Here is a 115,343-nt window from a genome sequence, read left to right as displayed (position 1 = left end):
ATCGCCGGGGTGTTGGTCGCTTCCGCTTCTTCCACAACTGCACGTACAAAGCAGCTGTCCGCCACGTTGAATGCGCCGATGGCAAAACCGTGCTGACGGGTAGGTTGCAGTAATTCTTTCATCGAAACTAACATGTTAATTCTCCAGTTTCAGGGTGTAGAAAGCCCTGCCAGTGCGTCATCGCAGAGGCATAGAAGGCGTTACAGAAAATGAATCAGGCTTTGCCGATAGCGCCGCTGGCCTGCAGGTACGGAATAATGGCTTCCTCGCAGGCCTGCTCCATCAGGGTCAGAGCATCAACAAGTTCACCGGATGTGTCACGACACAGGGTATGCAGCAGCGCAGCCTTTCCGGCTTCAAAGACCGCTGCGCCAACGTTTATCTTGGCGACGCCAAACATCGGACAGCGCTGTAGCTGATCAAACGGCGTCCCGCTGCCGCCATGCAGCGCCAGAGGTACCGTTGATAACCGGGCAATTTCCTCCAGCCGCTGGAAATCAATGGCTGGCGTAACGCCCGGCGCGTACATGCCGTGCGCCGTACCCACCGACACCGCCAGCAAATCGATCCCGGTCTGTTGGATAAAGGGTTCCACGTCGGCGGCCTGAGTCATCAAATCAGCGTTAGCGGCATGGTCATAGCGCGGAGCATCGGCCAGATGGCCCAGCTCGCCTTCCACGCACAGAGAAACGCTGGCTGCGAGCTCAACCACTGCACGGGTCTGGCGAATATTCTCCTCCAGCGCAAAGGCGGAGGCATCGATCATTAACCCGCTGAATCCGGCGCGAAAAGCCTGACGAATGCGTACAGGATCCTTTCCATGATCCAGCGCCAGCGCGACCGGTACCGAGGCTTCCTCTGCCAGCGTTTTGACGACCGCAGCGGCTATCGGGGCCGGAAAATGCTCCAGATGCCCCTGATACAGATTCAGAATGATGGGCGCACGGTGTTTCTCTGCCACCCGAACCGCCGCGCGGGCGCTTTCCAGGTTCATACAGTTGATGGCCAGCAGCGCGTACTGCTCGCGCCAGGCTTTCGCCACCATGCTTTTCATATCGGCAAACATACGGCCTCCGGTTATTCCAGGGTGAAGGTGATCTCTTCGTCTTTCAGTTTTTGATCGCTGAGTTCATCAAACTCTTCGTCACGCTCGGTCACCGGTTTCTTCCACAGCGACAACATGACACCGCAAATCACTGTGCCGATCCCCAGCGCCAGGCAAAACAGCAGCGGATGCGTAAAGAGCGGGACCACAAACATGCCGCCGTGCGGTACCGGGCTTTCGACACCCCACACCATAATCAGGCCGCCCGCAATCGCCGAGGCCACCACGCAGGAGCCCACCACGCGCAACAGGTCGCGCGCTGCAATCGGAATGACCCCTTCGGTAATCATGCAGATCCCCATCGGGAATGCCGCTTTCAGAGCCTCGCGCTCCGCACGGGTGTATTTGTGACGCGTCAGCAGGAAAGAGAGCGTAATGCCGAACGGAGGGATCATCGAGCCAACAAACTTCACCGCTTCCGGACCGTACACACCGCTGACCAGCATGCCGTCAGCAAACAGCGACATGGTTTTATTCACCGGTCCGCCGAAGTCGAATGTCGCCATCGCACCGAGGATAGCGCCCATCAGAAAGCGGGATCCGCCCTGCATGGACTCCAGCAGATGAATCAACGCGTCCTGCAGCCAGGCTATCGGCTTGCCAATCAGCGTCATCATCAACAGGCCGCCAATGACGGTACTCAGTACCGGCAACACCATGATGGGCATCAGCCCCTGCATCGACTGTGGCAAACGGATATAGCGCTTAAGAAGCAGTACGGTATAACCGACCAGGAACCCGCCCAACATCCCGCCGATAAAACCGGTATGAATTTCGCCGCAAACAAAGCCGACAATCAGGCCCGGCGCAAATCCGGGACGATCGGCAATGGAGTACGCAATCGCCGCACTAATCAGCGGTACGATTAACCCCATCCCCCAGCCGCCAATCTGGTTGAGCATCCAGGGTATGGTTCCTGTTTTTTCACCCACGTTAGTGCCGCCAAGTATTTGCCCGAGAGCAATACAGATCCCGGCGGCGACAATTAACGGGATCATCCACGAAATCCCCGTTAATAAATGTCTTTTTATTTCCTGAGATAGCGGAATTTTATTTTCACTCATGTGAAATCCCTCCAGAATGAGGATCGCTACTGGTTATTATTAACTAATGATTTTTCGACCTTTTCAAGAAACTGAATGGGCGATTTTATGACGATTTCGGTTTTCACTCGCACAATGCGTTTATTTGAAAATCGTTCCTCCCCTTTTATTTTGACATCGACAGCAAGAATTACGACATCAGCTGCAGAAATATCCTCTGTCAGCAGTTCGTTTTCCGTGCCGATAGTTCCCTGGGTTTCAACTCTTATATTATGACCAAGCGCTTTAGCACCTTTAATTAGCTTCTCACGAGCAATATAGGTGTGCGCAATACCCGCCGTACAGGCGGCAACACAAACAATATTCATAACATGCTCCACTTTTTATTTAGCAGACATTGGATTCAGCATATTGACTAAAAAGCTCAATAATTTTCTGTGGACTGCTTTCGACTAACAGTTGTTCAATAATGTCGTCATCCGCCAACGCGCCGGCAACCTGCGAAAGCAGACGAATATGTGTAGTGTTTTGATCTTCAAGACGTACGGCAAACAGAATGATGCAGCGCACGTTGCTGCCATCCAGGGTTTCCCAGGGAATATCCTGACGGGTACGCCCAATTGCCAGCGTGGTATTGACCACTGCCGAGGATTTCCCGTGCGGGATCGCAATATGATTTTCGAAGCCGGTCGAGCCTTCTGATTCACGCTGCCAGACATCCTGAATAAACGTTTCCCGACAGCTAATTGCCCCATCTTTTTGCAGAATATCCGTCAGTTCCTCAATAGCCTCCGTTTTGTTTGTGGCCTTCATGTCCAAAATAACGCGATTTGTATTGAGTATTTTCGTGATGTCCATCAATCATACCTCATGGAGTTCAGACATTAATTTTCGACGACCAGCGACGTCGCCCGATGTAATTTTTCCGTAATAACCGTTTCTGTTACCCGCTTAATATCTGCATCATTGAAAAAGGCGGTGACATACACGACCGGCATAGCAACGGCAGGTAAATTTATCGTCGATACCACCAGTTCAATATCGTCCGTCAGTACGGAGGGCAGGCTGCCTGCCGATACCACGCCGACGATAGTCCAGTCCGGAAAGGCGCGCAGAATACGGCTTTTGAGTAAGTGAGAGGTGCCAATACCGGTTGAGCAGACCAGCAGCACGCGCTTACGCGCTATCTGCCGCTCCATTGCGGCTTGAAAATGCACGGTTAAATATCCCACCTCATCTTCCGACACGGACCGCTCGCCCCAACCGCTAAACACCCGATTCACCGCGCACTGGGTCAGACGCCACACGTCCTGCAACTCGCCTTTAATATCCTCCAGCAGCGGATTACGAATGCGGATCTGGTAGTTCAGGCGGTTAATCAGCGGCTTAATGTGGATCAGCAATCCGTCATACAGCGCCGTGTCCTGGCTAAGATCGCTGTCGACCATCTCGGCAAAGGAGGCAATCAACCGATGGGTAATCAAACGCGCTTCGTCGCTGGAGTGCATATGGCCAATCACGCTCACGTCGTTATGCTCTTCAATTACCACGCCGGAGGAGATAATGTATTGATATATAAACCAGACTTCGTCTTCCGGTAGCGGGTGGGCAATGCGTTTTTCAATATGTAGAATCATCCGGCTGGCAATGGAAAAAATATTCTCGTCACATGAGGTGATATTTTCATCTTTTCTCGGTAGCGCATTGCCCCGCGTGATGCGGTACATCATGATCAAAATATGGGTAAAGATATTGACGTAATAAGGCTCGCCCAAAGACCAGCACAGGTCGTTCTCCATTTCCTGCAATAACGTCTGGACAAATAAAACATCTTCTTCGCCAAAGTAATGCACTAAGGCTTTATAACTGCCCGGGTCAAGACGTGAATAAACCACGTTACCAGGCTCATTATGGTTAATCACGCCGTTAATCAGCGACGCCATCGCCTGGCGTACACCGCTCTCGCTGCCTTCGATATGCGTGCCGCTCTGACTGCGAATCAACGACAGGCCCAGTGGGGTAATCCAGGATTCAATTACTTTCAGATCATTAACAATCGATGCGCTACTAATGAAATAACGTTCGGATAATTTACTGATCGACGTTTCATGCGGCGTTTCGCTTAATAATTGTGAGGCTATCTTGACTCGCCGTGAATTATTCATCATGCCGTCAGTATCATCACCCTCCGATCCTAATAACTGGTCCATATATAAAAGGTCGGTAATATTATCGGAACTTAATATCACCCCAGCACCAGCACGTTTATCGATGGTTATTTTCCATTCTGATAACCATGGTTCCAGTAAGCGCAGATCGCGCTGCACAGTTTTCTCTGAAACAGATAAGTACTCGGCAATTTTCAGCAGCGTGACATATTCCTTCCGGGACAGAAGAAATTTTAATAATCTGTTTTGTCGCGAGGTAATCATTTGCATTATTTACCCTTATTACATACCAGATTAAATATCTATACCCGTCATACTTCAAGCTGCATGTGCGTTGACTTTCCTCGCTCACCCCAGTCACGTACTTATGTACGCTCAGGGGATTCGCTGCGTCGCCGCCTTCCTGCAACTCGAATTATTTAGGTTATAAAGAAGCATTTATGCTCCACGTGTAATCCGTGATGATAAATATAAGAGGACTACGATGCGCCAACAATACTAAATCGTGTCCAGTAATCCGGACAGAAATAAGACAAAAAGAGGAAATAGTGAGATATTTACGGCGCAGATCACATTTTTCGCGGGAATCAGAGTGATACCGCTCGCAAATATGCAGAGATAAAAATTTAATTCAGGATGTTTTGGATTTTCAGATCTGGAATGCTGCTCGCAGCGTGGGCCGGATAAAACGCATCCGGCACCACGTCGACACATGCTTACAAGGTAATCGTCAGCTCACTGCCCTGTGGAGTAATAACTACACCCAGCTCGCTGCCCATATGCGACCCGCATTTAATGCCGCCAATTTTCTGAATATTTCGCAGGCACAGCGTCCAGTTACGTGCCTCACCGTTCCCTTTCACAGTGATGGTATTACCTACACGCGTCGCCTTCAGCGTGAAGATAACCGAGCCGTCCATCGCAGGTACTTCACACACCGCTTCCCGGCCCTCCTGCAGATGGAACAGCTGGAACGCGGTTCCTTCGTGCCAGGCGTAGTCCGGCTTCTGGTTATTGCTGCCCAGCGCCAGCAGGGTGTTCTCACGCACGTAGACTGGCAGGCTCAGGAAGTCATGCTGCTGCTTATGCCATCGGCTGCCCGCCACCTCGTCGTTACGCCACAGATGCGTCCAGCGTCCTTCCGGCAGGTAGAACTGCACATCACCCGCCTCGCTAAACACCGGCGCAACCATCACGCTATCACCCAGCATGTACTGGCGGTCGAGGTAATCACATGCCGGCTCGTCCGGGAACTCCAGCATCATTGCGCGCATCATCGGCGTTCCGAGCTCATTGGCGCGCGCCGCTTCGCGATACAGGTACGGCATCATGCGGCATTTCTGCTCGGTGAAATAGCGCACCACATCGCAGGATTCGTCATCGTACGCCCACGGCACACGGTAGGATTTGCTCCCGTGCAGACGACTATGGCTGGAGAGCAGCCCGAACGCACACCAGCGCTTGTAGACGTGCGCAGGGGCGGTATTCTCAAAGCCGCCAATATCGTGACTCCAGAAGCCAAATCCGGACAGACCAATGGACAACCCGCCGCGCAGGCTTTCGGCCATCGATTCATAGTTGGCATAGCAGTCGCCGCCCCAATGCACCGGAAACTGCTGCGCGCCGACCGAAGCTGAACGGGCAAACAGGACCGCCTCTTCTTCACCGACAGCCTTTTTCAGCACGTTCCACACCAGTTCGTTGTAGATGTACGCATAATGGTTGTGCATTTTCTGCGGATCGGCACCGTCAAACCACTGAACGTCAGTAGGAATGCGTTCACCAAAGTCAGTTTTGAAGCAGTCAACGCCGATATCCACCAGACCTTTCAGCTTGTTGGCATACCACTCACAGGCTTGCGGATTAGTGAAGTCATAAATCGCCAGGCCCGGCTGCCATTTATCCCATTGCCACAGGGAACCATCCGGCCGCTTGAGCAGATACCCCTTCTCTTTCAGCTCGTTGAAAATCGGTGATTTTTGCCCGATATACGGGTTGATCCACACGCAAACCTTCAGCCCTTTCTCTTTCAGGCGGCGGTTCATGCCTTCCGGGTCCGGGAAGGTCACCGGATCCCACTCAAAGTCGCACCACTGGAAGGCTTTCATCCAGAAGCAGTCAAAGTGAAAAACGTGCAGCGGCAGATTGCGCTCGGCCATCCCGTCGATAAAGCTGTTGACCGTCGCTTCGTCATAATTGGTGGTGAACGACGTGGTCAGCCACAGGCCGAACGACCAGGCAGGCGGCAGCGCGGGACGGCCAGTGAATTGGGTATAACGGTTCAACACGTCCTTCGGCGTTGGGCCGTCGATAACGAAGTATTCCAGATACTCGCTTTCCACGCTGAACTGCACTTTCGACACTTTCTCAGAGCCGATTTCAAACGACACGCACTGCGGATGGTTCACCAGTACACCGTAGCCGCGGTTAGTGATATAGAACGGGATGTTCTTGTAAGATTGCTCGGTGCTGGTGCCGCCGTCGCGGTTCCAGGTTTCTACCGTTTGCCCGTTACGCACCAGCGCGGTAAAGCGTTCGCCCAGGCCGTATACCGTTTCCCCGACGCCGAGATCCAGGCGCTCAAACATATAGTTACGCCCGCTGTGAGTATCCTGCACGTAGCCGTTATTTTTCAGCTGACTGCCGGTAATACGTTCGCCGTTACGCAGGAAGTCCAGCGACCAGAACTCACCTTTAGTCACGCGCACGCTCAGGTTACCGCTCTTCAGCTCAGCAAATTCGGCGGTGTTGTGCATCTCGACCTTCACATCCTGCAGCACATTGAGCGGGTAATGCGGACCGGTATCCAGCGCCCCCTGGAAGTGCTCCATACGCACACCGACCACACCTTCCTGCGGCGAGAAGAAGCGCAGGGTAAACAATGGGGTATCCAGTTGCCAGGTACGTTCACGCACATCGCGTGGCGCAACGTAGACAATCATCTCATTTCCTTGCTGTTCAACCTCGAACACCTGAATCGGGTTAATCACGTTCAGACCGGGCTGAATCAGCCAGTTTCCATCGCTAATTTTCATTGTCGGTTCCTTAGTTCTGTAATTCTTTCGTCGTGAAATCCTGCTGATTGCGGCGCGCCCCCTGAGCCAGTTGGCTCATGATTTCAGTCAGATACGGGGTTTTAAGGGTATAGAAGCGTTTGGCAATCACGGCACTCAGCAGGTAGCAAATAGCCGGAACAATGGTGAACAGCCCGATGATGATGCTAATGGTGGCGCTGTTCTGGGTTTTCGCTGCGGCGTCGTAGCCCCCGCCCGCCAGCATCCAGCCGATCATCGCCCCGCCAAGCGCCAGACCCAGCTTGAGTACGAACAGCGTGCCCGCAAAGCTGATCCCCGTCAGACGCTTTCCGTTGCACCACTCGCCGTAATCCACTGTGTCGGACATCATGACCCACTGAATTGGCGTCACGAGCTGATGCAGTACACCAATCACGAAGATGAAGACGAACATGGTGATGTTGGCGTGCATCGGTACGAAGAACATCGCCAGACTGACGACCGCCAGCGCGGCGTTGGTCCACCAGAAGACGCTGACTTTGCATTTCCAGTCGGTCAGCGGTTTTGCCAGCGCAGAGCCGATAAGATTGCCGACGCAATAGGTGGTAAGGAAAGCGACAAACACTTCCGGGGTACCCAAAATCCAGGTGACGTAATACATCATCGCCCCGCCGCGAACGCAGACGGCCAGGATGTTGAGGATGGTCAGCATGCCGACGATGCGCCATTGATCGTTCTGCCAGATGTCGCGCAGGTCTTCACGCATCGAGGTGGTACTCGGCGGCGCTTCCACGCGTTCTTTGGTGGTGAAAAAGCAAAACGCCAGCATCAGGAAGGCCACAACCGAGAGCACGGCAATCCCGCCCTGAAAGCCGAACGCTTTATCCTCGCCGCCAATCAGATCCACCAGCGGCATCATCAGCACGGTGGAGAGCATGCCGCCCGCCGTCGCCAGCACAAAGCGCCATGATTGCAGGGAGATACGCTGCGTGGGGTCATTGGTGATAACACCGCCCAGCGCACAGTAGGGAATATTCACCACGGTATAAAGCAGGGTCAGCAGCGTGTAGGTGATTGCGGCATAAATCATTTTGCCATGCAGGCTGAGATCCGGCGTGCTGTAGGCGAGCACACACACCAGACCAAACGGGAGCGCGCCAAACAGCACCCACGGGCGGAATTTCCCCCAGCGCGAGCGGGTGCGGTCGGCCAGCAGCCCCATACAAGGGTCTGAGATGGCATCCAGCGCACGCGCCAGTAAGAACATGGTGCCGACAAATCCGGCCGGAATACCAAAAATATCGGTATAAAAGAACATCATATATAACATAACGTTATCGAAGATAATGTGGCTGGCAGCATCGCCCATTCCGTAGCCAATCTTCTCTTTAACAGACAGAATCTCACTTTTCATTACGCATCCTTGTTAGCACTTTCACACGCACTGATACCGGTTACAGTTCTTGTAAACCATCCCTGTGAGCGCGGGTATTCCGATATCTCGTTATCAAATTACGATTCTTGTTTTCTGTGATCGGGGTAGCGTCGAAAAAATGTGATGAAATGTAACTAACGGATTTATTGAGGATTTATATGAAACTGGTCATGGTATAGATAAACGGAAGTTAAAAAAGTGAGTGAGGGGGTGTGGAAACGTTTGGAAGTAGCTATAATGCGCCCCGCCTCCATGTAGCAATCGAGGCGCGGAAGATCGTCATCTCCGGTGAGGTGGCTGGACTTCAAATCCAGTTGGGGACGCCAGCGTTCCCGGGCAGGTTCGACTCCTGTGATCTTCCGCCAAAATCCTTACCTTATCCCAGTCATTTGCAATATCTTTTCAGCACACAAATTCCTTTATGATCCTCGCCCAAATGTTTTCATAGCGAGAATCTAATATGAACACTGCTCTTACAATTATGGCTATTGCTGCTACTGTAATTAGCCCATTATTAGCCATTCAGACACAAAAATTTATAGAAAGATATTCCCAGAAAAATCATTAAAAGTTGACATATTCAAACAGCTTATGGCTACCAGATCTCAGAGTGCCAGACTGTCAAGTGAACATGTTCGTGCACTAAACATGATCGACTTAGCATTTTACGGGAAAATTAAAAGAGGAAAAGCCAAAAGAAGTGCTTCTGAAGGTAATATATTATCCTCATGGAAGCTATATTTTGCACATTTAAATACACCTTACCTTGATAACGATAACACCTTAGGTGCCATATGGAACCAAACAAGTAACAATCTTTTCTTAGACCTATTATCAGAAATCGCAAAAGATATTGGCTATGACTTTGAGCGAGTGCAATTACAGCCATATATTCTCCTGTAGCTCACGGAGCAATAGAAAACGTTCAGTTAAAAATTAGGAAGGGCCTAGCTGCAATTTTTTCTGGGCAGGATGCATTAAAAATGGAAATCATAAATATTCCGAATAGACAGGAAAATTAATCAATTCTCTACTTATCCTGTGGCTCAATACCCAATTTTGCCAGTTCTCTTCTCCCCAAGGTTTTGAGCCAGTTCCCCAAACTCATCCCCTCAGCCTTTGCCGCAGCCTCGAACTGCGCCTTTAACTCAGGCGTGATACGAATCTGAAAAGTTGGAGCCTTTCCGGATTTGGACTGATTTGGGTCGCGTTTAGCCGTTGACATGTACGTACCTACAAGCACAATATATCACCAATCAGGTACGTACCTTTACACCTGACGACCTGACTTATAAACGCCCTCGCCCGGTATTCGCAGTACCCGACGAGAGCTAACCTCACCAACTATCAAGGAGTTGATTATGGCTGATTCACATTCTACCCCAGACAGCGACCAATCCGGAACCGAGCGTTCGGTAATTGTGGGATATCGCCCGAATGTTTTCGACAAATCCACACCCAAAATTATTCTTTCCGGCAAGTGGCTACGCGAAGCGGGGTTTGATACCGGGCAACAGATTAGCGTAAAAGTGATGAACGGCTGTATCGTCCTGATGGTCTACGGCGAGCAGGAACAACGGTTGCAGGATGAGCTGCAAGAAGCAAATCAGAAGTTAAAAAGAATTGAGAGCACGTTGGCGACTCTCCAGTGAAGTACAGCTGAACCTGCAAGCAGTACTTACAGGTTCACTTGGTGCCGGATGGCGCTTACGCTTATCCGGCCTACTCTCCTGGAAAATGAAGCCAAAGTGTAACGGGAACCCAAACAAATGAATCACCACGAAAAACCAGACACCATCTTTTCGATTGACGACGATGAAAAAGTCGAAGAAATAAAAATTCAGTTACTGAAAGCCAAGATTCAATGTGCACAATGTGATATTCATTCTGATAATATTGTTAACGGCGATAATTTCTTTGATGAATTAATGGAGCCTGATAAATGAAAAAAGCAATATAAACTTACGGGCAATAATCAATAATTATGATATTTGAAGCAGCAACTCATTATTCATGAATCAGAAACGCATTAGAAATGATTCAATCACTACACTAAAAATCATAATAAAAATACTATCCTGATGGCCTATGCCAAACGATAAACATGACAGCACAATAAACACCATATTATAATCCCGCTAAAAATACACAGGCATCCTTTTTCTTTAATCAGGAAGGGACAGCCTCGTTTCTAATAAATTAGATTATTGGGTTACATATGAAAAACGTATTCATGGCAATGGTTATCGCTCTCGTCACTATCACCGCATCATCTACTGTTTTCGCATGCCCGAAAGGAGAACACCCGCACGGCGGTACTGGCTCACACCATAAGGGCGGCTGGTGCTCGTATGATCAGTAAAATTGCCATTCCTGTCTTGTTATTGCTCTGTTTTTCAACGCCTGTACTGGCAAAATCGACATTGAATATCGACGGCAACTCGCTTTATCACGGTTATCAGTTGTATGAGAAAGGTTTTGATTATTTGAATGTTCGGGATGAACAGACAGCAGTGATGTATATGTCTTTTGTTGCCGGTGTAGCGGGGACACTATCAAAAGAAAATATCATCTGTAATGAAAGCATAACCATTGGACAGGAAGCTGATATTGTTGGTAATTACCTCCAGACCCATCCTAAAGAACGAACAAAATACAGTCCTTCTGAATTGGCCATGATTGCTTTGGGCAAAGAACTTGCTTGTAACAAAAATAGTAATAGCTAGCGCTGTACGCAGCTTATTTACTGGATGGCGCTAACGCTTATCCGACCTACCGCTTCCCCAAAAAATAAAGCCGCTGACCTATTAATCAGCGGCTTTTCTGTTACTTACAATCCCGTCAGAAGTTATATTTCACGCCCAGCATACCGCGGGTATCGCTGTAGCCTTTGTCGCCGATCTGTTGAGCCACGTTGCTCCACACGTTGAGGCGCGGGGTGATTTGACCTTCAACGCCGACTTTCAGCTCGCCAATGTTCTTCGTGCCACGCATGTCATTGCTCACATCGTCCATCTTCACGCTGGCGGTCTGGGTGTTGTGGATCCAGTTGGCTTCAACAAACGGCTGGAACTCACGAGATTTACCGTCGTCGATGGCGTTGTGACCGTTGATAAAGGCTTTCACACCCAGACGGGTCATCAGGTTACCATCGGTGTTGTCTTTCACGCGGGTACCGTTCGCTTCGCGGTGGCTGTCGGCCTGCACGTCCATCCATACCACCTGCGCTTTCGGTTGCAGCCAGTAGCTGTTGCGCTCGTTTTCACCCAGTTTGAAGCTGTAACCCGCTTCAACAGAGGCTGTTATCCCGCTGGATTTGTATTTCTCTGTCGCCTGCTCCTGGCCCATCACTTTGTTATCAAACCAGTTGTACAGCATCCAGGTGTCTACGTAGGTGCCGGTCTTGTCGGCGTCATTGGCATACCAGGTGCCGTACAGCCCCACGCTGTAACCGGTAACCTGACCACGTGAATGGTAGCCGGTCAGGCTGGACTGCGTGCGGTTCTGGCTATTGGCGTAACCTGCCATTGCGCCGATGTGCCAACGGTCGAGACCGTCGCTACTCCACTGCGCCAGATCGCCGCCTAACTGCATCACATAGCTGTTGCTTTGGGTTTTCAACTGCCCACTACCGTCTTTAAAGCGGGTATGCGCCCCGACGTTACGCATCCACATGCTGGTAACTTTCTTCTCGCCTGTCAGCATATCGACGTACTGCGTTTCACCCAGACGATCGTGCAGTCGGGTCATAAACAGCGTATTAGCGGCGTAGTTGTTCGCCAGATAACTGCCTGCTTCCGGGCGGTATTGCTGCTCGGTGACCGGAGGTGCGACAGGTATTTCCGGCTCAGGGATTATCGGATCGACCGGGTCTGGGTCAATAGGGTCAACCGGATCCGGGTCAACAGGGTCTGGGTCGATGGGATCTACCGGGTCCGGGTCTTCCGGATCCGGCGGAGCAGGAATAAAGCTGGTCAGATACCAGTTACTACCTTTCTGCACTACGTTATAGTCGTACGCACCGGCAACAATACGACCCGCTTTCTCAAACGTACCGTCAGAATTACCGGCCACTTCGATAATCTCAATACCTTCAACAGTTTGTGCCCCGGTTCCGCCAATATTATTCACCGCCACAAACGCGTTACCGGCGGTATTGCCGAGCACTTTCAGCTTGTCGGTTTCGGAGGCATCGTCATTCAGGACGGTATTGAAAACCAGTTTGCCGCCGTTGCCGGTGAAATCTTCATTAATGGTAAGCGTCTGCCACGGTTCGTCGTCAGCATGGCCAAAGTTCACGACGGACCCGCTGTTCAGCGTCAGATCAGTGAGCGTTGAGCTGTTGGTCATATTCCAGGTCGCATCGCTCATTTGCAGCGAGATAACGCCCGTTCCGGCCGTGACGCTGGTGATGTATGACGCCCCACTCCACAACGAGTTGTCGGTCATGTTGAGTTTAATCGCACTGTTTTGCTGCGGCAGGCTGCTGTTCGCGGCAGTCGCGCCGGCGGCGTGAAGATCGCCGTCGATGAGAAAACGCCCGCCAGCGGAGCCATCGACGATACCGCCCGTTTCTGTGCTGATGGCGTAGCTTTCATTGCTGTGATTGCCTGCCATGGTAATGGCAGCGCCGCCCGCCAGGTTTATCGCACCGCGTGAAGCCGCATACAGGCCGCGTGGCGCTTTGCTGTATGACGCCGCTTTGGCCGAATTGTTTACGTTGATCGTCGCGTTTTCGCCGAGATTCACCGTCGCATTGGTGGAATAAACCGCATGTGCGCTGACGCCGTTGACCGTAATCGTGGCATTGTTGCCCAGTTCCGTTTTGGAAGATGAGGCGGCATAGATCCCTGTTGAGGAAGCACCCGACGTCTCGATAGTGGCGTCATCACCAAGGCGGATCGAGGAGCCGCTCTGCCCGGTACGAAGACCTTCTGAACTGTCACCTATCGTCACAATGTGTGCCCGGTCGCCGACGACAATCGTATTTTTGGCCTGCGTTTCGTCTCTCATCGCGTTTGCAGTGATACCGCGCCCCTGATAACCGGTGGTTTGAATATACAGATCGTCGCCAACGTAAATGTTGGCCGAACCTTTCCAACCCTGCCCCTGATTATAGGCGCTGTAACCGGCGTTTATACCGTCGCCATCCTGACCGTCCACATAAATGCTGGTGCGATCTCCGGTGATGATAAAGACCGGGTTATCCGGTGAATTGACCCCGTGTGTGCGGATACCATCAACATCCTTACCATTATTAGCGGCATTCTTCGACTGTGTGCGGATCGTCAGGTCATCACCGAAAATAACGCCCGGGCTACCCGTCGCGCTGTTCTGAATAACGGTAATGGTGTGTTCGAAGGCTTCTGCTCCTGGCCCATTCAGCGTTAATCCATGGCCAAAAACAGGAATGGTGCCGGCACTCCACTGATAAACATAATTCGGCGTAGCGCTGGTTTTAGCGAAACTGGCATTCGCCTGTGCAGGAAATAAAGCCTGCAACTCTGGCGAAAGACTGTTCACCAGTCCACTGGAAGGCAAACTGTCAATATCAATCCAGGCCGCGTGGGTTGAAAATACCATTGACGTTAGCGCGGTTGATACCGCTATAGCAATGCGTGAGTAATGCTTAGGTTTTTTCATAATAGCCTCCTGCTTTCGGGCGTAGGGCGTCCACCACATCGCGATGATGTGGAAATAATAAAAATGAGAATCAGCTATAAAATGTTAGAGAGTATTTTATGAATACTTAGGCCTAACTTATCTTCAAGTCGAAGTTTGTAGACATATATTCTCTTAACATCAATATTATCTATTCGGGTAATTTGCTGAATACTTATCCCTGAAATAAATCGCTTGAGTAATATCATTTCCGTATAATTCAATGAACGCCCACGTTTGCTGTTGGCGAGATGCCCCCGGAATAAGCGACGTATTTTCTGATGCTGAACTTCATCACTATCACTGGAATAAATAATCCCTTGAATTTTATTGCTTTTCGATAACCAGTAATTGGCTAACGGCGTCAGGATCCGATCCGCTATCAATACAATATGCATACCACTCTGCGTCAGGCGATCCACCCATTGCGGATCGGTGAACAGACGCAAATTCGGGAATGAAAAATCGATAAAAATAAATCCATGGGATAAATGATTGTGATTATTAAGTAAAAGCTTTTCAATAATGCCTTTTTTCAAATAATCATTACCCTCTGGCCAGACAGCAAAAGCGGCACGGTGGCAGTATTGTGCGCGTACGGCAGCATCCGGAAATAATTCACAGGATAATTCACAGCTTATGCAACGAACACTCTGTAGCGGCTTTCTCTTCATCTACTATGCCCCTGTTATTTTCCATAAATATTTCATCGGTAAATAAATGTGTCAATCCGACAGGTGGTGAAATCCGTTTTCGCTAATAACAGTCGAGTGGTAAAAATGTTATAAAATCCTATAGAAAAATAATCTCCAACTGTAAATATCGTTATGTTGATAAATATTACGGAGCTTTATCTCAGATTAAAATCCCATATATTAGGAGTTTTATACACAAATCCAGACATCACGGTAAACGTAAATACAGCACTATTTGCTAAAACAAAACCTTGCGAAATGATTTTAGTAAATCACAAAATTCCTAAAAACCAGAAACCTTTGTGATGTTGTGGGATAAATATAATAGCTAATCAGATAAACCTGTAATTAATTCTCATTATTTAACCTTAGTTAATTATCACCTAAGATATAGGCACTATAAGTCATTGTATTAAAAGGATTTAATTTTTAAGAGTAAAACTCTTATCTTTGATCAAGTACAAAGGTAGAGGCGTCTTATCCATTTCGATGTAATATTAAATGGGTATGTTGATGCAACATATGAGACGTTTCGTTACTGAGGGCCGGGCATTGTACCTTATCAACCAGTTGGTCGAATTTAATCCTGATAACAAAAGCCTGGTCAATCGACAGACAGGGCGAGCAATTCAACTGCAGATCCCAGCCTCGCTCTGTTTTCTCTATTTAATTACTCACGCAAGTGACATTGTTTCTCAGAACACGCTGCTCAAAGTCGGTTGGGGAGAAAGAAACAATGTGACCACGACCAATACTTTTTACCAGGCAATTTTGACGTTGCGCAATGCACTGGCGGATGTCGGGTTGCCCCGTGATACAGTCAAAACTATTTCCCGGCGAGGACTCAGATTAAATGAGAGTACGCATGTGGAGACGATCACACATTCCCAAACTGAGCCCCCTTTAGCACCATTTATTAAGGAAAACAACGATCCCGAGGTAATGCCCTCTCCACCACAAGTAGCAACGTCGATTCCCTGGTGGAACATTTTCTTAACCACCGGAGTGATTATTACTACTCTGATTATCTGGCTGGTTTGGTATCAGACTCGCCCTGTCATGCCGTTTAGTAAATTCGTGTCGGTTTCTATGCAAATTCCCTCACAGGAAAACTGTAAAATTTATTACTCACCGAATGAACACAATCTGGAAAGCTATTTCAGCCTGATGCAATCGCATCCCGATCTTTGTGAATATAACAAACATGTGTTTCTTTCAGGTTACCGTAAGGCACAGAGGATGGTGGCCTTTGTATGCGATAAGGATGCGCGGATAGATGTTCACGCGTTTTGTTCTACTCATTACTACTGGATGCGCGGGAAATGAACAAAATACACAATCTTATCCTGCTGGCGATTGGCGTGGTATTGATGCTGGGTTCAGGCGCCTGGCTATGGTATTCACGCTACGCCGACAGACCGTTGAACTGCGTCGGTAACGTGGAGTGGAATATTGGCAGCAACCGCTTTACCGGCACGGTGTCGTATCGGCTGTACGACCATCAGGGGCTGGCAACCTTAACCGGCAAACTGTACGGACGTCACGTCACAGGTATCAGTAGAAACATCTATTTTACCTATACCCAGCACCACGACGCGCGCGTGCTGCAGTCGACGCAACTGGTAAAAACCTTCTCAGACTCCGCCGATAAAGACGATATCAACGGGACGTTGCCCAGTTTTTATCGCGAAACCGGGCAGCGCCTGAGTCTGGTCATGGAGGAGTATAAAGGGGCGTGGATAGTGGCGAGTTCCACTGTTCCTTCGCTGTACTGCCGTAAAAGGTAACGTCATATCCGGATACAAAAAGAGTGCCCCCACGCAGGAATTCATATTTGTCATCATCGACTTACGCGACATGGGTCACTGAATCCATTCATATCCCATTGCTATTCTTTTCCCCGAATCAGGAAACATCCTGAATACCACAATATCCATTGCGTAACAATTAAGCGAAATGGGCGTTTTATTTTGCCCAGAAGACTTCAACCTATGGATGGATATTTGGAGAAGACGTGGGCAGGGGCGTTTATCTCTCTCGCGAGCAATGTCTGAAGGTTCAGGCGTTATCGCATTTCAGGAAACGGTGTGTTTCCGGTGTATTTTTGGCGTACATATGAGGGATACGTAATGTTTACTTTTAAAAAGTGCCTGATTGCACTTTCTATAAATTTGGCCGTTGTTTCATCAGGTTTTGCTTGTACGACCCTGCTGGTCGGTAACGAAGCATCAGCGGACGGCTCCATGCTGGTAGCGCGTAGCGCTGACAGCGATGCCCTGAAAGCGCAACATTTTGTCATTCACCCGGCAAAACAGAATCAGACCGGGGTATACAGCACCAAAGCACATAACGGCGCGAATGACTTTACCTGGCCGCTCCCCAAAAACTCGCTGCGTTATACCACGGTTCCAAACTGGAAAACCCAACTGCACGGCGCGACCGGATTTAACGAGCTGGGCGTTGGAGTGAGCGGCACAGAATCTATTTTTGCCTCACCAAAAGCGCTGGCCGCCGACCCGTACGTTGAGGATAAAGGGATCACCGAAGACGATATCCCGGATATTCTGCTGTCGCAGAGTAAAACCGCGCGTGAAGCCGTGGCGCTACTGGGCCATATCGTTGAGACCGTCGGCGCAGGCGAAGGCTTTGGCGTTGCCGTCGTCGACGATAACGAGATCTGGTATCTGGAAACCGGCAGCGGCCATCAGTGGATGGCGCAGCGTCTGCCAAATAACCAGTATTTTGCCACCGGTAACCAGGGCCGCTTACAGGATTACGATCCGAAAAACCCGGACATGATGGCGTCAAAAAACCTGATTCAATTTGCGACCGAAAAGGGTCTGTACGAACCGGCGAAAGATGGCAAATTCAACTTCTCCAAAGCCTATACCCGTGATGACGAGCGTGACCGCACGTATAACGACCCTCGCGTTTGGACCATCCAGAAAGAGTTCAATCCTTCCGTAAACCAGGATATGGCCAAAGGGCGTGAATTCCCGGTCTTCATGACGCCAGAGAAGAAAATGACGCTGGACGATGTGAAAGCCGTACTGCGTAACCATTACGAAGGCACCAGCCATGACCCCTACACCAACGGTCTGAACGGCAAAGAGCCATGGCGTCCGGTCAGCGTCTTCCGCACCTATGAAGCGCATGTTATGCAGGTCCGTCCGTGGTTGCCAAAAGAGATCGGTGAAACGACCTACATTGGTCTGGGCATGGCCGATCTCACCGCCTTTGTTCCGTACTACAGCGGCCTGAAGGCGTATCCGGCTAACTATACGATGGGCACCGATAAAGCGGACGATCAGTCTATCTACTGGAAATATCGTAAATTACAAACGCTGACGATGACCGATTATCCGAAGCTCGCGCCAATCGTCAAAAAAGCCTACAAAGCATGGGAAGACAAAGTGGCGAAGGAGCAAAAAGAGGTCGAAGCAGAGTATCTGAAGATGGCGAAAACCGATAAACCAGCCGCCGATAAGATGCTGAATGACTTCAACCTGCGCATCATGGCCGACGCCGAGAAGCTGACGGAAGATCTGACTAATCAGCTATTTACCATCCGCACCAAAGACATTCAGTCTGATATCTTCTTTGCCAACGCAGCGAAAAAAGACTGAGTAACGACGCGATAGTATTCTGGCGTAAAGCGCTTATTAGCTTTGCGCCAGCATTTCACACCGCGCCTTCACTGCGTCGTGCAGCAGACGGACTGCCGTTGAAAGCTGCTGCCGATGCGGGCAGATCATATTCAGCGGAACGGTCTCTCCCTGATAATCCGGCATCAGCAGTTGTAATCGACCGTCACGCACATCTTCGCTGACATCCAGCCACGACTTGTACGCCACACCTTCCCCGGCAATCGCCAGCCGTCGGATCACTTCCGCATCGTCGCTCATAATGGTGCCGTTAACCTGCACACTACTGGCCTCGCCGTTGCGCGTAAACGTCCAGCGATCGTGCAGACGGCCGCGTAATACGAAGGTCATGGCGTTGAGCTGTGTTAAATCATCCGGGGTTTGCGGCGCGCCGTTTTGCGCAACCCATTCCGGTGATGCCACCAGCACACGTCGGTTACTCGGTGCAACGGGCAGCGCAATGTATGACGCGTCTTCGGTATTGCCATAGCGAAACGCAACATCGACGGGGTCTTTAAAGACATCCGTCACCTGATCAGAGAAAAAAATCCGCAGGCGCAGCGCGGGATAGCGGCGTCGAAACGACTGAAAGACCGGCAGCAGCAGGTTGCGACCAAGATCGGAAGGCACGGCAATTTGCAGCGTGCCAGACACTTCATCTTCCGGGGTCTGTATTTTTTGCAGCCCGGCATGCATCACGTCCAGCATCTGGCGGGCATAGGGTAGCCAGACCTCGCCCTCCGGCGTCAGGCGCAGGCTGCGCGTGGAGCGGGCGAACAAGCGGATAGCCAACGTAGACTCCAGGCGCTTGATAGCTGAACTGACCTGAGCAGGCTGAACGCCGACTTCGCGCGCGGCATCGCTAAAACTATTCAGCGCCGCGGCGCGGACAAACAACGTGAGATCTTCAAGCCGGAACATTTTCACTCCCCGAGTATAAGTCCTGTCGCCGTAGGGCTATTTTTCCCGTTCTGCTACCGGTTTACCATCGAATTATTCAACTGATTCCTGTGACCGGAGAGACCATGAAAGCCATCGCTATTACCCGCGCCGCGACCGACGGCAATAACATTGAATTTTTACAAGAGATTGACCTACCCATGCCAGTCGCTACCGGGCACGATCTGCTGGTTGAAGTGAAAGCCATTTCCGTCAATCCCGTTGATACCAAGGTCCGCGAAGGTTTTAACGCCGATGTGCCGCGCGTTCTGGGCTGGGATGCCGTGGGCGTGGTGAAATCCGTGGGTGAAGCCGTCACCCTGTTCACACCTGGCGATGAAGTCTGGTACGCCGGAGCGCTGGGCCGCGCTGGCAGTAACAGTGAATTTCAGCTGGTTGATGAACGTATTACCGCGCTGAAGCCAAAAACACTAGATAATGCTTCTGCTGCAGCGCTGCCGCTGACCGCCATCACCGCCTGGGAAATGCTGTTCGACCGTCTGGGCGTTGAGGAAAATAGCAATGAAGATGATGTGTTATTGATTGTTGGCGCGGCTGGCGGCGTCGGTTCTATCCTGACGCAACTGGCCAGTAAGCTGACTAAAATGACCGTCATCGGCACCGCATCACGTCCGCAAAGCCAGAAATGGGTACGTGAAGCAGGCGCTCATCATGTCATTGACCACAGCAAGCCGCTGACGGAAGAGCTGGCACGGATAGGGGTTAAGGCGGTGACGCACGTTGCCAGCCTGAACAACACTGAGCAGCATTATCAACAAATTATTGCCGCACTGGCACCACAGGGTAAACTGGCGCTGATTGACGATCCTGAATTCCTCGATGCCCGTCCGCTGAAGGCCAAAAGCATTTCGCTGCACTGGGAATTTATGTTTACCCGTTCGATGTTTACCACCCACGATATCATCGCGCAGCACCAGCTATTGACCCGCGTGGCGCAATTGATCGACGACAATACCCTCCGCACCACGCTGGGCGAGCATTTTGGCGCTATCACTGCGGCGAATCTGCAAAAAGCCCACGCGCAAATTGAAACCGGTCGTTCGGTCGGCAAGATTGTGCTGGAGGGGTTTTAACATGTCTGATTCAGAAGTGATTTCAATTATTGCGGTATTGAAAGCCCAACCCGGGAAGATCGACGCACTGAAACAGGCGCTGCAGGCTCTGCTGTTACCCACTCGCCGGGAGCCGGGCAATATTGAGTATGAGCTGTACCAGTTACGCGACACGCCGGATGTGTTTTACGTGCGCGAATCCTGGCACAGTCAGGCCGGTCTGGACGAGCATATCGCTCTGCCACATTTCCAGGCGTTCATTCTACAAATGAACGATCTGCTAGCCGAACCGCTACGGCTGGATTATCTGACGCCGATTGCGCCATAAAATAACTGCCGAAGCCCCCTGCCACGTGGGGGGCTGCACCAGTCATGTCTCACTCGCTTCGCTATCTCTGCTATGATGCCTGCACACAAATAAAACAAAACAACATGCCGAGGGAAAGATGAGTTCCACCAGAAGAGGGATGATGAACGTCCTGATTGCTGCCGTATTGTGGGGAAGTTCGGGCGTTTGCGCGCAGTACATCATGGAGCAAAGTCAGATGTCGTCGCAGTTTCTGACCATGACGCGCCTGATTTTCGCCGGGCTGATTCTGCTGATGCTCTCTTTCGTTCACGGCGACAAAGTGTTCTCCATTATCAAAAATCGCAAAGATGCCATCAGCCTGCTGATTTTTTCCGTAGTTGGAGCGCTCACCGTACAGCTCACCTTCCTGCTGACCATTGAAAAATCCAACGCCGCCACCGCGACGGTACTGCAATTTTTGTCACCGACCATTATCGTGGCGTGGTTTTCCGTAGTGCGCAAAGCGCGACCGGGGATTTTAGTGCTGACGGCGATCTTCACCTCGCTTATCGGCACCTTCTTACTGGTCACTCACGGTAACCCGACGTCGCTGTCTATTTCACCTGCCGCGCTGTTCTGGGGAATTGCCTCGGCGTTTGCCGCCGCGTTCTACACCACCTACCCCTCAACGCTTATCGCGCGCTACGGCACGCTGCCGGTCGTCGGCTGGAGTATGTTAATCGGCGGCATGATCCTGCTGCCGTTTTATGCCGGACAGGGCACTAATTTCGTGGTGAATGGCAGTTTGATTCTGGCGTTTTTCTATCTGGTGGTCATCGGCACGTCACTGACGTTTAGCCTGTACCTGAAAGGCGCGCAGATGATTGGCGGACCGAAAGCAAGCATTTTGAGCTGCGCAGAACCGTTGAGCAGCGCGTTGCTGTCCCTACTGTTGTTAGGTATTACCTTTACCCTGCCAGACTGGCTGGGCACGCTTTTGATCCTCTCATCGGTAATACTGATCTCAATGGACTCACGTCGCCGCGCCAGAGCGGTTTAACCCCAACCGGCGCGGCAACGGGTCACGATTACCAACCAGGAACCGCGCCGCCGTTAAAGATAGTTTCTGCCGCCTTTGCCACTTCCGGTGACTGATAAGATTGCAGGAATTCTTTCACATTCCCGGCATCTTTGTTGTCTTCTCGCGCCACCAGGATGTTCACGTAGGGTGAGTTTTTGTCTTCAATAAATACGCTGTCATGTACCGGAGAAAGCCCGGTTTGCTGGATGTAGGTGGTACTGATAATCGCCACATCCACTTTCTGATCGTCCAGCACGCGCGGCAGCTGCGCGCCTTCCAGTTCCATAATATTCAGGTGTCGCGGATTATCAGTAATATCCAGCGCCGTGGGCAGCAGGCCTGTATTTGCTTTCAGCGTGATTAACTTTTCTTTTTGCAGCAGCAGTAGCGCCCGCCCGAGGTTGGTTGGATCGTTAGGTATCGCAATCGTCGCACCGTCTTTAAGCTCCGCAACGGTTTTGATTTTCTTCGAATAACCGGCCATCGGGAACACAAAGGTATTACCCACGGCTACCAGCTTATAGCCGTGCGCTTTATTATCTTGTTCAAGAAATGGGCGATGCTGGAAGACGTTGGCATCCAGTTCACCGTGATTGGTGGCATCGTTAGGCAACAGGGAACCGCTAAACCCTACCAGTTCGACATCCAGCCCATATTTTTCTTTAGCCACTTTCTTCGCGACTTCCGCCACATCCTGCTCTGCGCCGTTAATCACGCCGACTTTGATATGCTTTGCATCGCTGCTCTGCTGATCGCATCCTGCCAGCAATAATCCCGCCAGCAATACTGCCGCCCCGGCCCCGAAATGAGGTATCTTCAGTTTCACGTTTTATCCTTTTGTAATAACCGCCTGATGAGTAATGAAATGACTATAGCGGCAAGGCCGCTGCGGTTTAAAAAACGAAAAAGCATCAGCAAGAAGAAAAAAGCATAACGGGAAAAAGATACATTAGTCGGAAGATGCCGTTAGTTCATCACTTGAAAGCCCGGTGATAATTAGCACCAGTTCACGATCGATCCCCTTCTCCAGCATGGCATGGGCTATCCGCAACGCTTCGTCTTGTTTGCCTTCAATCTTGCCCTTTTGTAATCCCTCTTGTAAGCCACTGTAATGACCCGTTCTTCGCCCTGATTCACGTAAACATTCTGCAATCGTCATTAATCTCTCCTTGTGTTGGGGAACGCGTAAAGCCACCTCGCGAATAAACGCCTCGAAACGCGGTGCGCTGCCAGACTGCATCAGATAATTAAATAGCGTTTCTACCTGGCTGTCATTAGCGTATCCCTTAACCAGCAGAGCAACCAGGTTATCCACCAGCACCATCAGGTCACGTTCACGTATATGCTTCTGGACAAGCTCAAGTAGCGCCATCCGCCGATGCTGCATAATCTCATCATCAGACACCGCCGTGATGTCTACCAGCGGGAAGGCAGAACCATAAAGCTGCCGCGCAGTTTGTGGATCGTCAAATTCATCCAGCCAACACAGCGAGTATGGATACGGGCTGTCAACGCCATGATAAAAAAGTATCGGCACCACCAGCGGCAGCGTTTTGTGTCCTGCATCAAGATGCTTCTGCATCGCAGCAATGGCATAACGCATCATCCGGAATGCCATATGAGCATCTGGCGAGCTTTGGTGCTCAATCAACGCATAGATATAGCCTTTACCGGTTCTCGTTTTTAGCGACCACAGAATATCGGAATAACTGGCACGCAGGTCTTCCTCAATAAAACTCCCGGGTTCCAGCTTCAGTGTGTCCAGATCGCAAAGCTCATGTAATGACGCCGGAAGATAGGTATCAAGAAAATCCCGTGCCGTATCTGGATGGCCCAGGAACTTTTTAAATACCGCATCATGCGGCGTAGAGGTTGTTGGTTTTTGCATGGCGATCCGTCACCAGAAGAACAAGATGACGGGACATTACTCGCCAGTGCTACAGACGACATCAGGGAAATGACCCCTTTGCGAGGCGTTTTCGAGGATAAATAGATGCTGCTGCAATGCATTCATTTTCCACGAATGATGTTCGCAAAAATGCCCGGTAGGCGGGAGCACCTCCGGACATTCTCTTTTCGCTCTCCAACGATGGCAGCCTCACACCAGGGCTTTGACTATCTCAATCAACCTGATGATATCTGCAGGCCGGGTATTACCGGTTTGTGGATCGATAATCGAGCTGTACACATGCGGCATGACGCGCGGTATACCCGTCTCAAGACAGGTTTGCAGGATAATGCCGAAGTTATCGAGATCGATACCGCCGGTCGGCTCAATCAACGTCATGCCGTTGCGCGCCGCGGTTGTCGCCAGCGCGTACAGCTCAGGCAACGATTTCTCACCGCCCATCGGGAAGAACTTCGCGGCATGCGCGCCAGAGTCCAGCATCATGCGCACTGCGGCATCGCAGGAAACGCGGGCTGGCGTGCCCTGGCTGCTGCTGACCCCGGTGGAGATCAACACTTCCCCCGGCGTGCCCGTGGGACTGACTAACGCGTTGATATGGGTCTGTTCACCGCCCGTTGCGGCCAGCGCGCCTGCCGCAAACCCACAACCGGTAAAGGTCTGGTTGACGTGTGCCGGATGGATCCGTGAGGCAATCATCGCCGCTTTATAATACTGCGCCGGGTCACCGGCCCCCAACCCCACGGAAATCGACGGCACGTCGGCCATCCAGCGTTTTACTTCCTTAACCCCTTCCTCAACCGAGGCAAACTGTGCGGAAAGGATGCCGATCGCCGCGTGACCTTCGGCAGCGTCATAGATTTCCCGTGCGTTGGCGATATCCTTCGCCAGCACGTTAATAGCCACTTTATTGCGATAAAAATTAATGCGCTGCATGCTCTGCAATCTCCTTTAGTCGCGCCACGATCAGCGCCATTTCCCCTTCTGCGACCGTACGCGGGTCAAGACTAAAGACGCCCTGATGAAGGTTGTAACGACGCGCGTAAATCGCGATATCACCCTCTCGCAGCTGCGCTTCTACGGCGTAAGCATCCATCCCCAGCTCTTGTGCATTCACCCGAATACGAATCCGCCAGATGGCGCGCCCGGCTTCGTCCTGCTCAATATCCGCCTTCAGTCCGCGAATCGCTGAAATCGCCTGCGCCACGGGGCGAAGCTCTTCGGCGGTGACCACGGTTTGCCCCTGATGATAGTTTTCCAGGGCATACACCAGCCCGACCATATTCTCTTTGCCGATCTTCATCGCCCGGGCAATTCCGTGGTGCTGCGCTTTACACGCGGCAATCCACTTTTTCTTTCCGGTGATAAACCCGGAGGTCGGCGCGTTAAAGGCTTTTGCCCCGCTGTAGACCACCATATCCGCCCCGCTCGCCACCCAGGCGTGTAAATCCTCCTCGGCGGCGGCATCGACAATCAGCGGCAGGTTATGAACCTGCGCAACCTGTACGAAGTCGGCAATGCTCAACATGCCTTTCTGCACGCAGTGGTGCGATTTCACATACAGCAGCGCGGCGGTGTTATCGGTAATCGCGCTCTCCAGCTGCCAGCAGGCCGCCAGATTACTTGAGCCAACCTCCACCACGCGTCCACCCCCTAAGCGGATCGCGCTGGTGATGGGCGCACCGTAGTCAACGTTATGCCCGCGCAGCATGACCACTTCATTAGCCATACCCGCGCTATCCGGCATCAACGTGACTCGCGCCTGGTCACCGCGGGTAATGGCCGCGGCAACGGCAATCGCAATACCCGCCGAGGCGCACGAAGTAACATAGCTGTCCTCCGCGCCGGTGTAGCGGGAAACCAATTCACCGGTACGGTCCACCAGCCGGTCAATTTCAACAAAGGCCGAAGCTGCCCGCGCGGTGGCCTGCATCACTTCCGGCGCGACGCTGGAAACGCCCAGAATCGTCATTTTGCCGCAGGCGTTAATCACCTGTTTTAGCCCCAGTTGTTGATAGATATTCTGTGTCATGGCTTACAACACTCCAAGCAGCGAACAGACCACGCTGAGCGCGACAATCGACAGCAAAATCGTGGTGTAACGCGGTCCTTTCTTCACCAGATAGAAGTAGATGGCGAACACCGCCGCCAGCGGCAGCAGGCCGGGGGCAATAGAGTCGAGGATTTGCTGGACCACCACTTCAGAGCCTTTCAGGGCGCTGAGTTTTAACGGCGTGGTGATCTTGACGTAGCTTGCCGACAGCGCGCCCATCATGATCAGGCCCAACACGTTCGCGCCGTAGATCAGTTCCTTAATTCGCCCTCCCTGCAGCAGACCAATTATCGAGTCACGTCCCAGCGTATAGCCTTTGTGCACCATGCCATAGCTGATTGCCAGCGTAATGGCCGGGTAGAGGATTAACGGTACAATTCCGCCCATCGCGCTGCCATTGGCGGCGAATGGGATGAAAATAGCAATTAACAGCGGCATCACTGCGGCCCAGATGATGGAGTCCCCCATCCCGGCCAGCGGCCCCATCAAGCCCGTTTTTATCCCGGTGATGGAGGCGTCGCTGATCGGCTCACCGCGCGTTTTTTGCTCCTCCATCGCAATGGAGATCCCCTGAATTACCGCCCCGAACGTCTGCTCTGAGTTGAAGAAGTTCAGATGGCGTTTCAGCGCTTCTACCTGTTCCTCTTTTTGCGGGTAGAGCTTTTTGATGATCGGCGTCATCGAGGCGCAGAAAATCAGGCTTTGCAAACGCTCATAGGAGCTGGAAACTTCCGCGCCCAGCCAGTAGATAAACCAGGCTTTGGTGATGTCTGCTTTGGTCAGCGTACCGCTTTCACGCGCACGCTCCACCAGTTCATGTTGCATTACGTCGCTGCTCATCATGCTGCTCCTTCATTTTTCGCCAGACCTTTAATCAGGAAGGCCACGCAGGTACCAAAGATTGCCATCGCCATGATGTCTACCTTCAGGTACAGCACCGCAAAGAATCCGCCGATAAACCACGGCAGCAGGCTCTTTTTACCGATCACCATAATGGTGATGGCAAAGCCCAGCGCTGGCAGAATGCCGCCCATAATTTCAAAGGAGTGCGTCAGCCAGTGCGGCATCAGCTTGAGGAAGCTTTCCACCACGTCCTGACCAAAATAGTTGGCGGCGAAAACCACCGGGAAACGCAGTACAAGGCCAAGCAACGCCGGGTAGAGGAATGCACAGCGCATAATGCCCGCCATGTTGGCCGTTTCCGCATGCTTGTCGGCCATATGCACCCACGCTGCGTTTAACGTGCGGCGCAGCTGGTCGAGGAACACGCCGATGACGCCGAATGGGATCGCCAGCGCGATAGCCAGGTTCGGATCCATTCCGGCCTTCACGGCGATAGGAATTGAAATACAGGCAGCTAGCGCAGGATCCGACGGGACGTTACCGCCTGGCGTAGAGGTCACGCCGAGATAAACCAGCTGCATGCCTGCACCGATGATCATCGCCGTTTCCATGTTGCCTAACAGCAGGCCAACGAATACGGCAATCACGACGGGCTGTAGCAGCATGGCGGAGAAGGTGTAGCCAAGGCGTAATCGGGCAAACCAGTAATACAACCCCATCAGGCTTGCAAAGACTAAAGTATCCATAGTTAAGTACCCTGTTATCAAAGAATTAGAATTTTTTCAGGATATCGTCCAGCGACTGAGGCTTATCTTCCGGGATAGTCTGGAAGAACACCTGAATCCCACGATTTTTCAGGTCGCTCAGAATGCCGACGTCTTTTTCATCCAGCGTAATGTTCTGGAATACCGCTTTGCGGTTTGGCCCACCGCCCAGCCCACCGACCTGAATGGTGGTGACATCAAAGCCTAACTGGACCGCTTCCTGCACCGCCGCCAGAGAGGGGAACAGCACCAGCACTTTGCCGTCACCAAGCTGGTTTTCTTTCCAGGCGGCAGCAAAACTTTGGTTACCGAAGCAATCCACTTTGATGTTCGGCGGCGCGGCCATCAGGTAGATATTTTTCATAAACGGATCGGCATCCAGCTCATCGCTGACCACCGTAATCCGGTTGGCCTGAGATTGTCCAACCCATTTAGTCACCACTTGTCCATGAATCAGACGGCTATCGATACGACATAAGACGATGTTTGCCATGATGTTTATTCCTTATTGTGATTGTTGTAATTGACGCACGTGGGCGACAACGTCCAGGCAACTGCTACGCCCGGCCTCGACCAGTTCAGCCACGCAGGTGGTCAACTGGCCATGCTCGCGTTTGTCGAGCGCCTCCAGCAGCAAAGAGGCATTGAGCCCGGAAATCACTGCCACCGGGTAATCGGCACTCAGCCGCGCCGCCACGTTAGAGGTGGTGCCGCCAATAAAATCAGTCAGGATCAGTGAACCTTCCGGCATGGTTTTCACCACAGCTTCAACGCGCTGGTAAAACTCGCCGAGTGTATCAACGGGCATCAGCGCAATTTCCGTCACGCCTTTGATTTCACCCATCACCATGCGCAGGCTGTTGCAAAGCTGTTGCCCCCAGCCGCCATGGGTCAGCAGCAGGATCTGGGGCAAGGATTCAGTGGTAGTCAAAATGGCCTCCTGGCTCGATTACATAGACATAAGTAAACAGAGCAAAGGCTGTGCCAGAATTTGTGTCACGCAGGGAAGAGAGGAGTGCTGGCGGGGCAGAAAGCCGCGCCAGTAAAGGGATTAGCTATACAGCAGTTCGTAGATATAAAAATATTCCGCGTCCGATAAGCGAATGGCATAGGCCTCTTCGATCGGCAGGAAAGCGGATTTAATGACACTAAACGCGCGATTATCCAGATCCGGCTTGTTCTCCAGCGCCATCTGTAACGGTTTACGGTTAATCACGATACGCTCGACCATACAGCAGCAGTGGATCAGGAAGCGCAGTGTCACCTGACGACTCGGTTTGAGCGAAAGCGCGGTGGTCAGATGATTCAGCACGCCTTCCATCTCTTTGAGAATACGCTGCGGGTTGAGCACCGAAATATGGTTAATGATGCTCTCCATAGTCAACGCGCTGATAAAACGCATCGCGCTGCGCTCCATCTCCAGACGGCGTTCGCTGCTGGAGAGATCTGGCGTCAGCAGGCTGAGTACCAGCTCGGGGCCTTGCTCAGAGAACAGCTCCTCGAGCGAGATAAACGGAATATCCGGCAGTCCTGGCTGGAAAGTGCCCACTATTCCCGCCAGGCGTTCACTGGCGTTAATCGCCTGCTGAACACGCTCCAGGCTGCGAACTTCGTTGTAATCGAGGATCACCATCCGCGTATCCTGCGACATTAACTCGCCGAAACTCTCTTCCAGCACCTTTTTGATTTTTTCTGCTGTTCCCATTCCTGTGATGCAGGAGATAACCAGCACTTTACCGCTATTTTCCTGCTGCGGCGTACAGAGCTGACAGGGAATATTTTTGCTCTGCATCAACGCCGCCAGCTGCGGCAAGTCGCTGGTTTCGTAGCTTAAATCCAGCCCGATTTCCAGCAGGCTGGTGAGCGTGATATTGGGCATCAGCAGTACGTCTATCTGGAATAACTTACTGATCGTGCTGCCAAAATGGACCAGCGAGCCAATATCCACCATCAGGATCAACCGGCGATATTTTCGGGTCTGGATCATCTGTGTCAAAGCTTCCAGCGTGTCATGCACCGACTGCTCGAAAGGCATATCGATAGCGCTGAACACCTCGCGCTCCAGCACGCGATTCACGTACTGCGCCTGACTTGTCGCCGTCGTTGCACCGTGGGCAATCAAAATCACCCCGCAGTCCGGACTGGCGTCAATCCGTTGGCGGTAATGGCGACACTCTTTGAGGAACAGGCACAGCCAGACCACTTCCGTCGCCGGACACTGAATATGCAGCAGTTCATTGATTTTTCGGCATAACAGCGTAGCGTTTTCGTATTCATCTTTGCAGCGATCGAGGATCAGGCTGGAAGAATAAAGTTGCGGAATAAGGCCGCGCTGCACATAGCCAATCAGCGCCAGGAAGTGTTTGCGCAGCGGGTTAACCAGATTTTCCGGCAGCGTAAAACCAAGCACCTGCTCAACGCAGCCGATCAGCAGCGTGACGCGCTCTTCAATCTGATCGCCATAGCGCGGAGGATGCGCCACGCTGTCGCGGCTATAGAGACCATATTCAAATATCGAACTGAGCTTGTTTTTGAGGATTGCCAGCGTTTCGGCTGGCGGCACGTTGCTGTTACGCAGGTTGATATATTCGCGGGTCAGGAAGCTGTAGAAAAGATCGCTCTCTTCAATTTCGGCTCCGGTGGCCAGCGAATTTTTCAGCGCCGGCAGCGTGCGGGCATCGATGCTTAAATGCTCTTTGCCTTCGAACAGTGCGCCAACCAGCAGACGTTGTTCCGGCGTGGCGTTAAAGGGGATCTCGGTCAGACGTTTATCCAACTGTAGCGTATCGCTGTGCTCCGTCATTCCCGAAGCCCAGGCCTGGGCGCAGAGAAACTGAATATCGCTTTTAAGCTGACCAATGTTGCCTTCCAGCGGCTTGTTCAGCAGCCAGAGCAGCAAGGTACGGTCGATGCTTATCGTACGCTCGATTTTGCGGCTCTCACGCTGTAAGAAGCCAACGATCAGTTCAACCTGCTCTTCCACCGAACGCTGGCGGATGCCGGGCAAATCGATACATACCTGAATACGTCGCTGGAAAGTGCGCAGCAACGCCGAACTTACCGGTTCGGTGGTCGCACATATCAGGCGAACCGAGATTGACCGCGCCACGGCGCTTGAGCCCAGCGGCCGATATTCACCTTTGTCGAGAATAGAGAACAGCTTTTCCTGACCTTCATACGGTAGGCGATGCACTTCATCGAGCAGCAGATAGCCGCCGTCGGCCTGCTCGACCAGACCCGGTTTATTTTCGTTTGCGCCGGTAAACGCTCCCTGTCGATGACCAAACAGATGCGAAGAGAGCAACTCCGGGTTATGGGCATATTCCGCGCAGTTGAAATAGACCAGCGGCGGGGGCGTTCCCGCTGCACGTTCGCAGGCGAAACGGTGCATCAGTTCGGCAAAAAAGGTTTTGCCGACGCCGGAGGGGCCGGTCAGCAGAACGTGCAGCCCGTGGGGATACAGCACTGCCGCGCGGCCTTTTTCCACCGCATCGCGCAGGCTGCGATCGTAACCAATCAGGCCGGAAAAGGGATCGTCTGTCGCCTGGTTTTCCTGAACAGGCAACAGGTCGGCAACGGTTTGCACTTCGCGCTCGGACTCATCCAGTTTGCGCCCCAGCAGCGTTTCAATCGCCTGACGATGCAGAAAGAATACCGGGCGTCCGCGGCTTTTAATCGCCAGGCCGTCGTTCCAGAGCTGATTGAGATCTTTACTGACCGAGTTGCGCGCCAGTCCGAGGTTAAAGCCGATAGCTTCCGCTGTGAACGCCGTTTCCTGCGCCAGATGGGCAAGATTCAGTCCTCGCGTCAGCCGTTCCAGCTCCCCCAGTATTATCTCAATCCGTCTCATCTCTTTACCGCTTAAGAAATAAATGATTGTTCAGAACATACACTATTCTGCTACGCAAGACAGTGAGGCGGCGTCCAGACCTTCCGGTCATCAAAACGTTTTCGACAAATAATGCCGCGCTGAGCCGGTTTCCGGAAAGTTATCGAGGGTCATTTGCAGCTGATAGCCGTTTTTCTGATAAAACGGCAGCGCCTGGAAACTCATCGTGTCCACCAGCGCATGCAGGCATCCTCTCTCACGCGCTGTCTGCTCGGCAGCCTGCATCAATTTTGTGCCGTAACCGCCTTTACGCAGCGAATCATGCATCCACAGGAAATCAATACACAGCCATTCGCCTTTGATTTTGCCAATCAGCCCGCCCAGAATTTCATTGCTTTCATCGCGCCAGTACACCGCCAGGTCGCCAAAATTGGTGGTTCTCAGGAACTGGCGGTTGTAGGCGCGCAATCCGGCAAGCAGGGCATTTTGATCGTCTTCGGTAATCGTATCCGTAATCTGTATTTGCATCCTATCCTCCTGAAATAACTACAACTTCTGGCTGATTTATTTTTAGACATTAACACAGGGTGATGAGTGAGTCGTATGCCGTCTACACTTACTCTTGAGATGATGCGCATAGACAACAAGGATTATTAACATGAAACGAGTCATTTTTCCGATTATTGCCATCCTTTTCACACTACCCGGTCTGGCGCAAGCCGACTCGGCATATGGCAGTCTGCAGGCTGTACACGAAAAAAATACCGTTTTGAAGGACTTACGTAAAATTTGCACCCCGCAAGGCTCGCCATCTGATGAGGTGTGGGAAAAAACGATTATGGCTGATACGCGTAACCAACAGCACATCCACGAAGCCATTCTGGCAATTCAAAGAAACAATCAGAACAACTACTGGGAAGCACTTGGCAAAGTGGAATGCCCGGATTTATAAGCATCTTGTTGTAAAATGAGCACTGTAACCGGTTTCCGTGTCGCAAAAACACGTATTGTTGCCAGAACGTATAAATAGCAATGGAGCAACAACAATGCGATACCGTTTTCCAGAAAACTTCTGGTGGGGCAGTGCCTGCTCGGCACTGCAAACCGAAGGGGATAGCCTGAACGGCGGCAAAAGCCAGACCACGTGGGACGAGTGGTTCGACCGTCAGCCAGGGCGCTTCCATCAGGGGATTGGCCCGGCAAACACCTCAACCTTTTATCAGCACTGGAAACAGGACATCGCACTGCTCAAGCAGCTGAAGCACAACAGCTTCCGTACGTCTCTGAGCTGGTCACGCCTGATCCCGGACGGTACCGGCGAGGTTAATCCGGAAGCCGTCGAATTCTATAACAACGTCATCGACGAGCTGCTGGCGCAAGGCATTACGCCATTTATCACCCTGTTCCACTTTGACATGCCAATGGTGATGCAGGAGAAAGGCGGCTGGGAAAACCGTGACGTGGTTGAGGCGTTTGGCCGCTACGCACAGACATGTTTTACATTGTTCGGCAACCGGGTGAAGCACTGGTTCACCTTTAACGAGCCGATTGTCCCGGTAGAAGGCGGCTATCTGTATGACTTCCATTACCCAAACGTGGTGGATTTCAAACGTGCGGCCACCGTGGCGTATCACACTGTACTGGCGCATTCCACGGCGGTGCGGGCGTATCGCGCCGGAAACTACGGCGGTGAAATCGGTGTGATCCTGAATCTGACGCCCTCTTATCCACGCTCGCAGCACCCGGCGGATGTAAAAGCCGCGCACCATGCGGATCTGCTGTTTAACCGCAGCTTTCTTGATCCGGTACTAAAAGGGGAATATCCGGCGGATCTGGTCAAACTGCTGAAAGAGTACGATCAGTTACCGGTATGCCAGCCGGGCGACAGTCAGCTCATCGCCGAGGGGAAAATCGACCTGCTCGGTATCAATTATTATCAGCCGCGCCGCGTGAAATGTCGTGATACTGCCGTCAATCCAAACGCGCCGTTTATGCCGGAGTGGCTGTTTGATTATTACGAAATGCCGGGGCGGAAAATGAACCCTTATCGTGGCTGGGAAATTTATGAGCCAGGTATTTACGATATTATTACTAATCTGCGTGATAATTACGGCAACCCACGCTGCTTTATTTCTGAAAATGGTATGGGTGTGGAAAATGAGCAGCGTTTCGTTGAGCATGACCAGATCAACGACAGCTATCGTATTGAATTTGTTTCTGAGCATCTAAAATGGCTACATAAAGGCATCAGCGAAGGCTGTAATTGTCTTGGCTACCATATGTGGACTTTTATTGATAACTGGTCCTGGCTCAACGGATATAAAAACCGCTACGGTTTTGTTCAGTTAGATTTAGCAACGCAAAAACGTACGGTGAAAAAGAGCGGCGAATGGTTTGCCCATACTGCCGAAAACAATGGTTTTAATTAAAAATAACCAGGATGCCGGATAGCGATCCGGCATACCGAGCTTTAGTTTATTGCATACCCTTTATGCGAACTTTTGCTGCCACCAGAAGCGCCGTCAGCAGCATCAGGCTGCCGGAAATCATCAGGGGTGACAGCAGTCCGAGAGTATCGAGCGCATAGCCTCCCACCGCGGCCCCGCAGGTATTGGCAAGCTGGATCACGGCGACCTGGATGGATCCGGCTTTTTCTGCCTGATCGGCAAGCGAGCGCGTGATCCACGTCGACCAGCCGACCGGTACCAGCGCAAACAACAGTCCCCAAATAATCGCAATACCCGCCGCCACCACTTTGTCACTGCCCCACAGAATCAGGACCAGCGCACTGAGCGCCAGCACCAGTGGCGCACCGGCTAACGCCAGTTTGACCGAACGCTTCAAAATCATCGACGAAAGCGACGTACCAACAAAGCTGGCAATACCGAAGCTCAGCAGCACCAGCGTCAGGCCATCAACGTCAAAGCCCGCCAGATTCATATAGATCGGGCGAATATAGGTAAAGAAGGCGAACTGTCCGGCAAAGGACATGAAGATGGCAATCATCCCGGCCATCACCCCCGGTCGCTGCAACAGGCTGAACATGTTTTGTTTCTGATGCGAAGGCTCGCCAGGCAGCGAAGGCAACGCTCTCACCACCCAAATTGTGCACAGCACGCCCATCACCGCCGCCGCATTAAACACATTACGCCAGCCGATAATGCCGCCCAAAAAGCTCCCCAGCGGCGCGGCAATCACCAGCGCGATAGAGACTGCACCAAAAATCACCGACAGCGCTTTCGGCACCGTACGTGCAGGAACCAGACGCATGGTCAGCGACGCCGACATCGCCCAGAAGCCACCAAGCGCCAGACCGAGGCAGGCGCGGCCAACGAGCAGCAGCGAAAAAGAATTGGCAAAGGAAACCAGCAGACAGGAAAGCGTCAGCAGCACCGAAAACAGGATCACCACATAGCGACGATCGGTCGCCTGAATAATTTGCGTCACAAACAGGCTGGCGAACATGGCGACAAATGCCGTCACGGTCACCGATTGCCCCGCCACACCTTCAGAAATCCCCAGATCCTGCGCCATCGGCGTTAACAGGCTCACGGGCAGAAACTCAACGGTTATCAGGCAGGCAACGCAGAACGCCACGGCAAATACCGCCGACCAGTTAGGTCGGGAATTTGCCTCAGCGCGGGATTTTTGTTCAACAGCTTCACTCATTTTGTTACCTGCGTGGGGTTATTGTAGAAAAGTTACGCAGTGTAGCATTAAATTTGTGACGAATTTAACGTTTTGACAACTATTCATCGGATGTCGGCTGCACCTTATCCGGCCCAGGACAGAGCACCCTTACTGGCTCAATTTAGCGTCACGCGCAGCCCGGGCCAGGCCGGTTATCCACTCCTGGTGACCGTTGATCATCGGATTGGGCAGCGTACGCGCCAGTTCTTGTGCCGGAACGCCAATTTGTGATTCCTGGGTCAGAATACGTACGCGCCCGCCGGGTAAATCCTCAAAGAGCCAGGCGTGGATCACATCCAGACGTGTAGTGGCATCACCTTCCGCCCAGCCATGCCAGGCAACACGCGCGGCCTGGCCGTCAACCGGCGGCACATACTCGGTGATTTGCGCTTCGATTGGGAAACCAAAAGTCGTAAAACGAAAACGGGCATTCATGCTTAACAACGGACCGGAACCGTCATGAAACCGGATATCCGCCACGTTGCTGTAATACGTTGGCCAGCGCGTTGTGTCATTAAGCTGTGCCCAGACGGCACGGGCGCTCAGTCCGGCAACGATAATTTCATTTGAGGCAAAGTTATCGGTCGTCCCCGGCAGATACGCTTCAGGCCAGATAATTGCACTTTGTTGAGTCGCTTGATTCATGATGTACCTCGTCGTGTGAGTTAACGAGGTACATCATGCTTTCGCGTAAGATATAAAGATAATGACGATTCAAAATAATCGTCATCATAAATTTTGATATCAGTGCAGCCAGTGCACGCCATCCTCGGGCTGGAAAAAGGCGTTATAGCGCATCTGAAACGCATTAAGCTCCTGCATATCCGGCTCCATCTCGCGCAGAAAACCAAGCGCCAAACGTACCTGCGCATCGGTAATAGGTGCAGCCAGCCGGGCTTTTTGCAGCCAGCGGTGCCATTGCAACAGGTTCTGCTCACTGCCGTCGACAATCACGATTTGCCAGATCAACAGCACCTGGGCGGCATTTTGCAGATGTGATTCATCAGGGCGGTGGAGGTACTGTAAAAAAGCCTCACCCTGTACTTTTCCCATCTGATCGATCATCGATTCTACCGGCACGACATCAATGTTCAGTCGCTCGCTCAGACGGCGAATTGCCCGCCGCGACCCGGACGTTAGCACCCGAAATCCCACCACAAAAACAACCACCAACGTGGCCAGCATTATCCAAATCATGCGCACATCCATTACCAGACAGGACGCCCATCATAGCGGCAAATTCACCTCTGTCGACGACTGAACGTGTCATAATGTGACTTATTGAACTCGCAGGCAGACATCATGATATCTGATATCAGAACGCTCGATCTTAATCTGTTAAAAACGCTGGATGCCCTGCTGGATGAACGCAGCGTAACCCGGGCGGCACAGCGGCTGTCGCTCACACAGCCTGCGGTAAGCGGTATGCTCAACCGCCTACGCGACTATTTTGACGATCCGCTATTTAGTCGCACGCCGCACGGCATTGTCCCGACGCTGCGTGCCCAACAGTTGGCCGCCCCGGTCAAACAGATCCTCAGCGACATCGATACCCTGCTTAAACCGACACAGTTTGACCCGCTCACCGCAGCGCTCACCTTTACCGTCGCCGCTACGGATTACGCGCTCAAAGCAGTGATCGTGCCGTTTATTGCCGCGCTTCGCGTGCGCGCCCCAGGCATCCGTGTGCGGGTGGTTCCGGTTGAGCCAGCGCTACTTACCACGCAGTTTGAGCAGGGGAAAGTCGACCTGGCGTTACTGACGCCGGATACAACGCCCGATAACCTGCACAGTCGGGGGTTATATGATGAAGAGTACGTCTGCCTCATGCGTCATGAGCATCCTGACGCGGGAAAAACGCTGACGCTCGATCGCTTCTGCGCGCTGGAGCATGTGCTGGTTTCTTATGAGGGTGAAAGTTTCTGGGGCGTCACCGATGAGGCACTGGCAAGCGTCGGACGCCAACGGCAGATTGGTTTGTCGGTTAGCAGCTTCCTGGTATTGCCGGACATCCTCGCCATCAGCGATATGATTGCCGTGGTTCCTGCCCGTCTGGCATATGACGAGACACGAATGTGCGTTTTGCCGCCCCCGCTGCCCATTGCCGGTTTTACAAAAAGCATGGCCTGGCATGAACGCACGCACCGCGATGCCGCTCATCAGTGGCTACGTAATCTGGTACATGAAACCAGCCAGTTTAAGGCATAAAAAAGCCCGCCATTAAGGCGGGCAAAAGTTACCAATGCACACTTAACTTAAGCGATTTTCAGTTGTTGAATCTTTTTCTCGCGACGAATTTTACGTTCTTCAAACACGGCCACGATAGCCATCAGGCAGATACAACCGATGGCGGCGGTGTCCAGCGCGGCGAAGGTTCCTGCCCAGCCGGTGAGGCCGAAAATCGGCGTACCATCAGCAATCATCCCCAGACCCAGCTTGGCGAAGCTGTCACCAATCAGATAGGCGAAAGTACCTTTAATCCCATCGGCGGCGCCAATCGCTTTTTTCGGCACAAATCCGACTGCCGCCACGCCAATCAACAGCTGCGGACCAAACACCAGGAAGCCCAGCGCAAACAGCGACGCCAGATAGACATACTGGTTGCTGGCGTGCTGATAAACGCCCAGTGTCGCAATGATTAATGCCAGCGCCACGCAGGCCACCAGCGCACGGCGACCATTCGCCAGGTCAGAGAGCCAGCCCCACAGCAGCGTGCCGACCAGCGCGCCCACTTCAAACAGGGTAAAGCCCTGAATCGCCACTTCTTTGGAGAGCTTTAGCTCCTGGAAAGCGTAGACGGTGGACCACTGGTCAATACCGATACGCACCACGTACAGGAAGATGTTCGAGAAACATAACAACCAGATCACTTTGTTTTTCAGCACGTACTCAACAAAGATCTGCCATTTCGTCATCTCGTTTTCTTCGGTCTCTTTGTCTTCTTCGCTGATCTCCTCGCCGAACAACTCTTCAGCTTTACCGAGACCATAAGATTCCGGGGAGTCACTGCCGTAGCGCAGGCCGATAAAACCAACAATCAGCGCGATAATCGACGGGAAGATAAACATCCCGATGACGTGACCGTCGAACAGATAGTTAGCGCCAAACAGCGCCACGCCTGCCGCACCCGCACCGCCGAGGTTGTGGGAGATGTTCCACATACCGAGGTAAGAACCCCGCTTGCGACGCGGCGTCCATTTGGTGATGGTGGAATAACTACACGAGCCGCCGGTACTCTGGAAGAAGCCGCTCAGCGCGTAAAAGGCGATCATCAGAAACAGGCTGGTCGAACCCGCCCCCATGCTGGCGCTAAAACCGAGCATACAGATAGCAGAGAGGATCAACATAAACGGCAGGAACTGCTTGGTGTTTTTGCCATCCGCGTAATAAGAAACCAGCGTTTTACCCACGCCGTAGGTGATGGAGAAGCCCAGGCCAATCATCCCCAGTTGCGTCATGCTCAGCCCGTAGGTGGAGATCATGTCGTTCTGCGCGATGTTGAAGTTTTTGCGGATCAGGTACATGGTCAGGTAGCCGATGAAAACTACCAGATAAGACTGCATGAACGGTTTGAACCACATTTTGCGCCGCACATCGAGCGGCAGATCCAGGGTTGGCTTGCGCACCTGGTTTAAGAAGGCCAGCATAGGACTCTCCGAGCTAATTTTTATACCTGCGAATAGCAGGCATTGTAAAAATCAGCCGGGGATCACGCCTGAGACAGCGTCCAGGTGAAACCGGGAAAATTTCTTAGTTTTACCCCACTCGGGGCAAAAAGGTGAGGTACATCACGCTTCACCAGGCTCACGCGGCGCCTGGGCATTCAAAAACGGCAACAGCAACAGCGCGGAGATCCCCGCCGCGATGGCGATAACCACAAAGAATCCGGTCCAGTGCCAGACTTCCATTACCTTCGCCAGCGGCCAACCGGAGAGCGAAGCGCCCAGGTAAGCGAACAGCCCGACAAACCCGGTCGCCGCCCCAGCCGCCTCTTTGTGCGAGCACTCCGCCGCCGCCATACCAATCAGCATTTGCGGGCCAAAGACGAAAAATCCGGTGGTGAAGAAGCACGCTGCCTGCATCACGTAGCTGGCGAACGGCATCAGCCACAGCGAACCGACGGAAAGCAAAATCCCGGCGGCAAAAATCAGGTTCATTGGCCCACGATTGCCGTTGAACAGCTTATCTGACCCCCAACCCGCCACCAGAGCCCCAATAAACCCGCCCAGTTCAAACATGGTCACCGCGGTGTTGGCGGTCACCAGATCGACCCCCAGCGTTTCTGACATGTACAGATTACCCCAGTCATTGATCGCCGCACGTACCACGTACACCAGCACATAACACAACGACAGCAGCCAGATGTAGGGATTCAGCAACACATAGCGAGTGAGAATTTCTTTGCGGGTTAAGCCTGCACCCTCCTGCTGCTGGGCAATTTCTAACTCATCATGTCGCCAGTCGCCAACCGGAGGTAAGCCAATCGCCTGCGGCCTGTCGCGCAACCGCCAGCACAGGAAAAATCCGACCACAATCGCCAGTATTCCGGCAATCATCATTCCTGCACGCCAGCCATAATGCAGCGCCGTCGCCGCCATCACCATCGGGATCAGCGCCCCGCCGACGTTATGCGCAGTGTTCCATAGCGCCCACCAGCCACCGCGTTCGGTACGCGAATACCATGCGGTCAATAAACGCGCACAGACCGGCGACCCCCAGCCCTGGAAGAACGCATTCAGTGCCCACAGTAGCGCAAAGGCCCAAAGCGAGGTCGAGAAACCGAACAGGATGTTTACCACGCCGGTGGCAATCAAACCAATGCCCATAAAATAGCGGGCGTTGGAACGATCGCTGACGATACCAGAGACAAACTTCGACAGGCCGTAAGTGATGTAAAACAGCGTTGCCAACAGGCCAATGTCGCTGCGGGTCAGCACACCGCTGGTGAGGATATCCGGCACCGCAGCGTTGAAGCTTTTGCGCGTGAAATAGAACAGCGCGTAGCCAAGCCAGATGGTGGTCAGAATATGCCGCCGCCAGTAGCGATAACGGGCATCTACCTCACTTTTATTGGTAATGTGTGGCGCATTAGCCGGGGCTTTTAGAAACTGAAACATTGCCATTCCTTACACATAACGCTGAGGCAAAGAGACGCTGACCCGCGTACCGTGCGTACAGGATATCGAAAGCTTACCGCCGAGGGCCGTAATGCGCTCACGCATCCCGGTGAGGCCAAATCCCTGCTTATTCGACCCCGGCGGCAGGCCGCTGCCGTCGTCCTCAATCACCAGCATCAGTCGTTCATCCTGTTGCCAGCCCTGAAGTGTCACCGCGCTGGCGTTGGCGTGCTTAACGATGTTGTTCAGCCCTTCCTGGCAGACGCGAAACAGCGTCACCCGCTGGCTTTCGCTGAGTGCAGATTCGTCAATTCGCCAGTCGAGATGGCTGACGATGCCGCGGCTTTCCAGCTCCATTTCACGCATCAATGAGCGGATGGCCTGCTCCAGCGTGAGATCGTCCAACTGGCGTGGTCGCAGGCGGCCTAACAGGCGACGCACCGAATCGTACACGCCGAGAGAAAGTTGTTCGATGTGTGCCCCGCTACGCTTCACCCCTGCGTTTTCCGGCGCCAGGCGCTGGACAATACCCGCCTGGGTACGAATGGCGGTGATGGTTTGGCCGATATCATCGTGCAGTTCACGCGCCACATCGCGGCGCACGCTCTCTTCGGTCTCCAGCAGGCGTTCAGCCAGACGATGGTTGCGCGCTAATTCGTTTTGCAGCGACTGGTTAAGCTCACGCAGACGCTGAATGCCCGCGCCGAGCAGCAGCCCGGTCAGGCTTTGCACCAGCAAGGAGAGCAGCAAGTCGACGGGATGATCGTGCCAGGTCTGGCTGGCAATCAGCGCGATGGCGTTCATCAGCGTCGCAATCAGCGCCCCCTGCCAGCCGTAGTGCCAGGCCAGCGCAATGATCGGCAACGCGAGGCAAAACGGTGTGAAGCGCGAAAGCTCGGCGGGTAAACCGAGCTGTAGCCACAGGCTGACGCTAAACAGCAGCAGGTACCAGACCAGATGCCGCCCGCGCCAGTTCACCGGCTGCGACACCACCGCAGGGCCCAGCGGCAGCCAGGTGGTGCTGGTCAGATAGTGCCAGAACACCAGGCAGATCGGCGCCAGCGTTAATCCGCCGGTGAGCGTCAGCAGCAGCACGGTCCACGCCTCTTCACCTTGCCCAAGCCATGGTAGCGATTGCAGCAGTGCCGCTGCGGTCAGCGCTGCCCCCTGTAATAACAATGTGCGCCAGTCACGCTGATGGCGGAAACGTGAGGTCAGTGCGACGGGAAGTAAGGTGAGAAAGCTACCGATCACCAAAAGCGGCAGATGGGACAGCGCCACTTCCTGCGCCAGCCAGAACAGAAGCAGCCATTCCGCACCCAACAGTACCGGCCAGTAGCCGCGCGAACATTGCAGCATTAAGCCCAGGCGCAGGCCGAATGGAAACAGCAGCACTGCCAGCTCCGGGCGTTCAACCAGATGAAGGCTGATGCTCCACAGGCAAAACCATGCGGCAGAGAAGATAAAAAAGCAGGCAACAATGGTGACTAACCGGGAAAAGAACGTGTTCATTGCCAGCCGTCAAACATCCGCCGAGCCAACTCAACATCGTTGCTTACGCCCAACTTTTCCATCAGGTTGGCGCGGTGCACGTGTACCGTTTTTGGTGACAAGCCCAGTTCAGCCGCAATCTCTTTGACTGCCATCCCTTGCGCCAGTTTTTCTGCCACCTGACGTTCGCGTTTGGTGAGCGGGTCCTGACGCCCGGCCGCCAGTTTGACGGCGATGTCCGGCGTTAAATAGCAGCCGCCGGTTGCCACGGTACGCACCGCGGCAATCAGCTCATCCGGGCTACAGCGTTTTGAGAGGAAGCCTCGCGCCCCTGCGTTCAACGCCTGCTCCACCAGCGCCGGGCTGTCGTGGACGGAGAGCATGATAATCGCCATGCCTTTTGGCAACTGGCTTAACAGTTCGAGGCCGGAAATGTCAGGCATGGAGATGTCACAGATACAGACCTGCACGCCGCGCCCCGGCAATCCTGCCAGCGCCTCGCTACCTGAGCCAAACTCAGCCACAACCTGCAAATCGGGTTCCAGCCCCAACAGTTGGGCAAACCCGGAACGGACGATAAGGTGGTCGTCGATAAGGGCAACGGTAATCATGGGTTATGTCCTGGTGCTGGAAAACGCCTGATGGCGCTGCGCTTATCAGGCCTACGGGCGGGTGCCGCTGTAGGCCGGATAAGGCATTTATGCCGCCATCCGGCAAAAGCGCTTACCTTAACGATAAGCGCTCTACCGTTCAAGCCTTGAGCGAACTACTCAAAGAAGACGGTGATTTTGTTAAACATCGACGGGTCGGACTGGTTGCGCGCCACTTTCACCACATCTTCCAGTTTGTCGATCTGGCTTATCATCTGCTCCAGACGCTGGTCATCATTCACCAATAGCCAGATACGGCTCTTATCACTGTCCTGAATCGGTAGACAGAGGATACCTTCCACGTTGAACGCACGGCGGGCAAACAGCCCACAAACGTGGGTCATTACACCCGGGTGGTTGCGTACGGTGAGTTCCAGGATTACGTTGTCATGAGTCTGCTGTTGCATGGCTTATTCCCCCACCATTTCAGTGTTTGCCGCACCCGGCGGTACCATCGGATACACTTTTTCTTCTGCATCAATACGTACGTGGATCAGCGCGGGTCCTGGACGATTGATTATCTCCTGCAGCGCCGCCTGTGGGTCCGCTTCATGATTTAAATCGCAGGTTTCGAGACCAAAACCGGCGGCAATCTGCATAAAGTTAATCATCCCCGGATAGGTCGCAGCAAACACGCCTTGCTTATAGAACAGGCTCTGCTGCTGATACACCAGACCCAGTGCTTCGTTATTCATCAGGATAATTTTAATATCCAGCTGATTTTCGCTGGCAGTCGCCATTTCCTGAATATTCATCATCAGGCTGCCGTCGCCGGAGAAACACAGCACTTTCTTGTCCGGGTTCGCCAGCGCCGCACCAATCGCCGCAGGCAGGCCAAAGCCCATGGTTCCCAGACCGCCGGAGGTCAGCCACTGGCGCGGACGGTTCAGCGGGTAAGCCTGCGCCGCCCACATCTGGTGCTGGCCGACGTCGGTAGTGATAATCGCGCTGTCGTCCACGCAGGCGGCAACGGCGTTAATCAGCCCATAATGGCTGAGCGGATCGCTTTCCTGTGGAATAGTACAAGGGAATTCGCGTTGTAAATCGGCCACCATCTGATGCCACGCGTCCCGCGGTTGTGCCTCAATCAATGGGATCAGCTGTTCCAGCACCTCATCGACATCTGCCTGAATGGCCACGTGCGGCTGTTTGATTTTACCCAGCTCCGCGCGGTCAATATCCACGTGGATGATTTTGGCATTCGGGCAGAACTGTTCGGTTTTACCAATTGCCCGGTCATCAAAACGTGCGCCAAGAACAATCAGTAAATCAGCCTCTTGCAGAATAAAGTTGGTGCTGCGCGCGCCGTGCATGCCCAGCATACCTAACGACAGTGGATGCGCTTTTGGCAACATGCCCAGCGCCATTAAGGTCATGGTGGTGGGCAGCATCGCTTTTTCCGCTAGTTCACGTACGCGCTCAGGTGCGTTAATCACGCCGCCGCCGAGATACAACACCGGACGTTGTGCCGCATTAATCATGGCGGCAGCATCGCGAACGCTGTCCGCGCTAAAGGTTGGCGCAGGGGCTTTTTCTGCAGGCTCCGGCATCTCTTCAATGTCAAATACGGCTGTTTGAATGTCCTTAGGTATGTCTATCCACACCGGGCCAGGGCGTCCTGACTGCGCAATGCGGAAGGCATCGCTCATGACCTGCGGTAATTCATTGATATGGCGAACCAGATAATTGTGTTTGGTGATGGGGATAGAGATGCCGTAGGTGTCGACTTCCTGGAAGGCGTCGGTGCCGATCATCGAGGCCGGAACCTGACCGGTGATACACACCAACGGGATGGAATCCAGGCGCGCATCGGCAATAGCGGTCACCAGGTTGGTTGCGCCCGGTCCGCTACAGGCCATACAGACGGCGGGTTTACCCTCGGTTCGTGCCATCCCCTGGGCGATAAACCCCGCACCCTGCTCGTGGCGCGCCAGGATATGACGGATTTTCGTGCTTTGGCTCAAGGCGTCGTAGACGGGGAGAATTGAGCCGCCAGGAATACCGGTGACCACTTTAATTCCCTGACGTTCCAGGAAATGAACGATGAATTCTGCGCCCGTAAAACGCGTACGCTTGGATGTTATGCCCGAACTTGCCATGCTCCAGTCCTTTTATTCTGGGCCTTTGCTCCGGGCAGGTCTCTGAAACGAAAAACCCCGCCCGGTTTGCGCCGGCGGGGTTTTGGAATCGTGTGTTGTTCCGGACCCTACGGCGCATTGCCGACGACGACCACCACACGCACGACGACCGCCGCGCGAGATGGCGCAGTTTTTAGTAGGGTCGCAGTCAGCATGGAATGGTTCATTAGGAGCCTTGTCTGTTTGTTGGTTAACAGGATTTATACAAACACAGGTTTTTCAGCGTGACAATGGAAAATTTTTCATCTGCGCAAAAATGCGCCAAAGATCACGTTTATCTGTACGCAATGTAAAAACAAAAAACCCCGCCGGAGCGAGGTTTTTTTCAGGGTTTGCGGCTGGTAACCGCAGAACACACTGTGTTACGTCAACGCAAGAAGTATACGCGATCGGGAACGAACGCGCAATTTAAGGCACGGATTTTGACGTTTCTGAGTATGGATCGCTTTGCGGATTTTGTCCATAAAATACTGTTCATACATACAGTATCTATCTATACTGTAAATGTTCGCAGTGCGCGAGGGGGCCGCTGTTTTACCGGCGCATCAAAGTCCTGGCTGAAACGGGTGGTGCCGTCAGCGCCTTAACCCCCTAAGTGAGCACACTGTGTTACGTCAACAAAGGTGCTGGCAACAGGCAGCGGCGAGGTACGCCAGCACCGTGCTCCTTGTACCAAAAGGAGAGCGTATGAGCCTCGTGGATATCGCTATTCTTATCCTCAAACTCATTGTTGCAGCACTGCAACTCCTTGATGCCGTTCTGAAATACGTTAAGTAATTCAGATTCAAGTCGCACCTAAGGGGGGCGGGTAACACTCCGCTCCCCTTTCACCTTCTCCCTGGTGCTTGTGTCGTGCCAATGTGTTACGTTTTTATGACATCCTCAGGGAAGAATTCCGCCATGACGCTTTCTGTTTTCTGCATTTTGCTGTTCGCCGCACTGCTGCATGCCAGCTGGAATGCCATCGTAAAAGCGGGAAACGACAAGTTGTACTCGGCTATAAGCGTCAGCGGAACCGCTGCGATCATGGCGCTGATTTGTTTACCCTTTGCGCCGCAACCCTCTGCCGCCAGCCTGCCGTTTTTAGCTGTCTCAACCGCATTACAGGTGGGGTCTATACCGTCCTGGTCGCTAAAACCTATCAGGTTTCGGATATGAGCCAGACCTATCCTCTGATGCGCGGCACAGCGCCGCTGCTGGTCGCGATTATCAGCGTCCTGTTTCTTGGCGATAGCCTCTCACTACTCGCCTGGGTGGGGATTGCCACCATCTGTCTGGCTATTCTCGGGATGGCATTTAACGGACGCTGCGGCTCGCAACGTGGGATTATCCTGGCACTCATTAATGCCTGTTTTATCGCCGGTTATACGCTGGTTGATGGCACCGGTGTTCGGCTTTCAGAAACCGCGCTGGGCTACACGCTGTGGACCTTCTTTCTGAACGGCTCCTGCCTGCTGGGTTGGGCGATGTTCGCCCGACGCCGGGAAGCGTCACGTTATCTGGTACAGCAGTGGAAAAAAGGTATTCTTGGCGGGATTGGTACGATGGGGTCTTACGGCCTGGCACTGTGGGCGATGACTCAGGCCCCGCTGGCGGTGGTCGCGGCGCTGCGTGAAACATCCATTCTGTTTGGCGCACTGCTCGCGTGGCTGCTGCTGAAAGAAAAGGTTGCCGGAATACGTCTTATCGCAGCCGGAGGTATTGCCGCCGGCGCAGTTTTACTCCGCTTATCATGATGTCGTTGTAAACCCGATGCAATCCGGCAACATTTGTTGCCGGATTTTGTTTACATTTCCTGCCGTCCAGCACATAAACATTCCAGCCCACTATCTGGCCTTCTTTTTCTGTTGTGGTAGATTCCACGCGCATTTACGGGAAAGTGCAGCACCTTATTCTTCTTTTTTCTCTTTTTTAAAAGTAATCAGCGAAATGAAAAGGCATAGAAGCGTCAATTTGTTGTTGATGTTGGTATTACTGGTGGCGGTAGGTCAAATGGCGCAAACCATTTATATCCCCGCGATTGCTGATATGGCGCGTGAACTGAACGTTCGCGAAGGCGCGGTGCAAAGCGTAATGGCTGCCTACCTGCTGACCTACGGCGTGTCGCAACTGGTTTACGGTCCCCTTTCAGACCGCGTAGGGCGCCGCCCGGTGATCCTCGCCGGGATGTCTATTTTTATGCTGGCCACGCTGGTCGCCATTACCACCCATAGCCTGACGGTACTGATTATCGCCAGCGCAATCCAGGGGATGGGAACGGGCGTCGGCGGTGTGATGGCGCGAACGTTACCGCGCGATCTGTACGAAGGCACGCAACTGCGCCACGCCAATAGTCTGTTAAACATGGGGATTCTGGTCAGTCCGCTGTTAGCTCCGCTGATTGGCGGCATGCTGGATACAGTGTGGAACTGGCGCGCCTGCTATATTTTCCTGCTGATTCTGTGTGCGGGTGTGACGTTTAGCATGGCGCGCTGGATGCCGGAAACACGGCCTGCGGGTGCGCCGCGTCCACGGCTGATCGCCAGCTACAAAACCCTGTTTGGTAATAGCGCTTTCACCTGTTACGTGCTGATGTTGATCGGCGGCCTGGCGGGCGTTGCGGTCTTCGAAGCCTGCTCTGGGGTATTGTTAGGCGCACGGCTCGGTCTAAGCAGCATGGTGGTCAGTATCCTGTTTATACTGCCCATCCCGGCGGCGTTTTTCGGCGCATGGTTCGCCGGTCGCCCTAATAAGCGTTTCTCGACGCTAATGTGGCAGTCGGTGACCTGCTGTCTGGTAGCGGGTTTAATGATGTGGCTCCCAGGGCTGTTTGACGTGATGAACGTCTGGACGCTGCTGGTTCCTGCCGCACTGTTTTTCTTCGGTGCCGGAATGTTGTTTCCGCTGGCAACCAGCGGTGCAATGGAGCCTTTCCCGTTCCTGGCAGGCACTGCCGGCGCACTGGTTGGGGGATTACAGAACATTGGTTCCGGCGTGCTGGCATGGTTTTCTGCCATGCTGCCGCAGACCGGGCAAGCCAGTCTGGGCCTGCTGATGACCCTTATGGGGCTGTTGATTTTTGTTTGCTGGCTTCCGCTGGCATCACGCGTGTCGCATCAGGGACAGGCGGTTTAAGCGTATGATGGCCCGGCTTATCGCCGGGCTTTTCGCATTCTGGCGCGATCATCGTCGTCAGCAACGGCTCCAGCGCCGGACGCCAGGCCCCTTCTTCGCCATCATAGAACTGCATATCCGCATTGATAGCATAGGGGATTTTCGCCTTGCGCAGTTCACATGCCATAAACCGTGCAAATGCAGTTTGCGCGGCAGAAGGCGCGTTTTTGATGGTCTCTCCCGGCGACCAGCCCCCCACCCAACTGAGATGACCCGTTTTCTGTTGCCAGTGAATGGCCGTATTAATACGGGCGCGAATGGCGGCTTTTTCTGCCGCAGTCCCCGACGTCCAGGGATACTTACCGTTATTTTTTAGCGGCCCCCACGGGAAGATATGCCATTCAGCCAGAACGGTATTCTGACTTTGCGGCGGTAATTTCAGATTAGGCAAATCTTCCGGTGCCGCGCGCAGTCGCGGAGCAATGAAAATCATCCGCTGCGGTGAAATGGCGTGGATTGTGCGAATCGTTTTGTCGTACACCCGATTGAGCGAAGTCTGATTGTGATTAAGCTTATCGGCAGGCTCATATATCAGGTCGAAACCCAGCAACGGCGAGCCTTGACCAAAGTAATGCGCCACCGCCACCCACCAGTTAACCACCTCTTTTTCGTTACCGGCGCTGGGGTCTTTTTTATATTCGTCAGCCTGATAGGCGATTATCGGGATCACGCCGTATTGCTCGCAAGCCTCTACCAGCTTGCGCAAATGGATGAGCCTGGCTTCTGTTGGCTCACCAGCCACACGAATACGCACATGAGAGATCCCCTTCGCCTTGAAATCCCGTACCACCAGCGGATCGAACTCGCGGATACCGCGATCTGTGCGAGCCCAGTCTACGTCCATTCCAACGCCAAGCTGCTGCGCATACAGCGCCGCCGTCAGCACAGGGGGCGCGGCATACACGGTGGCGCTGGCTAACAGTAAAAGGGAAACAATCGGCTTTAACACGGTCGTCCTTACGCAAATCATCAGGAGTGATATCACGTATTTAGCATGCTTTTTCACTTTCCGTGTAGAGAGAAAGCGTAAAAAATATTCGCGGCCCGCTTATTTAACCTGCTCCTGAAGCCAGCCAATAAACGCCTCAATTTTCGGCCACTGCCTGCCGGGCAGCGTGGTGATGTAATAGTGTTGATGGCATTTCAGCGCCATATCACCGAAAGGCGCGACCAGTTCCCCGCTGTCGAGACGTTTCTGCACCAGCCGCTTTCGGCCTATCGCCACGCCGATATGGTTCATGGCGGCAATTACCGCTAAATCAGAACGATCAAAGCCGATACCCGATGATGTCGGCAAATTCACGGCAAAATGCTGCGCCCAACTGTGCCATTCATCGGTTCCTGAGTCGTTACTCCATGCCTGTCTGTCATGCAGCAAGGTGCAGTGCGGCAAATTCACCAGCGAACCGGTAAGGTCATGGCGGCGAGCGTAGTCCGGGCTGCATACCGGCAGGATCTCTTCATCCATCAGGAAGTGGTGCGTAAGCTGCGCGGAGGGTGCATCGTCAAAATAGATAGCCAAATCGACCCCGGCACGCTGTAAATTGACGTTGTCGTTGCCGGTCAGGATGGTCAGTGAAATCGACGGATAGCGACGGGTAAAGTCGCCGAGCGCCGGAACCAGCCAGCACTGGGCGATAGAAGGCCGCGAGTAGACGGTGAGCGTCTCGGACAACTCCTGATTTTTAATATCGAGGATCTCCTGATTCAACGTATCCAGCGACGATTTCAGCGCCCAGAACACCCGCTTACCCTCGTGGGTGAGTTCCACTTTACGGTGTGAACGGACAAACAACTGAATGCCCAGCTCATCTTCCAGCTGATTAATGCGATGGCTGACGGCGCTGGGGCTTAACGACAGCTCATCTGCCGCCAGCGCAAACGACTGATGCCGGGCCGCCACTTCAAAGGTATACAGCTTTGACAGCTGCCAGCCATTGAGCAGCCGGTTTCTGACCTCGCGTAGGGGATCCAAACTCACCTCCAGTCCTCCTGATTCATGCGCCGGAGTGTAAAAAAGTTCGCTGTAAAAATCAGCACAAAGATGAATCAAAGTGAATCATATCGCATAAATGCAGCGTAATTAGACGTAAATCACTCATTTGATGCAATCTGGCTCATGTGAAAGGAGATTTATATCGTTTGTCAGACGGTGCCTTATTTTTGTCCAATAACCTTATATTAATCACAGGGCAAGGTGAGCTATGCACTCTCAAATCTGGGTTGTGAGCACGCTGCTGATAAGCATCGTGTTAATCGTTTTGACCATCGTGAAGTTCAAATTCCACCCGTTTCTGGCGCTGCTGTTAGCCAGTTTCTTCGTGGGTACGATGATGGGGATGGGGCCGCTGGATATGGTCAATGCCATTGAGAGCGGCATCGGCGGTACGCTGGGCTTCCTCGCGGCGGTTATTGGCCTTGGGACCATTCTGGGCAAAATGATGGAAGTGTCCGGCGCGGCCGAACGCATCGGTCTGACGCTGCAGCGCTGCCGCTGGCTCTCCGCCGACGTCATTATGGTGCTGGTCGGGCTGATTTGTGGGATCACACTGTTCGTTGAAGTGGGCGTGGTGCTATTAATTCCACTGGCATTCTCTATTGCCAAAAAGACCAACACTTCGCTGCTGAAGCTGGCGATCCCGCTGTGTACGGCGCTGATGGCGGTGCACTGCGTCGTACCTCCGCATCCGGCGGCGCTGTTCGTGGCGAACAAGTTGGGCGCGGATATTGGCACCGTGATTGTCTACGGCTTACTGGTGGGCTTGATGGCATCGCTAATCGGCGGGCCGTTGTATCTGAAATTCCTCGGTAACCGTCTGCCATTTAAACCGGTACCGGCTGAGTTTTCCGATCTCAAGGTACGCGATGAAAGTACGTTGCCATCGCTGAGCGCCACGCTGTTTACCGTGCTGCTGCCAATTGGCCTGATGCTGGTCAAAACCGTCGCGGAACTGAACATGGCAAAAGGCGGTACGCTGTATACGCTGCTGGAGTTTATCGGTAACCCGATCACCGCGATGTTTATTGCCGTTTTCGTGGCCTATTACATTCTCGGTCTGCGTCAGCACATTGGTATGGGGGCATTGCTGACCCACACCGAAAACGGTTTTGGCTCGATTGCTAACATTTTGCTGATTATCGGTGCAGGCGGCGCATTCAACGCTATCCTCAAGAGCAGCGGGCTGGCGGATACTCTGGCGCTGATCCTCTCAAACATGCATATGCACCCGATTCTGCTGGCATGGCTGGTCGCACTGATTCTGCATGCGGCGGTAGGCTCAGCTACCGTTGCGATGATGGGCGCGACGGCAATCGTTGCCCCGATGCTACCGCTGTACCCCAACGTTAGCCCGGAGATCATCGCCATTGCCATCGGTTCCGGCGCTATTGGCTGCACGATCGTCACCGATTCCCTGTTCTGGCTGGTGAAGCAGTATTGCGGCGCCACCCTGAATGAAACGTTCAAATACTATACGACCGCGACATTTATCGCGTCCGTTATTGCACTGGCTTGCACATTCCTGCTTTCCTTTATTATCTAAGCGCGAAGAGACTGACTATGGAAAACATTCAAACACTTATCGCCCAGCATCCTTTAGTGGAAGATCTGGTGGCTCTGAAAGAGACAACCTGGTTTAACCCTGGCACCACCTCTCTTGCGGAAGGTTTACCGTATGTTGGCCTGACAGCACACGACGTTGAGGATGCCCACGCGCGTCTGACGCGCTTCGCACCGTATCTGGCGCAGGCCTTCCCGGAAACTGCCGCTACTGGGGGCATTATCGAATCTGAGCTGGCCGCCATCCCGGCCATGCAAAAACGGCTGGAAAAAGAGTTCGGGCAGCACATTAACGGCGAAATCCTGCTGAAGAAAGACAGTCACTTGCCAATTTCTGGCTCAATTAAAGCCCGCGGTGGCATTTATGAAGTCCTGACCCACGCTGAAAAACTGGCGTTGAAAGCGGGTCTGCTAACGACAAATGATGATTACAGCATTCTGCTTTCTCCTGAGTTCAAACAGTTCTTCAGCCAGTACAGCATCGCAGTAGGTTCAACTGGCAACCTGGGGATGTCTATCGGCATCATGAGCGCCCGGATCGGCTTTAACGTTACGGTCCATATGTCTGCCGATGCCCGCGCGTGGAAAAAATCCAGGCTGCGCAGCCACGGCGTGACGGTGGTGGAGTACGAAGAAGATTACGGAGTGGCGGTTGAACAAGGTCGTAAGGCGGCACAGTCCGATCCAAACTGTTTCTTTATCGATGATGAAAATTCCCGCACGCTGTTCTTAGGCTATGCGGTGGCCGGACAGCGTCTGAAGGCGCAGTTTGCCCAGCAGGGGCGCGTGGTGGATGCCGATCATCCGCTGTTTGTTTACCTGCCATGCGGTGTGGGTGGTGGCCCTGGCGGCGTGGCGTTTGGTCTGAAGCTGGCATTCGGTGACAACGTTCATTGCTTCTTCGCAGAACCAACCCACTCCCCGTGCATGCTGCTGGGGATTTACACCGGGCTGCACGATACCATTTCCGTGCAGGATATCGGCATCGATAATCTGACGGCGGCAGATGGGCTGGCAGTCGGTCGCGCCTCGGGCTTTGTTGGCCGGGCGATGGAACGCCTGCTCGACGGACTGTACACCCTGGACGATCAGACTATGTACGATATGCTGGGCTGGCTGGCGCAGGAAGAAGGTATTCGCCTTGAGCCATCGGCGCTGGCGGGCATGGCTGGCCCTCAGCACGTTTGCGCCTCCACGAATTACCAGCAGATGCAAGGATTGAGCGCGGATCAGCTCAATAACGCCACGCACCTGGTGTGGGCGACCGGCGGCGGCATGGTGCCGGAAACCGAGATGGCGCAATACCTGGCGAAAGGGCGCTAACCCCCTCTGATCTCAACGCAGCATCGCCATCAGCTCCATCGGTGAGCGATGCTGTTTAATCAGATCGCGCATGACGCGCATATGGGGTGATGAGTGTTCAAAGAAGGCCTGATATCCCGCACACAGCACATTTTCCCCGTGAGTATCCCCATGCACCGGGCAATCACCACGGTAAAATTGCGATAAGGAACATGACCGACAACGCACGCTCTGCTGTGAGGTCGATTGCCGTTCAATTTGAACCGCCAGACCACACCATCGACGCAGAGTTTTATCAAAAAGCTGAATAGATACCCGATTAATATCTTCACGAACCCAGATATCAAATATCGTATTTAAAAACTGCCCCCACCCTTCTGGTGTGACAGATTCAGCCGTCAGGTTGCCTGCTTCATCGCGCTTAATCAGAGGGATAAACTGTACGAGACGAACATCGCCTTGTCGTAAATCACGGTACAGTTCAATAGGTTGCAAACTCTTCTGGTGATCAATCACCACCTTTAAAATACCCTCACTAACATCCATGTCCTCACATACTGTCATGCAAAATTCCCGATATATACGATAAGTTGGCGAACGTGTGTTACAGCAAACAGTATTGCAAGGGATAACACCGCGAGGGAGATCATAAATTTGTCACGCACCGCACGAGATTCAGAAAAATCGCTATGCGTAACATCCATCAGGTTACGGCTGCGGGTGTAGCGCCAGAGAATAATCGCCACAATTGCCAGCACCGCTATTGAAACCCAGAATAACGCTCCCGCCTGATGCCAGTTATGCTTAATCGCCAGCGCCATCAGTGCGCCATAGCCTAGCAACGTGCGAAACCAGGCCAGCGATGTCCGTTCCGGTTGTAGACCAGGATCGGACTGGCGACGGGCCTTACGACTACCCGGCATACAGCACCAGCGCCATAACAATCACCGCCACAAGCGTCAGCATGACGCTGATAATCAGCAGGCTGTTGGTGTACGGCATGTCCTCTTTCAGACGCATCGCCTTTTCATTTCGCAACCAGCGCAGATAACCGTAGATCGCCAGACCACCCGCAAACAGACACAGCAGCAAGGCAAGTGCCTCACGGATGACTGGCGTAGCAAAGTCCGGGGCCAGTTGATCAAGACCAACGCCCGCCGCCAGAAAACCCAGCGCAGTGCGGATCCACGCCAGAAACGTACGCTCATTTGCCAGTGAGAAGCGGTAATCCGGCGCTTCTCCAAGGCGGGAAATCTTCATGGCGACTCCTTCAATATTGTAGTCTGGTCGTTATACCGGAACAGTGAAAGAGTATGAACCTGATTCGCAAACGAAAGGGAGTGTAATGTGATGAGACAATGGAAAAGAGAGATGTGCTTTGAAATGCCGGATGGCGACTGGCGCCTTATCCGGCCTACAGTGAACGATGTAGGTCGGATAAGCGCAGCGCATCAGGCATTCCTGGATATGCTGACTGGATAGGTCAGTTTTAACCTAATCCCCAGAAGAGCACCGCCAGCAGTTGTGGGGTGATAATCCTCAGGAACATGACCAGCGGATAAACGGTGGCGTAGGAGAGCGCTGCCGCCCCGCTGGTGGCATGCAGGTTGTTAGCAAACGCCAGCGCAGGAGGATCGGTCATTGAGCCAGCCAACATGCCACACAGCGTCAGGTAGTTCATTTTGGTGAGAAGGCGCGCCAGCAGACCGACGGTAATCAGCGGGATTGCGGTGATAAAAATACCGTAGCCCACCCAGCTCAGACCGTCGCCCTGCGTCAGGGTATGAACAAAATCACCGCCTGACTTCAGACCAACCACCGCGAGGAACAGTACGATACCCAACTCTCGCAACGCCAGGTTCGCGCTGGGAGGCATAAACCAATACAGCTTACCGATACTGCCAATACGCCCCAAAATCAGCGCCATAATCAGTGGTCCACCGGCCAGCCCCAGTTTTAATGCCACCGGGAAACCGGGGATAAACAGCGGGATTGAACCCAACAACACCCCCAGCCCGATCCCAATAAACACCGGCAACATCTGCACCTGCTGCAGTTTTTGCTGTGCGTTACCCACAACATTGGCAACGGCATCAATCGACGAAGGACGCCCCACCAGATTGAGGATATCGCCAAATTGCAGGCTGGCATCGCTGCTGGCGACCAGCTCAACGCCCGCGCGGTTCAGACGGGAAATCACCACGTCGTAACGTTCTTTAAAGTGCAGGTCACGGATCCGCTTGCCAAGCACCTGTTCGTTGGTCACAACGACACGTTCAACACGCAAATCTGTACCCCGCGTTGACAGCGAAGTATCCACTTCCTGCCCAATCACCACCTTCGCATTATGCAGATCGCCAGGCTGTCCGACCAGGTGAAGCAGATCGCCCATCTGGATAATCGTCCCCGGCGACGGCACCATCAACGTTTCATCTCGCTTCAGGCGTGAACAGATGATTTTGTCGCTGTTCAGAATGGGGACATCCTGAATCGCCATATTATTGAGGTTCGGGTTTTCAACACGAATGTTCATCGTCTGAATCAGCGTATGACCGTTGGTCAGCGTTGATTCATGCTGCTGAGCTTCGGACTCAACGTTCACGCGGAAAATGAGGCGCATCAGCCACATTGTGAGCAAAATGCCGCAAATACCGAAAGGATAAGCCATGGCATAGCTCATCCCCATCTGATCGACCACATCCCCCGGCGTACCCAGATCGCGCAGAATTTGCTGCCCGGCACCCAGTGCGGGCGTATTGGTGACCGCGCCGGAGAAGATCCCCAGCACCACAGGCAGCGGAATAGCGAAGATCTTATGCAGAAGCGCGGTAACCAGCCCCCCGATAATCACGATCAGCACTGCAAACAGGTTCAGACGCAGTCCCGAAACACGCAGTGAGGCAAAGAAACCCGGCCCTACCTGGATGCCGATGGTATAGACGAAGAGTATCAGGCCAAATTCCTGAATAAAATGCAACATATCGCCGCTCAGGGTCATCCCTGCCTGATCGACAAAGTGTCCGACGATGATACCGCCGAACAGTACGCCTCCGATGCCAAAACCAACGCCCCGTACTTTAATGTTGCCGATCCATAACCCGACAACCGCCACCAATGCCAGAACGCTGACCGTCAATGCTATATCACTCATTCTTCTGTTCCCTGTGAATAACATCATTAAGTAAATGGATTCTCGCAGAGTACAAGCGCAATGTATGGGGGGTAAAGCACAAAAAAGCCCCGTCATTTCTGGCGGGGCAAAGGCCTGGAGCTATTTAGCTATTTAATGCGGGACGTTCGCTGATGGCGATACGTTGTGGAGCAATGGTTTCAGGTTCATTACGGGTCAAATCAATATGCAGCAAGCCATTGGTGAAGCTTGCGCCGGAGACTTCCATATTTTCAGCCAGCGTAAAGCTCAGACTGAATGATTGAGTGACCAGCCCCTGATGCAACCATTTGGTCTCTTTTTCCGGCTGCTGCGGCGTACCTTTTACGGTCAGACGCGTGCCTTCCAGTTGAATATCCAAATCTTCCTGACGGAAACCGGCTAACGCAAGGGTAATGCGGTAGTGGTTATCATCGCTCTTTTCGATGTTATAGGGTGGGAAGCTTTGGCTTTCACCAGCGTTTTGTAATGCATTGGCCAGTTTGTCAAAACCGATCCATTGACGCAGCAGTGGGGATAAATCGTAGTTACGCATAATATTCTCCTTCTAAGAAGCGAGTAAGTACCTTTCGGCTCCCTGACGGCAAGCCTGTGCTTAGCAGGGCCGCGCAAGCGGCCCGACAGATAAATTAGTTGATTTCGATGCGGCGCGGTTTGTTCGCTTCAGGAATCACGCGCTCAAGCTCGATATACAGCAGACCGTTTACCAGGTTTGCGCCGCGAACGTGGATGTTCTCCGCTAACTGGAACTTGCGTTCGAAGTTGCGTTCGGCAATACCCTGGTACAGGTAAGTACGTTCTTTTTGCTCGTCCGCATGCGCGCCTTTCACCACCAGCAAATTATCCTGGGCGGTAATTTCCAGCTCGCTTTCAGCAAAGCCCGCAACGGCAATCGCAATGCGGTAGTGGTTTTCGTCTACCAGCTCAACGTTGTACGGAGGGTAGCCACCATTGCTTTGGCCCTGGTTGTTTTCCAGCAGGTTAAACAGACGATCAAATCCAATAGCAGAACGGTATAGCGGGGATAAATCAAAGTTACGCATAATCAATAGCTCCTGAAATCAGCGAGAATGTTGGACCTTCCATCTTGGACAGGTCAGGTAGCCAGGACACCCATCAGGCATGCCCTTCATTTGTCTACACCCTAAAAATGGGTCTTAATACAAACTTTTCAAGCGTACTCCTCTGACTTTTTTTGCAGTTTGTTGTCTATTGCATACACTGGGGGGAGCAGTCGTTATCGTTAAATCGCGATTGCCGCCACAGTGCGACAAGATGGTGATGTTATTTTCGCAACGGATCGCTTTAACTCACCCTGCAAACACGATGATTAGCAGATGAAATAATGATGATAAAAAAAATAGTGTTAACACTGATGATGTGCAGCGGGATGGTTTTTATCAGCGGCTGTTCCAGCGTGATGTCACATACCGGAGGGAAAGAAGGGATATATCCTGGCACGCGCGCCAGCGCCACAATGATTAGCGAAAGTGATACAAACTGGGGAACAAAGTCGCTGGCGATTCTGGATATGCCTTTTACCGCGGTTCTGGATACGGTACTGCTTCCGTGGGATCTCTTTCGCAAAGATAACTCGGTTCGATCTCGCGTAGAAAAGAGCGAGGAGAGAACGCAAGCCACCAACGCCGTTATCCCCCCAGCTCAAATGCCTGCGCCTTAAGTTAACGTCTGGTTTCTGTCACCCATAGCTGGCGGAAACCGTCGACGTCTTCCATCCATGCAACCTGTCGGCCATCAGGAGAGAAGACGATCGCATCTGCTGAAGGTGGGTTGCCATGGCTGGTCGTTAAAAATTCAATCTCTCCCGTCTGCGCATCACAACAAGCGATTCTGTTCTGCAGTACAAATCCCAACCATTTTCCCGACGGATGCCAGTTGAATGCTGACTGAATATCCGTGTCACAGCGGGTAAGCTGACGCGGTTCTCCTCCCTGTGGGGAAATCAACCATAACTGCACGATACCGTTGTCATCACGCATCAGAAACGCAATTTCGGCTGCCGTTGGATTACTGCGCACCCAATGCCGCGGTTGATTCACCAGCCCCGGGAAGGCGCGATCATGAGTAAACGTCAGACGGCGCTGAACGATGCCGGCTGGTGGCGCAGGCATTGTTGCTTCCGTTCCTTCCAGAGGTGCCTCGCCAGGCTGTTTCCAGCCACTTTCATGGCGTGGCAAATCAACGATAAACAGTTCCGGTACTTTTTCGCCACTGACAGACAACGTGTCGCCGATAAAGGCCAGCGTATGATCCCCCACCCAGCCTTCTTCATAAGCGCGGTTAATCTCATCGCTCCCCGGTTTTGGCGTTGGTGTCGTCTGGCTCACCAGCACGCACCAAGAGTTCCCGCTGTATTCACGGGGATGCTGCGCGGAGACCTTCACCGGCCCATACGGCGCAGCAACGCCGACATTGCGTAAATCCAGCGCCGGTGAGCGCTCATGTAGCACGTGATCGTTATAGGTGAAACTGACAAACTCGCCGTTTGGGCTAAAAACATGCACATGACTACCACCGCGCAGCGCGCCTGGGGTATACGGCGCAGTAATATCCATCGCATCCAGATTCCCCACCTCTGCCTGCGTAGCAATCACACCACGTCGATGATGAAAATCGTAATACCATGTTTCATCAGGGTTTTCTGGTCCATGAATGAACACATATTTTTCGGCTTTTGGATGAACGGTCACCACGCCGACGTGTGCGCCTTGCGTAGCACGGTAAATCACCGCCACTTCACCGGTGTGAATATTGACGCGTTCAATCGTCTCTCCGGTAAACGATGCACCGGAAGGACGCACATCAAAGACCAGCCACTGGCTGTCCGGTGTCCAGGTGTTGATATTGGTAAGCTGATGATTACGCGCTGCAAAGGTGATTTGTTTCATGGTGGTGTCCCGGACGAAAAATACCGCTCCTTTTTACCACGCACAGCGCGTATCCCATAAGCCTTTAGCGGGCCGCAAGCGCATCAGCTTGCTGAGCGTTCACAGCCAAAGCGGGGAAGTCCTCGAACGTATAGTAACGAATGGGTGGCGGTAACTGCTCCATTGCTGTACCCGGCCACAGTTGCAACTCTCCGACAGCATTGAGATCAACGCCCTGCCAGCGGTGCGGCAGCGCCAGTCGCTGCAGAACAGCCCGCTCGCCAGGCACGCGTGTCGGCAAACGATTATCCCCCATCTGATAGTTACGCCGCAGCACCAGATACTTTTCCGGCACCCGACGCCGACTGTTCCACCAGCGGCCGTCCAGCATATCGAAATGGAAACGGGTGAGTTCCGGCGACTGAGCGCCAAGATGGACAAGAGCCTGGCGAAGTGCCGTCCCCATCGCCACCTCGTAAACCCCCTGAGAAACTGTTTGCCCCTCCAGAATCAGCGACACCGCCAGGCGGGCACCAAGCAGATTGGAGTAAAGATCCTCTGGCGAAAATGCAGAAACACCTTCAGAAAATCCGGGAACAGACTCAAAACCGTACCATTGCGCAATTTCATGCCACTCCGCGACCTGAAACGCCAGATGAGCGGCCAGCCAGGCTGCCAGCGTGTAACGCGCGACAGGATCGGTTGGTGGTGTAAAGGCATTAAACACTAACCGACGCTGGGCCAGTTCGCTATCCAGATCGAGCGTAAAAGCCTGTCCCAGTTTCGGCAGGATCTGACTAAAGATATAGACCGTCATATCAGCGGTATCACGCACGTGGGCGGTATCAATAAAGCCACCGTGCGTGGTGTAGAGAATGCCGTTATTTTCACGGCTTAAGCCGGTCAGGTTTTCCAGCCCGGCCAGCATGCTATCGTTGTACTGATGCAATCCAAGGTGGCTCGCCGGGACCACGTTATCCAGCTGATAAAACGGTACCGGCATGCCCAGCAATTCCGCATGCAAGTTGTAGCCAAATGCACAGCAAGGACGTAACCCTTTAGGCAGTGGCTGTGGCGGCATAGCAGGCCACGCGGTGGTCGCTCTCGTTGTTACCTGCGGAGACAGATCTAATGCCACTGGTAGTGCCGCCCCAGCGCTGCCTGCGAGAAGTGATGCCAGTAACGACATAGTTTTCAGCAACCTGCTCAAAATGCCTCTCCGACCTGAAAATAGAAACCGCTGCTGCCTTTGCCGATGCCGTAATCCAGGCGTACATTGACGCGCGGCTTGAATTCAAAGCGATAACCGACTCCTGCCGAGGGCAGGAGTCGTCCGTCGTCCAGCGCACTAAATGATGGCCCCATAGTCCCTGCACCCAGCCAACCGACCACGCCGTGCCGCCAATCGAGCTTGCGGCGATACTCAAGTTGCCCGCTGACGACATTCTTGTCCCGATAGCGCCCTTCGTAATAACCGCGCATGCGTTGATTGCTACCGAGCAGCGGCATCGTGCTCCACGGCACTGCTCCCTGGGTAAACGTGCCATCTGCCTCCCATGCCAGCACGTTTTTATCGTCCAGCGAGTGGTAACGACTGTAATGCAACTGGTATTCATCAAACCGGGTATCGCTCCCCACCTCAGGAGTAAAGCGGGTGTAGCGCACATCGGCATACTGCCCTTTACGCGGATTGGGTACGAAATCACGATCGTCCCAGCTCAGTTCCACGCTACTCCCGGAACTGAGAACCGATGCCCCCTGCGGCGTAGTTTCAATTTTCGGCGGATCGTTGTCGTCCATTTGCGCAGCATGCTGGGTATTCAGCGACCAGCCGACCCCCAGATAGATGTTAGGCGCTAACCGCCGGTATAGCGTTGGACGCAAATCCAGGACCTGAGCGGTATATTGCTGTTTTTGGCTATCTTTATCTCCGGCGCTAAAACCCTGCCCCCAGTAGTAGGTTGGGGTATCTGTTAATGCGCCATTAAGAAAGAAACGCCAGCGATCGTCGGCGAAAAAAGCATAATTTTGCATCGTGATGCCAAAGGCCCCCGTTGAGCTAAAGTAGCCGCTCAACGTCAGCGTCGAGTTTTGACTCACCGTATCGTTCGGATCGGGTCGATACATCCCCACCACCGCCGTCCCGATCCCCAGCCCCAGTTCTGGGGTATAAAACGGCCCAGGCATCACTCCCCAGTCGATACCTTTAGTGGCGTTAAAGTTATCGCTGGCGCCCAGTTTATTCAGCCAGCCGTCAATCTCATTGCGGGTCGGCAGCGCCGACTGAACGTATCCGGCAAACAGGCATAAAAACAGAAGCAGGCCGATGCGCGTCAAAAACGATACTCTCCCGCAGCAAAGAAGCTATTACGGTCGGCGAAGCCAATTTCGGTGGTGATATTAACGTTGCGGGTCAACTCATATTGCGCGCCTACCAGCACGTTCCAGGGGGATTGCAGGTGTTGTTTAACATCGAAGCGACCATTGCTATCCTTGTTCGCAATATCCACCATTTTTTGCAGCGCCGCAGAAGGCATCGTGAGATCGTTCAGGCTGCCGCTAAATTCTTGCTGCACATCCTGATACATGCTGCCCACCCACAGATTTAACTTACCGGATGGCATGTGCAGGGTCTCCATGCCGGGAGTGGTAAAGCGATAACCTACACGCGGAGAGATGGTAAAGGCATTAATACTGCCATCAAGGATATCGAACTGTGTTTGCGTATAGTTGGCATCAAAAGCCGTAAACCAGTTGCCCACTCCACCAACCAGAGTCGTTCCTACACCGTAGGTTGTGCCTTTAAAGTCGAGCTGAAATGCCAGATTCTGCAAATTGGCTGGTGTACGGTATTTACGTGGTCCTTTGATTCCTACACCTATCTGCGAAACAGAGTGTCCGTCGGTATAGCCAATCAGACCATAGACGTTCATAAAGGGCAGCAGCCAGGCATCCAGTTTTAAGGTTTCGGTTTTACTTCTCTCCCGAGTGTTGCCGACGTTGATTTTAAACGCGTTATCCAACGAGTGACCGCGCAGGGAAAGACCGTTGAAATTGATGCTGTCTACATTAATGTTTTGCCTGATATTCATGTAGTTAATATTCACGCCAAACGGCTCAGGCAGGTCGTAGCCACGTTTATGTGCCTCCTCACCTAAAAACGGCAAAACAGAGTGGCTTGTGGTTGGTTTAGCCGCGGGTTTTGTCGGCAAAGAAGTAGCCTGACCATCGTCCTGATAGTCATACAGCGGTGTCAATGTTGAGCCAGAATCCGTCGCAGCCCAGGCCTGAAAAGCCAAACAGGAAGACGTCATCAACACCAGGCGGATGCGTGTGTTAGTCATAAGGAAACATAGTTGCAGGCAGGAATCGCCCGAATATAAAAGAAGGGGGGGAGAGTATAGAAGTTACGTGCTAAGTGGGGGGATTAATGTGCGATTTCACATCTGATAATACAAACATGATTTTTATAACATTCTTAATGTTTTATGCCTGGCCGAAGCCAGGCATACGTGTATCAGGAGAGAACGTATTTCTCAATCGCCCAGGCTACGCCGTCTTCAAGATTGGATTTCGTCACGAAGTTAGCCACTTCTTTCACCGACGAAATAGCATTATCCATTGCAACGCCTACGCCTGCGTATTCGATCATCGCGATATCATTTTCCTGATCGCCAATCGCCATCACCTCTTCGGCTTTAATTCCTAACGCATCGGCCAGCGATTTCACGCCAGTGCCTTTATTGACGCGTTTATCCAGAATTTCGAGGAAATATGGCGCACTTTTCAGCACGGTGTACTTCTCTTTTACCTCTGCTGGAATACGCGAGATGGCTTGATCGAGGATTTCTGGTTCATCAATCATCATCACTTTCAGGAACTGGGTCGCCGGGTCCATTTTCTCTGCTTCACAGAACACCAGCGGGATGGTCGCGACAAAAGACTCATGCACCGTGTAGTAACTGATATCACGGTTGGCGGTATACAGAGTATTGCGATCGAGTGCGTGGAAATGCGAGCCGACCGTCCTGGAGAGTTGTTCCAGGAAGCGGTAATCATCATAGCTCAGCGCGGTTTGCGCGACGGTGCTTCCATCTCCGGCTTTCTGCACCAGCGCACCGTTGTAGGTAATACAGTAGTCACCGGGTTGTTCCATATGCAGTTCTTTCAGATAGCTGTGGACGCCAGCATACGGGCGCCCCGTGGTCAGCACCACATTCACACCTCGCGCGCGTGCCGCGGCAATCGCCGTTTTGACCGCTGGTGAAATGGTGTGATCGGGCAGCAGAAGTGTGCCATCCATGTCGATAGCAATAAGTTTGATAGCCATGAGTTCCCCGGATTAAATGAGTCCATCCTCATGCTAACGCGATTCCGCTCAAAAAACAGCTACGAAAAGGGGGATGGAAAGGGGAATCGGGATTCCCCTTTTGACAATCGATGGTAGGGCGGATAGGGCCTGAGCCGCCATCCGGCAAACGCAGACGAACTGCCTGATGGCGCTTCGCTTATCAGGCCTACAGGAGCAGGCCTGAGGTACATGTTAGATATCGATATTCGCCGCTTTCAGGGCGTTTTCTTCGATAAATGCACGACGCGGTTCAACAGCATCACCCATCAGCGTGGTGAACAACTGGTCAGCGGCAATCGCATCCTTCACGGTAACCCGCAGCATACGGCGGCTTTCCGGATCCATGGTAGTTTCCCACAGCTGTTCCGGGTTCATCTCGCCCAGACCTTTATAGCGCTGAATCGCGAGGCCACGACGGGACTCTTTCACCAGCCAGTCCAGCGCCTGCTCGAAGCTGGCAACCGGCTGACGACGCTCGCCACGTTCGATAAACGCATCGTCTTCGATCAGGCCACGTAGTTTCTCACCCAGCGTGCAGATACGACGGTATTCGCCGCCGGTCACAAACTCGTGATCCAGCGGATAGTCGGTATCAACACCGTGGGTACGCACGCGGATCACCGGCTCGAACAGGTTCAGTTCAGCGTCTTTACGCACAAAGCTGTTCCAGGTGCTGCCGTGCATTTCGTTTTCATTCAGCACGTTAACCAGTTGGGAAACCCAGGCAGTGACTTTCGCTTCATCAGTGAGATCGGCTTCAGCCAGCGTCGGTTGATAAACCAGTTCTTTCAACAGCGCTTTCGGGAAACGGCGTTCCATACGGCCAATCATTTTCTGCGTGGCGTTGTATTCAGAAACCAGTTTTTCCAGCGCATCACCCGCCAGCGCCGGCGCGTGGGCATTGGTGTGCAGCGTAGCACCATCAAGGGCGATAGAGATCTGGTACTGATCCATCGCTTCATCGTCTTTGATGTACTGTTCCTGCTTGCCTTTCTTCACTTTGTACAGCGGCGGCTGCGCAATGTAGACGTGGCCGCGCTCAACGATTTCCGGCATCTGACGATAGAAGAAGGTCAACAGCAGCGTACGGATGTGCGAGCCATCGACGTCCGCATCGGTCATGATGATGATGCTGTGATAACGCAGTTTGTCCGGGTTGTACTCGTCACGACCGATGCCACAGCCCAGTGCGGTGATCAGCGTCGCCACTTCCTGAGAAGAGAGCATCTTGTCGAAGCGCGCCTTCTCAACGTTAAGAATTTTACCCTTCAGCGGCAGAATCGCCTGGTTTTTACGGTTACGTCCCTGCTTCGCAGAGCCGCCCGCTGAGTCCCCTTCCACCAGGTACAGTTCAGAGTGAGCCGGGTCGCGTTCCTGACAGTCCGCCAGTTTGCCCGGCAGACCCGCTAAGTCCAGCGCACCTTTACGGCGGGTCATTTCACGCGCACGACGTGCCGCTTCACGAGCACGCGCCGCATCAATAATTTTGCCGACGACGATTTTCGCGTCAGACGGGTTTTCCAGCAGGTATTCGCTCAGCAGTTCGTTCATCTGCTGTTCTACCGCCGATTTCACCTCAGAAGAGACCAGCTTGTCTTTGGTCTGGGAGGAGAATTTCGGATCCGGTACCTTCACGGAAACAACGGCAATCAGGCCTTCACGGGCATCGTCACCGGTGGCGCTGACTTTCGCTTTTTTGCTGTAGCCTTCTTTGTCCATGTAGGCGTTCAGGGTACGGGTCATCGCCGCACGGAAGCCTGCAAGGTGAGTACCGCCATCACGCTGCGGAATGTTGTTGGTGAAGCAGTAGATGTTTTCCTGGAAACCATCGTTCCACTGCAGCGCAACTTCAACGCCAATACCGTCTTTTTCGGTGGAGAAGTAGAAGATATTCGGGTGGATCGGCGTTTTGTTTTTGTTGAGGTATTCAACAAACGCCTTGATGCCGCCTTCGTAGTGGAAATGATCTTCTTTGCCATCGCGCTTATCGCGCAGACGAATAGACACACCGGAGTTCAGGAATGACAGCTCGCGCAGACGCTTCGCCAGAATGTCGTATTCGAACTCAACGACGTTGGTAAAGGTTTCATGGCTTGGCCAGAAACGGACCTGAGTCCCCGTCATTTCTGTTTCGCCAGTTACTGCCAGCGGCGCCTGCGGCACACCGTGCACGTAAGTTTGCTGATGCACTTTGCCTTCACGACGAATCACCAGTTCCAGCTTCTGTGACAGGGCGTTAACGACGGAAACACCTACGCCGTGCAGACCACCGGAAACTTTATAGGAGTTATCATCGAATTTACCGCCTGCGTGCAAAACGGTCATGATAACTTCCGCTGCCGAAACGCCCTCTTCTGGGTGGATACCGGTTGGGATACCACGGCCATCATCGGTAACGGACACGGAGTTGTCAGCGTGAATCGTTACCACGATATCTTTACAGTGACCCGCGAGCGCTTCGTCGATAGCGTTATCTACCACCTCGAATACCATGTGGTGCAGACCGGTGCCGTCATCCGTGTCGCCGATATACATACCCGGGCGCTTACGCACCGCATCCAGTCCTTTCAGGACTTTGATACTGGAGGAGTCATAAGAATTCGACATCAACGTTTCTCGCTCATTTTATCTTGGGTTAATCCGTTATTTTACCCTTTTCCACGGTAAACATCTTCGAATTTTCATCGGACATGTCTATAACGTGTTCAGCGCTGATTGCGCTGACAAAGACCTGAGATTGCGTGGCTTTTAAGCGGCTGGCCAGCAGTCCGCGACGCGCGTCATCCAGTTCAGAGGCAAAATCATCTATCAGGTACAGGCAGCGCCGCCCGCTTTCACGGGTCAGAAACTCCCCTTGCGCCAGACGTAAGGCGCACATCAGCAGCTTGAGCTGCCCACGCGACAACGTATCTTCCACCGGCGCACCGTCGGCGCGAATGCGGAAATCCGCCTTATGCGGGCCGTGCGCGGTGTAGGTCAACATGCGATCGCGTTCAAAACTGCGTTCCAGCACTTCGGCGTAATCTGTCTCTTTCTCCCAGCCGCGCTGGAAAGAGAAGGAGAGAGAAAATTCGGGAAGAAACTGCTGGCAGGTATCCGCCATATCCTGCGCGATACCGGCGCTGTACTCCGCGCGCCAGGTGCTGATTTGTTCCGCCAACGGGATCAGTTCTTTATCCCACGGGCGGAGTTGCTCATAACGACTTACCTGGCGCAGTGCCGCATTGCGCTGCTTGAGCAGGCGCTTCAGGTTGCTCCAGGCGGTGAAAAATCCGGCTTCATTGTGAAAGCATCCCCAGTCAAGGAATGCTCTTCTGTATTTGGGGCCGCCATTGAGTAAAGTAAACCCCTCGGGCGTGATCAGCTGCATCGGCATCAGGTGCGCCAGTTCCGCGACCTTGTGCCCGTCAGTGCCGTCAATGCGCACTTTACTGTCGCCCAGTTTGTCTTTCGTCAGACCAATCGACGTCTCACGCTCATCACCCTGCAAACGCCCGTGTAAAACAAACGATTCCTGTTCGTGGCGGATCACGCGACCAATTTGCAAACTGCGAAACGCCCGACCGTGGCCGAGCGTATAGATAGCTTCCAGCACGCTGGTTTTGCCGCTACCGTTAGCGCCTACCAGGAAGTTAAAGCCGGGAGATAAAGCGAGATCCGCGTTTTCGATATTACGAAAATCGCGGATCAACAGGCGGGTCAGCGACATTACAGTCTCATTGGCATAACAACGTAAGCCGCGCTCTGGCTGGCTGCATCTTCAATTTGTACGCTGGAGACGGAATCGGTCAGCAGAATACGCACGTTCTCGCACTTCAGCGCGTTCAGAACGTCCAGTACGTAGCTAACGTTAAAGCCGATTTCCAGTTCTGTACCAGGATAGGAGACATCCAGAATTTCTTCGGCTTCTTCCTGCTCCGGGTTATTAGCGGTGATTTTCAGCTGGTTTTCACTGACATACAGACGCACGCCGCGGAATTTCTCGTTAGAGAGGATCGCCGCACGAGCAAACGCCTGTTTGAGGATATCGCAACCTGCTTCCAGATGTTTGTCCGGATTCTTCGGCAGTACGCGGCGATAATCCGGGAAACGACCGTCAACCAGCTTGGAGGTAAAGATGAAATCACCCACGTGCGCACGAATATTGTTGCTGCCAATCTGTACGCGCAGCGGGTTATCGCCGCCGTCGAGCATACGCATCAGTTCAATCACGCCTTTACGCGGTACGATCACCGAATGGCTGGGCAACGGCTGACCGACAGGCATTGAACAGACCGCCAGGCGGTGACCGTCGGTCGCCACGGTACGCAGCTCTTCCCCTTCGGTTTCAAACAGCATGCCGTTTAAATAGTAACGCACGTCCTGATGCGCCATTGAAAACTGCGTGGCTTCAATCAGACGCTTCATCGTCGCCTGCGGTAGCGTGAATTCGACTTCGCTCTGCCAGTCGTCCAGATTCGGGAAGTCGGCGGCAGGCAGCGTGGACAGCGAGAAACGGCTGCGGCCAGAACGCACCAGCATACGGTCGCCTTCCAGTTGAACGGCAATTTCTGCGCCTTCCGGCAACCCGCGGCAAATATCGAAGAATTTACGCGCCGGAACGGTGGTCGCACCAGGTTCATGCGGCTGGATCAGCGCCACGCGCGCCACCATCTCCATTTCGAGATCGGTACCGGTCAGAGAAAGCGCACCGTCAGCAACCTGCAGCAGCAGGTTTCCGAGGATCGGCAGTGTAGGACGTCCACCCAGCGGGCCGCTGACCTGCTGAAGCGGTTTTAATAAATGTTCACGTTCAACGGTAAATTTCATAGCGTCACGAAGATAATGTTCTGATTAAATTGGAGAAATCTTCTTTAATATCATGGCTTTCTTCACGCAACTGCTCAATCTTACGGCAGGCATGAAGCACGGTAGTATGATCGCGCCCACCAAACGCATCGCCAATTTCCGGCAGACTGTGGTTAGTGAGCTCTTTTGCCAGCGCCATCGCCATCTGACGCGGACGTGCTACCGAACGAGATCGACGCTTAGAAAGCAGATCCGCAATTTTGATTTTGTAATACTCTGCCACCGTCTTTTGAATATTGTCGATGGTGACCAGCTTTTCCTGCAAAGCCAGCAAATCGCGCAGCGCTTCACGCACGAAATCGATAGTAATTGCCCGGCCGGTAAAATTGGCGTTAGCGATCACGCGGTTCAGTGCGCCTTCCAGTTCACGCACGTTAGAGCGTAGACGCTTGGCGATAAAGAACGCCACTTCACCCGGCAGACGAATGTCGTTTTCGTCAGCCTTTTTCATCAGGATCGCGACGCGTGTTTCCAGCTCAGGCGGCTCGATCGCGACAGTCAGTCCCCAGCCGAAGCGAGATTTCAGACGATCTTCAACGCCGTTGATCTCCTTCGGATAGCGATCCGAGGTCAGGATGATCTGCTGATTACCTTCCAGCAGGGCATTAAAGGTGTGGAAAAATTCTTCCTGTGAACGTTCTTTATTAGCAAAGAATTGAATATCGTCAATCAGCAGCGCATCAACGGAACGGTAATAGCGTTTAAACTCTTCGATCGCATTGTTTTGCAGGGCTTTAACCATGTCCTGCACAAAACGCTCGGAGTGCATATACACCACTTTTGCGTTCGGCTTACGCGCCATAATGCCGTTACCGACAGCGTGCAGCAGGTGGGTTTTACCCAGACCCGTACCGCCATAAAGGAATAACGGATTGTAGGCGCCGCCTGGATTGTCCGCCACCTGACGTGCCGCCGCGCGCGCCAGTTGGTTAGATTTACCTTCAACGAAGTTATCAAACGTATGTTTGACGTTGACGTTAGAGCGATAGGTAGGTTCAGCCGGAGCCGGGACGTTATCCCAGCCAGGGCGCGCTGCCGGTACGGTACGTTGCGGTTGCACTTGCTGAGCCACGTGGGCGGGCGCCACAACGTTGTTGACCGGCGTTTTCAGCGTTTGCGTAACGGGTTTAGTGCCAACCTCAAAACGCAGCTGTGGGGCATCCGCTCCGCAAAAATTATTGAGTAATCCATTAATATTATTAAGGTATTTATCCCTTACCCAATCGAGCACGAAACGGTTTGGCGCATACAAAGCCAGCGTGTTATCGCTCAGTTCCGCCTGCAACGGGCGTATCCACATACTGAATTCTGTGGCTGGTAACTCATCCTGCAATCGGGCAAGACACTGCTGCCAAAGCGAAAGTGACACGGCGGACTCCACTCGAACAAAAGTCGATAAATGACAAAGGCTGAAACATTCATGATTGTTGACGCACATCGACAAGACCCTATGCAAAGGGTGACGTGCGAATTGCTATCTGCAATTTTTACCCGATCAGGATCCATTGAAACGATCGGGACCGCGGATCATAGCGTAAACTGAGAAAGAGATCTTCTGTTTCTCACAGATTCTTCCCGATTTATCCACAGGATGATCCAGAATCGGCTAAGTGTAAACGATCCTGGAGAAGTGCTGCAGGTTTTCGCGCGCATATTGAAAAAATTAATGAGTAAAGATGCTTTACTGCTTAAACGATCTAATAAAGATCCCGTGCGATCCTTGCGCTTTATCCACCAGCCCGTATAATTCTTACCCCCAGCGAGTAACGGTCGCCTTACGGCGTCAACGCTGCCTGTTTTTTACACAAAACCACGTGAAAAAAAACGGGATATAAGGAAAGAGAATTGACTCCGGAGTGTACAATTATTACAATCCGGCCTCTTTAATCACCCACACTGTGGCGTAAGTCGTTCGAAATTCGTTCGGGTATACGCAAAAGTCAGTGAATTTATTCAAGTTTAGGTAGAAATCGCCATGAAACGCACTTTTCAACCGTCTGTACTGAAGCGCAACCGTTCTCACGGCTTCCGTGCTCGTATGGCAAATAAAAATGGTCGTCAGGTTCTGGCACGTCGTCGTGCTAAAGGCCGTTCTCGTCTGACCGTTTCTAAGTAATAAAAGCTAGCCCCTGAGTGGTTAAGCTCGCATTTCCCAGGGAGTTACGTTTGTTAACTCCCACTCATTTCACATTCGTCTTCCAGCAGCCACAACGGGCTGGCACGCCGCAAATCACCATCCTCGGCCGCCTGAATTCGCTGGGGCATCCCCGTATCGGTCTTACCGTCGCCAAGAAAAATGTTAAACGTGCGCATGAACGTAATCGGATTAAACGTCTGACGCGTGAAAGCTTCCGTTTACGTCAGCACGAGCTTCCAGCAATGGATTTCGTGGTGGTGGCGAAAAAAGGGGTTGCTGACCTCGATAACCGTGCTCTCTCGGAAGCGTTGGAAAAATTATGGCGTCGCCATTGTCGCCTGGCTCGCGGGTCCTGATAGCCCTCATTCGGGTCTATCAACGCCTGATCAGTCCGCTGCTTGGGCCGCATTGCCGTTTCACTCCAACCTGTTCGAGCTACGGAATTGAGGCATTGCGCAGGTTTGGAGTGATAAAAGGCAGTTGGTTGACGGTGAAACGCGTATTAAAATGCCACCCTTTACACCCTGGTGGTGACGATCCCGTCCCGCCCGGACCATTTGATACCAGAGAACACTAACGATGGATTCGCAACGCAATCTTTTAGTCATCGCTTTGCTGTTCGTGTCTTTCATGATCTGGCAAGCCTGGGAGCAGGATAAAAATCCGCAACCTCAGGCCCAACAGACCACGCAGACAACGACCACCGCAGCGGGTAGCGCCGCCGACCAGGGCGTACCGGCCAGTGGCCAGGGGAAACTGATTACGGTTAAAACTGACGTGCTTGATCTGACCATCAACACCCGTGGTGGTGATGTGGAACAGGCTTCACTGCCAGCTTACCCGAAAGAACTGGGTTCTACCGAACCGTTCCAGTTACTGGAAACCACGCCACAGTTCATCTACCAGGCACAAAGTGGCCTGACAGGTCGTGACGGCCCGGATAACCCGGCTAACGGCCCGCGTCCGCTGTACAACGTCGAAAAAGACGCGTTTGTACTGGCTGACGGTCAGAACGAACTGCAGATCCCGATGACCTATACTGACGCAGCGGGTAACACATTCACTAAAACGTTTGTACTCAAGCGTGGTGAATATGCTGTCAACGTTAACTACAGCGTGCAGAACGCCGGCGAAAAACCGCTGGAAGTCTCCACCTTTGGTCAGCTGAAGCAATCCATCAATCTGCCATCTCATCGTGACACCGGTAGCAGCAACTTTGCGCTGCACACCTTCCGTGGCGCGGCGTACTCCACGCCAGATGAGAAGTATGAGAAATACAAATTCGACACCATTGCTGACAACGAAAACCTGAACGTCAATGCTAAAGACGGTTGGGTTGCAATGCTGCAACAGTATTTCGCCACGGCATGGGTTCCGCGTAACGACGGCACCAACAACTTCTATACCGCTAACCTGGGTAACGGCATTGCCGCTATCGGCTATAAATCACAGCCGGTATTGGTACAGCCTGGTCAGACTGGCGCGATGACCAGCACCCTGTGGGTCGGCCCGGAAATTCAGGATAAAATGGCGGCCGTTGCACCGCACCTGGATCTGACCGTGGATTACGGCTGGTTGTGGTTCATCTCTCAGCCGCTGTTCAAACTGCTGAAATGGATCCATAGCTTCCTGGGTAACTGGGGCTTCTCCATCATCGTTATCACCTTTATCGTTCGTGGCATCATGTACCCGCTGACCAAAGCGCAGTACACCTCCATGGCGAAGATGCGTATGCTGCAGCCGAAGATTCAGGCAATGCGTGAGCGTCTGGGTGATGACAAACAGCGTCAGAGCCAGGAAATGATGGCCCTGTACAAAGCTGAGAAGGTTAACCCGCTGGGCGGCTGCTTCCCGCTGATCATCCAGATGCCAATCTTCCTGGCGTTGTACTACATGCTGATGGGCTCCATTGAGCTGCGTCATGCGCCGTTCGCGCTGTGGATCCATGACCTGTCCGCACAGGACCCGTACTACATCCTGCCGATCCTGATGGGCGTGACGATGTTCTTCATTCAGAAGATGTCTCCGACCACCGTGACCGACCCGATGCAGCAGAAGATCATGACCTTTATGCCGGTCATCTTCACCGTGTTCTTCCTGTGGTTCCCGTCAGGTCTGGTGCTGTACTATATCGTCAGCAACCTGGTAACCATTATTCAGCAGCAGCTGATTTACCGTGGTCTGGAGAAGCGTGGCCTGCATAGCCGCGAGAAGAAAAACTCCTGATTCGGTGTAGGCCGGATTAGGCGAAGCCGCCATCCGGCAAACGGAACATAAAGTAAAGGGCGGTCATTAGACCGCCTTTTTTATTGCATTAAGAAGAGACAAACCATGAGCCATAACGACACCATCGTCGCTCAGGCCACCCCTCCGGGACGTGGTGGCGTGGGTATCCTGCGCATCTCCGGCCTGAAGGCGCGCGAGGTCGCAGAAACCGTACTGGGGAAACTACCCAAACCGCGTTATGCCGATTATCTCCCGTTTAAAGACGCGGATGGCAGCACGCTGGATCAGGGGATTGCCCTGTGGTTCCCCGGCCCGAACTCCTTTACCGGCGAAGACGTTTTAGAGCTTCAGGGCCACGGAGGTCCGGTGATTCTTGACCTGCTGCTCAAACGTATTCTGACCATTCCCGGGCTGCGCATTGCCAGACCCGGTGAATTCTCCGAGCGCGCGTTTCTCAATGATAAGCTCGATTTAGCCCAGGCCGAGGCGATTGCCGACCTGATCGATGCCAGCTCGGAGCAAGCCGCTCGCTCGGCGCTGAACTCGTTGCAGGGTGCATTTTCCGCACGGGTAAATCATCTTGTGGAAGCGCTCACTCACCTGCGCATCTATGTGGAAGCGGCGATCGACTTCCCGGATGAAGAAATCGACTTCCTGTCTGACGGCAAGATTGAAGCGCAGCTCAATAACGTTATCAGCGATCTTGATGCCGTACGTGCCGAAGCGCGTCAGGGTAGCCTGCTGCGCGAAGGGATGAAGGTAGTCATTGCCGGTCGCCCTAACGCCGGGAAATCGAGCCTGCTGAACGCGCTGGCAGGCCGTGAGGCGGCTATTGTGACCGACATTGCGGGGACGACTCGCGACGTACTGCGTGAGCATATTCATATCGACGGTATGCCGCTGCACATCATCGATACTGCCGGTTTGCGCGATGCCAGCGATGAAGTTGAACGCATTGGTATCGAACGTGCCTGGCAGGAAATCGAACAAGCCGACCGTGTGCTGTTTATGGTGGATGGCACCACCACCGACGCCGTGGACCCAGCTGACATCTGGCCAGACTTTATTGCCCGTCTGCCAGCCAAACTGCCGATTACCGTGGTGCGTAACAAAGCGGATATTACCGGTGAGACGCTGGGCCTTAGCGAAGTAAATGGCCACTCACTGGTTCGTCTCTCCGCACGTACCGGTGAAGGTGTTGACGTACTGCGTAACCATCTCAAACAGAGCATGGGCTTTGAAACCAATATGGAAGGTGGCTTCCTGGCGCGTCGTCGTCACCTGCAGGCACTGGCAGAAGCGGCGGAGCATCTTGAGCAGGGTAAAGCCCAACTTCTCGGCGCATGGGCCGGAGAATTGCTGGCAGAGGAGCTACGTCTGGCGCAGCAGAACCTCAGTGAGATCACCGGGGAATTTACCTCCGACGATCTGCTGGGACGAATTTTCTCCAGCTTCTGTATTGGTAAGTAACGTTGTATTGCCCGGTGGCGCGATGCTTGCCGGGCCTACAGGCCCTGTAGGCCGGATAAGGCGTTTACACCGCCATCCGGCAACAACAATTTCCCATGCGGAAATCACTGTTGTCCAAATGGCAACTCGTGCAGTTGACTCTCTGACCGTATGCTTAGCGCCACATTTCTCATGAGGTCGCTATGACACGCTTTCTAATCTGCAGTTTCGCCCTGGTTCTTCTTTATCCTGCCGGTATTGATATGTATCTGGTGGGGCTGCCCCGTATTGCGGCCGATCTACAGGCCAGCGAGGCGCAACTGCATATCGCGTTTTCGGTTTATCTGGCGGGAATGGCGACGGCGATGCTTTTCGCCGGAAAAGTTGCCGACCAGTCAGGACGTAAACCAGTCGCTATTGTCGGTGCACTCATCTTTATTTTCGCCTCTGCGCTGTGTTCATTTGCCGAGAGCGGTACGCCGTTCCTGGTAGGCCGCTTTATTCAGGGTGTGGGCGCCGGCTGCTGCTATGTGGTGGCTTTCGCCATCCTGCGCGATACGCTCGACGATCGTCGCCGGGCGAAGGTACTGTCGTTGTTGAACGGTATTACCTGTATCGTGCCGGTGCTGGCTCCGGTGATGGGGCATCTGATCATGCTCAAATACCCGTGGCAGAGCCTGTTCTACACGATGATGGGCATGGGCGTGGTCGTTTGCCTGCTGTCGGTGTTTATCCTGCGAGAATCGCGCCCAGCGACGCTCTCGACCTCTACGCAGAGCGATCATCGCGCAGAGTCGCTGGTAAACCGTTTTTTCTTAAGCCGTCTGGCCATTACCACCCTCAGCGTGTCGGTGATCCTGACCTTCGTGAATACGTCTCCGGTGCTGCTGATGGAAGTTATGGGCTTCGACCGCGGCGAGTACGCCACTACCATGGCCATGACCGCAGGCATCAGTATGGCGGTCTCTTTCTCTACGCCATTCGCACTGAGTATTTTTAAACCCCGCATCCTGATGCTGACTTCACAGGTCTTGTTCCTGGCTGCGGGCATCGTGTTAATCCTTGCCAGTACGCACGCGGTAACGTTGTTCGGGTTAACCTTAATCTGCGCCGGATTCTCGGTCGGTTTCGGCGTTGCCATGAGCCAGGCGCTGGGGCCGTTCTCGCTGCGCGCAGGCGTCGCCAGCTCGGCATTAGGCATTGCCCAGGTTTGCGGTTCATCTCTATGGATTTGGTTGGCTGCCATCCTCGGTCTCGACGCACTGAATATGCTGATCGGGATTCTGATTGGCTGTAGCATAGTGAGTATCATGCTGATTATCACTGTTGCACCAAACCGGCCCACACCAACTCATGAAGAAATCCCTCAGCAGTCTCGATCTTAATTTACTGCTCTGCCTGCAACTCCTGATGCAGGAACGCAGCGTCACTAAAACCGCCAAACGGATGAACGTCACGCCGTCGGCGGTCAGCAAATCGCTGTCGAAGCTGAGAGCCTGGTTTGACGATCCCTTGTTTGTTAACACCCCGCTGGGGCTAACGCCAACGCCGCTGATGCTCAACATGGAACAGAGCCTGGCGGAGTGGATGCAGATGGGCAATCAATTGCTCGATAAGCCACACCATGAAGCACCACGTGGGCTAAAGTTTGATTTAGTGGCTGAAACGCCGCTGGTGATGATCATGTTTAACGCGCTCTCCCAACAGATCTACCAACGTTATCCACAGGCAACGATCAAAGTGCGCAACTGGGATTACGATTCGCTGGATGCCATTATCCGTGGCGAGGTGGATATCGGCTTTACCGGACGTGAAAGTCACCCGCGCTCGCGTGAATTGCTGAGTCTGCTACCGTTATCGATCGACCACGAGGTCCTGTTTTCCGATCTCCCCTGCGTCTGGTTGCGTGAAGACCACCCGGCATTGCAGGAAGAGTGGAATCTGGAAACATTCCTGCGCTATCCCCATATCAGCATTAGCTGGGAGCAGAGCGACACCTGGGCGCTGGACGATGTGCTTCAGGAGATGGGGCGTGCGCGTAACATCGCATTGTGTCTGCCAGGCTTTGAGCAGTCGCTGTTTATGGCCGCGCAGCCCGATCACGCATTGATAGCCACCGCCCCGGTCTATTGTCAGCGTTACAATCAACTCCACCAGCTTCCGCTCGTGGCACGTCCAATGCCTTTTGATGCAGCGCAACTGGAAAAAATGCGCGTCCCGTTCACCCTGCTTTGGCATAAACGCAACAGCCACAATCCTAAGATCGTATGGCTGAAAGAGACGATCAAGGCACTCTATCGCGAGATGTCATGAAGATCCTTTGCTATATTGTTGTTTTATTAACCTCCCTGGCGCTGGAAATGTAAATGTCGCGTAATGTATCCCGATTCCGTTTACTTTTTGGGCAGTAAAGCCTGCCTGGAAGCCGCGTAAATGTTACTCTGATAATAATCACGGACCATTAATCACGGAGCGAAAAATGGCGACACATTTTGCCAGAGGGATTCTTACGGAGGGACACCTGGTTTCAGTTCGTCTCCCTACTCCATGTCATTTTGAAGTAAGAAATCTACCCACTCACCGCCGAACACGCTTTCTGGCCTCCCGAAGTCTTCTCGCTGAACTGATGTTTATGCTTTACGGCACCAGCACATTGCCCGAGATTGTTACCGAGGCGAAAGGTAAGCCCGTTTTTCGCGATAAAAACCTGCCTGGCTTTTCAATTTCCTATGCCGGGAATATTGTCGGCGTCGCGCTTACCACAGAAGGTTCATGCGGTCTGGATATGGAGCTTCAGCGAGCGACTCGCGGGTTCCATACCCCGAATGCCACAGATTCCTACCGCTTTTCCAGTAACGAAAACCTGTGGATCAATAATCAAAACGACCCCAATGAAGCGCGTGCGCAGCTCATAACGTTACGCCAGAGCGTTCTCAAGCTCACTGGCGACGTGTGCAATGACGATCCACGTGAACTCCAGCTGTTACCGGGTGCGGGCCGTCTGAGATGTGCTCACGTTACGCAGATAGAAGCCATTTGCGATGCCGAAGATGTGCTGGTGTGGTCGGTCGCGGTCACGCCAACCATTGAAAAACTCAACGTTTGGGAGTTTGATGGTAAACAGGACTGGAAAAGCTTGCCTGATATCCAGACACGCGCCAATGAGCCAACGGGTCGCCTGATCCGGTTCTCGCAATTATGCGCAGCGAAGAGCCATACGCTTTGATTTAACCTTCATGATGAAACAGGAGTAACCATGTCTGAAACATTGAATGTTGTTACGTTACTGGGGAGCCTGCGCAAGGGTTCGTTTAATGGAATGGTTGCCCGTACGCTGCCAAAAATTGCCCCCGCGGGGATGGAAGTGAATGCATTACCGTCGATTGGGGATATTCCTCTGTACGATGCCGACCTCCAGCAGGAAGAGGGTTTTCCGGCAAGTGTAGAAGCGCTGGCGGAACAAATCAGGAAGGCTGACGGCGTCGTTATCGTCACACCGGAATACAACTATTCTGTTCCTGGCGGGCTGAAAAATGCCATCGACTGGCTGTCTCGCCTGCCCGATCAACCATTATCCGGCAAACCGGTGCTGATCCAGACCAGCTCCATGGGCGCCATTGGCGGCGCACGCTGCCAGTATCATCTGCGTCAAATCCTGGTGTTCCTCGACGCGATGGTAATGAACAAGCTGGAATTTATGGGCGGCGTGATTCAGAATAAAGTGGACCCGCAGGCGGGTGAAGTGATCGACCAAAGCACGCTGGACCATCTGACCGGTCAGCTGACCGCATTTGGCGACTATATTCAACGTGTAAAAGCCTAAAGAAAAAGCCCGCCAGCAACGATGCCTGGCGGGCCGTTGTCCAGACCGATATTTTAGTGCGCGTCGATAAACACAATCTTCAGTACAAACAGCAGCGCGACAACGATGACGCACGGGCTGAGATCGCGGAAACGTCCGGTACCGATTTTCATCAAGCAGTAAGAGATAAAGCCCAGCGCAATACCTTCGGTGATCGAGAAGCTAAACGGCATCATCACGGCGGTAATAAACGCTGGAACCGCTTCAGTCAGGTCATCCCACTTCACGCGAGACAGGCTTGATGTCATCAGGACGCCAACGTAAATCAGCGCACCTGCGGCGGCATATCCCGGCACCATTCCCGCCAACGGCGACAGGAAGATAACCAGCAGGAACAACAGACCGACAACGACCGCGGTCAGGCCGGTACGCCCACCAACAGAAACCCCGGAAGAAGACTCAATATAGGCGGTAACGGAAGAGGTACCGATAAACGCGCCGGTAACAGACGACACGCTATCGACAAACAGCGCCTGCTTCATGCGTGGGAACTTGCCCTTCGCGTCTGCCAGACCGGCTTTATCCGTCACGCCAATCAGGGTACCGGAGGAGTCAAACAGGTTCACCAGCATGAACGAGAAAATCACGCCCGCAAGGCCAATGTTAAACGAACCGGCCAGGTCAACATGCCCGATAACCGACATCACGCTCGGCGGCGCGGAGACGATCCCGCTGTAATGGACATCACCCAGCATCCAACCCAGCAGCGTGGTCACGATGATAGAGATCAGCACCGCCGCATGAATGTTACGTGACGCCAGAATAGCGATGATAAAGAAGCCCAGAATGCCGAGCAGTACGCTGTGGGACGTCAGGTTGCCGATAGATACCAGCGTGTCTTTGTTGGCGACGATAACGCCGGCGTTTTTCAGCCCCATCATACCTATGAACAGACCGATACCGCTGGTGATCCCCACGCGCAGGCTCACCGGGATATTGGCAATCATCCAGTAACGTACGCGGAAAATGGTCAGCAGCAGCAGACCTATCGCACCCCAGAAGATTGCGCCCATACCTATCTGCCATGACAGGCCCATCGCGCCAACGACCACGAAAGCGAAGAATGCGTTCAGGCCCATAGCAGGCGCAAGTGCGACCGGCAGATTGGCAAAAAGCCCCATCAGGATGCTACCAAATGCAGCAATAAGGCAGGTGGTAACAAAGACAGCGCTGGTATCCATGCCAGCCACGCCAAGAATTTGCGGGTTAACAAAAACGATATACACCATCGTCAGGAAGGTGGTTAAACCGGCGATCACTTCGGTCCGTGCCGTTGTGCCATGCTCGCGCAGTTTGAACACGCGTTCCAGCATCCCCTGGCCAGAAGCCTGGGTTGTGTGTTGTTGACTCATTATCAATTTCCGAACAAGGAGGGAAAATTCGTCGCTATCCTATACCAAAATGCGACAATAGGGTTGGGTTATGAGCAACTTTTTTCATTGATTTTGCTTATACGGCAACGATTGCGTGGCGTAAATAAGCATGACGTAAACGTTAAACTAGCGATAAGAGGAAGGCATGTCCCAGATAGAAGCGGTATTTTTTGACTGCGACGGTACGCTGGTCGATAGTGAAGTGATCTGTTCCCGGGCGTATGTCGCCATGTTCCAGGAGTTTGGTATCAAACTCGATCTCGAAGAGGTGTTTAAACGCTTTAAAGGCGTAAAACTCTACGAAATCATCGATATCATCAACGAAGAGCACGGCGTTACGCTGGCGAAAGCCGATTTAGAGCCCGTTTACCGCGCAGAGGTCGCACGCCTGTTCGACTCGGAACTGGAGGTTATCGCTGGGGCAAATGCTCTGCTGGACAGCATGACAGTGCCAATGTGCGTGGTCTCAAACGGTCCGGTCAGCAAAATGCAGCATTCGCTGGGTAAGCTGGGCATGTTGCACCATTTTCCTGATTTACTGTTCAGCGGCTACGATATCCAACGCTGGAAGCCCGATCCGGCCCTGATGTTCCATGCGGCAAAAGCAATGGACGTTAACGTTGAGAACTGCATTCTGGTTGATGATTCCAGCGCAGGCGCGCAGGCGGGAATTGCCGCCGGGATGGAAGTGTTCTACTTCTGTGCCGATCCGCATAACAAACCGATCGAAAACCCAAAAGTCACGACCTTTACCGATCTGGCGCAGTTGCCGGAATTGTGGAAGGCGCGGGGTTGGAACATCGTCGGTTAAACCGTAGGCCTGATAAGCGGAGCGCCATCAGGCAGCATTACGCAGAATGCCGGATGGCGGCGTAACGCCTTATCCGGCCTACAACAGCGGCGCCGGGGGTTCCCGGCGGACCGCTTATTCTTTAGGATCTTTGCCCGCCAGCAGCTTATCCAGCTCATCGCCGCCCACATGACGGAAGTCTTGTCCCTTCACGAAATAGAAGATGTATTCGCAGATATTCTGGCAGCGGTCACCAATACGCTCGATAGAACGTGCGCAGAACAGCGCAGTCAGCACACTTGGAATGGTACGCGGGTCTTCCATCATGTAGGTCATCAGCTGGCGCACAATGCCTTCATATTCCTGGTCGACTTTCTTATCTTCGCGATAAATACGTACCGCTTCGTCGAGATCCATACGCGCAAACGCATCCAGCACGTCATGCAGCATTTGTACGGTGTGACGACCCAGCGATTCCAGACTTACCAGCAGCGGCTGATGCTGTTGCGAGAACTTCTCCAGCGCGGTGCGGCAAATTTTGTCCGCCACATCACCAATACGCTCCAGCTCAGCGATAGTTTTGATAATCGCCATCACCAGACGCAGGTCGCTGGCGGTAGGTTGACGCTTGGCGATGATACGCACGCAGGCTTCATCGATCGCCACTTCCATCATGTTGACGTTTTTATCGCCTTCAATGACGCGCTTCGCCAGTTCGCTGTCCTGATTATGCATGGCGGTAATCGCATCAGAAAGCTGCTGCTCTACCATGCCACCCATGGTCATCACCTGGGTACGGATGCTTTCCAGCTCTGCGTTGAACTGGCCGGAAATATGTTTATTAAGATTAAGGTTATCCACAACAAGCTCCTGAATCAGCCGTAACGACCGGTGATGTAGTCTTCAGTTTGTTTCTTCGCGGGCTTGGTGAACAGATCGTCCGTGTTGCTGAACTCAATCAACTCGCCCAGGTACATAAATGCCGTGTGATCGGAACAACGCGCAGCCTGCTGCATGTTGTGGGTAACGATAACGACGGTGTAATCCTCTTTCAGCTCAGTGATCAGCTCTTCGATACGCCCGGTAGAAATAGGGTCGAGCGCTGAACATGGCTCATCAAGCAGAAGCACTTCCGGGCGAATGGCGATGCCACGCGCAATACACAGTCGCTGCTGCTGACCACCCGAGAGAGAGTACCCGCTCTGGTGTAATTTATCTTTGGTTTCATTCCACAATGCGGCCTTGGTCAATGCCCACTGCACACGTTCGTCCATATCCGCACGCGAGAGTTTCTCAAACAAACGTACGCCAAACGCGATGTTGTCGTAGATAGACATTGGGAACGGCGTTGGCTTCTGGAACACCATGCCGACTTTGGCACGCAGCAGCGCGATGTCCTGGGTGTTGGTGAGAATATTGTCACCATCCAGCAGGATTTCACCTTCCGCACGCTGCTCCGGGTACAGTTCAAACATTTTGTTGAAGGTACGCAGCAGCGTCGATTTACCACAGCCAGAAGGCCCGATAAACGCCGTGACCTGGTTTTTCGCGATATCCAGGTTGATGTTCTTCAGGGCATGGAATTTGCCATAGTAGAAGTTCAAATCACGAACCTGAATTTTACCCGGGGCAGTATCAACCATACTCATTTCAATCTTTTCCTCATCCGGCGCCGCATCAGCCACGCCGTAAAAATTAACCGTGTTTCTTCTTCGCGAAAATGACTCGCGCCAGAATGTTCAGCAGCAGTACGCACAGGGTAATAATCAGTACCCCGGCCCAGGCCAGTTGCTGCCACTCAGCAAACGGGCTCATCGCAAACTTAAAGATAGTGACCGGCAGGTTGGCTATAGGCTGCATCATGTCAGTGCTCCAGAACTGGTTGGAGAGCGACGTAAACAGCAGCGGAGCCGTTTCACCTGCAATACGGGCAATTGCCAGCAGAATACCGGTAATAATGCCCGATACAGACGCCTTCAGGGTGATTGCAGAAATCATCTTCCACTTCGGCGTACCCAGCGCATAGGCGGCTTCACGCAGGCTATCCGGAACCAGTTTGAGCATGTTCTCAGTGGTACGAATAACGATAGGTACCTGCAGCAACGCCAGCGCAATCACGCCCGCCCAGCCGGAGAAGTGTTCCATTTTTGCTACCACGATGGTGTAAACGAACAGACCGACCACGATGGATGGTGCAGAAAGCAGAATGTCGTTGATAAAACGGATGACCTCAGCCAGCCAGGACTTACGCCCATACTCAGCCAGGTAGATACCCGCCATAATACCGAGCGGGGTACCAAACACGGTCGCCCACAGAATCAACAGACCGCTACCGGCCAGGGCGTTCGCCAGACCACCACCTGCCGTATTCGGCGGCGGCGTCATTTCGGTGAACAGCGCCAGCGACATACCGTCAATACCGCGGGTGATCGTGGACATCAGGATCCAAATGAGCCAGAACAGACCGAACGCCATGGTCGCCATAGAGAGCGTCAGCGCGATGCGGTTTTTCAGACGACGACGCGCCTGCATTTTACGGCGGGATTCCGCAAGCTGAGCGGTGTTTTGCATTTCAAGCGTAGCCATTAGCGTGCCCCCTCGTTCTTCGCAAGGCGCATGATCATGAACTTAGATGCCGCCAGTACGATGAAGGTGATCACAAACAGAATCAGACCGAGCTCCATCAACGCGGCAACGTGCAGCCCAGATTCCGCTTCGGCAAATTCATTCGCCAGCGCAGAGGTAATACTGTTGCCCGGCATGTACAGCGAGGCGCTATCGAGCTGGTAGGTGTTACCGATGATAAAGGTCACCGCCATGGTTTCACCCAGCGCGCGACCCAGACCCAGCATTACGCCGCCAATGACACCATTTTTAGTGAACGGCAGAACGATACGCCAGATAACTTCCCAAGTGGTACATCCGATGCCGTAGGCCGACTCTTTCATCAGCACCGGCGTTTGTTCGAACACATCACGCATAACTGCCGCAATGTACGGGATGATCATGATGGCGAGGATCACGCCAGCAGCCAGAATACCGATACCAAATGCCGGGCCAGCAAACAGTGCGCCAACAAACGGAATGTTGGAAAGAATATTACCGACCGGCTCCTGGAAATACGTCGCAAACAGCGGGGCAAAGATAAACAGGCCCCACATGCCGTAAACGATACTCGGGATCGCCGCCAGCAGTTCAATAGCGATACCCAGCGGACGTCTCAGCCAGCCAGGTGCAAGTTCCGTCAGGAACAAAGCAATGCCGAAACTCACCGGGACGGCGATCAGCAGTGCGATAAGTGAGGTGACCAGCGTACCGTAAATCGGTACCAGTGCGCCGTAGATATCATTTGGCGCATCCCAGTCTTTGGTCCAAAGGAATGAGAAACCAAATTTCTGGATGCTTGGCCAGGAGGAGATGATCAGAGAGACAATAATGCCACCCAACATCAATAGCACAATCAGCGCAGCCAGTTTTACCAGCGCGCTGAAGATCATGTCACCCTTTTTACCCGGTGGGTTAAAAGCAGGCTTGGTTGCAGCCATAAATCACTCTTTAAGTTTGGGCCAGGAAGCGCGCATTTTATCGTGCTTCCCAGCTAACGTAATGCCATACCCTAAATAATTCGAGTTGCAGCAAGGCGGCAAGCTTGTGACAAATTCGTCAGGAACGAATTTGAACAGCCGGAGGCTGCCTTCGGTGAGGGACAAGGATGTCCCTCATTCATCCCCAGGAGCATAGATTTACTATGTGACTGGAGTGAACAAGCGCAGCCAACACAGCTGCGGCTCGAAGTATGACGGGTATTTAGTACAGCGCTTTACCGCTGCTGTCTTTCACGTTGGTCTTCCATGCAGCACGAATCTGCTCAACCACGCTGTCCGGCAGGCTGGCGTAATCCAGGTCGTTGGCCTGTTTGCCGCCATTTTTGTACGCCCAGTCAAAGAACTTCAGCACTTCAACGCCCTGCTCAGGCTTCTTCTGCTCTTTGTGAACCAGGATGAAGGTGGTGGAAGTGATTGGCCACGCATTGTCACCTTTCTGGTTAGTCAGATCCTGAGCGAAGGTTTTGCTCCAGTCAGCGCCTTTAGCTGCATTAGCAAAGTTTTCTTCTGTCGGGCTTACCGGCTTACCATCAGCAGTAACCAGTTTGGTGTATGCCAGGTTGTTCTGCTTAGCATAAGCGTACTCAACGTAGCCGATAGAGCCTGGCAGACGCTGGACGAACGCAGCGATACCGTCGTTACCTTTACCGCCCAGACCGGTCGGCCAGTTCACAGTAGAGCCTGCGCCAATTTTAGATTTCCACTCTTCGTTCACTTTCGCCAGGTAGCTGGTGAAGACGAAGGAGGTACCGGAACCATCTGCACGACGTACAACGGCAATGTTCTGAGAAGGCAGCTTCAGACCCGGGTTCAGTTTGGTGATGGCTTCATCATCCCACTTCTTAATTTTGCCGAGGTAGATATCGCCCAGAGTTTTACCATCAAGCACCAGCTCTCCGGACTTCAGGCCCGGGATATTCACCGCCAGCACCACACCGCCGATCACTGTCGGGAACTGGAACAGACCTTCCTGAGCCAGCTTCTCGTCAGATAACGGCGCATCAGATGCACCGAAATCAACGGTATTTGCGGTAATTTGTTTTACACCACCGGAGGAGCCGATACCCTGGTAGTTTACTTTGCTACCGGTCTCTTTCTGATAAGTATCAGCCCATTTGGCATACACTGGCGCAGGAAAAGTTGCACCAGCACCTGTCAGGCTCGCTGCAGCAAAGGCAGAGAACGCGCTCATAGATAAGGTCGCGGCGACAACAGTTGCGACAGTGGTACGCATAACTTTCATAATGTCTCCTGCACGGTTTTCGTAAATTGTTGTTTGAGTTGCTACTGTGAGCAAAATAGGACAAACAGGTGACAGTTAAATGTACGAAATATGACAATTTTATGACAATGAAAAATAATGCGCCAAGAACAATTAAAAATTGTATAAAAACAGTAAGTTAACAGATTGTATGACAATCATATTTCGGCAAAATTTTCTTTTTATGACACTGAAAACAGTAGCTGAAGATGACGGTTTGTCACATAAAACAGGCGGGATAATTGATTAAAAACAGAACGCGTTTAAAAAAATGCCCCGCTTTGAGCAGGGCATTTTCAGTTCAGCGAGGTATCGCTTATTCCACGGTAACCGACTTCGCCAGGTTACGCGGCTGGTCCACGTCAGTACCTTTAATCAGCGCCACATGATACGCCAGCAGTTGCAGCGGAACGGTATAGAAGATCGGTGCAATCACCTCTTCCACATGCGGCATCTCGATGATATGCATATTTTCATTACTGATAAATCCTGCATCCTGATCGGCGAAGACGTACAACTGGCCGCCACGGGCACGCACTTCTTCAATGTTGGATTTCAGTTTTTCCAGCAACTCGTTGTTCGGTGCAACCACGATAACCGGCATATCCGCGTCAATCAGCGCCAGCGGACCGTGCTTCAGCTCACCAGCGGCATACGCTTCTGCGTGAATATAAGAAATCTCTTTCAGCTTCAGGGCGCCTTCCAGCGCAATGGGGTACTGATCGCCACGACCAAGGAACAGTGCATGGTGTTTGTCAGAGAAGTCTTCCGCCAGTGCGGCAATACGCTTGTCCTGTGACAGCATCTGCTCAATACGGCTCGGCAGCGCCTGTAACCCGTGAACAATCTCTTGTTCAATAGTCGCATCCAGACCTTTCAGACGAGCCAGCTTCGCCACCAGCATTAGCAGAACAGTCAGTTGGGTGGTAAATGCTTTCGTGGAGGCCACGCCGATTTCGGTCCCGGCATTGGTCATCATCGCCAGGTCAGATTCACGTACCAGAGAAGAGCCTGGAACGTTACAGATTGCCAGCGACCCCAGATAGCCCAGCTCTTTAGATAAGCGCAGACCCGCCAGGGTATCCGCCGTTTCACCGGACTGAGACAGGGTAATCATCAAACTGTTACGACGCACAGCGGATTTGCGATAACGGAACTCAGAAGCAATTTCCACATCACAAGGAATGCCGGCCAGCGACTCAAACCAGTAGCGGGATACCATGCCTGAGTTGTATGAGGTGCCGCAGGCAATAATCTGGATATGCTCGACCTGAGACAGCAACGCATTGGCATTAGGGCCAAGCTCACTTAAATCCACTTCGCCATGACTGATACGCCCGGTCAGCGTATTTTTTATCGCGTTCGGTTGCTCATAGATCTCTTTCTGCATGTAGTGGCGATAAATACCTTTTTCGCCCGCGTCGTATTGCAGATTAGATTCAATATCCTGACGTTTAACTTCCGCGCCAGTCTTGTCAAAAATAGAGACTGAACGACGCGTTACCTCGGCGATATCGCCCTCTTCCAGGAAGATAAAGCGACGGGTTACCGGCAGCAGAGCCAGCTGGTCGGAAGCGATAAAGTTTTCACCCATGCCCAGACCGATAACCAGCGGGCTACCAGAACGCGCCGCCAGCAGAGTTTCTGGATTACGGGTATCCATGATCACTGTGCCGTAGGCACCGCGCAGCTGCGGAATAGTACGCAATACCGCCTCACGCAGTGTACCGCCCTGTTCCAGCTCCCAATGCACCAGGTGAGCAATCACTTCGGTGTCGGTTTCAGAAACAAAGGTATAGCCACGCGTTTTCAACAGCTCACGCAGTGGTTCATGGTTTTCGATGATGCCGTTATGCACCACCACAATGTGTTCAGAAACATGAGGATGCGCGTTCGCTTCTGAAGGTTCACCGTGTGTCGCCCAACGGGTATGAGCGATACCTGTACCACCATGCAACGGATGTTCTTCCGCAGCAGCAGTCAGCATCTGCACTTTACCCAGACGACGCAGACGGGTCATGTTACCTTCAGCATCGACGACGGCCAGACCGGCTGAGTCATAACCACGATATTCCAGACGACGTAAACCTTCGAGAAGGATTTCAGCTACATCACGCTGCGCGATAGCGCCAACAATTCCACACATATTTTTTGATTCCGAATTTAGGCATTATGCCTGTCGTTGTCGCTGACCTGTTTCCCCTTCGTCTTTCACTCCGCAGCTACGTTGGCTACGCTTGCTCACTACGGTCACTTACTTTAGTAAGCTCCCGTAGATTCCCAAGCTTGCCGCCTTGCTACAGCGCGAAATACTTTGGGTAATACCCTTTCCGGGCGCCCCGAGCCTTGTAGAGAGTGGGGTTATTTTTATGGTACTGCTTGTTGAGCGGAGGATTATGTTATCCCCTCATCTCTTGTCTGCCTGATGGCACTCACGCTTATCAGGCCTACAGAACGTCATCGCACGTAGGCCGCCATCCGGCAAAAATCACTTACTTTTTCTTAACCGGGCGCTGCCAACCTTGTTTATGGACCTGCGGTACACGGCTTAATACCAGTTCGTTATCAGCGATATTACGCGTCACTGTGGTTCCAGCGGCGATCGTCGCGCCTTTACCCACGGTGACAGGCGCCACCAGTTGAGTATCCGAACCCACAAACACATCATCACCAATAATGGTTTTAAATTTATTAGCACCATCGTAATTGCAGGTGATCGTCCCCGCGCCGATGTTCACGTTATCGCCAATTTCAGCATCGCCCAGATAGGTCAGATGACCGGCTTTAGAACCTTTACCCAGACGCGCTTTTTTCATTTCGACGAAGTTGCCCACGTGTGCGCCTTCCTGCAGCTCAGCACCCGGACGCAGACGCGCAAAAGGCCCGATAGTACAGGCCGCTTCCAGATGGGCATCTTCCACCACGCTGTACGGGCTAAGCTCACAGCCATCGCCAATTACGCTATTTTTGATAATGCAGCCAGTACCAATCTTGACGCGATCGCCAAGGGTTACGTTACCTTCAATGATAACGTTAGTATCAATTTCAACATCGCGCCCGTGAATAAGCGAACCGCGAAGATCAAAACGTGCGGGATCGCGTAACATAACGCCAGCTAACAGCAGTTTCTCTGCTTGTTCGGACTGATAGACACGTTCAAGACGGGATAACTGAAGGCGGTTGTTCACCCCTTCGGTTTCGCTAATACGTGCCGGATGTACCGCAGCAATTTCACGACCTTCCTGGTACGCCATCGCAATGATATCGGTGATGTAATATTCACCCTGCACGTTGTTGTTGGTCAGTTTAGATAACCAGCGCTTCATATCAGCGCCATTGGCAATCAGGATGCCGGTGTTAATTTCCTGGATCTTGCGTTGCTCGTCGGTCGCATCTTTATGCTCAACGATGCCAGTAACGCTGCCGTTATCACGCGTAATGCGCCCATAGCCGGTTGGGTCGTCCAGTTTTACGGTTAATAAGCCAATACCCCCCTGAGGTTTAGCATCGCGCAGGCGGCGTAACGTTTCAGTGGAGATTAACGGCACATCGCCATAGAGCATTAAAATGTCTTCGTCATCACCAAAGAACGGTGCAGCCTGCTGCATAGCATGACCGGTTCCCAACTGCTCTGCCTGCAGAACCCAGTTCAGATTGCCATCTTTCAACGTCTGCTGAAGCAAATCACCACCGTGCCCGTAGACCAGGTGTACATGAGTTGCGCCTAATTCATTAGCGGCATCAATAACATGCTGCACCATCGCTTTTCCTGCGAGAGTGTGCAGCACTTTAGGAAGATCGGAATACATACGTGTACCTTTGCCTGCGGCAAGGATCACGACGCTCATAGCATTATTCAACATACACATCCTGACTGTCATTTGAGAACGAATTTATACCCTTTCATATTGAAAATACTACATTTTTTTCATCATGAAATGGGCCGAAGATAAAACGTTCAATAGGGGAAAATCCCTAACTATTAACTCACTATTTTCGACTATATCGGCGCCTTTTGTCTCCCAAAAACCAGGAGCATGCTCTTATTAAAGCCTTAGGTTAATGTTTTTGCTATTTTTTTACCGCATGAATAAAGAGTTACACATGCAAAGTCCGATTTTATTTATGTGATTCAGTAAGAAACCGAAAATGCGTACGCGAAAATAAAAAGTTGAGGGAGAAGAGGAGGAAGAGAGGATCTATAACAACAAGTGGCGCTGACTGATAAACCGTATCAAGCATCGCGCCACAGGACGGGCAGGTAAAAGCTAAAAGCTCATATTGCTGAACATGGCGATGATTTTATTGAGTAATTTCATGTTGGCATCTCTTTTTATTTGAGTTAATTATGTGATATTCATCACATAAAAAGAGTCTACGCCGCATTTTTTAACCAATCAACTTTTTTTGATCTAAATCACAAAACAGATTTCACTTTAAATGTTTTATGCAACAAAACAAAAAAAGCCAGCCTGGAAACCAGACTGGCTTTTGTGCTTTTCAAGCCGGTGTTACATCGCTTTTTTGGTCAACTCGATAACGCGCAGTTTCGCGATCGCTTTGGCCAGTTCCGCAGATGCCTGAGCGTAATCCACGTCACCATGAGAGCTCTTAATATGCTCTTCAGCCTTACGTTTCGCTTCCAGGGCTCTCGCTTCATCGAGATCCTGCCCGCGAATCGCGGTATCAGCCAGTACGGTCACGTTGCCAGGCTGCACTTCAAGAATGCCGCCGGACAGATAGATAAACTCTTCATGACCGAACTGTTTAACGATGCGGATCATACCAGGCTTAATGGCGGTGAGTAGCGGTGCGTGACCCGGGAAAATACCCAGTTCACCTTCACTACCCGTTACCTGGATTTTTTCGACCAGACCAGAGAACATTTGTTGCTCTGCGCTGACGACGTCCAGGTGGTAAGTCATTGCCATATCACCCTCCGATTAAGGCGTTAAAGTTTTTTGGCTTTTTCTACGGCTTCGTCGATAGAACCAACCATGTAGAACGCCTGCTCTGGCAGGTGGTCGTATTCGCCTTCCATGATGCCTTTAAAGCCACGGATGGTGTCTTTCAGGGAAACGTATTTGCCCGGAGAACCGGTGAATACTTCCGCAACGAAGAACGGCTGGGACAGGAAGCGCTGAATTTTACGCGCACGTGCTACCACCAGTTTATCTTCTTCAGACAGTTCATCCATACCCAGGATGGCGATGATGTCTTTCAGTTCCTGATAACGCTGCAGCAGGGACTGTACGCCACGCGCGGTGTCGTAGTGTTCCTGACCAACAACCAGCGGATCCAGCTGACGGCTGGTGGAGTCCAGCGGGTCAACTGCCGGGTAGATACCCAGAGATGCGATCTGACGGCTCAGTACCACGGTTGCATCTAAGTGAGCAAAGGTGGTTGCTGGGGATGGGTCAGTCAAGTCATCCGCAGGTACGTATACCGCCTGAACGGAGGTGATAGAACCGGTTTTGGTAGAAGTGATACGTTCCTGCAGAACACCCATCTCTTCCGCCAGGGTCGGCTGGTAACCTACCGCTGATGGCATACGACCCAGCAGTGCGGATACTTCCGTACCGGCCAGGGTATAACGATAGATGTTATCGACGAACAGCAGTACGTCACGACCTTCGTCACGGAATTTCTCAGCCATGGTCAGACCGGTCAGCGCAACGCGCAGACGGTTTCCCGGCGGCTCGTTCATCTGGCCATAAACCAGGGATACTTTATCCAGAACGTTGGAATCGGTCATTTCGTGGTAGAAGTCGTTACCCTCACGAGTACGTTCACCTACACCCGCAAACACAGAGTAACCGGAGTGCTCGATCGCGATGTTACGAATAAGCTCCATCATGTTTACGGTTTTACCTACACCCGCACCACCGAACAGACCAACTTTACCGCCCTTAGCGAACGGACACATCAGGTCGATAACTTTGATGCCGGTTTCCAGCAGTTCCTGAGAGCTGGACAGCTCTTCATAGGAAGGTGCTGCGCGGTGAATAGCCCAACGCTCTTCTTCTCCGATATCGCCTTTCATGTCGATCGGGTGACCCAGAACGTTCATGATACGACCCAGCGTTGCTTTACCTACCGGGACTTCGATCGGGTGCTCGAGGTCTTTAACTTCCAGACCACGACGCAGACCGTCGGAAGAACCCATGGCGATGGTACGTACGATACCGCCGCCGAGCTGCTGCTGAACTTCCAGCACCAGGCTCTCTTTACCATTCATAACCTCAAGAGCATCGTACACGCGCGGTACGGCATCCTGAGGGAATTCGACGTCAACCACGGCGCCGATTACCTGGACAATTTTTCCAGTAGCCATCTTGAATCCTCTACGAATTAACCTGGTTATACCGCGGATGCACCACCGACGATTTCGGTGAGTTCCTGAGTAATGCTGGCCTGACGAGCTTTGTTGTATACCAACTGCAGCTCTTTAATCAGGCTGCCGCCATTGTCGGTCGCGGCTTTCATCGCCACCATACGTGCGGCCTGCTCGCTGGCCAGGTTTTCTACCACGCCCTGATAAACCTGAGATTCAACGTAACGACGCAGCAGGGTATCCAGCAGCGGTTTCGGGTCTGGTTCATACAGGTAATCCCAGGCTTTTTGTTTTAACTCTTCATCTTCTGAAGCCGGTAAAGGCAGCAGTTGAGTGAGAGTAGGAACCTGAGACATGGTGTTAATAAATTTGTTGCTGACAACGTACAGTCTGTCCAGACGACCTTCATCGTAGGCCTGCAGCATCACTTTAACCGGGCCGATCAGTTCGGACAGGGAAGGGTTATCCCCCATACCGGTTACCTGAGCAACCACGTTACCGCCTACGGAATTAAAGAAAGACACGCCCTTAGAGCCGATCATTGCGATGTCGCACTGAACGCCTTTATCGGACCATGTTTTCATATCCGCCAGCAGCTTTTTGAACAGGTTAATGTTCAAGCCACCGCACAGACCACGGTCGGTCGACACCACCAGGTAGCCCACGCGCTTAACGTCGCGTTCTTCCAGGTAAGGGTGCTTATATTCCAGATTACCATTCGCAAGGTGACCAATCACTTTGCGCATGGTCTCTGCATAAGGACGGCTGGCCGCCATGCGATCCTGCGATTTACGCATTTTGGAAGCGGCGACCATCTCCATCGCTTTAGTGATCTTCTGCGTGTTCTGGACGCTTGCGATCTTACTACGTATCTCTTTTGCGCCGGCCATGAGCTTCTCCTCAATGCCTTGCGGTCCGCCCTAAGACAGACCGCCAGACGTTACCAGGACTGGGTTGCTTTGAAGGAATCGAGGATAGCTTTCAGCTTGCCTTCGATTTCATCGTTATAGCCACCGGACTGGTTAATCTCTTGCATCAGCGGAGCGTGATCACGGTCAACGTAAGCCAGCAAAGCGGCTTCGAAGCTACCGATTTTCGCCAGTTCCACATCTTCGAGGTAACCGCGTTCAGCCGCAAACAGCACCACGCCCTGCTGTGCAACAGACATTGGGGCATACTGTTTCTGCTTCAGCAGTTCAGTTACTTTCTGACCGTGGCTCAGCTGCTTACGCGTAGCTTCGTCAAGGTCGGAAGCGAACTGAGAAAACGCTGCCAGTTCACGATACTGTGCCAGCGCGGTACGGATACCACCGGACAGTTTCTTGATGATCTTGGTCTGCGCTGCGCCACCTACACGGGATACGGAGATACCCGGGTTAACTGCCGGACGAATACCGGAGTTGAACAGGTTGGTTTCCAGGAAGATCTGACCATCGGTAATGGAAATTACGTTGGTCGGAACGAACGCGGAAACGTCACCCGCCTGGGTTTCGATAATCGGCAGAGCGGTCAGGGAGCCAGTTTTACCTTTAACTTCACCATTGGTGAATTTCTCAACGTATTCCGCGTTAACGCGGGAAGCACGTTCAAGCAGACGGGAGTGGAGGTAAAATACGTCGCCCGGGAATGCTTCACGTCCTGGTGGACGACGGAGCAGCAGGGAAACCTGACGGTAAGCAACAGCCTGTTTGGACAGGTCATCATAAACGATCAGTGCATCTTCACCGCGGTCACGGAAGTATTCGCCCATTGCGCAACCAGCATAAGGTGCCAGATATTGCAGTGCAGCAGATTCAGACGCGGTCGCCACAACAACGATGGTGTTGGACAGTGCGCCGTGTTCTTCCAGTTTACGAACCACGTTAGAAATGGTGGACGCTTTCTGGCCGATAGCCACGTACACACATTTGATGCCGGAGTCACGCTGGTTGATGATGGCATCGATTGCCATCGCGGTTTTACCGGTCTGACGGTCACCGATGATCAACTCACGCTGACCACGACCGATTGGGATCATGGCATCAACGGATTTATAACCGGTCTGTACCGGCTGATCTACGGACTGACGTTCGATTACGCCTGGTGCGATAACTTCGATTGGCGAGAAGCCATCGTTATCAACCGGACCTTTACCGTCAATTGGGGAACCCAGAGTGTTCACCACACGACCCAGCAGGCCACGGCCAACCGGAACTTCCAGAATACGACCCGTACACTTAACCTTCATGCCTTCGGCGAGGTCAGCGTATGGACCCATCACAACTGCACCTACGGAGTCGCGCTCCAGGTTCAGTGCGATAGCATAACGGTTACCCGGCAGAGAGATCATTTCCCCCTGCATACAGTCAGCAAGACCGTGGATGCGGATAACACCGTCACTTACAGAAACAATAGTACCTTCGTTGTGAGCTTCACTCACAACACTGAACTGAGCAATGCGCTGCTTGATCAGTTCGCTGATTTCGGTGGAATTCAGTTGCATGCTCCAGTCCCCTTAAGACTGCAAGACGTCTGCAAGGCGCTCAAGACGGCCGCGTACGCTGCCATCAATGACCATATCACCCGCACGGATGATTACGCCTGCCATTACAGACTTATCGATTTTGCAATTCAGCTTAACTTTGCGTGACAGACGTTTTTCCATCGCTGCACTAATCTTCGTAAGCTGTTCATCACTCAGTGCATTGGCAGAAGTGACTTCTACCTCAGAGATAGCCTCACTGGCTGCACGCAGGTGAATAAACTGCTCAAGAACATCCGGGAGCGCATTAAGACGGTTATTTTCAGCCATTACCTTAATCAGGTTCTGGCCATTTTCGTCCAACTGCTCACCGCAGATTGCGATAAACGACTCAGCGAGCGTTTCCGGCGCCAGCGCGCCAGAGAGAAGCTCTGCCATTTGTTCGTTCTTCGTCACCTCAGCGGCAAACGTCAGCATATCCTGCCAACGGTCAACGCTTTGGTGCTCAACGGCAAAGTCAAAAGCTGCTTTGGCGTAGGGGCGAGCTACCGTAATAAATTCAGACATCAGCCCCTCCCTCCTTACAGTTCAGCGACAAGTTTGTCCACGATGTCGCTGTTAGCAGCTTCATCCACGGAACGTTCGATGATCTTCTCGGCGCCAGCAACAGCCAGGACAGCAACTTGCTTACGCAGCTCTTCGCGAGCACGTTTACGCTCGGCGTCAATTTCCGCCTGCGCTTGTGCCACGATTTTAGTACGTTCCTGCTCTGCTTCAGTTTTAGCTTCGTCCAGGATCTGAGCACGGCGTTTGTTTGCCTGCTCGATAATTACCTGAGCTTCCGCCTTCGCTTTTTTCAGCTGGTCAGTCGCGCTGGCCTTTGCAAGGTCAAGATCCTTATGTGCTCGTTCAGCAGAAGCAAGACCGTCAGCAATTTCTTTTTGACGTTTTTCGATGGCTGCCATTAATGGCGGCCATACGTACTTCATGCAGAACAGAACAAACAGGACAAACGCGATGGCCTGGCCGAGGATTGTTGCGTTAAGATTCACAGCACAATGCCTCTATCTAGTTAACGTTCTGATATTGCTCTTAATTCAAGCAACGCTTACTACGCGACAGCGAACATCACGTACAGACCCAGACCTACAGCGATCATCGGGATAGCATCCACCAGACCCATAACGATAAAGAACTGAGTACGCAGCAGAGGAATCAGATCAGGTTGACGCGCTGCGCCTTCCAGGAATTTACCCCCGAGGATGCCGATACCGATCGCAGCACCGATTGCCGCCAGACCCATCATCACAGCGGCAGCCATGTACAGCAGATCCATATTCAGGTTTTCCATGACAGTCTCCAGTTTGTTTCAGTTAAAACGTAGTAGTGTTGGTAAATTAATGCTCTTCAGACGCCATCGACAGATAGACAATCGTCAGAACCATGAAGATGAAGGCTTGCAGCGTGATAATCAGTATGTGGAAAATGGCCCACGGCACATTCAGAATCCACTGTGACCACCACGGCAACAGACCAGCAATCAGAATGAAAATCAGCTCACCAGCGTACATGTTGCCGAACAGTCGCAGACCAAGAGAAACTGGTTTGGACAGTAGGCTTACCCCTTCAAGGATTAAGTTGACAGGAATGAACGCCCAGTGATTGAACGGCTGCAGCGTCAACTCTTTCGCGAAGCCGCCGATGCCTTTCATTTTGATGCTGTAGAACAGAATCAGGATAAACACGCCCAGCGCCATCGACAGGGTGATGTTTACGTCCGCAGACGGAACCACGCGCAGCGCCGGCAGGCCCAGTATATGCTCAGCAATATACGGCAGCAGGTCGATTGGCAGTAAATCCATCAGGTTCATCAGGAAGACCCAAACGAAGATCGTCAGGGCAAGCGGTGCGATAACCTTGCTTTTGCCATGGTACATGTCTTTGACACTGCCATGAACAAAGCCGATTACCAACTCAATCGCGGTCTGAAATTTCCCTGGTACGCCGCTGGTTGCCTTTTTAGCAACGCTACGGAACATAAGCAGGAACAACAGACCCAGCACCACCGAGAAGAACATGGAGTCAATATTGAGCGTCCAGAAGGTGGCTGGGGGGTTATGCGGATCTACCAGCGAGAAAGTACGCAGGTCCAACTGAAGGTTATTCAGATGGTGCCCTATGTATTCCTGCGGCGTCATATTTTCAGAAGCCATGATGCCTTTTACCCTTTGTTGTTAATTACAGCCGGTGCCAGTATCTGAACCACCAGCACCAAAACCCACGTAACGATCAGCGGTAAGAACACCGCCTTCAAAACCGCCAACGCCACCACAAGCAAAACCAGCATAGCTAACACCTTGAAGGCTTCGCCGAAAGCGAACGTCCAGGCCACTCGGCCCTTTGCTGGTGTATGTGCCTGGTGACGCCAGGCAAATATCATAAACAACATATTAGGCAGTAACACTGCCAATCCCCCGCACAATGCGGAGACGCCCCAGAAAGGGTCTTTGAGGCTAAACAGCAATCCACTTGCTATTACCGCCAGAAGCTGTGTGAGCAAAAGCTTACGAGCAACGTTTCGACTCAAGAGCGACATAGACATCACGTTTTTACTCCTGCTCCCTTCGAGGTATGCCGCGTGTCGTATAAAACGTTCTTTATGGCTTAGAGTCAAGCATCAAAAAGCGGTCAAATTATACGGTGCGGCTTCGTGATTTCAAACAATAAGTAGCTAAAAAGTGAATAAATGTTTAAATATTTTTCTCCAGGCCACATTTATTACTTTTCGGCAAACTGTGAACGATCATGCAAAACTGCAAAAGCCGCGTAAACACTGGCTGCAAAGCGTGCACCAGATCACATATTAAGCATATTCGCCCCTGCACTATTTATTTACTTGGCAAATGATGCCATTTCAACTTTTTGATATTTAAGTCTAAAATCCGTTACTGTTTTAAAAATAGCGAATAACAACAAAAAAACCACCCATTGACATTTATAATAAAAAATTAACACAAGCGGTGATTCTTTGATTCTATTTTTAGCAGGCTGATATTTTCACAGTTGACTTGTTTCACTTTTAACAAAAAACGGTACGTTATAGTTATGATGCAAAACCGTAAGACATTAGTGAAATGTAACGACATTTAACCACACTATTCCCTATGACTTTTAACACCTGAAGAGCCGTTTTTTTTCTATTTTTTTTGATAAAAATTAAATTTTGTTTGGCTTAATAACCACCAAATGACGCTCACCATCCAGTTGTGGAACCCGTAATTTTACAACTGATTCGACGCTGAACGCCGCAGGCAATGTGGCGATCTCATCTTCCGGTAATTGCCCTTTTAAAGCATAAAAACGCCCGTTTTGACCAGGTAAATGGTGGCACCAGCTCAGCATGTCGTTAAGAGACGCAAAAGCACGACTTATCACGCCATCAAAAGGCGGCTCGGAAGGGAATTCTTCTACCCTGCTTTGCACTGGAGTGATGTTATCCAGTTTAAGTTCATGTTGTACCTGACGCAGAAAACGTACGCGTTTTCCCAGACTATCCAGCAGAGTAAAATGCGCCTCAGGACGCACGATAGAAAGAGGAATTCCTGGTAAGCCCGGTCCCGTGCCGACATCAATAAAACGCTCGCCTTGCAGATGGGGGGCGACAACAATGCTGTCCAGAATATGGCGCACCAGCATTTCGTTGGGATCCCGCACCGATGTCAGGTTGTACGCTTTATTCCATTTATGCAGCATATCGACATACGCAATCAGCTGATTTTTCTGGTGATCGGTAAGAGAAATACCAGCATCAGCCAGCAGACGAGAGAGTTTGTTGAGCACGGTCGTTACCTGTTAATAATCAATGACCCGATACGCTATAGCTTATCGGGTCGACAAATTTGCAGGGCGGGCAAGCGAAACGCCCCCGCCCAAATAGTGTGATTAAGCGCTACGGCGCAGCATACCTTGTTTTTTCAGCCAAACCAGCAGAATGGAGATGGCGGCAGGCGTGACACCTGAAATGCGCGATGCCTGGCCGATTGATACCGGTTTGTGATCGTTCAGCTTGGCAATAACTTCATTCGACAAACCGGAAACCTGACGATAATCCAGAGTCGCAGGCAGCAACGTATTCTCGTTACGCTGTTGTCTTTCGATTTCATCCTGCTGACGGGCAATATAACCTTCGTACTTAACCTGAATTTCAACCTGTTCAGCCGCCTGAGGATCATCAAGCGCGGGTGCAAATACAGACAATGACGTCAGCTGTGCATAGGTCATGTCCGGACGACGCAGCAGATCTTCACCACTGGCCTCGCGTGACAGAGGTGTCGCAAGGTGAGCATTCACTTCTGCTGCAGATTCGGCAAGCGGGTTCACCCAGGTAGATTTCAGACGCTGGCGTTCTTGTTCGATGCGTTCCAGTTTTTCATTGAAGCGCGCCCAGCGTTCATCCCCCACCAGACCCAGTTCACGACCAATTTCGGTCAGACGGAGATCGGCGTTATCTTCGCGCAGCATCAAACGGTATTCTGCACGCGAAGTAAACATGCGGTACGGTTCTTTGGTGCCCAGCGTACACAGGTCATCCACCAGCACACCAAGATAGGCCTGAGAACGCGCAGGTGCCCACCCCTCTTTGTCAGCGGACAAGCGTGCGGCGTTCAGACCCGCCAGCAAACCTTGCGCAGCGGCTTCTTCGTAACCGGTTGTACCGTTAATCTGACCAGCAAAGAACAGACCTTGAATGAACTTACTTTCCAGGGTTGGCTTCAGATCGCGTGGATCGAAGAAATCATATTCAATAGCATAGCCAGGACGGACAATTTTGGCATTTTCCATCCCCTGCATGGAGCGGACAATTTGCATCTGCACGTCAAACGGCAGGCTGGTGGAAATACCGTTCGGGTAAATTTCGTTAGACGTCAGTCCTTCCGGTTCAAGGAAGATCTGGTGCTGGTTACGATCGGCAAAGCGCATCACTTTGTCTTCGATCGACGGGCAGTAACGTGGGCCGATACCTTCGATCACGCCAGCATACATCGGGCTACGATCGAGGTTATTACGGATCACATCATGGGTTTTCTCGTTAGTATGCGTGATGTAGCACGGCATCTGGCGCGGATGTTGAGATACATCGCCCAGGAACGAAAAGACCGGCATTGGGTTATCGCTGTTTTGCTGGCCAAGTACGCTGAAATCGATGGTACGCGCATCTATACGCGGCGGTGTGCCGGTTTTCAGACGGCTAACGCGTAGCGGTAGCTCACGCAGGCGACGTGACAGTGGGATAGACGGCGGATCGCCAGCACGGCCACCGCTGTAGTTGTCCAGACCAATGTGAATTTTCCCGTCGAGGAAAGTCCCTACGGTTAATACAACCGCTTTGGCACGGAACTTCAGACCCATTTGGGTCACTGCGCCCACGACACGATCGTTTTCAACAATCAGATCTTCAACCGCTTGCTGGAAGATCATCAGATTCGGCTGGTTCTCCAACGCAGTACGTACAGCCTGACGATAGAGCACGCGATCCGCCTGAGCACGGGTGGCGCGAACTGCCGGGCCTTTGCTGGCGTTTAGTATTCTAAACTGGATACCAGCATGGTCAATTGCGGTTGCCATCAGGCCGCCAAGTGCATCCACTTCTTTTACCAGGTGTCCCTTCCCAATGCCGCCAATCGCCGGGTTACAGCTCATCTGTCCCAGAGTGTCGATATTGTGTGTCAACAGCAGGGTCTGTTGACCCATTCGCGCCGCGGCCATTGCAGCCTCGGTGCCTGCATGACCCCCGCCAATGATGATGACGTCAAAAGGATCCTGATAAAACATGGTAATTGCCTCGCATAACGCGGTGTGAAAATGGATTGAAGCCCGGGCCGTGGATTCTACTCAACTTTAGTCGATGGAGAAAGACCTCGGATCCTGGGTATTAAAAAGAAGATCTTTTTATTTAGAGATCTGTTTTATTGTGATCTCTTATTAGGATCGCAACTATCTGTGGATAAGGGCGATCCTTTGAATAAGATCAACGGGTTGTTGAGGATCATTAGCTGTGAATGATCGGTGATCCTGGTCCGTATAAGCTGGGATCAGAATGAAGGGTTATACACAACTCAAAAACTGAACAACAGTTATTCTTTGGATAACTACCGGTTGATCCAAGCTTTTAACCAGAGTTATCCACATAAAAAAGTACGATCTTTACAAATCTCTGAGCAATGGATGCCAGGATCCCAGCCAAATCTCTGCCGGATCTTCCGGAATCTCATGTTCCAGTACGTTGATCCTGAGCGTTTCACCGATCTGTTTCGCCCCGCAGGCCTTCAGTTCAGCTTCCAGCTTGTCAATCGCACCGCAGAACGTGTCATATTCGCGGCTACCAATGCCGATGGCACCAAAGCGTACCTGCGAAAGATCCGGTTTCTGCTCACGCAATGCGTCATATAAAGGTTGCAGGTTATCCGGAATGTCTCCCGCACCGTGCGTTGAGCTGATAACCAGCCAAACCCCTTGAGTCGGAACCTCGTCGAGCATCGGTCCATGCAGTATTTCGCTGGAAAAACCGGCGTCATCCAGCTTTTCTGCCAGATGTTCTGCTACATATTCCGCACTGCCAAGCGTGCTGCCGCTGATAAGAGTGATATCTGCCATTGATCGCTACCTCGATGAAGAGGCAGCATTGTACGCTGTGAGCGAGTTGGGATCTACCTGTGGAAAAATAGGGGATTAAAAAAAGCGATCAGGGCTTGATGGTACGCATGATAGGGTTCTGCAAGACGATCAAGGTTTCAGTGGACTGAATTTCATCAATTGTTTGGATCTTGTTGATAAGTACCTGTTGCAGGGCATCGATAGATTTACACATTACCTTAATAAAGATGCTGTAGTGCCCGGTGGTGTAATACGCCTCGGTCACTTCATCGAGACTTTCCAGTCTGGCCAGCGCTGACGGATAGTCTTTTGCACTTTTCAGGATAATGCCGATAAAGCAGCCGACGTCATAGCCCAGTTGTTTTGGACTGACATCAATTCGCGCACCGGTAATAATCCCAGCCTGCTTCATCTTTTCTACACGAACGTGAATTGTCCCCGGGCTGACGCCGAACTGTTTAGCTAATTCAGCGTAGGCGGTACGGGCATTTTCCATCAGGGCGTCAAGAATGCCGCGGTCCAGATTGTCGATCTGATAATTTTCCATAGGTTTTTCTTATGTAGATTAATGATTCACTCTATTTTAGACGTTATTTTTAACGAATCAAAATTGAAGTCGGCTTTTTGTTTGTGGATTATTGAATATTACCTCCATTCTGTTGCTTAATCATAGGCAACAGGACACAGGAGTACACATAATGAAAACCGCTTACATTGCCAAACAACGTCAAATTAGCTTCGTAAAATCTCATTTTTCTCGCCAGCTGGAAGAGCGTTTAGGTCTGATCGAAGTTCAGGCACCGATCCTCAGCCGCGTAGGAGATGGCACGCAGGATAACTTGTCCGGCTGTGAAAAAGCGGTGCAGGTGAAGGTTAAAGCATTGCCGGACGCTCAATTCGAAGTGGTTCATTCCCTGGCGAAGTGGAAGCGTCAAACGTTAGGACAACACGACTTTAGCGCAGGCGAAGGGCTGTACACGCACATGAAGGCCCTGCGTCCCGATGAAGATCGCCTCTCCCCGCTGCACTCAGTGTATGTTGATCAGTGGGACTGGGAGCGCGTGATGGGCGACGGTGAGCGTCAATTTTCCACTCTGAAAAGCACGGTAGAGGCTATCTGGGCGGGAATTAAGGCCACCGAAGCTGCGGTAAGCAAAGAATTTGGTCTGGCACCGTTCCTGCCAGAGCAGATCCACTTTGTGCATAGCCAGGAGCTGTTATCTCGTTATCCGGATCTTGACGCAAAAGGTCGTGAACGTGCGATTGCAAAAGAGCTGGGCGCGGTGTTCCTGGTCGGGATCGGCGGCAAACTTAGTGACGGCCACCGTCATGACGTTCGTGCTCCGGATTATGATGACTGGAGTTCAGCGTCCGAACTGGGTCATGCCGGTTTGAACGGTGATATTCTGGTCTGGAACCCGGTACTGGAAGATGCGTTTGAACTGTCTTCTATGGGGATCCGCGTGGATGCCGATGCGCTGAAACACCAGCTTGCTCTGACCGGTGATGAAGATCGCCTGAGTCTGGAGTGGCACCAGGCACTGCTGCGCGGTGAAATGCCGCAGACCATTGGTGGCGGTATTGGGCAGTCACGCCTGACGATGCTGCTGCTGCAGTTGCCGCACATTGGCCAGGTTCAGTGCGGTGTGTGGCCTGCACAGGTCCGTGAAAGCGTCGCATCTCTGCTGTAAAAATTAACGCCGCCAGCGTCTGAGCAGGCGGCTTCGCATCCCGGTATCAAAGCGCCAGATATGATCGAAAATGCGCATGATGCCGGGTTTGCCATGTGCTGACATCGCCACAGCATGAAAACGATGCTGGTGCACTCGCTGCAATTCCCCCACTTTATTGACAACTTCATCAGGTAATCGCTGAGCGATAAAATCTGAGATCACCACCGCATCGGCATCAAACCATTCCCGACCCTGCATGCGTTCAATAATGGCGCGAAAACAGCTGGCGATATCTGTACCGCCGCGAAAGCGCTGACTTAAAAAACGGATCGCCTGTTCGATGCCCTCCGGACCGGAAAGCTCATAGCGCACCACTTCTGTTGAAAACAGCATAATGAAACAGCGCCGGTTATCGGCAAGGGCGACGCGCATTAGCGCAAGGCAAAAGGCTTTCGCACACTGCTCATTAAATCCGCCCATCGAACCCGAGGTATCGACACAGACAATAAAGGGCCCACGAGGCTGCTCGTCAAAATCCTGGTGGATAACCGGCCGCTCCGTGACTTTCTCGCGCCAGGCTTCTCCATGCAGGCGGTATGTCAGGAGCTGCTTTTCCACCAGCCGCCGATAGAACTCATATTCCAGTTCGGTAATACCCAACGTGGCCAGTTCGGGGGGAAGTAAACGCAGGATATCATCGCTTTGTTGAATGCCATCCACCTGCTCCGGGACGGTTGCCGGTTCGCGCACCAGGGTACGGAAGGTTTCCATTGGCGCATCTTTACGCGGCACGGATTTCGCCTCTCTGGAACGACCTAACTGCTCGGCCAGGCGCTGGAGTTCGGGTTGTTGCGTCAGAAATTCACCGTATTTCACCATTAGCTGATAATCACCGCGCTTGATTTGACCTGCGCTCATGTCCCACAAACGACCCGCTGCGTTGTCATTTTCCGCCAGCACAGGTTCCAGTTGGCCACTGAGCGTCATCCGTTCCTGCACTTCACTGAGCAACTGTTCGCGTTCTTCTTCCAGTAGCTGCTGATTAAGCGTGGTGGTTTGCACCACCAGGCTCAGGCGCCAGCGCTGGAGAAAGAGTGTATGCAGTGCAGGCGTAAAAGTACTGTTGTCATCAACCAGTTGCTGCGCTTGCCCAGCCCATGGCGAGTGGAGTCGGTGCAGGAGCGCTAAGATTTGCGGTAGCTGGACGATAAACTGCGGAGTGGAGAGGAGCTGACTTTGCTGATAGCACATGACCTCTTCTGTGAGCTCCGGCGGTACGTGGGTATCTTTGAGGCGGTTACGTAACGCTTCGCGCCAGCGGGGAACATCGTCAGTAATCGCTTTTTTTAGCCGGGGAAATTTTTTGAAAAAGACCGCCATCTGCGGGGAAGCCAGCAGTGCGATGATCATCTCTTCAATCATCCCCTCTTCGCCGACCGCCAGCATGATATTTAGCGTATCAAGGGTCAGCATTGTTGTGCCTGTCGGATCTGTGTACCGACGTCCTGCAGGCTGGCTTCAATGCGGCCTAACCAGTCACTATGAATAAACAGACATTTTTGCTGTTCACTAAATTCGCTGTGCTGCTGGTGCCATTCGTTGTCGAGCGCTTCAAGTTGCTGCTTTATCTCACTGGGCATGCTTTCTTCTGATGCGCCGGTTAGTGCCAGGCGAGAACCTTGCAAACTGACGTCGCGCACGACCAGGTGCTGAGCGCTGTCGACTTCCATATTCAGCGTCTGGGCAAATCCGATACCGTTTAATTTTCCGCGGATCTCACCGCCTTTAGTCAGCCACTGCTCCAGAGCGCCGCGTTCAAAGGCAATATGGATAACCTCCATATCGTGCAGTTTTAGGGGTTTTTGCAGTAGCAGCGTCAGTACGGAAGTGTTGGCTTCCGGCGGTAAATCATAATGAGGACGGCGGCTGAACATTCCACCCTGACGAATTACCGTGAAGGCCGTTTTATCACTTTGCTGCTGCTGTAGCTGGATGCGACGCTGCATTATTGCCCCAAGGCGAGTCAACATTGCCTGCTGCTGCCAGGCGTGCCCGGTCATCAATATTTCGATTTGTTGCTGCATCAGATTCAGGCTTTGCGCGTCATACCACAGGCAATCTTTCAGCAGAATAAGGTCGATAGGCGCAACGGCATCGCGCCCGCTAAAGAAGGCGCTGGCCTGGAGTAAGCGGATTGCTTTTTTCCAGCGACGGTCAGATACGTAGGGGGCGTTCGGTAGCGCATCCAGTTGCTGGCGCAGGGTGAAAATCAATTCAAATACACGATCGGGAAGCGTGATTTTGCCAATGTCTTTTTGCCACTGGTAGTACTCTTCATCGGTCACTTGTAACGTTGTTGGAACGGGGTTGTCACTTTCATCCTGCTGGCTTAACAGCATGGACCGGAAGTTGGCCTTGTCCTGTACTTTATCCAGCCACAGGCGAATCAGCATACGGTCGTACAATGCTTCCAGGCTGCTGTCTGCTTCAGGTAGTTCGTTGGAGGCCGCGACCAGCAGGCGCATCGGGATTTTCTCCTCGTGTGCGCCGTTGCGGAAGTGGCGTTCGTTAATGGCGGTTAGCAGGGTGTTGAGAATGGCCGGGCCTGCTTTCCAGATTTCATCGAGAAAAACAATTTCGGCTTCAGGAAGATAGCCTGCTGTTAAGCGCTCATATCGACCTTCGTCTTTAAGCGCCTGAATAGATAGCGGGCCAAAGACCTCTTCAGGTGTCGAGAAGCGCGTCATCAGATATTCGAAAGCACGGGCATTTTTAAAGGCAAACTTCAGTCGGCGAGCGATTAAGCTTTTCGCTATCCCTGGAGGGCCTAATAAGAAGACGCTCTCGCCGCTGAGCGCGGCCAGCAGACAAAGGCGAATGGCGTGACTACGTTCATAAAGTCCCTTTTCCAGCGCATTGCTCAGACGGGAAATTCTTTCCGCTAATAAATGTGGGTGAGCCATAATGAAGTGGCGTCCTTTCGCCAAATGTACCGCGTTAAACAGCGAGTATAGATGTTTCGCCCCTGGGCTGTAATAGACTGAAGGCGCGTTTATTTTTCTTTGAGCCAGATTAATCTGGTCTCATTTAGGGGTACGATTTTGCGATTAATCGTGCATACTGTGCGCCTTTTTGTGGGCCAAGGGACGACGCACACATTTCTTATATATACACCATATCAATCAAGCTGCACCAAGGCGGCAATGGAGTTATTCCCTGGGATGGGCGGAATAACGAATGCAGCCAACGCGGAGGTAGCTTGAACGATGATGTGTATAAACGAAAGACGAGTCTATGAGCACTGATAATAAGCAATCATTGTCTGCGATTACCCTCGCGGCCATTGGGGTTGTCTACGGTGATATTGGTACCAGCCCACTTTATACGCTTCGTGAATGTTTGTCCGGGCAGTTTGGTTTTGGCGTTGAACGTGATGCCGTGTTTGGTTTTCTCTCGCTGATTTTCTGGCTGCTGATTCTGGTTGTTTCCGTTAAGTATCTGTCATTTGTTATGCGTGCTGATAACGCCGGGGAAGGTGGGATCCTGACGTTGATGTCGTTGGCCGGGCGTAATACGTCGGCGCGAACGACCTCGATGCTGGTGATTATGGGATTGATTGGCGGCAGCTTTTTCTATGGCGAGGTGGTGATTACGCCAGCCATTTCGGTGATGTCGGCGATTGAAGGTCTGGAGATTATTGCTCCACAACTGGACACCTGGATTGTTCCTCTCTCTATTATCGTACTTACCCTGCTGTTTTTGATTCAAAAACACGGTACCGGCATGGTCGGTAAGCTGTTTGCGCCGATTATGCTGATATGGTTCCTGGTACTTGCCGTGCTGGGTGTACGCAGCATTATTGCAAATCCGGAAGTGTTGCATGCCCTAAATCCGTATTGGGCTGTTCATTTCTTCCTGGAATTCAAAACGCTGTCCTTTATTGCGCTGGGCGCGGTGGTGCTGTCGATTACCGGTGTTGAAGCGCTGTATGCGGATATGGGCCACTTCGGTAAGTTACCGATTCGCCTTGCATGGTTCTCCGTCGTATTACCTTCACTGGTACTGAACTATTTTGGTCAGGGGGCATTGCTGTTAAAGCATCCTGAAGCGATCAAAAACCCGTTCTTCCTGCTGGCACCGGACTGGGCGCTGATTCCGCTGCTGATCCTTGCCGCGCTGGCGACGGTAATCGCTTCGCAGGCGGTTATTTCCGGCGTATTCTCACTGACGCGCCAGGCTGTGCGTCTGGGGTATTTACCGCCGATGCGGATTATCCATACTTCAGAAATGGAATCGGGTCAGATCTATATTCCTTTCGTAAACTGGATGCTTTATTTCGCCGTGGTTATTGTGATCGTGAGCTTTGAGCACTCCAGTAATCTGGCTGCTGCGTACGGTATTGCGGTAACGGGAACGATGGTACTGACGTCCATTCTGTCGACGACCGTGGCGCGGCAAAACTGGCACTGGAATAAATACTTCGTCTTCCTGATCCTGGTTGCGTTCCTGTGCATCGATGTTCCGTTGTTCTCTGCAAACCTCGATAAGCTCGTTTCAGGCGGCTGGTTGCCGCTCTCGCTGGGTCTGGTGATGTTCACTATTATGACGACCTGGAAAAGCGAACGCTTCCGTCTGTTGCGTCGCATGCATGAGCACGGTAACTCTCTGGAGGCGATGATTGCGTCGCTGGAGAAATCCCCACCGGTGCGAGTGCCAGGAACGGCGGTGTATATGTCCCGTGCGTTGAACGTCATCCCGTTTGCGCTGCTGCATAACCTGAAACATAACAAGGTGCTGCATGAACGCGTTATTCTGCTGACGCTGCGTACGGAAGACGCGCCCTATGTACACAATGTACGTAGAGTGCAGATTGAGCAATTGTCGCCTACCTTCTGGCGCGTGGTGGCCAGCTACGGTTGGCGTGAAACGCCAAACGTTGAAGAAGTGTTCCACCGCTGCGGTCTGGAAGGCTTAAGCTGTCGGATGATGGAAACCTCCTTCTTCATGTCGCACGAGTCGTTGATTGTCGGCAAACGACCATGGTATCTGCGCCTGCGTGGCAAGCTGTATCTGCTGCTACAGCGCAATGCGCTGCGCGCGCCGGACCAGTTTGAAATCCCACCGAACCGGGTTATTGAACTCGGTACGCAGGTCGAGATTTAATGTTGTTAACGCCCTCTTTCATCGTGAAAGGGGGCGTTTTGTTTGACCCCTCTCAGTTTTCTTTTCATCTCATGATAATCCTTGCGAAACGTTTCGATGGTGATCACATTTTCGTAACGTCGCGGTGGTTTTCTGTCCACTCTTCGAACTACACTTATCTTCAGCGAAACGTTTCGCTAGTGGGGAAAGAAAATGAAGAAAGGCACGGTACTCAACTCTGAAATTTCATCGGTGATCTCCCGTCTGGGGCATACCGATACGCTGGTGGTGTGTGATGCAGGTTTACCCATCCCGAACAGCACAACGCGTATCGATATGGCATTAACCCAGGGCGTACCTTCTTTTATGCAGGTATTGGATGTGGTTACACGTGAAATGCAGGTCGAGGCGGCCATTCTCGCGTCGGAAATTAAACAACATAATCCGCAACTCCACGAAACGTTGCTCAGTCACATTGAGCAACTGCAACAACACCAGGGAAACACCATAGAAATTCGTTACACCACGCATGAACAATTCAAAAAACAAACCGCAGACAGTCAGGCGGTAATTCGCAGCGGAGAATGTTCTCCGTATGCGAATATCATTCTCTGTGCTGGCGTCACGTTCTGAGGCCATCATGAACGCATTACTGCAACTCAAAGGGATCGATAAAGCGTTCCCGGGCGTAAAAGCGCTATCCGGCGCCGCGCTGAATGTCTACCCAGGCCGCGTAATGGCGCTGGTGGGCGAAAACGGCGCGGGCAAATCCACCATGATGAAGGTGCTGACCGGAATCTACACCCGTGATGCCGGTTCCTTATTGTGGCTGGGTAAAGAGACCACCTTTAACGGCCCGAAATCCTCCCAGGAAGCCGGAATCGGTATCATCCACCAGGAGCTGAACCTGATCCCGCAACTCACTATTGCCGAGAACATTTTTCTCGGTCGCGAGTTTGTGAATCGCTTTGGCAAAATAGACTGGAAGAAGATGTACGCCGAAGCCGATCTGCTGCTCGCCAAACTCAATCTGCGCTTTAAAAGCGACAGGCTGGTCGGTGAGCTGTCGATAGGCGATCAGCAGATGGTTGAAATCGCCAAAGTGCTGAGCTTTGAATCGAAGGTCATCATTATGGATGAACCGACGGATGCCCTCACCGATACTGAAACCGAATCCCTGTTCCGCGTCATTCGCGAACTGAAATCCCAGGGGCGCGGCATTGTCTATATTTCTCACCGCATGAAAGAGATCTTCGAGATTTGCGATGACGTAACCGTCTTTCGCGACGGGCAGTTTATTGCCGAGCGTGAAGTCGCATCGCTTACCGAAGACTCGCTGATTGAAATGATGGTGGGACGTAAACTGGAAGATCAGTACCCGCGTCTGGAAAAAGCGCCGGGTGATATTCGCCTGAAAGTCGATAATTTGTGCGGCCCTGGCGTAAACGATGTGTCATTCACGCTGCGTAAAGGCGAAATCCTTGGCGTATCGGGGTTGATGGGTGCTGGGCGTACCGAGCTGATGAAGGTTTTGTACGGCGCATTGCCGCGCACCAGCGGCTACGTCACGCTTGATGGCCATGAAGTTGTCACCCGTTCGCCGCAGGATGGACTGGCTAATGGCATCGTCTATATTTCTGAAGACCGTAAACGCGATGGTTTAGTGCTCGGTATGTCGGTGAAAGAGAACATGTCACTGACCGCGCTGCGCTATTTCAGCCGTGCAGGCGGAAGCCTTAAACATAAAGATGAGCAGCAGGCGGTGGGTGATTTTATTCGCCTGTTCAATGTTAAAACGCCATCGATGGAACAGGCTATCGGCCTGCTCTCCGGCGGTAACCAGCAGAAAGTAGCGATTGCGCGCGGTCTGATGACCCGTCCAAAAGTGCTGATCCTTGATGAACCAACGCGCGGCGTTGACGTTGGGGCCAAGAAAGAAATCTATCAGCTTATCAACCAGTTTAAGGCTGATGGGCTGAGTATCATTCTGGTCTCTTCTGAGATGCCAGAAGTATTGGGCATGAGCGATCGAATTATCGTTATGCATGAAGGGCATCTCGGCGGTGAATTCACTCGCGAGCAGGCCACTCAGGAAGTATTAATGGCTGCCGCTGTGGGCAAGCTTAATCGCGTGAATCAGGAGTAAAAAAGATGACTACCCAGGCTGTTTCTGGTCGCCGTTATTTCACTAAAGCATGGCTTCTGGAGCAAAAGTCGCTCATCGCTCTGTTAGTGCTGATCGCGATTGTTTCCACCATGAGCCCCAACTTTTTTACCGTTAATAACCTGTTCAACATTCTCCAGCAAACGTCGGTGAACGCCATCATGGCGGTCGGCATGACTCTGGTCATCCTGACGTCGGGTATCGATCTGTCCGTCGGTTCCTTACTGGCGCTGACCGGCGCGGTTGCGGCTTCCATTGTAGGGATTGAAGTCAATGCGCTGGTGGCTGTTGCTGCTGCTCTGGCGCTCGGCGCTGCCATTGGCGCGGTAACCGGGGTGATTGTCGCGAAAGGTCGCGTGCAGGCGTTTATCGCGACCCTGGTGATGATGCTGCTGCTGCGCGGTGTGACCATGGTCTACACCAACGGCAGTCCGGTAAACACCGGTTTTACTGATAATGCCGATCTGTTTGGCTGGTTCGGGATTGGTCGTCCATTAGGCATCCCTACGCCGGTGTGGATTATGGGGATTGTTTTCCTCGCGGCGTGGTACATGCTGCACCACACGCGTCTGGGTCGTTATATCTATGCGCTGGGCGGTAACGAAGCGGCAACGCGTCTGTCCGGAATCAGCGTCAGTAAAATCAAAATTATCGTCTATTCACTCTGTGGGCTGCTGGCATCGCTGGCGGGCATCATTGAAGTCGCGCGTCTTTCCTCTGCGCAACCGACGGCAGGTACAGGCTATGAGCTGGATGCTATCGCCGCGGTGGTATTAGGTGGTACCAGCCTGGCGGGTGGTAAAGGACGCATTGTTGGGACGCTGATCGGCGCATTGATTCTTGGTTTCCTCAATAATGGTTTGAATTTGTTAGGTGTATCCTCCTATTACCAGATGATCGTCAAAGCGGTGGTGATTTTGCTGGCGGTACTGGTAGACAACAAAAAGCAGTAACAACGATTACAGGACATCTTAAATATGAACATGAAAAAACTGGCTACCCTGGTTTCTGCTGTTGCGCTGAGCGCCACCGTGAGCGCGAATGCGATGGCGAAAGATACCATTGCGCTGGTGGTCTCCACGCTTAATAACCCGTTCTTTGTCTCCCTGAAGGATGGGGCGCAAAAAGAGGCAGATAAGCTGGGTTACAACCTGGTGATTCTGGACTCGCAGAACAACCCGGCGAAAGAGCTGGCTAACGTTCAGGACTTAACGGTTCGCGGGACTAAAATCCTGCTGATCAACCCAACTGACTCCGATGCCGTGGGTAACGCCGTGAAGATGGCTAACCAGGCGAAGATTCCGGTTATCACCCTTGACCGCGTAGCGTCTAAAGGTGAAGTGGTAAGCCATATTGCGTCTGATAACGTGCTGGGCGGAAAAATTGCGGGTGATTACATCGCGAAAAAAGCCGGTGAAGGCGCGAAAGTTATCGAACTGCAGGGCATTGCCGGAACGTCTGCGGCGCGTGAGCGTGGCGAAGGTTTCCAGCAGGCTGTTGCGGCACACAAATTTAACGTACTGGCCAGCCAGCCGGCAGACTTCGACCGCACTAAAGGTCTGAACGTTATGCAGAACCTGCTGACCGCGCATCCTGACGTGCAGGCCGTATTTGCCCAGAACGATGAAATGGCGCTGGGTGCGCTGCGTGCGCTGCAAACGGCGGGTAAATCTGATGTGATGGTGGTTGGATTTGACGGCACTCCAGATGGCGAAAAAGCAGTAAATGATGGCAAACTGGCTGCGACTATTGCTCAGTTGCCGGATCAGATCGGCGCGAAAGGCGTTGAGACTGCGGATAAAGTCCTGAAAGGCGAGAAGGTTCAGGCTAAATATCCGGTTGACCTGAAGCTGGTTATCAAGCAGTAATACCGATTCAGGCCGCTCGCGACCTGATGGAGACATAAATACGCCATCCCTGGATCTTGTTCTGAGGATGAAAGCGTAAAAAGAAAAGCAGGGCACGCGCCACCCTAACCCGGTGGCGCACTTTGACTTGGAATACCTAACATGAAAACCGCAGGCAACCTCGTTGTTCTTGGCAGCATTAATGCCGATCACATCCTCAACCTTAACTCTTTCCCGACACCGGGTGAAACCGTAACCGGTAGTCAATATCAGGTGGCGTTTGGCGGTAAAGGCGCGAATCAGGCGGTTGCTGCAGGGCGTAGTGGCGCGAATATCGCGTTCATTGCCTGTACGGGTGATGACGATATTGGCGAAAGTGTTCGTAAACAGTTAGCTCGCGATAATATTGATATTGCCCCGATTAGCGTTATTTCGGGTGAATCGACCGGTGTGGCGCTGATTTTTGTGAATGCCGAAGGTGAGAACGTTATCGGTATTCATGCCGGCGCGAATGCTGCTCTTTCTCCGGCGTTGGTAGAAGCACAGCGTGACCGTATTGCTCAGGCGTCTGCGTTACTGATGCAATTAGAATCACCGATCGAAAGCGTACAGGCTGCGGCAAAGATTGCGCATCAGAATAAGACTCTGGTCGCCCTTAACCCAGCTCCGGCACGTGAACTATCCGACGAGCTGCTGGCGCTGGTGGATATTATTACCCCGAATGAAACCGAGGCTGAAAAGCTGACGGGGATCCGGGTAGAAAACGATGAAGATGCAGCTAAAGCGGCGCAGGCATTGCACGCGAAAGGGATCCATACTGTACTGATTACCTTAGGGAGTCGCGGTGTGTGGGCCAGTGTAAACGGTGAAGGTCAGCGAGTACCGGGTTTTAAAGTTGACGCGGTTGATACTATCGCTGCCGGAGATACCTTTAACGGTGCGTTAATCACAGCGTTACTGGAAGAGACTCCGCTATCGGAAGCCATCCGTTTTGCACATGCTGCCGCAGCGATTGCGGTCACACGTAAAGGTGCACAGCCTTCCGTTCCATGGCGTGAAGAAATCGAAGCGTTTTTAAGTCAACAGAGGTAACGCTTGGCTACAATGAAGGACGTTGCCCGCCTGGCGGGTGTTTCCACGTCGACGGTTTCTCACGTCATTAATAAAGATCGCTTTGTCAGTGAGGCGATCACTGACAAAGTTGATGCGGCAATCAAAGAGCTTAACTATGCGCCTTCCGCGTTGGCGCGTAGTCTCAAACTGAATCAGACCCGCACTATTGGCATGTTAATTACAGCCAGTACTAATCCCTTTTACTCTGAGCTGGTTCGTGGTGTTGAACGTAGCTGCTTTGAGCGCGGTTACAGCCTGGTGCTGTGCAACACCGAAGGTGACGAGCAGCGTATGAACCGTAATCTGGAAACGTTGATGCAAAAGCGGGTAGACGGCTTGCTGCTGCTCTGCACGGAAACACATCAGCCTTCCAGAGAAATCATGCAGCGTTACCCTTCTATACCGACCGTGATGATGGACTGGTCGCCTTTTGATGGTGAAAGCGATCTGATTCAGGATAACTCCCTGTTAGGTGGGGATTTAGCCACTCAACATCTGATCGAAAAAGGGTTTACGCGCATTGCCTGCATCACGGGCCCTCTGGATAAAACACCGGCGCGTCTGCGCCTGGAAGGGTATCGCGCGGCAATGAAGCGTGCAGGGCTGGCTATCCCGGATGGTTACGAGATCACCGGTGACTTCGAGTTTGGCGGTGGGTTTGAAGCTATGCAAACGCTGTTGTCGCATAAAGACCGCCCACAGGCTGTTTTTACCGGCAATGACGCGATGGCGGTTGGAGCATATCAGGCTTTATATCAGTCTGGATTGCGTATCCCACAGGATATAGCGGTAGTCGGTTATGATGATATAGAACTGGCGCGCTATATGACGCCGCCGCTGACAACTATTCACCAACCGAAAGATGAGTTGGGTGAACTGGCCATTGATGTGTTAATCCACCGTATGGCACAGCCCGAATTGCAGCAACAGCGCTTGCAGCTTACTCCTGTTCTGATGGAGCGGGGGTCGGTTTAGGCTTATGTCGATCTTTGATCAGATTGCGCCCATCTTTGGCTCTTAACAGCATAAACATCAGCGCCGATACGACGGTGATCGCGCCCATTGTAATAAAGGTATAGTGGAACTGTTCAACCGTATTGGTTCCTTCCATACCTTCGTAGATACGCAGAACCGCGGCACTAATGGCAACCCCTAAACTAATAGACAGCTGCTGCGTAACGGCTAAAACACTGTTTCCGCTGCTGGCATTCTCATCAGTTAAATCGGCCAGAGTAATGGTATTCATTGAGGTAAACTGGGTGGACATCGCCATACCTAAAATGAACAGTGGCAGAATTAGCATCCAGACCGGCATGGCGGGAGACTGCAAAGAGAACTGTGCAATCATCAGGCCGATAAACACTGTAATACCGACCAGCGTGGTCCGGTAGCCGAGTCGGCGCAGTACCTGCGTCACCATCGATTTCGCCAGAATTGAGCCCAGCGCTGTCGGAGCCATCATGCAACCGGCAATGAGTGCCGGGTATCCAAAGCCTACCTGCAGCATCAGTGGCATTAAGAAAGGTACGCATCCCGTTCCCAGGCGAGTAGCAAGGTTTCCGGCGATGCCAACAGAAAAGGTTCGCGTTTTAAAAATAGGAAGCGCAATCAACGGTGTCGGATGGAGACGCGCATGACGAATGTAGGCGAGCAGTAGCACAATGCTGGCGAGAATAATGCCAAGTGCGACCCAACTGGCAACAAGTTTCTCGCCAAACAGCTCAACACCGCTGGAAAACAGTACCAGGCTTAGACCAAAGAGAAAGAAACCGGTCATATCGAAGCCGCGGCGTGGTGTGGTGAAGTTCGGCATATATTTGCGGGCATAGAAGATACCGGCTATGCCGATGGGAATATTAATCAGGAAGATCCAGTGCCAACTGGCCCACGTTACCAGCACGCCACCCAGTACCGGACCTAAAATCGGTCCAACAAGACCGGGCATGGTCACGAAATTAAGTACGGGGAGCAGTTCGCTGCGCGGGTAAGCACGCAATAATGCCAGACGGGCAACAGGCATCATCATTGCGCCACCGATACCCTGTATCACGCGGAAAACCACCAGTTCACTTAATGAGCTGGAAAGTGCACAAGCCAACGATCCCAACGTAAACAGGCTAACGGCAATCATAAATACACGCCGGGTCCCGAATCTGTCAGCCAACCATCCACTCACCGGGATCAGCATAGCGACTGTCAGGGTATAGCTGATAATGGCTGATTGCATAGCAAGCGGGGAGCGGTTAAGACTATGTGCTATTGCGGGTAAGGCCGTGTTGAGGATAGTGGCATCTAATGCCTGCATAAAAAAGGCCATGGCGGCTATCCATGGCAATCCAGCCATACTGCGCGATTTCTTTTCTGACATAGATTATTTATCCGGGAGCTCGTTCGGTGCTATCAGCAATGCCTGACAGGCGGCAAAAGCGCGTTCGCCATCGCTATCTTCTATTGCATCGACAATGGCCTGGTGCAAATCCAGCTTGACCACATCGTTATAGGTAATCGACGTAAAGTAGGTCTGATAAACGGAATGGAACAATGATGCGAAGGATATCAGGAATGGATTCGCGCTCATTTCATAAATGTGCTCATGCCAGGCAATATCAACTTCAATCCAACGTTCGCGTCTGAAGTTTCTTTTCAGCTCGACCATCTCTTCCATTAATGTATTGAGATGGGCTTTCTGCTCTGCCGTACCAATCGTCGCCGCCAGTGAACAGGCTTGAGGCTCCAGGCTAATACGCATCACCAGAAAGTGTTTAATGACCTGTGGAAAATTATCTTCCGTCATCCACCAGGTGAGCAGCTCCTGATCGAGGAAGTTCCAGTTTGCCTGCGGCATAACGCGTGTACCAATACGTGGGCGCGGTAATACCATACCTTTAGCCGTTAATGTCTTAACTGCCTCTCTTACCGCAGTTCGGCTTACGCCAAACTGATCGCCCAGCTCAATTTCACCTGGCAGGATAGCGCCGGGTGCGTATTCACCTTTTAATATTCTCTGAGCCAGTTTTTCTGCCAGAACATAGGAAAGATTCTTTTGGGCAGCTATCTGTTGGGCATTTAAAGGCATGAATGTTCTTCCTTACGCTTTTTCTTATTCATTAGTATGCCATCAGGGAGTGTGATTGCGGCTGCAAAAACGGCAAATTGCTTATTTTATGGCATGTTAATGGTGGTTTTGGTGAAAAAATACGCATTCGGAAAGTTATTTTAAATTTCCCCTTGTCAGCCTGAAATAACTCCCTATAATGCGCCTCCACTGACACGGAACAACGGCACGCAAGCCGCCGGGTCAGCGGGGTTCCACTGAGAACTCCGGCGAAGAAGGCGAAATTAAATGCTTGACTT

General features: G+C 52.5%; 111 protein-coding genes, 1 tRNA gene, 3 pseudogenes and 1 other annotated feature (1 of these 116 running past the window's edge). Of the genes and pseudogenes, 40 read left to right on the top strand and 75 right to left on the bottom strand.

The genetic code is table 11. The annotated features are described in order from the left end of the window. The 8 genes from EHN13_RS19085 to EHN13_RS19050 form a co-directional block, all read right to left on the bottom strand. Positions 1-134 carry the 5' portion of a ketose-bisphosphate aldolase gene (locus EHN13_RS19085; RefSeq protein ID WP_124021905.1) on the bottom strand. 727 nt of this gene lie to the left of the window's left edge, so only the first 134 of its 861 coding nucleotides appear in the window; its start codon is at positions 132-134; its stop codon lies beyond the left edge, outside the window. An 80-nt stretch (positions 135-214) separates the two neighbouring features. Continuing rightward, a complete protein-coding gene (locus tag EHN13_RS19080; protein ID WP_124021904.1) occupies positions 215-1,066 on the bottom strand; it encodes a class II fructose-bisphosphate aldolase in 852 nt (283 codons plus the stop codon). An 11-nt stretch (positions 1,067-1,077) separates the two neighbouring features. Continuing rightward, positions 1,078-2,169, bottom strand: coding sequence for a PTS fructose transporter subunit IIC (locus EHN13_RS19075; protein WP_003837581.1), 1,092 nt, complete (start codon positions 2,167-2,169; stop codon positions 1,078-1,080). 26 nt (positions 2,170-2,195) lie between these two features. Then, entirely contained in the window at positions 2,196-2,516 is a 321-nt protein-coding gene (locus EHN13_RS19070) for a PTS fructose transporter subunit IIB (protein ID WP_003844521.1), read from the bottom strand. 19 nt (positions 2,517-2,535) lie between these two features. After that, positions 2,536-3,006, bottom strand: a complete 471-nt coding sequence (locus EHN13_RS19065; protein ID WP_003024008.1) for a PTS sugar transporter subunit IIA — start codon at positions 3,004-3,006, stop codon at positions 2,536-2,538. Between the two features lie 26 nt (positions 3,007-3,032). Continuing rightward, positions 3,033-4,586 carry a BglG family transcription antiterminator gene (locus EHN13_RS19060; RefSeq protein ID WP_124021903.1) on the bottom strand — a complete coding sequence of 518 codons (1,554 nt, stop codon included), beginning with the start codon at positions 4,584-4,586 and terminating at the stop codon, positions 3,033-3,035. A 446-nt stretch (positions 4,587-5,032) separates the two neighbouring features. After that, entirely contained in the window at positions 5,033-7,351 is a 2,319-nt protein-coding gene (gene yicI / locus EHN13_RS19055) for an alpha-xylosidase (protein WP_124021902.1), read from the bottom strand. Between the two features lie 10 nt (positions 7,352-7,361). Next, positions 7,362-8,744: a glycoside-pentoside-hexuronide family transporter gene (locus EHN13_RS19050; RefSeq protein WP_101742524.1), complete on the bottom strand. Its 1,383-nt coding sequence runs from the start codon at positions 8,742-8,744 to the stop codon at positions 7,362-7,364. Positions 8,745-9,035: 291 nt separating this feature from the next. Here EHN13_RS19050 and EHN13_RS19045 point away from each other — a divergent pair. Next, a tRNA-Sec gene (locus EHN13_RS19045) sits at positions 9,036-9,130 on the top strand. Between the two features lie 145 nt (positions 9,131-9,275). Beyond that, positions 9,276-9,787: pseudogene (locus tag EHN13_RS24500) on the top strand (DUF6680 family protein). 8 nt (positions 9,788-9,795) lie between these two features. Here EHN13_RS24500 and EHN13_RS19035 read toward each other — a convergent pair. Further along, positions 9,796-9,990, bottom strand: coding sequence for a toxin-antitoxin system HicB family antitoxin (locus EHN13_RS19035; RefSeq protein WP_124021901.1), 195 nt, complete (start codon positions 9,988-9,990; stop codon positions 9,796-9,798). A 136-nt stretch (positions 9,991-10,126) separates the two neighbouring features. Between EHN13_RS19035 and EHN13_RS19030 the strand changes: the two genes are divergently transcribed. The 3 genes from EHN13_RS19030 to EHN13_RS19020 all read left to right on the top strand — a co-directional run bounded on the left by EHN13_RS19030 (position 10,127) and on the right by EHN13_RS19020 (position 11,491). Beyond that, positions 10,127-10,417 (top strand): SymE family type I addiction module toxin, encoded by a 291-nt coding sequence (locus tag EHN13_RS19030; protein WP_048241887.1) that lies wholly within the window; start codon positions 10,127-10,129, stop codon positions 10,415-10,417. Between the two features lie 117 nt (positions 10,418-10,534). Further along, a complete protein-coding gene (locus EHN13_RS19025) occupies positions 10,535-10,711 on the top strand; it encodes a hypothetical protein (RefSeq protein ID WP_044700470.1) in 177 nt (58 codons plus the stop codon). Between the two features lie 405 nt (positions 10,712-11,116). Continuing rightward, on the top strand, positions 11,117-11,491 hold the full coding sequence (locus EHN13_RS19020) for a Rap1a/Tai family immunity protein (RefSeq protein ID WP_016151201.1): 375 nt from the start codon (positions 11,117-11,119) through the stop codon (positions 11,489-11,491). Between the two features lie 115 nt (positions 11,492-11,606). Here EHN13_RS19020 and misL read toward each other — a convergent pair whose 3' ends face one another. Together misL and EHN13_RS19010 are read right to left on the bottom strand one after the other, a co-directional pair. Next, complete coding sequence (gene misL / locus EHN13_RS19015) at positions 11,607-14,408, bottom strand: intestinal colonization autotransporter adhesin MisL (RefSeq protein WP_124021900.1); 2,802 nt, start codon at positions 14,406-14,408, stop codon at positions 11,607-11,609. Between the two features lie 74 nt (positions 14,409-14,482). Next, positions 14,483-15,100, bottom strand: a complete 618-nt coding sequence (locus EHN13_RS19010; RefSeq protein WP_048213740.1) for a transcriptional regulator — start codon at positions 15,098-15,100, stop codon at positions 14,483-14,485. 573 nt (positions 15,101-15,673) lie between these two features. On the opposite strand from EHN13_RS19010, the gene EHN13_RS19005 reads away from it, so the two are divergent. The 3 genes from EHN13_RS19005 to EHN13_RS18995 all read left to right on the top strand — a co-directional run bounded on the left by EHN13_RS19005 (position 15,674) and on the right by EHN13_RS18995 (position 18,747). Further along, positions 15,674-16,447, top strand: coding sequence for a winged helix-turn-helix domain-containing protein (locus tag EHN13_RS19005; RefSeq protein WP_061068783.1), 774 nt, complete (start codon positions 15,674-15,676; stop codon positions 16,445-16,447). Further along, the gene (locus tag EHN13_RS19000; RefSeq protein ID WP_061066869.1) at positions 16,444-16,908 is read left to right on the top strand and encodes a hypothetical protein; all 465 of its coding nucleotides are present in this window, start codon (positions 16,444-16,446) and stop codon (positions 16,906-16,908) included. Before EHN13_RS19005 ends, EHN13_RS19000 begins: the two co-directional genes overlap by 4 nt. Positions 16,909-17,250: 342 nt before the next feature. Continuing rightward, positions 17,251-18,747 carry a C69 family dipeptidase gene (locus tag EHN13_RS18995; protein WP_005121531.1) on the top strand — a complete coding sequence of 499 codons (1,497 nt, stop codon included), beginning with the start codon at positions 17,251-17,253 and terminating at the stop codon, positions 18,745-18,747. 36 nt (positions 18,748-18,783) lie between these two features. On the opposite strand, the gene EHN13_RS18990 is transcribed toward EHN13_RS18995, so the two are convergent. Beyond that, complete coding sequence (locus EHN13_RS18990; RefSeq protein WP_124021899.1) at positions 18,784-19,686, bottom strand: LysR family transcriptional regulator; 903 nt, start codon at positions 19,684-19,686, stop codon at positions 18,784-18,786. Positions 19,687-19,790: 104 nt separating this feature from the next. On the opposite strand from EHN13_RS18990, the gene EHN13_RS18985 reads away from it, so the two are divergent. The 3 genes from EHN13_RS18985 to EHN13_RS18975 all read left to right on the top strand — a co-directional run bounded on the left by EHN13_RS18985 (position 19,791) and on the right by EHN13_RS18975 (position 22,126). Beyond that, a complete protein-coding gene (locus tag EHN13_RS18985; RefSeq protein WP_124021898.1) occupies positions 19,791-20,798 on the top strand; it encodes a zinc-binding alcohol dehydrogenase family protein in 1,008 nt (335 codons plus the stop codon). A 1-nt stretch (position 20,799) separates the two neighbouring features. Continuing rightward, complete coding sequence (locus EHN13_RS18980) at positions 20,800-21,105, top strand: putative quinol monooxygenase (protein ID WP_124021897.1); 306 nt, start codon at positions 20,800-20,802, stop codon at positions 21,103-21,105. A gap of 118 nt (positions 21,106-21,223) precedes the next feature. Then, a complete protein-coding gene (locus EHN13_RS18975) occupies positions 21,224-22,126 on the top strand; it encodes a carboxylate/amino acid/amine transporter (protein ID WP_003827166.1) in 903 nt (300 codons plus the stop codon). A gap of 28 nt (positions 22,127-22,154) precedes the next feature. Here the strand turns inward: EHN13_RS18975 and nlpA are convergent, their stop codons facing one another. The 10 genes from nlpA to EHN13_RS18925 form a co-directional block, all read right to left on the bottom strand. Further along, positions 22,155-22,973, bottom strand: coding sequence for a lipoprotein NlpA (gene nlpA, locus EHN13_RS18970; protein WP_061066874.1), 819 nt, complete (start codon positions 22,971-22,973; stop codon positions 22,155-22,157). Positions 22,974-23,096: 123 nt separating this feature from the next. Further along, positions 23,097-24,035 carry an Rpn family recombination-promoting nuclease/putative transposase gene (locus tag EHN13_RS18965; protein ID WP_124021896.1) on the bottom strand — a complete coding sequence of 313 codons (939 nt, stop codon included), beginning with the start codon at positions 24,033-24,035 and terminating at the stop codon, positions 23,097-23,099. Between the two features lie 210 nt (positions 24,036-24,245). Next, on the bottom strand, positions 24,246-24,989 hold the full coding sequence (gene dagF / locus EHN13_RS18960) for a 2-dehydro-3-deoxy-phosphogluconate aldolase (RefSeq protein ID WP_124021895.1): 744 nt from the start codon (positions 24,987-24,989) through the stop codon (positions 24,246-24,248). Next, complete coding sequence (dgaE, locus tag EHN13_RS18955) at positions 24,976-26,085, bottom strand: D-glucosaminate-6-phosphate ammonia lyase (protein WP_116360322.1); 1,110 nt, start codon at positions 26,083-26,085, stop codon at positions 24,976-24,978. Before dgaE ends, dagF begins: the two co-directional genes overlap by 14 nt. Positions 26,086-26,088: 3 nt before the next feature. Continuing rightward, positions 26,089-26,949 carry a PTS system mannose/fructose/sorbose family transporter subunit IID gene (locus tag EHN13_RS18950; RefSeq protein ID WP_005121522.1) on the bottom strand — a complete coding sequence of 287 codons (861 nt, stop codon included), beginning with the start codon at positions 26,947-26,949 and terminating at the stop codon, positions 26,089-26,091. Continuing rightward, complete coding sequence (locus EHN13_RS18945; RefSeq protein ID WP_003023960.1) at positions 26,946-27,695, bottom strand: PTS mannose/fructose/sorbose/N-acetylgalactosamine transporter subunit IIC; 750 nt, start codon at positions 27,693-27,695, stop codon at positions 26,946-26,948. The genes EHN13_RS18950 and EHN13_RS18945 overlap by 4 nt, the downstream gene beginning before the upstream one ends. Before the next feature lie 25 nt (positions 27,696-27,720). Next, on the bottom strand, positions 27,721-28,206 hold the full coding sequence (locus tag EHN13_RS18940; protein WP_124021894.1) for a PTS sugar transporter subunit IIB: 486 nt from the start codon (positions 28,204-28,206) through the stop codon (positions 27,721-27,723). Between the two features lie 12 nt (positions 28,207-28,218). Beyond that, positions 28,219-28,644: a PTS sugar transporter subunit IIA gene (locus EHN13_RS18935; protein ID WP_040231533.1), complete on the bottom strand. Its 426-nt coding sequence runs from the start codon at positions 28,642-28,644 to the stop codon at positions 28,219-28,221. 120 nt (positions 28,645-28,764) lie between these two features. Beyond that, complete coding sequence (dagR, locus tag EHN13_RS18930) at positions 28,765-31,563, bottom strand: transcriptional regulator DagR (RefSeq protein WP_124021893.1); 2,799 nt, start codon at positions 31,561-31,563, stop codon at positions 28,765-28,767. A gap of 90 nt (positions 31,564-31,653) precedes the next feature. Then, complete coding sequence (locus EHN13_RS18925) at positions 31,654-32,070, bottom strand: GNAT family N-acetyltransferase (protein WP_003023951.1); 417 nt, start codon at positions 32,068-32,070, stop codon at positions 31,654-31,656. A 130-nt stretch (positions 32,071-32,200) separates the two neighbouring features. Here EHN13_RS18925 and EHN13_RS18920 point away from each other — a divergent pair, with 130 nt between their 5' ends. Together EHN13_RS18920 and EHN13_RS18915 are read left to right on the top strand one after the other, a co-directional pair. Next, complete coding sequence (locus tag EHN13_RS18920; RefSeq protein ID WP_124021892.1) at positions 32,201-32,494, top strand: YicS family protein; 294 nt, start codon at positions 32,201-32,203, stop codon at positions 32,492-32,494. A 94-nt stretch (positions 32,495-32,588) separates the two neighbouring features. Next, entirely contained in the window at positions 32,589-33,971 is a 1,383-nt protein-coding gene (locus tag EHN13_RS18915; RefSeq protein WP_124021891.1) for a glycoside hydrolase family 1 protein, read from the top strand. A gap of 46 nt (positions 33,972-34,017) precedes the next feature. Here EHN13_RS18915 and nepI read toward each other — a convergent pair whose 3' ends face one another. From nepI to EHN13_RS18900, 3 genes are all read right to left on the bottom strand, one after another. Then, positions 34,018-35,211, bottom strand: a complete 1,194-nt coding sequence (nepI, locus tag EHN13_RS18910) for a purine ribonucleoside efflux pump NepI (RefSeq protein WP_116360319.1) — start codon at positions 35,209-35,211, stop codon at positions 34,018-34,020. 129 nt (positions 35,212-35,340) lie between these two features. Continuing rightward, the gene (locus EHN13_RS18905) at positions 35,341-35,877 is read right to left on the bottom strand and encodes an SRPBCC domain-containing protein (protein WP_124021890.1); all 537 of its coding nucleotides are present in this window, start codon (positions 35,875-35,877) and stop codon (positions 35,341-35,343) included. 99 nt (positions 35,878-35,976) lie between these two features. Continuing rightward, on the bottom strand, positions 35,977-36,429 hold the full coding sequence (locus tag EHN13_RS18900; protein ID WP_003827141.1) for a DUF1198 family protein: 453 nt from the start codon (positions 36,427-36,429) through the stop codon (positions 35,977-35,979). Between the two features lie 105 nt (positions 36,430-36,534). Between EHN13_RS18900 and EHN13_RS18895 the strand changes: the two genes are divergently transcribed. After that, positions 36,535-37,440: a LysR family transcriptional regulator gene (locus EHN13_RS18895; RefSeq protein WP_106107931.1), complete on the top strand. Its 906-nt coding sequence runs from the start codon at positions 36,535-36,537 to the stop codon at positions 37,438-37,440. 47 nt (positions 37,441-37,487) lie between these two features. Here EHN13_RS18895 and uhpT read toward each other — a convergent pair whose 3' ends face one another. From uhpT to uhpA, 4 genes are all read right to left on the bottom strand, one after another. Further along, positions 37,488-38,879, bottom strand: coding sequence for a hexose-6-phosphate:phosphate antiporter (gene uhpT, locus EHN13_RS18890; protein WP_101742119.1), 1,392 nt, complete (start codon positions 38,877-38,879; stop codon positions 37,488-37,490). 141 nt (positions 38,880-39,020) lie between these two features. Further along, positions 39,021-40,349 carry an MFS transporter gene (gene uhpC / locus EHN13_RS18885; RefSeq protein ID WP_048213754.1) on the bottom strand — a complete coding sequence of 443 codons (1,329 nt, stop codon included), beginning with the start codon at positions 40,347-40,349 and terminating at the stop codon, positions 39,021-39,023. A gap of 9 nt (positions 40,350-40,358) precedes the next feature. Beyond that, on the bottom strand, positions 40,359-41,861 hold the full coding sequence (gene uhpB / locus EHN13_RS18880; protein ID WP_048213755.1) for a signal transduction histidine-protein kinase/phosphatase UhpB: 1,503 nt from the start codon (positions 41,859-41,861) through the stop codon (positions 40,359-40,361). Beyond that, positions 41,858-42,451 carry a response regulator transcription factor UhpA gene (uhpA, locus tag EHN13_RS18875; RefSeq protein WP_005121502.1) on the bottom strand — a complete coding sequence of 198 codons (594 nt, stop codon included), beginning with the start codon at positions 42,449-42,451 and terminating at the stop codon, positions 41,858-41,860. Before uhpA ends, uhpB begins: the two co-directional genes overlap by 4 nt. A gap of 26 nt (positions 42,452-42,477) precedes the next feature. Here uhpA and EHN13_RS24600 point away from each other — a divergent pair. Further along, positions 42,478-42,570 (top strand): annotated as a pseudogene (locus EHN13_RS24600) (hypothetical protein); the annotation flags it as partial. Between the two features lie 36 nt (positions 42,571-42,606). Here EHN13_RS24600 and ilvN read toward each other — a convergent pair. From ilvN to ivbL, 3 genes are all read right to left on the bottom strand, one after another. After that, positions 42,607-42,897, bottom strand: coding sequence for an acetolactate synthase small subunit (ilvN, locus tag EHN13_RS18870; RefSeq protein ID WP_003023914.1), 291 nt, complete (start codon positions 42,895-42,897; stop codon positions 42,607-42,609). Positions 42,898-42,900: 3 nt separating this feature from the next. Continuing rightward, positions 42,901-44,589, bottom strand: coding sequence for an acetolactate synthase large subunit (ilvB, locus tag EHN13_RS18865; protein WP_124021889.1), 1,689 nt, complete (start codon positions 44,587-44,589; stop codon positions 42,901-42,903). 107 nt (positions 44,590-44,696) lie between these two features. Beyond that, positions 44,697-44,795 (bottom strand): ilvB operon leader peptide IvbL, encoded by a 99-nt coding sequence (ivbL, locus tag EHN13_RS18860; RefSeq protein ID WP_124021888.1) that lies wholly within the window; start codon positions 44,793-44,795, stop codon positions 44,697-44,699. 520 nt (positions 44,796-45,315) lie between these two features. Here ivbL and tisB point away from each other — a divergent pair. From tisB to emrD, 3 genes and pseudogenes are all read left to right on the top strand, one after another. Beyond that, on the top strand, positions 45,316-45,405 hold the full coding sequence (gene tisB / locus EHN13_RS18850) for a type I toxin-antitoxin system toxin TisB (protein WP_003023909.1): 90 nt from the start codon (positions 45,316-45,318) through the stop codon (positions 45,403-45,405). Between the two features lie 123 nt (positions 45,406-45,528). Beyond that, positions 45,529-46,364 (top strand): annotated as a pseudogene (locus tag EHN13_RS18845) (EamA family transporter). Between the two features lie 193 nt (positions 46,365-46,557). Further along, the gene (emrD, locus tag EHN13_RS18840; protein WP_124021887.1) at positions 46,558-47,742 is read left to right on the top strand and encodes a multidrug efflux MFS transporter EmrD; all 1,185 of its coding nucleotides are present in this window, start codon (positions 46,558-46,560) and stop codon (positions 47,740-47,742) included. Here emrD and EHN13_RS18835 read toward each other — a convergent pair. Both EHN13_RS18835 and dsdC read right to left on the bottom strand, forming a co-directional pair. Beyond that, positions 47,669-48,751, bottom strand: coding sequence for a cellulase family glycosylhydrolase (locus EHN13_RS18835; protein WP_048213760.1), 1,083 nt, complete (start codon positions 48,749-48,751; stop codon positions 47,669-47,671). The genes emrD and EHN13_RS18835 overlap by 74 nt on opposite strands. Positions 48,752-48,829: 78 nt before the next feature. Next, the gene (gene dsdC / locus EHN13_RS18830) at positions 48,830-49,756 is read right to left on the bottom strand and encodes a DNA-binding transcriptional regulator DsdC (protein WP_124021942.1); all 927 of its coding nucleotides are present in this window, start codon (positions 49,754-49,756) and stop codon (positions 48,830-48,832) included. Positions 49,757-49,985: 229 nt separating this feature from the next. Between dsdC and dsdX the strand changes: the two genes are divergently transcribed. Then, positions 49,986-51,323 carry a D-serine transporter DsdX gene (gene dsdX, locus EHN13_RS18825; RefSeq protein ID WP_115601261.1) on the top strand — a complete coding sequence of 446 codons (1,338 nt, stop codon included), beginning with the start codon at positions 49,986-49,988 and terminating at the stop codon, positions 51,321-51,323. Positions 51,324-51,340: 17 nt separating this feature from the next. Continuing rightward, entirely contained in the window at positions 51,341-52,663 is a 1,323-nt protein-coding gene (gene dsdA / locus EHN13_RS18820; protein ID WP_124021886.1) for a D-serine ammonia-lyase, read from the top strand. A 12-nt stretch (positions 52,664-52,675) separates the two neighbouring features. On the opposite strand, the gene EHN13_RS18815 is transcribed toward dsdA, so the two are convergent. The 6 genes from EHN13_RS18815 to ibpA form a co-directional block, all read right to left on the bottom strand. Beyond that, the gene (locus tag EHN13_RS18815; protein WP_048213763.1) at positions 52,676-53,206 is read right to left on the bottom strand and encodes a radical SAM protein; all 531 of its coding nucleotides are present in this window, start codon (positions 53,204-53,206) and stop codon (positions 52,676-52,678) included. Next, positions 53,203-53,565, bottom strand: a complete 363-nt coding sequence (locus tag EHN13_RS18810; protein ID WP_048213764.1) for a DUF202 domain-containing protein — start codon at positions 53,563-53,565, stop codon at positions 53,203-53,205. Before EHN13_RS18810 ends, EHN13_RS18815 begins: the two co-directional genes overlap by 4 nt. Beyond that, a complete protein-coding gene (locus EHN13_RS18805) occupies positions 53,555-53,902 on the bottom strand; it encodes a YidH family protein (protein WP_005121491.1) in 348 nt (115 codons plus the stop codon). The genes EHN13_RS18810 and EHN13_RS18805 overlap by 11 nt, the downstream gene beginning before the upstream one ends. Positions 53,903-54,131: 229 nt before the next feature. Next, entirely contained in the window at positions 54,132-55,793 is a 1,662-nt protein-coding gene (locus EHN13_RS18800; protein WP_048213765.1) for a putative transporter, read from the bottom strand. Between the two features lie 124 nt (positions 55,794-55,917). Next, on the bottom strand, positions 55,918-56,346 hold the full coding sequence (gene ibpB, locus EHN13_RS18795) for a small heat shock chaperone IbpB (protein WP_005121488.1): 429 nt from the start codon (positions 56,344-56,346) through the stop codon (positions 55,918-55,920). Positions 56,347-56,440: 94 nt separating this feature from the next. Further along, positions 56,441-56,854 carry a small heat shock chaperone IbpA gene (ibpA, locus tag EHN13_RS18790; protein ID WP_040231504.1) on the bottom strand — a complete coding sequence of 138 codons (414 nt, stop codon included), beginning with the start codon at positions 56,852-56,854 and terminating at the stop codon, positions 56,441-56,443. Next, positions 56,848-56,920, bottom strand: a sequence feature (ROSE (Repression Of Heat Shock gene Expression) occurs in the 5'-region of heat shock genes and acts as an RNA thermometer to modulate expression.). (Overlaps the previous gene by 7 nt.) A 239-nt stretch (positions 56,921-57,159) precedes the next feature. On the opposite strand from ibpA, the gene EHN13_RS18785 reads away from it, so the two are divergent. Further along, positions 57,160-57,492 carry a YceK/YidQ family lipoprotein gene (locus EHN13_RS18785; RefSeq protein WP_162873168.1) on the top strand — a complete coding sequence of 111 codons (333 nt, stop codon included), beginning with the start codon at positions 57,160-57,162 and terminating at the stop codon, positions 57,490-57,492. Position 57,493: 1 nt separating this feature from the next. Here the strand turns inward: EHN13_RS18785 and EHN13_RS18780 are convergent, their stop codons facing one another. The 9 genes from EHN13_RS18780 to dnaA all read right to left on the bottom strand — a co-directional run bounded on the left by EHN13_RS18780 (position 57,494) and on the right by dnaA (position 69,267). After that, positions 57,494-58,720, bottom strand: a complete 1,227-nt coding sequence (locus EHN13_RS18780; protein ID WP_061066890.1) for a YidR family protein — start codon at positions 58,718-58,720, stop codon at positions 57,494-57,496. Positions 58,721-58,784: 64 nt separating this feature from the next. Next, positions 58,785-59,909 carry a DUF4056 domain-containing protein gene (locus tag EHN13_RS18775; protein WP_370528892.1) on the bottom strand — a complete coding sequence of 375 codons (1,125 nt, stop codon included), beginning with the start codon at positions 59,907-59,909 and terminating at the stop codon, positions 58,785-58,787. Beyond that, positions 59,906-61,027, bottom strand: a complete 1,122-nt coding sequence (locus tag EHN13_RS18770) for a BamA/TamA family outer membrane protein (RefSeq protein WP_370686676.1) — start codon at positions 61,025-61,027, stop codon at positions 59,906-59,908. The genes EHN13_RS18775 and EHN13_RS18770 overlap by 4 nt, the downstream gene beginning before the upstream one ends. A gap of 5 nt (positions 61,028-61,032) precedes the next feature. Continuing rightward, positions 61,033-62,043 (bottom strand): hypothetical protein, encoded by a 1,011-nt coding sequence (locus EHN13_RS18765; protein WP_124021884.1) that lies wholly within the window; start codon positions 62,041-62,043, stop codon positions 61,033-61,035. A 173-nt stretch (positions 62,044-62,216) separates the two neighbouring features. After that, positions 62,217-63,029, bottom strand: coding sequence for a sugar-phosphatase (yidA, locus tag EHN13_RS18760; protein ID WP_048213770.1), 813 nt, complete (start codon positions 63,027-63,029; stop codon positions 62,217-62,219). Between the two features lie 213 nt (positions 63,030-63,242). Next, a complete protein-coding gene (gene gyrB / locus EHN13_RS18755) occupies positions 63,243-65,657 on the bottom strand; it encodes a DNA topoisomerase (ATP-hydrolyzing) subunit B (RefSeq protein ID WP_048213771.1) in 2,415 nt (804 codons plus the stop codon). Positions 65,658-65,685: 28 nt separating this feature from the next. Beyond that, positions 65,686-66,759: a DNA replication/repair protein RecF gene (recF, locus tag EHN13_RS18750; RefSeq protein WP_048213772.1), complete on the bottom strand. Its 1,074-nt coding sequence runs from the start codon at positions 66,757-66,759 to the stop codon at positions 65,686-65,688. Beyond that, on the bottom strand, positions 66,759-67,859 hold the full coding sequence (gene dnaN, locus EHN13_RS18745; RefSeq protein WP_005121477.1) for a DNA polymerase III subunit beta: 1,101 nt from the start codon (positions 67,857-67,859) through the stop codon (positions 66,759-66,761). Before dnaN ends, recF begins: the two co-directional genes overlap by 1 nt. Positions 67,860-67,863: 4 nt before the next feature. Next, positions 67,864-69,267: a chromosomal replication initiator protein DnaA gene (dnaA, locus tag EHN13_RS18740; RefSeq protein WP_061066893.1), complete on the bottom strand. Its 1,404-nt coding sequence runs from the start codon at positions 69,265-69,267 to the stop codon at positions 67,864-67,866. Between the two features lie 222 nt (positions 69,268-69,489). Between dnaA and EHN13_RS24595 the strand changes: the two genes are divergently transcribed. From EHN13_RS24595 to EHN13_RS18695, 10 genes are all read left to right on the top strand, one after another. Beyond that, on the top strand, positions 69,490-69,645 hold the full coding sequence (locus tag EHN13_RS24595) for a hypothetical protein (RefSeq protein ID WP_420808689.1): 156 nt from the start codon (positions 69,490-69,492) through the stop codon (positions 69,643-69,645). A 228-nt stretch (positions 69,646-69,873) separates the two neighbouring features. Continuing rightward, positions 69,874-70,014 carry a 50S ribosomal protein L34 gene (gene rpmH, locus EHN13_RS18735; RefSeq protein WP_003023858.1) on the top strand — a complete coding sequence of 47 codons (141 nt, stop codon included), beginning with the start codon at positions 69,874-69,876 and terminating at the stop codon, positions 70,012-70,014. A gap of 17 nt (positions 70,015-70,031) precedes the next feature. Continuing rightward, positions 70,032-70,391, top strand: a complete 360-nt coding sequence (gene rnpA, locus EHN13_RS18730) for a ribonuclease P protein component (RefSeq protein ID WP_003844432.1) — start codon at positions 70,032-70,034, stop codon at positions 70,389-70,391. Further along, entirely contained in the window at positions 70,355-70,612 is a 258-nt protein-coding gene (yidD, locus tag EHN13_RS18725; RefSeq protein WP_003023846.1) for a membrane protein insertion efficiency factor YidD, read from the top strand. Before rnpA ends, yidD begins: the two co-directional genes overlap by 37 nt. 2 nt (positions 70,613-70,614) lie before the next feature. Continuing rightward, positions 70,615-72,261: a membrane protein insertase YidC gene (gene yidC, locus EHN13_RS18720; RefSeq protein WP_048213774.1), complete on the top strand. Its 1,647-nt coding sequence runs from the start codon at positions 70,615-70,617 to the stop codon at positions 72,259-72,261. Positions 72,262-72,366: 105 nt separating this feature from the next. Continuing rightward, positions 72,367-73,731 carry a tRNA uridine-5-carboxymethylaminomethyl(34) synthesis GTPase MnmE gene (gene mnmE / locus EHN13_RS18715; protein ID WP_003840593.1) on the top strand — a complete coding sequence of 455 codons (1,365 nt, stop codon included), beginning with the start codon at positions 72,367-72,369 and terminating at the stop codon, positions 73,729-73,731. A 182-nt stretch (positions 73,732-73,913) separates the two neighbouring features. Beyond that, positions 73,914-75,095: an MFS transporter gene (locus tag EHN13_RS18710; RefSeq protein ID WP_048213775.1), complete on the top strand. Its 1,182-nt coding sequence runs from the start codon at positions 73,914-73,916 to the stop codon at positions 75,093-75,095. Further along, entirely contained in the window at positions 75,064-76,023 is a 960-nt protein-coding gene (gene yidZ / locus EHN13_RS18705; RefSeq protein WP_101742130.1) for an HTH-type transcriptional regulator YidZ, read from the top strand. The genes EHN13_RS18710 and yidZ overlap by 32 nt, the downstream gene beginning before the upstream one ends. Positions 76,024-76,189: 166 nt before the next feature. Next, positions 76,190-76,936: a 4'-phosphopantetheinyl transferase family protein gene (locus EHN13_RS18700; RefSeq protein WP_048213777.1), complete on the top strand. Its 747-nt coding sequence runs from the start codon at positions 76,190-76,192 to the stop codon at positions 76,934-76,936. A 30-nt stretch (positions 76,937-76,966) separates the two neighbouring features. Further along, the gene (locus EHN13_RS18695) at positions 76,967-77,533 is read left to right on the top strand and encodes an NADPH-dependent FMN reductase (RefSeq protein ID WP_124021883.1); all 567 of its coding nucleotides are present in this window, start codon (positions 76,967-76,969) and stop codon (positions 77,531-77,533) included. Positions 77,534-77,586: 53 nt separating this feature from the next. On the opposite strand, the gene EHN13_RS18690 is transcribed toward EHN13_RS18695, so the two are convergent. After that, positions 77,587-78,924: an NCS2 family permease gene (locus EHN13_RS18690; protein WP_124021882.1), complete on the bottom strand. Its 1,338-nt coding sequence runs from the start codon at positions 78,922-78,924 to the stop codon at positions 77,587-77,589. Between the two features lie 166 nt (positions 78,925-79,090). On the opposite strand from EHN13_RS18690, the gene yieH reads away from it, so the two are divergent. Further along, positions 79,091-79,756 (top strand): 6-phosphogluconate phosphatase, encoded by a 666-nt coding sequence (yieH, locus tag EHN13_RS18685; RefSeq protein WP_115644232.1) that lies wholly within the window; start codon positions 79,091-79,093, stop codon positions 79,754-79,756. Between the two features lie 114 nt (positions 79,757-79,870). On the opposite strand, the gene phoU is transcribed toward yieH, so the two are convergent. The 20 genes from phoU to asnC all read right to left on the bottom strand — a co-directional run bounded on the left by phoU (position 79,871) and on the right by asnC (position 100,597). After that, complete coding sequence (phoU, locus tag EHN13_RS18680) at positions 79,871-80,596, bottom strand: phosphate signaling complex protein PhoU (RefSeq protein ID WP_003023824.1); 726 nt, start codon at positions 80,594-80,596, stop codon at positions 79,871-79,873. A gap of 14 nt (positions 80,597-80,610) precedes the next feature. Further along, positions 80,611-81,384, bottom strand: coding sequence for a phosphate ABC transporter ATP-binding protein PstB (gene pstB / locus EHN13_RS18675; RefSeq protein WP_003023821.1), 774 nt, complete (start codon positions 81,382-81,384; stop codon positions 80,611-80,613). A 46-nt stretch (positions 81,385-81,430) separates the two neighbouring features. Further along, entirely contained in the window at positions 81,431-82,321 is an 891-nt protein-coding gene (gene pstA, locus EHN13_RS18670) for a phosphate ABC transporter permease PstA (RefSeq protein WP_101742132.1), read from the bottom strand. Continuing rightward, positions 82,321-83,280: a phosphate ABC transporter permease PstC gene (pstC, locus tag EHN13_RS18665; RefSeq protein ID WP_048213782.1), complete on the bottom strand. Its 960-nt coding sequence runs from the start codon at positions 83,278-83,280 to the stop codon at positions 82,321-82,323. Before pstC ends, pstA begins: the two co-directional genes overlap by 1 nt. Before the next feature lie 262 nt (positions 83,281-83,542). Continuing rightward, a complete protein-coding gene (gene pstS, locus EHN13_RS18660) occupies positions 83,543-84,583 on the bottom strand; it encodes a phosphate ABC transporter substrate-binding protein PstS (protein ID WP_048213783.1) in 1,041 nt (346 codons plus the stop codon). Positions 84,584-84,917: 334 nt separating this feature from the next. Beyond that, the gene (gene glmS / locus EHN13_RS18655) at positions 84,918-86,747 is read right to left on the bottom strand and encodes a glutamine--fructose-6-phosphate transaminase (isomerizing) (RefSeq protein WP_048213784.1); all 1,830 of its coding nucleotides are present in this window, start codon (positions 86,745-86,747) and stop codon (positions 84,918-84,920) included. 346 nt (positions 86,748-87,093) lie between these two features. Beyond that, positions 87,094-88,464, bottom strand: coding sequence for a bifunctional UDP-N-acetylglucosamine diphosphorylase/glucosamine-1-phosphate N-acetyltransferase GlmU (gene glmU / locus EHN13_RS18650; protein ID WP_048213785.1), 1,371 nt, complete (start codon positions 88,462-88,464; stop codon positions 87,094-87,096). A gap of 648 nt (positions 88,465-89,112) precedes the next feature. Next, on the bottom strand, positions 89,113-89,532 hold the full coding sequence (locus EHN13_RS18645; RefSeq protein ID WP_005121460.1) for a F0F1 ATP synthase subunit epsilon: 420 nt from the start codon (positions 89,530-89,532) through the stop codon (positions 89,113-89,115). A 20-nt stretch (positions 89,533-89,552) separates the two neighbouring features. Continuing rightward, positions 89,553-90,935, bottom strand: a complete 1,383-nt coding sequence (gene atpD / locus EHN13_RS18640; protein WP_003023806.1) for a F0F1 ATP synthase subunit beta — start codon at positions 90,933-90,935, stop codon at positions 89,553-89,555. A 26-nt stretch (positions 90,936-90,961) separates the two neighbouring features. Beyond that, positions 90,962-91,825 (bottom strand): F0F1 ATP synthase subunit gamma, encoded by an 864-nt coding sequence (atpG, locus tag EHN13_RS18635; protein WP_005121458.1) that lies wholly within the window; start codon positions 91,823-91,825, stop codon positions 90,962-90,964. Between the two features lie 50 nt (positions 91,826-91,875). Continuing rightward, on the bottom strand, positions 91,876-93,417 hold the full coding sequence (gene atpA, locus EHN13_RS18630) for a F0F1 ATP synthase subunit alpha (protein WP_003827026.1): 1,542 nt from the start codon (positions 93,415-93,417) through the stop codon (positions 91,876-91,878). Between the two features lie 12 nt (positions 93,418-93,429). Then, on the bottom strand, positions 93,430-93,963 hold the full coding sequence (atpH, locus tag EHN13_RS18625) for a F0F1 ATP synthase subunit delta (protein ID WP_048213786.1): 534 nt from the start codon (positions 93,961-93,963) through the stop codon (positions 93,430-93,432). A 14-nt stretch (positions 93,964-93,977) separates the two neighbouring features. Then, positions 93,978-94,448 (bottom strand): F0F1 ATP synthase subunit B, encoded by a 471-nt coding sequence (gene atpF, locus EHN13_RS18620; RefSeq protein WP_040232304.1) that lies wholly within the window; start codon positions 94,446-94,448, stop codon positions 93,978-93,980. A gap of 59 nt (positions 94,449-94,507) precedes the next feature. Further along, positions 94,508-94,747: a F0F1 ATP synthase subunit C gene (gene atpE / locus EHN13_RS18615; RefSeq protein WP_000429386.1), complete on the bottom strand. Its 240-nt coding sequence runs from the start codon at positions 94,745-94,747 to the stop codon at positions 94,508-94,510. A gap of 46 nt (positions 94,748-94,793) precedes the next feature. Beyond that, positions 94,794-95,609, bottom strand: a complete 816-nt coding sequence (gene atpB, locus EHN13_RS18610) for a F0F1 ATP synthase subunit A (protein ID WP_005121454.1) — start codon at positions 95,607-95,609, stop codon at positions 94,794-94,796. Positions 95,610-95,617: 8 nt separating this feature from the next. Further along, a complete protein-coding gene (gene atpI / locus EHN13_RS18605; protein WP_124021881.1) occupies positions 95,618-95,998 on the bottom strand; it encodes a F0F1 ATP synthase subunit I in 381 nt (126 codons plus the stop codon). A gap of 614 nt (positions 95,999-96,612) precedes the next feature. Beyond that, positions 96,613-97,236: a 16S rRNA (guanine(527)-N(7))-methyltransferase RsmG gene (rsmG, locus tag EHN13_RS18600; RefSeq protein WP_048213788.1), complete on the bottom strand. Its 624-nt coding sequence runs from the start codon at positions 97,234-97,236 to the stop codon at positions 96,613-96,615. Between the two features lie 102 nt (positions 97,237-97,338). Beyond that, positions 97,339-99,228, bottom strand: coding sequence for a tRNA uridine-5-carboxymethylaminomethyl(34) synthesis enzyme MnmG (gene mnmG, locus EHN13_RS18595; RefSeq protein WP_061066899.1), 1,890 nt, complete (start codon positions 99,226-99,228; stop codon positions 97,339-97,341). 372 nt (positions 99,229-99,600) lie between these two features. Then, positions 99,601-100,050, bottom strand: a complete 450-nt coding sequence (mioC, locus tag EHN13_RS18585) for an FMN-binding protein MioC (protein WP_048213790.1) — start codon at positions 100,048-100,050, stop codon at positions 99,601-99,603. 88 nt (positions 100,051-100,138) lie between these two features. After that, positions 100,139-100,597: a transcriptional regulator AsnC gene (asnC, locus tag EHN13_RS18580; protein WP_003023780.1), complete on the bottom strand. Its 459-nt coding sequence runs from the start codon at positions 100,595-100,597 to the stop codon at positions 100,139-100,141. A 151-nt stretch (positions 100,598-100,748) separates the two neighbouring features. On the opposite strand from asnC, the gene asnA reads away from it, so the two are divergent. Next, entirely contained in the window at positions 100,749-101,741 is a 993-nt protein-coding gene (gene asnA, locus EHN13_RS18575) for an aspartate--ammonia ligase (RefSeq protein WP_005121446.1), read from the top strand. 3 nt (positions 101,742-101,744) lie between these two features. Here asnA and viaA read toward each other — a convergent pair whose 3' ends face one another. After that, complete coding sequence (gene viaA / locus EHN13_RS18570; RefSeq protein ID WP_048213791.1) at positions 101,745-103,196, bottom strand: ATPase RavA stimulator ViaA; 1,452 nt, start codon at positions 103,194-103,196, stop codon at positions 101,745-101,747. Then, a complete protein-coding gene (gene ravA / locus EHN13_RS18565) occupies positions 103,190-104,686 on the bottom strand; it encodes an ATPase RavA (RefSeq protein ID WP_124021880.1) in 1,497 nt (498 codons plus the stop codon). The genes viaA and ravA overlap by 7 nt, the downstream gene beginning before the upstream one ends. A gap of 331 nt (positions 104,687-105,017) precedes the next feature. Here ravA and kup point away from each other — a divergent pair, with 331 nt between their 5' ends. From kup to rbsR, 7 genes are all read left to right on the top strand, one after another. Then, a complete protein-coding gene (gene kup / locus EHN13_RS18560) occupies positions 105,018-106,886 on the top strand; it encodes a low affinity potassium transporter Kup (RefSeq protein ID WP_124021879.1) in 1,869 nt (622 codons plus the stop codon). A gap of 192 nt (positions 106,887-107,078) precedes the next feature. Then, on the top strand, positions 107,079-107,498 hold the full coding sequence (gene rbsD, locus EHN13_RS18555) for a D-ribose pyranase (protein ID WP_003023766.1): 420 nt from the start codon (positions 107,079-107,081) through the stop codon (positions 107,496-107,498). A 7-nt stretch (positions 107,499-107,505) separates the two neighbouring features. Next, positions 107,506-109,011, top strand: a complete 1,506-nt coding sequence (rbsA, locus tag EHN13_RS18550) for a ribose ABC transporter ATP-binding protein RbsA (protein WP_003023764.1) — start codon at positions 107,506-107,508, stop codon at positions 109,009-109,011. A 5-nt stretch (positions 109,012-109,016) separates the two neighbouring features. Continuing rightward, a complete protein-coding gene (gene rbsC, locus EHN13_RS18545; protein ID WP_003826999.1) occupies positions 109,017-109,982 on the top strand; it encodes a ribose ABC transporter permease in 966 nt (321 codons plus the stop codon). Positions 109,983-110,006: 24 nt separating this feature from the next. Continuing rightward, a complete protein-coding gene (rbsB, locus tag EHN13_RS18540; RefSeq protein ID WP_003023760.1) occupies positions 110,007-110,897 on the top strand; it encodes a ribose ABC transporter substrate-binding protein RbsB in 891 nt (296 codons plus the stop codon). A 141-nt stretch (positions 110,898-111,038) separates the two neighbouring features. Continuing rightward, positions 111,039-111,968 (top strand): ribokinase, encoded by a 930-nt coding sequence (rbsK, locus tag EHN13_RS18535; RefSeq protein ID WP_115601252.1) that lies wholly within the window; start codon positions 111,039-111,041, stop codon positions 111,966-111,968. A 3-nt stretch (positions 111,969-111,971) separates the two neighbouring features. Next, positions 111,972-112,964 (top strand): ribose operon transcriptional repressor RbsR, encoded by a 993-nt coding sequence (rbsR, locus tag EHN13_RS18530; protein ID WP_101742139.1) that lies wholly within the window; start codon positions 111,972-111,974, stop codon positions 112,962-112,964. Here the strand turns inward: rbsR and mdtD are convergent. From mdtD to EHN13_RS24155, 3 genes are all read right to left on the bottom strand, one after another. After that, on the bottom strand, positions 112,930-114,357 hold the full coding sequence (mdtD, locus tag EHN13_RS18525) for a multidrug transporter subunit MdtD (RefSeq protein ID WP_101742140.1): 1,428 nt from the start codon (positions 114,355-114,357) through the stop codon (positions 112,930-112,932). The genes rbsR and mdtD overlap by 35 nt on opposite strands. A gap of 3 nt (positions 114,358-114,360) precedes the next feature. Beyond that, positions 114,361-115,065, bottom strand: coding sequence for a FadR/GntR family transcriptional regulator (locus EHN13_RS18520; protein ID WP_048213796.1), 705 nt, complete (start codon positions 115,063-115,065; stop codon positions 114,361-114,363). A 31-nt stretch (positions 115,066-115,096) separates the two neighbouring features. Next, the coding region (locus EHN13_RS24155; RefSeq protein WP_211339287.1) for a hypothetical protein at positions 115,097-115,343 on the bottom strand (247 nt) is incomplete at its 5' end.

This window comes from Citrobacter youngae (genome assembly GCF_003818115.1).
Taxonomy (GTDB): Bacteria; Pseudomonadota; Gammaproteobacteria; order Enterobacterales; family Enterobacteriaceae; genus Citrobacter; species Citrobacter youngae.
The sequence above is the reverse complement of the archived record's forward strand: the minus strand, read 5'-3'. Positions and strand labels throughout refer to the sequence as shown.

Bases quoted from the DNA above. Each gene is read 5' to 3' on its own strand.
- EHN13_RS19080 (WP_124021904.1), bottom strand. From the start codon at position 1,066: ATGTTTGCCGATATGAAAAGCATGGTGGCGAAAGCCTGGCGCGAGCAG.
- EHN13_RS19075 (WP_003837581.1), bottom strand. From the start codon at position 2,169: ATGAGTGAAAATAAAATTCCGCTATCTCAGGAAATAAAAAGACATTTA.
- EHN13_RS19070 (WP_003844521.1), bottom strand. From the start codon at position 2,516: ATGAATATTGTTTGTGTTGCCGCCTGTACGGCGGGTATTGCGCACACC.
- EHN13_RS19065 (WP_003024008.1), bottom strand. From the start codon at position 3,006: ATGGACATCACGAAAATACTCAATACAAATCGCGTTATTTTGGACATG.
- EHN13_RS19060 (WP_124021903.1), bottom strand. From the start codon at position 4,586: ATGCAAATGATTACCTCGCGACAAAACAGATTATTAAAATTTCTTCTG.
- yicI (WP_124021902.1), bottom strand. From the start codon at position 7,351: ATGAAAATTAGCGATGGAAACTGGCTGATTCAGCCCGGTCTGAACGTG.
- EHN13_RS19050 (WP_101742524.1), bottom strand. From the start codon at position 8,744: ATGAAAAGTGAGATTCTGTCTGTTAAAGAGAAGATTGGCTACGGAATG.
- EHN13_RS19035 (WP_124021901.1), bottom strand. From the start codon at position 9,990: ATGTCAACGGCTAAACGCGACCCAAATCAGTCCAAATCCGGAAAGGCT.
- EHN13_RS19030 (WP_048241887.1), top strand. From the start codon at position 10,127: ATGGCTGATTCACATTCTACCCCAGACAGCGACCAATCCGGAACCGAG.
- EHN13_RS19025 (WP_044700470.1), top strand. From the start codon at position 10,535: ATGAATCACCACGAAAAACCAGACACCATCTTTTCGATTGACGACGAT.
- EHN13_RS19020 (WP_016151201.1), top strand. From the start codon at position 11,117: ATGATCAGTAAAATTGCCATTCCTGTCTTGTTATTGCTCTGTTTTTCA.
- misL (WP_124021900.1), bottom strand. From the start codon at position 14,408: ATGAAAAAACCTAAGCATTACTCACGCATTGCTATAGCGGTATCAACC.
- EHN13_RS19010 (WP_048213740.1), bottom strand. From the start codon at position 15,100: ATGAAGAGAAAGCCGCTACAGAGTGTTCGTTGCATAAGCTGTGAATTA.
- EHN13_RS19000 (WP_061066869.1), top strand. From the start codon at position 16,444: ATGAACAAAATACACAATCTTATCCTGCTGGCGATTGGCGTGGTATTG.
- EHN13_RS18995 (WP_005121531.1), top strand. From the start codon at position 17,251: ATGTTTACTTTTAAAAAGTGCCTGATTGCACTTTCTATAAATTTGGCC.
- EHN13_RS18990 (WP_124021899.1), bottom strand. From the start codon at position 19,686: ATGTTCCGGCTTGAAGATCTCACGTTGTTTGTCCGCGCCGCGGCGCTG.
- EHN13_RS18985 (WP_124021898.1), top strand. From the start codon at position 19,791: ATGAAAGCCATCGCTATTACCCGCGCCGCGACCGACGGCAATAACATT.
- EHN13_RS18980 (WP_124021897.1), top strand. From the start codon at position 20,800: ATGTCTGATTCAGAAGTGATTTCAATTATTGCGGTATTGAAAGCCCAA.
- EHN13_RS18975 (WP_003827166.1), top strand. From the start codon at position 21,224: ATGAGTTCCACCAGAAGAGGGATGATGAACGTCCTGATTGCTGCCGTA.
- EHN13_RS18965 (WP_124021896.1), bottom strand. From the start codon at position 24,035: ATGCAAAAACCAACAACCTCTACGCCGCATGATGCGGTATTTAAAAAG.
- dagF (WP_124021895.1), bottom strand. From the start codon at position 24,989: ATGCAGCGCATTAATTTTTATCGCAATAAAGTGGCTATTAACGTGCTG.
- dgaE (WP_116360322.1), bottom strand. From the start codon at position 26,085: ATGACACAGAATATCTATCAACAACTGGGGCTAAAACAGGTGATTAAC.
- EHN13_RS18950 (WP_005121522.1), bottom strand. From the start codon at position 26,949: ATGATGAGCAGCGACGTAATGCAACATGAACTGGTGGAGCGTGCGCGT.
- EHN13_RS18945 (WP_003023960.1), bottom strand. From the start codon at position 27,695: ATGGATACTTTAGTCTTTGCAAGCCTGATGGGGTTGTATTACTGGTTT.
- EHN13_RS18940 (WP_124021894.1), bottom strand. From the start codon at position 28,206: ATGGCAAACATCGTCTTATGTCGTATCGATAGCCGTCTGATTCATGGA.
- dagR (WP_124021893.1), bottom strand. From the start codon at position 31,563: ATGAGACGGATTGAGATAATACTGGGGGAGCTGGAACGGCTGACGCGA.
- EHN13_RS18925 (WP_003023951.1), bottom strand. From the start codon at position 32,070: ATGCAAATACAGATTACGGATACGATTACCGAAGACGATCAAAATGCC.
- EHN13_RS18920 (WP_124021892.1), top strand. From the start codon at position 32,201: ATGAAACGAGTCATTTTTCCGATTATTGCCATCCTTTTCACACTACCC.
- EHN13_RS18915 (WP_124021891.1), top strand. From the start codon at position 32,589: ATGCGATACCGTTTTCCAGAAAACTTCTGGTGGGGCAGTGCCTGCTCG.
- nepI (WP_116360319.1), bottom strand. From the start codon at position 35,211: ATGAGTGAAGCTGTTGAACAAAAATCCCGCGCTGAGGCAAATTCCCGA.
- EHN13_RS18905 (WP_124021890.1), bottom strand. From the start codon at position 35,877: ATGAATCAAGCGACTCAACAAAGTGCAATTATCTGGCCTGAAGCGTAT.
- EHN13_RS18900 (WP_003827141.1), bottom strand. From the start codon at position 36,429: ATGATTTGGATAATGCTGGCCACGTTGGTGGTTGTTTTTGTGGTGGGA.
- EHN13_RS18895 (WP_106107931.1), top strand. From the start codon at position 36,535: ATGATATCTGATATCAGAACGCTCGATCTTAATCTGTTAAAAACGCTG.
- uhpT (WP_101742119.1), bottom strand. From the start codon at position 38,879: ATGCTGGCCTTCTTAAACCAGGTGCGCAAGCCAACCCTGGATCTGCCG.
- uhpC (WP_048213754.1), bottom strand. From the start codon at position 40,349: ATGTTTCAGTTTCTAAAAGCCCCGGCTAATGCGCCACACATTACCAAT.
- uhpB (WP_048213755.1), bottom strand. From the start codon at position 41,861: ATGAACACGTTCTTTTCCCGGTTAGTCACCATTGTTGCCTGCTTTTTT.
- uhpA (WP_005121502.1), bottom strand. From the start codon at position 42,451: ATGATTACCGTTGCCCTTATCGACGACCACCTTATCGTCCGTTCCGGG.
- ilvN (WP_003023914.1), bottom strand. From the start codon at position 42,897: ATGCAACAGCAGACTCATGACAACGTAATCCTGGAACTCACCGTACGC.
- ilvB (WP_124021889.1), bottom strand. From the start codon at position 44,589: ATGGCAAGTTCGGGCATAACATCCAAGCGTACGCGTTTTACGGGCGCA.
- ivbL (WP_124021888.1), bottom strand. From the start codon at position 44,795: ATGAACCATTCCATGCTGACTGCGACCCTACTAAAAACTGCGCCATCT.
- tisB (WP_003023909.1), top strand. From the start codon at position 45,316: ATGAGCCTCGTGGATATCGCTATTCTTATCCTCAAACTCATTGTTGCA.
- emrD (WP_124021887.1), top strand. From the start codon at position 46,558: ATGAAAAGGCATAGAAGCGTCAATTTGTTGTTGATGTTGGTATTACTG.
- EHN13_RS18835 (WP_048213760.1), bottom strand. From the start codon at position 48,751: ATGATTTGCGTAAGGACGACCGTGTTAAAGCCGATTGTTTCCCTTTTA.
- dsdX (WP_115601261.1), top strand. From the start codon at position 49,986: ATGCACTCTCAAATCTGGGTTGTGAGCACGCTGCTGATAAGCATCGTG.
- dsdA (WP_124021886.1), top strand. From the start codon at position 51,341: ATGGAAAACATTCAAACACTTATCGCCCAGCATCCTTTAGTGGAAGAT.
- EHN13_RS18815 (WP_048213763.1), bottom strand. From the start codon at position 53,206: ATGACAGTATGTGAGGACATGGATGTTAGTGAGGGTATTTTAAAGGTG.
- EHN13_RS18810 (WP_048213764.1), bottom strand. From the start codon at position 53,565: ATGCCGGGTAGTCGTAAGGCCCGTCGCCAGTCCGATCCTGGTCTACAA.
- EHN13_RS18805 (WP_005121491.1), bottom strand. From the start codon at position 53,902: ATGAAGATTTCCCGCCTTGGAGAAGCGCCGGATTACCGCTTCTCACTG.
- EHN13_RS18800 (WP_048213765.1), bottom strand. From the start codon at position 55,793: ATGAGTGATATAGCATTGACGGTCAGCGTTCTGGCATTGGTGGCGGTT.
- ibpB (WP_005121488.1), bottom strand. From the start codon at position 56,346: ATGCGTAACTACGATTTATCCCCACTGCTGCGTCAATGGATCGGTTTT.
- ibpA (WP_040231504.1), bottom strand. From the start codon at position 56,854: ATGCGTAACTTTGATTTATCCCCGCTATACCGTTCTGCTATTGGATTT.
- EHN13_RS18785 (WP_162873168.1), top strand. From the start codon at position 57,160: ATGATAAAAAAAATAGTGTTAACACTGATGATGTGCAGCGGGATGGTT.
- EHN13_RS18780 (WP_061066890.1), bottom strand. From the start codon at position 58,720: ATGAAACAAATCACCTTTGCAGCGCGTAATCATCAGCTTACCAATATC.
- EHN13_RS18765 (WP_124021884.1), bottom strand. From the start codon at position 62,043: ATGACTAACACACGCATCCGCCTGGTGTTGATGACGTCTTCCTGTTTG.
- yidA (WP_048213770.1), bottom strand. From the start codon at position 63,029: ATGGCTATCAAACTTATTGCTATCGACATGGATGGCACACTTCTGCTG.
- gyrB (WP_048213771.1), bottom strand. From the start codon at position 65,657: ATGTCGAATTCTTATGACTCCTCCAGTATCAAAGTCCTGAAAGGACTG.
- recF (WP_048213772.1), bottom strand. From the start codon at position 66,759: ATGTCGCTGACCCGCCTGTTGATCCGCGATTTTCGTAATATCGAAAAC.
- dnaN (WP_005121477.1), bottom strand. From the start codon at position 67,859: ATGAAATTTACCGTTGAACGTGAACATTTATTAAAACCGCTTCAGCAG.
- EHN13_RS24595 (WP_420808689.1), top strand. From the start codon at position 69,490: ATGATCCAGAATCGGCTAAGTGTAAACGATCCTGGAGAAGTGCTGCAG.
- rpmH (WP_003023858.1), top strand. From the start codon at position 69,874: ATGAAACGCACTTTTCAACCGTCTGTACTGAAGCGCAACCGTTCTCAC.
- yidD (WP_003023846.1), top strand. From the start codon at position 70,355: ATGGCGTCGCCATTGTCGCCTGGCTCGCGGGTCCTGATAGCCCTCATT.
- yidC (WP_048213774.1), top strand. From the start codon at position 70,615: ATGGATTCGCAACGCAATCTTTTAGTCATCGCTTTGCTGTTCGTGTCT.
- mnmE (WP_003840593.1), top strand. From the start codon at position 72,367: ATGAGCCATAACGACACCATCGTCGCTCAGGCCACCCCTCCGGGACGT.
- EHN13_RS18710 (WP_048213775.1), top strand. From the start codon at position 73,914: ATGACACGCTTTCTAATCTGCAGTTTCGCCCTGGTTCTTCTTTATCCT.
- yidZ (WP_101742130.1), top strand. From the start codon at position 75,064: ATGAAGAAATCCCTCAGCAGTCTCGATCTTAATTTACTGCTCTGCCTG.
- EHN13_RS18700 (WP_048213777.1), top strand. From the start codon at position 76,190: ATGGCGACACATTTTGCCAGAGGGATTCTTACGGAGGGACACCTGGTT.
- EHN13_RS18695 (WP_124021883.1), top strand. From the start codon at position 76,967: ATGTCTGAAACATTGAATGTTGTTACGTTACTGGGGAGCCTGCGCAAG.
- EHN13_RS18690 (WP_124021882.1), bottom strand. From the start codon at position 78,924: ATGAGTCAACAACACACAACCCAGGCTTCTGGCCAGGGGATGCTGGAA.
- yieH (WP_115644232.1), top strand. From the start codon at position 79,091: ATGTCCCAGATAGAAGCGGTATTTTTTGACTGCGACGGTACGCTGGTC.
- pstB (WP_003023821.1), bottom strand. From the start codon at position 81,384: ATGAGTATGGTTGATACTGCCCCGGGTAAAATTCAGGTTCGTGATTTG.
- pstA (WP_101742132.1), bottom strand. From the start codon at position 82,321: ATGGCTACGCTTGAAATGCAAAACACCGCTCAGCTTGCGGAATCCCGC.
- pstC (WP_048213782.1), bottom strand. From the start codon at position 83,280: ATGGCTGCAACCAAGCCTGCTTTTAACCCACCGGGTAAAAAGGGTGAC.
- pstS (WP_048213783.1), bottom strand. From the start codon at position 84,583: ATGAAAGTTATGCGTACCACTGTCGCAACTGTTGTCGCCGCGACCTTA.
- glmS (WP_048213784.1), bottom strand. From the start codon at position 86,747: ATGTGTGGAATTGTTGGCGCTATCGCGCAGCGTGATGTAGCTGAAATC.
- glmU (WP_048213785.1), bottom strand. From the start codon at position 88,464: ATGTTGAATAATGCTATGAGCGTCGTGATCCTTGCCGCAGGCAAAGGT.
- EHN13_RS18645 (WP_005121460.1), bottom strand. From the start codon at position 89,532: ATGGCAATGACTTACCACCTGGACGTCGTCAGCGCAGAGCAACAAATG.
- atpD (WP_003023806.1), bottom strand. From the start codon at position 90,935: ATGGCTACTGGAAAAATTGTCCAGGTAATCGGCGCCGTGGTTGACGTC.
- atpG (WP_005121458.1), bottom strand. From the start codon at position 91,825: ATGGCCGGCGCAAAAGAGATACGTAGTAAGATCGCAAGCGTCCAGAAC.
- atpA (WP_003827026.1), bottom strand. From the start codon at position 93,417: ATGCAACTGAATTCCACCGAAATCAGCGAACTGATCAAGCAGCGCATT.
- atpH (WP_048213786.1), bottom strand. From the start codon at position 93,963: ATGTCTGAATTTATTACGGTAGCTCGCCCCTACGCCAAAGCAGCTTTT.
- atpE (WP_000429386.1), bottom strand. From the start codon at position 94,747: ATGGAAAACCTGAATATGGATCTGCTGTACATGGCTGCCGCTGTGATG.
- atpB (WP_005121454.1), bottom strand. From the start codon at position 95,609: ATGGCTTCTGAAAATATGACGCCGCAGGAATACATAGGGCACCATCTG.
- atpI (WP_124021881.1), bottom strand. From the start codon at position 95,998: ATGTCTATGTCGCTCTTGAGTCGAAACGTTGCTCGTAAGCTTTTGCTC.
- mnmG (WP_061066899.1), bottom strand. From the start codon at position 99,228: ATGTTTTATCAGGATCCTTTTGACGTCATCATCATTGGCGGGGGTCAT.
- mioC (WP_048213790.1), bottom strand. From the start codon at position 100,050: ATGGCAGATATCACTCTTATCAGCGGCAGCACGCTTGGCAGTGCGGAA.
- asnC (WP_003023780.1), bottom strand. From the start codon at position 100,597: ATGGAAAATTATCAGATCGACAATCTGGACCGCGGCATTCTTGACGCC.
- asnA (WP_005121446.1), top strand. From the start codon at position 100,749: ATGAAAACCGCTTACATTGCCAAACAACGTCAAATTAGCTTCGTAAAA.
- viaA (WP_048213791.1), bottom strand. From the start codon at position 103,196: ATGCTGACCCTTGATACGCTAAATATCATGCTGGCGGTCGGCGAAGAG.
- ravA (WP_124021880.1), bottom strand. From the start codon at position 104,686: ATGGCTCACCCACATTTATTAGCGGAAAGAATTTCCCGTCTGAGCAAT.
- kup (WP_124021879.1), top strand. From the start codon at position 105,018: ATGAGCACTGATAATAAGCAATCATTGTCTGCGATTACCCTCGCGGCC.
- rbsD (WP_003023766.1), top strand. From the start codon at position 107,079: ATGAAGAAAGGCACGGTACTCAACTCTGAAATTTCATCGGTGATCTCC.
- rbsA (WP_003023764.1), top strand. From the start codon at position 107,506: ATGAACGCATTACTGCAACTCAAAGGGATCGATAAAGCGTTCCCGGGC.
- rbsC (WP_003826999.1), top strand. From the start codon at position 109,017: ATGACTACCCAGGCTGTTTCTGGTCGCCGTTATTTCACTAAAGCATGG.
- rbsB (WP_003023760.1), top strand. From the start codon at position 110,007: ATGAACATGAAAAAACTGGCTACCCTGGTTTCTGCTGTTGCGCTGAGC.
- rbsK (WP_115601252.1), top strand. From the start codon at position 111,039: ATGAAAACCGCAGGCAACCTCGTTGTTCTTGGCAGCATTAATGCCGAT.
- mdtD (WP_101742140.1), bottom strand. From the start codon at position 114,357: ATGTCAGAAAAGAAATCGCGCAGTATGGCTGGATTGCCATGGATAGCC.
- EHN13_RS18520 (WP_048213796.1), bottom strand. From the start codon at position 115,065: ATGCCTTTAAATGCCCAACAGATAGCTGCCCAAAAGAATCTTTCCTAT.